At 69.3% G+C, this 107,871-nt stretch carries 91 protein-coding genes and 3 pseudogenes (1 of these 94 cut by a window edge); 49 read left to right on the top strand and 45 right to left on the bottom strand.

The genetic code is table 11. The features are described from left to right. The 4 genes from ACIBK5_RS25830 to ACIBK5_RS25845 form a co-directional block, all read left to right on the top strand. On the top strand, window positions 1–24 hold the end of the coding sequence (locus ACIBK5_RS25830; protein ID WP_399022893.1) for an SLC13 family permease. Its footprint begins 1,230 nt before the window's first position; only the last 24 of its 1,254 coding nucleotides appear in the window; the start codon falls outside the window, past its left edge; the stop codon is at window positions 22–24. A 60-nt stretch (window positions 25–84) separates the two neighbouring features. Continuing rightward, on the top strand, window positions 85–684 hold the full coding sequence (locus ACIBK5_RS25835) for a TetR/AcrR family transcriptional regulator (protein ID WP_399022895.1): 600 nt from the start codon (window positions 85–87) through the stop codon (window positions 682–684). Next, the gene (locus ACIBK5_RS25840; RefSeq protein ID WP_399022897.1) at window positions 684–2,303 is read left to right on the top strand and encodes a CocE/NonD family hydrolase; all 1,620 of its coding nucleotides are present in this window, start codon (window positions 684–686) and stop codon (window positions 2,301–2,303) included. The genes ACIBK5_RS25835 and ACIBK5_RS25840 overlap by 1 nt, the downstream gene beginning before the upstream one ends. A 116-nt stretch (window positions 2,304–2,419) precedes the next feature. Then, entirely contained in the window at window positions 2,420–3,376 is a 957-nt protein-coding gene (locus tag ACIBK5_RS25845) for an alpha/beta hydrolase fold domain-containing protein (RefSeq protein ID WP_399022899.1), read from the top strand. Window positions 3,377–3,550: 174 nt separating this feature from the next. On the opposite strand, the gene ACIBK5_RS25850 is transcribed toward ACIBK5_RS25845, so the two are convergent. The 3 genes from ACIBK5_RS25850 to ACIBK5_RS25860 all read right to left on the bottom strand — a co-directional run bounded on the left by ACIBK5_RS25850 (window position 3,551) and on the right by ACIBK5_RS25860 (window position 6,865). Beyond that, window positions 3,551–4,732: an NAD(P)/FAD-dependent oxidoreductase gene (locus ACIBK5_RS25850; RefSeq protein WP_399022900.1), complete on the bottom strand. Its 1,182-nt coding sequence runs from the start codon at window positions 4,730–4,732 to the stop codon at window positions 3,551–3,553. 8 nt (window positions 4,733–4,740) lie between these two features. Continuing rightward, entirely contained in the window at window positions 4,741–6,006 is a 1,266-nt protein-coding gene (locus ACIBK5_RS25855) for a cytochrome P450 (RefSeq protein ID WP_399022901.1), read from the bottom strand. A 205-nt stretch (window positions 6,007–6,211) separates the two neighbouring features. Continuing rightward, window positions 6,212–6,865, bottom strand: coding sequence for a TetR family transcriptional regulator (locus ACIBK5_RS25860; RefSeq protein WP_399022903.1), 654 nt, complete (start codon window positions 6,863–6,865; stop codon window positions 6,212–6,214). A gap of 279 nt (window positions 6,866–7,144) precedes the next feature. Here ACIBK5_RS25860 and ACIBK5_RS25865 point away from each other — a divergent pair, with 279 nt between their 5' ends. Next, window positions 7,145–8,626, top strand: a complete 1,482-nt coding sequence (locus ACIBK5_RS25865; RefSeq protein WP_399022905.1) for an MFS transporter — start codon at window positions 7,145–7,147, stop codon at window positions 8,624–8,626. Window positions 8,627–8,677: 51 nt separating this feature from the next. On the opposite strand, the gene lepB is transcribed toward ACIBK5_RS25865, so the two are convergent. Then, window positions 8,678–9,154 (bottom strand): signal peptidase I, encoded by a 477-nt coding sequence (lepB, locus tag ACIBK5_RS25870; protein WP_399022907.1) that lies wholly within the window; start codon window positions 9,152–9,154, stop codon window positions 8,678–8,680. Between the two features lie 77 nt (window positions 9,155–9,231). Then, window positions 9,232–10,077 carry a hypothetical protein gene (locus ACIBK5_RS25875; RefSeq protein WP_399022908.1) on the bottom strand — a complete coding sequence of 282 codons (846 nt, stop codon included), beginning with the start codon at window positions 10,075–10,077 and terminating at the stop codon, window positions 9,232–9,234. Window positions 10,078–10,417: 340 nt separating this feature from the next. On the opposite strand from ACIBK5_RS25875, the gene ACIBK5_RS25880 reads away from it, so the two are divergent. The 6 genes and pseudogenes from ACIBK5_RS25880 (at window position 10,418) to ACIBK5_RS25905 (ending at window position 16,639) form a co-directional block, all read left to right on the top strand. Then, window positions 10,418–12,268 carry a peroxidase family protein gene (locus ACIBK5_RS25880; protein ID WP_399022910.1) on the top strand — a complete coding sequence of 617 codons (1,851 nt, stop codon included), beginning with the start codon at window positions 10,418–10,420 and terminating at the stop codon, window positions 12,266–12,268. A gap of 134 nt (window positions 12,269–12,402) precedes the next feature. Continuing rightward, window positions 12,403–12,611: pseudogene (locus ACIBK5_RS25885) on the top strand (hypothetical protein). 27 nt (window positions 12,612–12,638) lie between these two features. Then, on the top strand, window positions 12,639–13,397 hold the full coding sequence (locus ACIBK5_RS25890; protein WP_399022911.1) for a sensor histidine kinase: 759 nt from the start codon (window positions 12,639–12,641) through the stop codon (window positions 13,395–13,397). Between the two features lie 117 nt (window positions 13,398–13,514). Next, window positions 13,515–14,765, top strand: coding sequence for a cytochrome P450 (locus tag ACIBK5_RS25895; protein ID WP_399022913.1), 1,251 nt, complete (start codon window positions 13,515–13,517; stop codon window positions 14,763–14,765). Between the two features lie 47 nt (window positions 14,766–14,812). Next, window positions 14,813–15,010 (top strand): ferredoxin, encoded by a 198-nt coding sequence (locus ACIBK5_RS25900; protein WP_399022915.1) that lies wholly within the window; start codon window positions 14,813–14,815, stop codon window positions 15,008–15,010. Window positions 15,011–15,127: 117 nt separating this feature from the next. Further along, window positions 15,128–16,639: a family 43 glycosylhydrolase gene (locus tag ACIBK5_RS25905; RefSeq protein ID WP_399022916.1), complete on the top strand. Its 1,512-nt coding sequence runs from the start codon at window positions 15,128–15,130 to the stop codon at window positions 16,637–16,639. A gap of 57 nt (window positions 16,640–16,696) precedes the next feature. Here the strand turns inward: ACIBK5_RS25905 and ACIBK5_RS25910 are convergent, their stop codons facing one another. Both ACIBK5_RS25910 and ACIBK5_RS25915 read right to left on the bottom strand, forming a co-directional pair. Beyond that, on the bottom strand, window positions 16,697–17,899 hold the full coding sequence (locus tag ACIBK5_RS25910) for a glycoside hydrolase family 1 protein (protein ID WP_399022918.1): 1,203 nt from the start codon (window positions 17,897–17,899) through the stop codon (window positions 16,697–16,699). After that, a complete protein-coding gene (locus ACIBK5_RS25915; protein ID WP_399022920.1) occupies window positions 17,896–20,118 on the bottom strand; it encodes a glycoside hydrolase family 3 C-terminal domain-containing protein in 2,223 nt (740 codons plus the stop codon). Before ACIBK5_RS25915 ends, ACIBK5_RS25910 begins: the two co-directional genes overlap by 4 nt. Before the next feature lie 127 nt (window positions 20,119–20,245). Here ACIBK5_RS25915 and ACIBK5_RS25920 point away from each other — a divergent pair, with 127 nt between their 5' ends. Together ACIBK5_RS25920 and ACIBK5_RS25925 are read left to right on the top strand one after the other, a co-directional pair. After that, on the top strand, window positions 20,246–21,709 hold the full coding sequence (locus ACIBK5_RS25920; RefSeq protein ID WP_399022922.1) for an MFS transporter: 1,464 nt from the start codon (window positions 20,246–20,248) through the stop codon (window positions 21,707–21,709). Between the two features lie 273 nt (window positions 21,710–21,982). Then, window positions 21,983–22,510, top strand: a complete 528-nt coding sequence (locus ACIBK5_RS25925; RefSeq protein ID WP_399022924.1) for a hypothetical protein — start codon at window positions 21,983–21,985, stop codon at window positions 22,508–22,510. Between the two features lie 46 nt (window positions 22,511–22,556). Here ACIBK5_RS25925 and ACIBK5_RS25930 read toward each other — a convergent pair whose 3' ends face one another. The 6 genes from ACIBK5_RS25930 to ACIBK5_RS25955 form a co-directional block, all read right to left on the bottom strand. Next, window positions 22,557–23,483 (bottom strand): alpha/beta hydrolase fold domain-containing protein, encoded by a 927-nt coding sequence (locus ACIBK5_RS25930; RefSeq protein WP_399022926.1) that lies wholly within the window; start codon window positions 23,481–23,483, stop codon window positions 22,557–22,559. A 101-nt stretch (window positions 23,484–23,584) separates the two neighbouring features. Continuing rightward, a complete protein-coding gene (locus ACIBK5_RS25935; protein ID WP_399022928.1) occupies window positions 23,585–24,211 on the bottom strand; it encodes a TetR/AcrR family transcriptional regulator in 627 nt (208 codons plus the stop codon). A 268-nt stretch (window positions 24,212–24,479) separates the two neighbouring features. Beyond that, window positions 24,480–26,828 (bottom strand): glycoside hydrolase family 3 N-terminal domain-containing protein, encoded by a 2,349-nt coding sequence (locus ACIBK5_RS25940; protein WP_399022930.1) that lies wholly within the window; start codon window positions 26,826–26,828, stop codon window positions 24,480–24,482. A 54-nt stretch (window positions 26,829–26,882) separates the two neighbouring features. Then, window positions 26,883–28,991, bottom strand: coding sequence for a hypothetical protein (locus tag ACIBK5_RS25945; RefSeq protein WP_399022932.1), 2,109 nt, complete (start codon window positions 28,989–28,991; stop codon window positions 26,883–26,885). 31 nt (window positions 28,992–29,022) lie between these two features. Beyond that, window positions 29,023–31,470: a glycoside hydrolase family 2 TIM barrel-domain containing protein gene (locus ACIBK5_RS25950; RefSeq protein WP_399022934.1), complete on the bottom strand. Its 2,448-nt coding sequence runs from the start codon at window positions 31,468–31,470 to the stop codon at window positions 29,023–29,025. Between the two features lie 252 nt (window positions 31,471–31,722). Then, on the bottom strand, window positions 31,723–32,067 hold the full coding sequence (locus ACIBK5_RS25955; protein WP_399022936.1) for an ArsR/SmtB family transcription factor: 345 nt from the start codon (window positions 32,065–32,067) through the stop codon (window positions 31,723–31,725). A 136-nt stretch (window positions 32,068–32,203) separates the two neighbouring features. On the opposite strand from ACIBK5_RS25955, the gene ACIBK5_RS25960 reads away from it, so the two are divergent. From ACIBK5_RS25960 to ACIBK5_RS25975, 4 genes are all read left to right on the top strand, one after another. Next, on the top strand, window positions 32,204–33,178 hold the full coding sequence (locus tag ACIBK5_RS25960; protein ID WP_399022938.1) for a zinc-binding alcohol dehydrogenase family protein: 975 nt from the start codon (window positions 32,204–32,206) through the stop codon (window positions 33,176–33,178). A 105-nt stretch (window positions 33,179–33,283) separates the two neighbouring features. Beyond that, a complete protein-coding gene (locus tag ACIBK5_RS25965) occupies window positions 33,284–34,234 on the top strand; it encodes an EamA family transporter (RefSeq protein WP_399022939.1) in 951 nt (316 codons plus the stop codon). 53 nt (window positions 34,235–34,287) lie between these two features. Beyond that, window positions 34,288–35,238, top strand: a complete 951-nt coding sequence (locus ACIBK5_RS25970; RefSeq protein WP_399022941.1) for a formylglycine-generating enzyme family protein — start codon at window positions 34,288–34,290, stop codon at window positions 35,236–35,238. A 35-nt stretch (window positions 35,239–35,273) separates the two neighbouring features. Beyond that, on the top strand, window positions 35,274–37,040 hold the full coding sequence (locus ACIBK5_RS25975; protein ID WP_399022943.1) for a sulfatase: 1,767 nt from the start codon (window positions 35,274–35,276) through the stop codon (window positions 37,038–37,040). Between the two features lie 42 nt (window positions 37,041–37,082). Here the strand turns inward: ACIBK5_RS25975 and ACIBK5_RS25980 are convergent, their stop codons facing one another. After that, the gene (locus tag ACIBK5_RS25980; RefSeq protein ID WP_399022945.1) at window positions 37,083–38,135 is read right to left on the bottom strand and encodes a threonine aldolase family protein; all 1,053 of its coding nucleotides are present in this window, start codon (window positions 38,133–38,135) and stop codon (window positions 37,083–37,085) included. Continuing rightward, a complete protein-coding gene (locus ACIBK5_RS25985; RefSeq protein WP_399022946.1) occupies window positions 38,132–38,803 on the bottom strand; it encodes a TetR/AcrR family transcriptional regulator in 672 nt (223 codons plus the stop codon). Before ACIBK5_RS25985 ends, ACIBK5_RS25980 begins: the two co-directional genes overlap by 4 nt. 368 nt (window positions 38,804–39,171) lie before the next feature. Between ACIBK5_RS25985 and ACIBK5_RS25990 the strand changes: the two genes are divergently transcribed. Together ACIBK5_RS25990 and ACIBK5_RS25995 are read left to right on the top strand one after the other, a co-directional pair. Then, window positions 39,172–39,855 (top strand): class I SAM-dependent DNA methyltransferase, encoded by a 684-nt coding sequence (locus ACIBK5_RS25990; protein ID WP_399022948.1) that lies wholly within the window; start codon window positions 39,172–39,174, stop codon window positions 39,853–39,855. Window positions 39,856–39,908: 53 nt separating this feature from the next. Continuing rightward, window positions 39,909–41,696 carry a SpoIIE family protein phosphatase gene (locus tag ACIBK5_RS25995; protein ID WP_399022950.1) on the top strand — a complete coding sequence of 596 codons (1,788 nt, stop codon included), beginning with the start codon at window positions 39,909–39,911 and terminating at the stop codon, window positions 41,694–41,696. A 56-nt stretch (window positions 41,697–41,752) separates the two neighbouring features. On the opposite strand, the gene ACIBK5_RS26000 is transcribed toward ACIBK5_RS25995, so the two are convergent. After that, window positions 41,753–43,186 carry an NAD-binding protein gene (locus tag ACIBK5_RS26000; protein ID WP_399022952.1) on the bottom strand — a complete coding sequence of 478 codons (1,434 nt, stop codon included), beginning with the start codon at window positions 43,184–43,186 and terminating at the stop codon, window positions 41,753–41,755. Between the two features lie 352 nt (window positions 43,187–43,538). Between ACIBK5_RS26000 and ACIBK5_RS26005 the strand changes: the two genes are divergently transcribed. From ACIBK5_RS26005 to ACIBK5_RS26015, 3 genes are all read left to right on the top strand, one after another. After that, window positions 43,539–44,678 carry a PP2C family protein-serine/threonine phosphatase gene (locus ACIBK5_RS26005; protein ID WP_399022954.1) on the top strand — a complete coding sequence of 380 codons (1,140 nt, stop codon included), beginning with the start codon at window positions 43,539–43,541 and terminating at the stop codon, window positions 44,676–44,678. 108 nt (window positions 44,679–44,786) lie between these two features. Then, window positions 44,787–45,359 (top strand): PadR family transcriptional regulator, encoded by a 573-nt coding sequence (locus ACIBK5_RS26010; protein WP_399022956.1) that lies wholly within the window; start codon window positions 44,787–44,789, stop codon window positions 45,357–45,359. 115 nt (window positions 45,360–45,474) lie between these two features. Further along, window positions 45,475–47,199, top strand: coding sequence for an acyl-CoA dehydrogenase family protein (locus tag ACIBK5_RS26015; RefSeq protein ID WP_399022958.1), 1,725 nt, complete (start codon window positions 45,475–45,477; stop codon window positions 47,197–47,199). 77 nt (window positions 47,200–47,276) lie between these two features. Here ACIBK5_RS26015 and ACIBK5_RS26020 read toward each other — a convergent pair whose 3' ends face one another. Beyond that, window positions 47,277–49,034, bottom strand: a complete 1,758-nt coding sequence (locus ACIBK5_RS26020; protein ID WP_399022959.1) for a lysyl oxidase family protein — start codon at window positions 49,032–49,034, stop codon at window positions 47,277–47,279. Between the two features lie 532 nt (window positions 49,035–49,566). Between ACIBK5_RS26020 and ACIBK5_RS26025 the strand changes: the two genes are divergently transcribed. After that, on the top strand, window positions 49,567–50,100 hold the full coding sequence (locus tag ACIBK5_RS26025) for a hypothetical protein (RefSeq protein WP_399022961.1): 534 nt from the start codon (window positions 49,567–49,569) through the stop codon (window positions 50,098–50,100). A gap of 368 nt (window positions 50,101–50,468) precedes the next feature. Here ACIBK5_RS26025 and ACIBK5_RS26030 read toward each other — a convergent pair whose 3' ends face one another. The 3 genes from ACIBK5_RS26030 to ACIBK5_RS26040 all read right to left on the bottom strand — a co-directional run bounded on the left by ACIBK5_RS26030 (window position 50,469) and on the right by ACIBK5_RS26040 (window position 54,456). Then, a complete protein-coding gene (locus ACIBK5_RS26030) occupies window positions 50,469–51,554 on the bottom strand; it encodes an NAD/NADP octopine/nopaline dehydrogenase family protein (protein WP_399022963.1) in 1,086 nt (361 codons plus the stop codon). Between the two features lie 154 nt (window positions 51,555–51,708). Then, window positions 51,709–53,298: an AbgT family transporter gene (locus ACIBK5_RS26035; RefSeq protein WP_399022965.1), complete on the bottom strand. Its 1,590-nt coding sequence runs from the start codon at window positions 53,296–53,298 to the stop codon at window positions 51,709–51,711. 435 nt (window positions 53,299–53,733) lie between these two features. Further along, complete coding sequence (locus ACIBK5_RS26040; RefSeq protein ID WP_399022967.1) at window positions 53,734–54,456, bottom strand: GntR family transcriptional regulator; 723 nt, start codon at window positions 54,454–54,456, stop codon at window positions 53,734–53,736. Window positions 54,457–55,022: 566 nt separating this feature from the next. On the opposite strand from ACIBK5_RS26040, the gene ACIBK5_RS26045 reads away from it, so the two are divergent. The 7 genes from ACIBK5_RS26045 to ACIBK5_RS26075 all read left to right on the top strand — a co-directional run bounded on the left by ACIBK5_RS26045 (window position 55,023) and on the right by ACIBK5_RS26075 (window position 60,621). After that, on the top strand, window positions 55,023–55,349 hold the full coding sequence (locus ACIBK5_RS26045; RefSeq protein ID WP_399022969.1) for a hypothetical protein: 327 nt from the start codon (window positions 55,023–55,025) through the stop codon (window positions 55,347–55,349). Between the two features lie 38 nt (window positions 55,350–55,387). Next, a complete protein-coding gene (locus ACIBK5_RS26050; RefSeq protein WP_399022971.1) occupies window positions 55,388–55,843 on the top strand; it encodes a hypothetical protein in 456 nt (151 codons plus the stop codon). Window positions 55,844–56,477: 634 nt separating this feature from the next. Continuing rightward, window positions 56,478–56,870 (top strand): nuclear transport factor 2 family protein, encoded by a 393-nt coding sequence (locus tag ACIBK5_RS26055; RefSeq protein WP_399022973.1) that lies wholly within the window; start codon window positions 56,478–56,480, stop codon window positions 56,868–56,870. Window positions 56,871–56,895: 25 nt separating this feature from the next. Further along, window positions 56,896–57,594: a type 1 glutamine amidotransferase domain-containing protein gene (locus ACIBK5_RS26060; RefSeq protein WP_399022974.1), complete on the top strand. Its 699-nt coding sequence runs from the start codon at window positions 56,896–56,898 to the stop codon at window positions 57,592–57,594. A gap of 168 nt (window positions 57,595–57,762) precedes the next feature. Continuing rightward, window positions 57,763–58,632: a helix-turn-helix domain-containing protein gene (locus tag ACIBK5_RS26065; RefSeq protein ID WP_399022976.1), complete on the top strand. Its 870-nt coding sequence runs from the start codon at window positions 57,763–57,765 to the stop codon at window positions 58,630–58,632. A gap of 14 nt (window positions 58,633–58,646) precedes the next feature. After that, entirely contained in the window at window positions 58,647–59,537 is an 891-nt protein-coding gene (locus tag ACIBK5_RS26070; protein ID WP_399022978.1) for an MFS transporter, read from the top strand. Between the two features lie 151 nt (window positions 59,538–59,688). Then, on the top strand, window positions 59,689–60,621 hold the full coding sequence (locus tag ACIBK5_RS26075; protein WP_399022980.1) for an NADP-dependent oxidoreductase: 933 nt from the start codon (window positions 59,689–59,691) through the stop codon (window positions 60,619–60,621). 383 nt (window positions 60,622–61,004) lie between these two features. On the opposite strand, the gene ACIBK5_RS26080 is transcribed toward ACIBK5_RS26075, so the two are convergent. Next, window positions 61,005–61,874 (bottom strand): helix-turn-helix transcriptional regulator, encoded by an 870-nt coding sequence (locus ACIBK5_RS26080; RefSeq protein ID WP_399022983.1) that lies wholly within the window; start codon window positions 61,872–61,874, stop codon window positions 61,005–61,007. 95 nt (window positions 61,875–61,969) lie between these two features. Beyond that, window positions 61,970–62,842, bottom strand: coding sequence for a helix-turn-helix domain-containing protein (locus ACIBK5_RS26085; RefSeq protein WP_399022985.1), 873 nt, complete (start codon window positions 62,840–62,842; stop codon window positions 61,970–61,972). Window positions 62,843–63,128: 286 nt separating this feature from the next. Between ACIBK5_RS26085 and ACIBK5_RS26090 the strand changes: the two genes are divergently transcribed. The 7 genes from ACIBK5_RS26090 (at window position 63,129) to ACIBK5_RS26120 (ending at window position 68,747) form a co-directional block, all read left to right on the top strand. Then, a complete protein-coding gene (locus ACIBK5_RS26090; protein ID WP_399022986.1) occupies window positions 63,129–63,461 on the top strand; it encodes a carboxymuconolactone decarboxylase family protein in 333 nt (110 codons plus the stop codon). Between the two features lie 41 nt (window positions 63,462–63,502). Next, the gene (locus ACIBK5_RS26095) at window positions 63,503–63,910 is read left to right on the top strand and encodes a cupin domain-containing protein (protein WP_399022988.1); all 408 of its coding nucleotides are present in this window, start codon (window positions 63,503–63,505) and stop codon (window positions 63,908–63,910) included. A gap of 41 nt (window positions 63,911–63,951) precedes the next feature. Then, the gene (locus ACIBK5_RS26100) at window positions 63,952–64,968 is read left to right on the top strand and encodes a zinc-dependent alcohol dehydrogenase family protein (protein WP_399022990.1); all 1,017 of its coding nucleotides are present in this window, start codon (window positions 63,952–63,954) and stop codon (window positions 64,966–64,968) included. A 104-nt stretch (window positions 64,969–65,072) separates the two neighbouring features. Then, window positions 65,073–65,498, top strand: a complete 426-nt coding sequence (locus ACIBK5_RS26105) for a nuclear transport factor 2 family protein (RefSeq protein ID WP_399022992.1) — start codon at window positions 65,073–65,075, stop codon at window positions 65,496–65,498. Between the two features lie 210 nt (window positions 65,499–65,708). After that, complete coding sequence (locus tag ACIBK5_RS26110; RefSeq protein WP_399022994.1) at window positions 65,709–66,080, top strand: DUF2255 family protein; 372 nt, start codon at window positions 65,709–65,711, stop codon at window positions 66,078–66,080. 67 nt (window positions 66,081–66,147) lie between these two features. Further along, window positions 66,148–67,734 (top strand): Na+/H+ antiporter, encoded by a 1,587-nt coding sequence (locus ACIBK5_RS26115; RefSeq protein WP_399022996.1) that lies wholly within the window; start codon window positions 66,148–66,150, stop codon window positions 67,732–67,734. A 53-nt stretch (window positions 67,735–67,787) separates the two neighbouring features. Further along, entirely contained in the window at window positions 67,788–68,747 is a 960-nt protein-coding gene (locus ACIBK5_RS26120; protein ID WP_399022998.1) for an amidohydrolase family protein, read from the top strand. Window positions 68,748–68,869: 122 nt separating this feature from the next. On the opposite strand, the gene ACIBK5_RS26125 is transcribed toward ACIBK5_RS26120, so the two are convergent. The 4 genes and pseudogenes from ACIBK5_RS26125 to ACIBK5_RS26140 all read right to left on the bottom strand — a co-directional run. Further along, window positions 68,870–69,739 (bottom strand): helix-turn-helix transcriptional regulator, encoded by an 870-nt coding sequence (locus ACIBK5_RS26125; protein WP_399023000.1) that lies wholly within the window; start codon window positions 69,737–69,739, stop codon window positions 68,870–68,872. A 131-nt stretch (window positions 69,740–69,870) separates the two neighbouring features. Next, window positions 69,871–70,872 carry an aldo/keto reductase gene (locus ACIBK5_RS26130; RefSeq protein WP_399023073.1) on the bottom strand — a complete coding sequence of 334 codons (1,002 nt, stop codon included), beginning with the start codon at window positions 70,870–70,872 and terminating at the stop codon, window positions 69,871–69,873. A 134-nt stretch (window positions 70,873–71,006) separates the two neighbouring features. Next, window positions 71,007–71,960: pseudogene (locus ACIBK5_RS26135) on the bottom strand (aldo/keto reductase). 2 nt (window positions 71,961–71,962) lie between these two features. Further along, window positions 71,963–72,226, bottom strand: a pseudogene (locus ACIBK5_RS26140) (alcohol dehydrogenase catalytic domain-containing protein); the annotation flags it as partial. A gap of 366 nt (window positions 72,227–72,592) precedes the next feature. Between ACIBK5_RS26140 and ACIBK5_RS26145 the strand changes: the two are divergent. Continuing rightward, the gene (locus tag ACIBK5_RS26145; protein WP_399023002.1) at window positions 72,593–73,579 is read left to right on the top strand and encodes an aldo/keto reductase; all 987 of its coding nucleotides are present in this window, start codon (window positions 72,593–72,595) and stop codon (window positions 73,577–73,579) included. Between the two features lie 431 nt (window positions 73,580–74,010). On the opposite strand, the gene ACIBK5_RS26150 is transcribed toward ACIBK5_RS26145, so the two are convergent. The 4 genes from ACIBK5_RS26150 to ACIBK5_RS26165 all read right to left on the bottom strand — a co-directional run bounded on the left by ACIBK5_RS26150 (window position 74,011) and on the right by ACIBK5_RS26165 (window position 77,536). Beyond that, window positions 74,011–74,652, bottom strand: a complete 642-nt coding sequence (locus tag ACIBK5_RS26150) for an MBL fold metallo-hydrolase (RefSeq protein WP_399023004.1) — start codon at window positions 74,650–74,652, stop codon at window positions 74,011–74,013. 308 nt (window positions 74,653–74,960) lie between these two features. Next, entirely contained in the window at window positions 74,961–75,431 is a 471-nt protein-coding gene (locus ACIBK5_RS26155) for a nuclear transport factor 2 family protein (RefSeq protein ID WP_399023006.1), read from the bottom strand. Between the two features lie 75 nt (window positions 75,432–75,506). Then, window positions 75,507–76,415 (bottom strand): NADP-dependent oxidoreductase, encoded by a 909-nt coding sequence (locus ACIBK5_RS26160; protein WP_399023008.1) that lies wholly within the window; start codon window positions 76,413–76,415, stop codon window positions 75,507–75,509. A 254-nt stretch (window positions 76,416–76,669) separates the two neighbouring features. After that, window positions 76,670–77,536: a helix-turn-helix domain-containing protein gene (locus ACIBK5_RS26165; protein ID WP_399023010.1), complete on the bottom strand. Its 867-nt coding sequence runs from the start codon at window positions 77,534–77,536 to the stop codon at window positions 76,670–76,672. A gap of 164 nt (window positions 77,537–77,700) precedes the next feature. Between ACIBK5_RS26165 and ACIBK5_RS26170 the strand changes: the two genes are divergently transcribed. Further along, complete coding sequence (locus tag ACIBK5_RS26170; protein WP_399023012.1) at window positions 77,701–78,564, top strand: oxidoreductase; 864 nt, start codon at window positions 77,701–77,703, stop codon at window positions 78,562–78,564. A gap of 367 nt (window positions 78,565–78,931) precedes the next feature. On the opposite strand, the gene ACIBK5_RS26175 is transcribed toward ACIBK5_RS26170, so the two are convergent. Continuing rightward, window positions 78,932–79,549 (bottom strand): TetR/AcrR family transcriptional regulator, encoded by a 618-nt coding sequence (locus tag ACIBK5_RS26175; protein ID WP_399023014.1) that lies wholly within the window; start codon window positions 79,547–79,549, stop codon window positions 78,932–78,934. Between the two features lie 252 nt (window positions 79,550–79,801). Between ACIBK5_RS26175 and ACIBK5_RS26180 the strand changes: the two genes are divergently transcribed. After that, complete coding sequence (locus ACIBK5_RS26180) at window positions 79,802–80,710, top strand: TIGR03619 family F420-dependent LLM class oxidoreductase (protein ID WP_399023016.1); 909 nt, start codon at window positions 79,802–79,804, stop codon at window positions 80,708–80,710. 982 nt (window positions 80,711–81,692) lie between these two features. Here ACIBK5_RS26180 and ACIBK5_RS26185 read toward each other — a convergent pair. The 3 genes from ACIBK5_RS26185 to ACIBK5_RS26195 are packed head-to-tail and all read right to left on the bottom strand — an operon-like array spanning window position 81,693 to window position 85,370. Continuing rightward, window positions 81,693–82,079: a universal stress protein gene (locus tag ACIBK5_RS26185; RefSeq protein WP_399023019.1), complete on the bottom strand. Its 387-nt coding sequence runs from the start codon at window positions 82,077–82,079 to the stop codon at window positions 81,693–81,695. Between the two features lie 27 nt (window positions 82,080–82,106). Then, the gene (locus ACIBK5_RS26190) at window positions 82,107–83,609 is read right to left on the bottom strand and encodes a GntP family permease (protein ID WP_399023021.1); all 1,503 of its coding nucleotides are present in this window, start codon (window positions 83,607–83,609) and stop codon (window positions 82,107–82,109) included. A 30-nt stretch (window positions 83,610–83,639) separates the two neighbouring features. Next, entirely contained in the window at window positions 83,640–85,370 is a 1,731-nt protein-coding gene (locus ACIBK5_RS26195) for an IlvD/Edd family dehydratase (protein WP_399023023.1), read from the bottom strand. 138 nt (window positions 85,371–85,508) lie between these two features. On the opposite strand from ACIBK5_RS26195, the gene ACIBK5_RS26200 reads away from it, so the two are divergent. After that, a complete protein-coding gene (locus ACIBK5_RS26200) occupies window positions 85,509–86,222 on the top strand; it encodes a GntR family transcriptional regulator (protein WP_399023024.1) in 714 nt (237 codons plus the stop codon). 1,184 nt (window positions 86,223–87,406) lie between these two features. Here the strand turns inward: ACIBK5_RS26200 and ACIBK5_RS26205 are convergent. Beyond that, window positions 87,407–88,345 (bottom strand): NADP-dependent oxidoreductase, encoded by a 939-nt coding sequence (locus ACIBK5_RS26205; RefSeq protein WP_399023027.1) that lies wholly within the window; start codon window positions 88,343–88,345, stop codon window positions 87,407–87,409. Window positions 88,346–88,763: 418 nt separating this feature from the next. Between ACIBK5_RS26205 and ACIBK5_RS26210 the strand changes: the two genes are divergently transcribed. Continuing rightward, a complete protein-coding gene (locus ACIBK5_RS26210) occupies window positions 88,764–88,925 on the top strand; it encodes a hypothetical protein (protein WP_399023029.1) in 162 nt (53 codons plus the stop codon). Window positions 88,926–89,320: 395 nt separating this feature from the next. Here ACIBK5_RS26210 and ACIBK5_RS26215 read toward each other — a convergent pair whose 3' ends face one another. From ACIBK5_RS26215 to ACIBK5_RS26235, 5 genes are all read right to left on the bottom strand, one after another. Continuing rightward, complete coding sequence (locus ACIBK5_RS26215) at window positions 89,321–90,598, bottom strand: LuxR C-terminal-related transcriptional regulator (RefSeq protein ID WP_399023031.1); 1,278 nt, start codon at window positions 90,596–90,598, stop codon at window positions 89,321–89,323. A 217-nt stretch (window positions 90,599–90,815) separates the two neighbouring features. Beyond that, window positions 90,816–91,238 carry a VOC family protein gene (locus tag ACIBK5_RS26220; protein WP_399023033.1) on the bottom strand — a complete coding sequence of 141 codons (423 nt, stop codon included), beginning with the start codon at window positions 91,236–91,238 and terminating at the stop codon, window positions 90,816–90,818. A gap of 1,161 nt (window positions 91,239–92,399) precedes the next feature. Beyond that, a complete protein-coding gene (locus ACIBK5_RS26225) occupies window positions 92,400–92,981 on the bottom strand; it encodes a hypothetical protein (protein ID WP_399023034.1) in 582 nt (193 codons plus the stop codon). Between the two features lie 103 nt (window positions 92,982–93,084). Then, the gene (locus ACIBK5_RS26230; protein ID WP_399023035.1) at window positions 93,085–93,561 is read right to left on the bottom strand and encodes a hypothetical protein; all 477 of its coding nucleotides are present in this window, start codon (window positions 93,559–93,561) and stop codon (window positions 93,085–93,087) included. A gap of 1,200 nt (window positions 93,562–94,761) precedes the next feature. Further along, window positions 94,762–95,727, bottom strand: a complete 966-nt coding sequence (locus ACIBK5_RS26235) for a pirin family protein (protein WP_399023037.1) — start codon at window positions 95,725–95,727, stop codon at window positions 94,762–94,764. 139 nt (window positions 95,728–95,866) lie between these two features. On the opposite strand from ACIBK5_RS26235, the gene ACIBK5_RS26240 reads away from it, so the two are divergent. From ACIBK5_RS26240 to ACIBK5_RS26250, 3 genes are read left to right on the top strand one after another with little or no spacing between them, the layout of a single operon-like run. After that, window positions 95,867–96,349: a MarR family winged helix-turn-helix transcriptional regulator gene (locus ACIBK5_RS26240; protein ID WP_399023039.1), complete on the top strand. Its 483-nt coding sequence runs from the start codon at window positions 95,867–95,869 to the stop codon at window positions 96,347–96,349. Then, window positions 96,346–96,792, top strand: coding sequence for a MarR family transcriptional regulator (locus ACIBK5_RS26245; protein WP_399023041.1), 447 nt, complete (start codon window positions 96,346–96,348; stop codon window positions 96,790–96,792). The genes ACIBK5_RS26240 and ACIBK5_RS26245 overlap by 4 nt, the downstream gene beginning before the upstream one ends. Before the next feature lie 50 nt (window positions 96,793–96,842). Next, on the top strand, window positions 96,843–97,202 hold the full coding sequence (locus ACIBK5_RS26250) for a tetratricopeptide repeat protein (RefSeq protein ID WP_399023043.1): 360 nt from the start codon (window positions 96,843–96,845) through the stop codon (window positions 97,200–97,202). 66 nt (window positions 97,203–97,268) lie between these two features. On the opposite strand, the gene ACIBK5_RS26255 is transcribed toward ACIBK5_RS26250, so the two are convergent. Further along, window positions 97,269–98,678 (bottom strand): PepSY-associated TM helix domain-containing protein, encoded by a 1,410-nt coding sequence (locus tag ACIBK5_RS26255; protein WP_399023045.1) that lies wholly within the window; start codon window positions 98,676–98,678, stop codon window positions 97,269–97,271. A gap of 178 nt (window positions 98,679–98,856) precedes the next feature. Here ACIBK5_RS26255 and ACIBK5_RS26260 point away from each other — a divergent pair, with 178 nt between their 5' ends. Together ACIBK5_RS26260 and ACIBK5_RS26265 are read left to right on the top strand one after the other, a co-directional pair. Continuing rightward, window positions 98,857–99,501 carry a peptide deformylase gene (locus ACIBK5_RS26260; RefSeq protein WP_399023047.1) on the top strand — a complete coding sequence of 215 codons (645 nt, stop codon included), beginning with the start codon at window positions 98,857–98,859 and terminating at the stop codon, window positions 99,499–99,501. A 142-nt stretch (window positions 99,502–99,643) separates the two neighbouring features. Next, the gene (locus ACIBK5_RS26265; RefSeq protein ID WP_399023049.1) at window positions 99,644–101,236 is read left to right on the top strand and encodes an ABC-F family ATP-binding cassette domain-containing protein; all 1,593 of its coding nucleotides are present in this window, start codon (window positions 99,644–99,646) and stop codon (window positions 101,234–101,236) included. Between the two features lie 184 nt (window positions 101,237–101,420). Here the strand turns inward: ACIBK5_RS26265 and ACIBK5_RS26270 are convergent, their stop codons facing one another. Next, complete coding sequence (locus ACIBK5_RS26270; RefSeq protein ID WP_399023051.1) at window positions 101,421–102,848, bottom strand: dihydrolipoyl dehydrogenase family protein; 1,428 nt, start codon at window positions 102,846–102,848, stop codon at window positions 101,421–101,423. A gap of 119 nt (window positions 102,849–102,967) precedes the next feature. Between ACIBK5_RS26270 and trxA the strand changes: the two genes are divergently transcribed. Next, window positions 102,968–103,354 carry a thioredoxin gene (trxA, locus tag ACIBK5_RS26275; RefSeq protein ID WP_391112718.1) on the top strand — a complete coding sequence of 129 codons (387 nt, stop codon included), beginning with the start codon at window positions 102,968–102,970 and terminating at the stop codon, window positions 103,352–103,354. Between the two features lie 188 nt (window positions 103,355–103,542). Here the strand turns inward: trxA and ACIBK5_RS26280 are convergent, their stop codons facing one another. From ACIBK5_RS26280 to ACIBK5_RS26290, 3 genes are all read right to left on the bottom strand, one after another. Next, entirely contained in the window at window positions 103,543–104,979 is a 1,437-nt protein-coding gene (locus ACIBK5_RS26280) for an aldehyde dehydrogenase family protein (RefSeq protein WP_399023053.1), read from the bottom strand. 246 nt (window positions 104,980–105,225) lie between these two features. Next, on the bottom strand, window positions 105,226–106,275 hold the full coding sequence (locus ACIBK5_RS26285; RefSeq protein ID WP_399023055.1) for a LacI family DNA-binding transcriptional regulator: 1,050 nt from the start codon (window positions 106,273–106,275) through the stop codon (window positions 105,226–105,228). Window positions 106,276–106,356: 81 nt separating this feature from the next. Then, window positions 106,357–107,025, bottom strand: a complete 669-nt coding sequence (locus tag ACIBK5_RS26290; protein WP_399023057.1) for a TetR/AcrR family transcriptional regulator — start codon at window positions 107,023–107,025, stop codon at window positions 106,357–106,359. Window positions 107,026–107,155: 130 nt separating this feature from the next. On the opposite strand from ACIBK5_RS26290, the gene ACIBK5_RS26295 reads away from it, so the two are divergent. After that, window positions 107,156–107,719, top strand: coding sequence for an NADPH-dependent FMN reductase (locus tag ACIBK5_RS26295; RefSeq protein ID WP_399023058.1), 564 nt, complete (start codon window positions 107,156–107,158; stop codon window positions 107,717–107,719). The last annotated feature ends 152 nt before the right edge of the window (window positions 107,720–107,871 follow it).

Below are 107,871 nucleotides of genomic sequence, written 5' to 3' on the forward strand. Positions count from 1 at the left end.
GCGCTGGTCCTGCCCTGGTCATAGTGAATGAGTCCATTGATTTAACAGTTGCCAATTTTTTGACACCTGTCTAGTCTCTGAGTCATGCAGGATCGACAAGCCCGCCGCGTGCTCCGCTCCCGCGCCGCCCTGATGGAAGCCGCCGTCCGCCTGGTCTCCGAGCGCGGCACCACCGCCCTCCCCGTCATCGACCTCTCCGAGGCCGCCGACGTCAGCAGGCAGCTGGTGTACATCCAGTTCGGGGACCGCGACACGCTTCTCGTGGCGGCCGCGACCGACCTGGTCGAGCGGGAGCTCATCGCCGCCGCGGCGGGGACCGACAGCACCTCGCCCCACGAGCGCCTGCTGGCCATGACGCGGCACTTCGCCCGGCACCGGCCCTTCTACCGCGCGATGCTCACCGGGTCCTGCGCCTTCCCCATGACCCGAGCGCTGAACAGGCTGTTCGGCTCGCTGATCACCACGGCGGGCCTGCGGGAACAGTTCGGCGACCTCGACGAGGCCACGGCCGAGGACCTGAAGGCCCTGGTCACCGGTGGGACCGGCGCGATCGTCAACGACTGGGTGATCGACGCGGAGGACCCCCTGGTCCCCCAGGAGCTGGCGGACCGCCTGCTCCGCGTCACCTCGGCGCTCACCCACAACCGCCCCACGCCCGCTCCCGCACCAGGAGGGCACCCCTGATGAACCTCGGTAGCCATATCGTCCAGCGCACCCTGCGCCTTCCTCCGCCCGTCACCAGGAACCTCACCATCGAGCGCGACCTGCGTGTGCCGATGCGCGACGGAGCCGTCCTGCTGGCCGACCGCTGGATCCCGAAGTCCGGCGGCGACGGCCTGCCGACCGCACTCGTCCGCATCCCCTACGGCAGGGCCGGCCTGGTCGGCGGCCAGATGGCCAGGCCGTTGGCGGAGCGCGGCTTCCAGGTCCTCGTCCAGAGCACCCGCGGCACCTTCGGCTCCGACGGCCCCTTCGACCCGCTCCGACGCGAGCGGGAGGACGGTCTCGACACCCTCGACTGGGTGATCGAACAGCCGTGGTTCGGCGACTCGATGATCCTCTACGGACCCAGCTACCTCGGTTTCGTGCAGTGGGCCGTCGCCGACGCCGCACCACCCCAGGTCAAGGCCATGATCCCGGTCGTCTCGGAGTCGGCCCTCACGCTGGAGTTCCTCCGCGCGGACGGCTTCTCCCTGGAGACGCCGTTCGGCTGGGCCGTCCAGGTCGCGGGGCAGGAACGGAAGTTCGCGATGCCCCGCGCGATGCTGGGCGCGAAGAAGGTCCGGCGCGCCCTGCACACCCTGCCCCTGAACCAGGCCGACACCGCCGCCATGGGACACCGCTACGACTACGTCCAGAACATCCTCGAACACGACGACACCACGCCGTTCTGGAAGGACCTCGACCATCGCCACCGGGTCGCCGGCATCGACCTGCCAGTGAGCAGCGTCGGCGGCTGGTACGACATCTTCCTGCCCGGCCAGCTCCGCGACTACCGTGTCCTCCAGGAGACCGGCCGCACTCCCCTGCGCCTCACCGTCGGTCCGTGGGGGCACACCTCGATGGGTGTGGGCCCCGCGGCCTTCGGCGAGGCTCTCGACTTCGGGCTCGCCCTGTGCCGAGGCGAACAGCCCGCGGAGCGTGCGCCGGTGCGTCTGTTCGTCATGGGCCAGGAGAAGTGGCGCGACTTCCCCTCCTGGCCACCCCCGGGATACGAACCCCGGCGCCTCCATCTCCAGCCGGACGGCGGCCTCTCCCCCGGCACACCACCCGCCGACTCACCCGCCGACACCTATCGCTACGACCCCGCCGACCCCACCCCCGCCGTCGGCGGCGTCCGCATGGCTTTCGGCGTCAAGACCGGCCGCGTCGACAACACGGCCCTCGAAGCCCGCCCCGACGTCCTGACCTACACAACTCCCGTACTGGACGAGGACGTCGAGGTCATCGGCGAGGTCAGTGCGGAGATCTTCTTCCGCTCCAGCCTCTCCCACGCCGACGTCTTCGTCCGCCTCTGCGACGTCGACGAGGCGGGCCGCTCCACCAACATCTGCGACGGCCTCACGAGCCTCACCGAAGCCGACCACACCACCCGCGCCGACGTCCAACTGTGGCCCACCGCCTACCGTTTCAAGCGCGGCCACCGCATCCGCGTTCAGATATCCAGCGGTGCCTTCCCCCGCTACAACCGCAACCCGGGCACCGGCGAACCCCGCACCACCGCCACCACCCTCCGAGCGGCAGACCAGCACATCCTCCACGACCCCACACACCCCTCCGCCATCATCTTGCCGATCGGGTAGGGACCGCAGGGCTTCCCCCAACAGAAATCTATTGCTGCAAAAAATTAGACGCTACAGTGACGTCACGCTTGGGACCGCCACGGAGCCGCCCCTCACCACCACGACAGGGAGACCCGATGCCCAGCAAGGCGCACCAATGGTTGACCGACCGGCTACTGGCAGGGCGTGGTCAACCTCCCCTGACGCTCGCCGAGGAGCGCGCGAACGCGGTGGCCAACGCGGCCGTGACACCAGTACCGGCGGGCATCACCGAGTCGGCGTTCCCCGGCCATGAGGGAGCCCTCCTCTTCGAACCGGCGGAGCCTCGTGAGGACGTGGTCCTGTTCCACATCCACGGCGGCGGATTCCGCAGCGGCTGCGCGGCGGGTACCCGGTCCATCGCGGGACCGCTGGCCCTGCGCACGCGCGCACGGGCGGTGGCCCCCGAGTACCGGCTCGCGCCGGAGCACCCCTTCCCCGCCGGGCTGGACGACTGCGCCGAGGCCTACGCGGCCGTCCGTGCCGCGTATCCCGACGCTCGGATTGTCGTCGCCGGCGACTCCGCGGGAGCCGGCCTGGCTGCCGCGCTCCTGCTTCGCCTGCGTGACGCGGGTGACCCGTCACCGCTCGCCGGAGTGCTGTACTCCGGGGTCTTCGACCTGCGACCGGAGAACTACCTCTCCGGGAGCTGGGCCGAATGTGCCGGCACCGACGCGATCCTGCGAACGGGGCGCGGGCCGATGATGGCCCGGGAGTACCTGGCGGACCACAGCCCGGAGGACCCCCAGGCGTCCCCCGCTCTCGCCGATCTCACCGGCCTGCCTCCGCTCTTCGTCCTCGTCTCCGGTTCGGAGCTGCTGCGGGACGACTCGTTCGGCCTGGCCCGGCGCGCGGGCGGTTGCGGAGTGGAGACGGTCCTGGAGATCTGGCCGGCGATGCACCACGCCTGGCCCGTCTGCGGGGCCATCCTCCCCGAGGCTCTGGAAGCCTTCGACCGGGTCGCCGCCTTCGTGGAGCGCGTCGCGGCCGGGCGTGTGGTGAACGGGCCAGGACTGGCCGACGACCCCGGGATCCTCGCCCAGTTGCCGTCCTGAGCAGTGGCGGCTTCGGCGCGGATCAGCTCGGCGTAGCGTCCTCGGTGGTCGCGGCCGGTACCTCGCCGACGACCTCCTCCGTGGAGGGTGAGACGGCCTCCAGCACCGCGGTGCCCGCCGGCTTGGCCCAGACACCGCCGATGTAGAACTCGCGCCGTTACATCGAGTTGTCCGTCATGGCTGCTGCCTTCCGGAGTACGGAGCGCGGTCGACGACGAGCTGTCGAAGCCCCCGCAGTTCACGGTGGCTGTTCCAGCCGAGGACTCCGACGACCGTGCCCTCGTGGCCGTAGGCGGCGACGAACTTGCGGTCGTCCAGGCTGCCGTGGACCACCGTGATGTCCGCGCCGTCGGGGAAGATGCCGTAGGCCTGGATACGTGCGTCGTACTGGTCGCTCCAGAAGTACGGGACGGGAGCGAACGGGCGTTCCTCGCCGAGGAGGTTGGCGGCCACGGTCATGCCCTGCTCGGTGGCGTTGAGCCGGTGCTCGATGCGCATCCGCCGGCCGAAGTGCGGGTTGTCCCAGCACGCGACGTCACCCGCGGCGTACACGCCTGGGGCGGCCCGGCAGTGGGCGTCGCACTCCACGCCGTTGCCCAGCGGCAGGCCCGAGCCGGTCAGCCAGTCCGTCGCGGGTGTGGACCCGACGGCGACCACGACCGCGTCCGCGTCGAGCTTGGTGCCGTCGGCCAGTTCGACGGCGACCACGCGTCCGGCAACCTCGGCGAACTGCGAGACTCCGACTCCGAGGTGCACGGCGACTCCGTGGTCGCCGTGCAGTTGCCCTACGAGCTTCCCGATCTGTTCGCCCACCTGGCGGATCATGGGCACCGGAAGCGGGTCGACGAGGCTGACGTCGAGTCCCATGGTGCGGGCCACCGCGGCCACTTCGGCCCCGAGGAACCCGGCGCCGACCACGACGACCTTCGGCCCGCCCAGCAGGTGGGTGCGCAGCGTGAGGGCGTCGTCGAGGGTGCGCAGGACGTGCACGCCCGCGAGCTCGTCCCCGGGCAGTCGGCGCGGGGTGACGCCGGTGGCGATGACGAGGGCGTCGAAGCCGACCGGATCGTCGCCGTCCAGCAGGACCCGGCGTCCGGCCAGGTCAAGACCGGTCGCCCGGCGGCCCAGGCGGAGGTTCGCGCCGAGCTTGGCGATGGCCTCCTCATCGCGCAGGCGTACCCGCTCCGGTTCCCAGGCGCCGGACAGGATCTGCTTCGACAGCGGCGGCCGGTCGTAGGGGGCTTGCGGTTCGTCTCCGACCAGGGTCAGCGCCCCGTCGTATCCCTTGTTGCGCAGGGCCTCGGCCGTGGCCAGTCCGGCAGCCGAGGCACCCACGATCACGACATCACTGGTCATCGGGTTCCTCACCAGGTCACAGGGAGTTCGTAGGCCCCGTAGACGAAGCCGTCGTGCTTGAACGGGATCTTCTCCGGGACCGTGGCGAGCGCCAGGGTGGGGATCCTCCGCAGGAGGGTGGGGTAGACGACCTGGAGCTCCATGCGGGCCAGTGGCTGTCCCAGGCACTGGTGGATGCCGTATCCGAAGGTCACGTGGCGGCGGGCGTCACGTGTGATGTCGAGGCGGTCGGGGTCGGGGAAGACCGACGGGTCCCGGTTGGCGGTCTCGTTGACCGGGATGATGCCTTCGCCGGCGCGGATGACGTGGCCGGCGATCTCGATGTCCTCCAGGGCCACGCGCCGCAGTCCGCCGTGGGTGATGGTGATCCAGCGCAGCAGTTCGTCGACCGCGGAGGCGATCAGCTTCGGGTCGTCGGTGTCGCGCAGGAGGGCCAGCTGGTCGGGGTGCTGAAGCAGGGCGAGGGTGCCGAGAGTGATCATGTTCGCGGTGGTCTCATGGCCCGCGAACAGCATCAGCACCCCCATCTCGGTGGCCTCTTCGCGAGTCAGTTCGCCGGCCCTGACGCGCTCGGCGAGTCCGGAGAGCAGGTCCTCCGCGGGGTGGGTGAGCTTCTCGCCCAGCAGCCCGTCCAGGTAGGTGAGCAGCTCCTGCCGGGCCGTCAGCCGGTCTTCACCGGGGGTGTCGCGGTTGATGATGGCCTTGCTGTTGCGCTGGAAGAAGTCGTGGTCGTCGTAGGGCACACCGAGCAGTTCGGAGATCACCAGCGACGGCACCGGCAGCGCGAACGCCTCGACGAGGTCGGCCGGTTTCGGCCCGTCGAGCATCTTGTCGATCAGGTCGTCCACGACCCGCTGGGTGGGTCGGCGGATGGCCTCGATCCGTTTGATGGTGAAGGCGGAGGTGGCCATGCGCCGCAGTCGGCTGTGCTCGGGGTCGTCCATCATGATGAAGCTCATGCCGACCGAACTCTTGCCCTGCTTCCGCAGGGTGTCGACCATCGCCCTCTCTCCGGGGGAGAGCTTCGGAGCCCCGGGATGCATGGGATCCACGCTGACCCGCTGGTCGGAGAGCACCGCCCGGTGCTCCTCCCAGCCGGTCACCAGCCACGCGAGGGTGCCGTCCCAGAGCTGGACCCGCACCAGCGGGCCCTCCTTCTGACGTGCCGTCATCGCGGGTGCCGGGTCGAGCGGACACCGCACGGACCGGGCGATGTCGTATTCCGGAGCGTCCGCGGGGGGCCCGCCGGTCGGCTGGTCTACTGCGCTGGTCACTGCATGCTCCTCGCTGGTGGGGGGTCTGCCGGCCGGAAGTCGTCGAATCAGCTACCGCGCAGGGCCTCTGGCCTGCCGGTCTCCTGCGACGCGACGCCTTCCGTAGACCCAAGCAACCATCCGGGAACAACTTAAGTCAATTCATTGATTTAATTTTCGGTCACGACCGGCCGGGCACACAGCAGCGTGCCGGGCGGGCCGGGCGTCAGCCCTCGCGCGTGACCGGCGCCTGCCACAGCGCGACGATCGCGTCGATCAGACCGTTCGCCGTCTCACGCCAACTGGCGCGCGCGGTCGGCGTGTTGTCGTCCAGAGCACGCTCCCGTTCGGCCACCATCTGCGTGATCAGGTGGCGGGTCATGGCCGAGCGCTCGGCGTGCACCTCCGCGGGCAGGTCGGGAAGGCAGCGGTTGAGGCCGTCCTGGAGCTTCTCCATCGACGGCGAGCCGGCCGCGAACTCCTCACTGGTGACCGCCCGGAGCGCGGGGTCGGCCGTCACCTGGGCGATGAACCGGCCGTACCAGCTGGAGGCCCCCAGGGCCTCCACATGTCCGGTGACAGGACGCACCGCGCAGGCCACCCAGTCCCGCAGGTCGGCGGAGTCACCGATGTCGGCCAACATGCGCACCCGGCCGGCCTCTATACCTTCGGCGTGCCGACGGGCGATGGCACGCACCAGGTCGATCTTGGTGCCGAAGTGATAGCTGACCGCGGCGTTGTTGCCCTGCCCGGCGGCCAGACTGATCTGACGGTTGGCGACCGCGTGCACCCCGTGCTCGGCGAACAGCCGCTCCGCCGCGTCCAGGAGCGCCTCGCGCGTCGCACTGACCTGCTCGTCCCGCCTCGTCCTGCCGGCCATCCTCACCACCACTTCGGGACATCAGACCAATCCTCGACAGCCCGTCCCCCAGGCCATCGCGGATCCTCGTCCGGGTCGGCGAGGTCAAACGACGAAAGCGTACGCAATCACCTGGCCTGTCCAGGCCATCCTCCTCCACAGCCCCTCCATCCGGCGTTCCCGCTGGATTCGGCCGACCCGACTTGAACCGGATCCATCCCCGGAGTACATTTTAAATCAACCCGTTGATTTAAGCCTGGCGGGTTCCCGTATATCTGCCTGCTCAGACGGAGATCAGTCATGTCCGACAAAACCACCCCACCCGCGACCACTGCGGCGTCAGCGCCCCCGAAGAACCCGAACGTGATCGTGGCGGTGCTGGCCTTTGCCGGGATCGTGGTCTCGCTGATGCAGACCCTGGTCATCCCGATCGTGCCGGAGCTGCCCAGGCTGCTGAACGCACCGGCTTCGGACACGGCCTGGGCCGTCACCGCGACCCTGCTCGCCGCGGCCGTCGCCACCCCCATCGCCGGACGCCTCGGCGACATGTACGGCAAGCGCCGCATGCTCCTGACCAGCCTCGCCGCGCTGACGATCGGCTCGGTGGCGGTCGCCCTCAGCGACTCCCTCACCCCGATGATCATCGGCCGGGTGTTGCAGGGCCTGTCGGCGGGTGTCATCCCGCTCGGCCTGAGCATCATGCGCGACGAGATGCCCGCCGAGCGGCTCGCCTCGTCGACCGCCCTGATGAGTGCCTCCCTCGGCATCGGCGCCGCCCTCGGTCTGCCCATCGCCGCCTTCGTCGCCGACAACTTCGACTGGCACATCCTCTTCTGGGCCTCCGCCGCACTGGGCGCCGTCGCCTTCGTCACCATGCTCCTGCTCGTGCCCGAGTCGAAGGTCCGCAGCGGCGGTCGCTTCGACCTGATCGGCGGACTCGGACTGGCCGGCGGCCTGGTCTGCCTGCTCCTGGCCATCTCCAAGGGCGGCGACTGGGGCTGGGCCGACGGCACCACCCTCGGCCTCTTCGCCGCCGCCGTGGTCGTCTTCCTCTCCTGGGGCTTCTTCGAACTGCGCACCGCCCAGCCGCTCGTCGACCTGCGCACCACCGCCCGCCCCCAGGTCCTCTTCACCAACCTCGCCGGCCTGGCCTTCGGCTTCTCCCTCTTCGCGATGCAGCTGATCGTCCCGCAGCTCCTCCAGCTGCCCGAGCAGACCGGCTACGGCCTCGGGGAGGACCTGCTGACGGTCGGCCTGGTCCTCGCGCCGCAGGGCCTGATCGTGATGGTCGCCGCTCCCCTGTCGTCGAAGATCTCCCAGGCGAAGGGCCCCAAGCTCACGCTGATGATCGGCGCGCTCATCGTCGCCGCCGGCTACGCCCTGAACATCGTGATGATGAGCGAGATCTGGCAGCTGGTCCTGGTCTCCTGCATCATCGGCACCGGCATCGGCTTCGCCTACGGCGCCCTGCCCATGCTCATCATGGGTGCGGTCCCGGTCTCCGAGACCGGCGCGGCCAACGCCTTCAACACGCTGATGCGCTCCATCGGCACCTCCATCGCCAGCGCCGCCTCCGGCGTGATCCTCGCCCAGATGACCACGGACTTCGCCGGTCACGCGCTGCCCTCCGAGGACAGCTTCAAGGTGATCATGGCGATCGGGTGTGGCGCCGCCCTCGTCGCGCTGCTGCTGTCCTCCTTCCTCCCCCGGCACCGTGCCGTCGCCGCCGCGCACGGGGTCCCCGCCGCGGCGGCGGCCGAGACGCCCGCACACCAGGCGTAAGGACCGTCGTTTGGATCAGGTGCTCGACCGTGGCCGCGATGGCGGATCGCGTCATCGGACCGCTCGCGCCCGGCGCAGCGGCCACACGACGAGAACGACCAAGCCTGTCACCTGTCGTGAAGGGATACACCCATACTCTCGCGAGTCGCGCGAAACCTGCCGGTTGTCCCCCAGTACGTAAACACCGCCTGCCGGTACGTCAACGCGCTGCGGCCGGCACACGCCTTCCACTCGGACATCGTCACCGACGAGGTTGCTGTCCCCGCCGGTGGCGGCCACCCGCTTGACCATCCTGCGCCGACTGCTTCCTCCCTCAGGGCCCTTGGCGTCAGCGGTGAAGACCACGATCTGGCCGCGAGCCGGAAAACACCGCGTCAGAACTGTTCTGCGGATCACCAGGAGCCGGTCATCGACAAGCAGCGTCGGCGCCATGGAGTCGGATACGACACGAACGAAACAAGTAAATGAAGCGATCATCGAGAACGTCAGCGTCAGCACGGCCAGATAAACAAGCTCTGCAGTGTGCACTCATCACTCCCTGAGCCACCAGCCCTCGGAGGGTCGGCTTGATCGGCCGACCCTCCGACACGGGCCTGCACGGCTCGTCAGCTCAGTACCATCCTGAAGTCCGGGATGGCAGTGCTTTGGTCTTCACCCACTCTGAGCACAGCCGAGGCTCGCCTCACCTGATATTTGACGTCCCCCAGAAGCACGGGCCCATTCGCCTGCGCCGAGAACGGGGCCGGAAGAAGAGCCTCGTCGAATTCCTCGGGGGTGACGATGTCCAATTCGACGTAGGAAGCCGGTTCGGAGATCAACCGGGTCAGTTCCAAGGGGAACCAGACTGAGTCCGTCTTGAAGGAGTAGTGCACACTGCCACCGGGCACGAAGTTGACGTACTCCGAGGAGTCGGTCCGTGCGCTGTGGAAGTAGGAACGGAGGAACAGGTCCTGCCGCCGGCCGTTGTACACGATCACGGCACGCTGGAGCACCAGGCTGCAGGCCACGAACGATCCCGGATCAGAGACGCTCGGATGGTCCACCAGCGTCATGAAGATGCGGTGACCATTGTTGAGGTAGCTTTCGAATACGCTCATGGCCTCGGGCTCCATCTCGATTCCATGGCGTTCCTGCCAGCGCACCAGTTCGTCGGGAGTCCAGGCCATGCTCGCGTTGAAAACCTCAGAGGTGCGCAGGTTGTCCAGGTACTTCTCCGGGTAGCCCGCCGGAATTCCCGTCCCCGTCACCTGCTCTACCCGCTCGAATATGCCACCGTTCCCCACTTTCACCCGTGCCTCTTCGGGTGCGGGGCCCGCCCAAGTGACGACGAGTCCGTCATCGAAATGCATCGGTGCGTCGCCACACTTCAGGTCGGCATGGACAGACCGCGAAAAGCGGACCATCACGCCTACCAGAATGATTGCCGCGCACGTCATGATGACAATAAGCATAGGAATTCTCCGTCTCTGGCGGTCCGAATCCCCCCTCGCCCCTCTCGCCCTCCCTTTCGCGTACCACCGTAACTGCCGCCACAAGGGTCCGCATCTGCGTAGCGGACGCCTCACCGGGCCTCAAAAAGATCACGAACGCGAATATACAAGCATCAACAATTACGTTCCGGCATGCAGGCGAGCGGAACTTCTCCTAGTGTGAATTCCATACCGATTCACTCTGCGTTCCGCGAAACCGGCACGGGATCCGACTGCATCGCCGGCGTGGGAGCCGACGGGTGCCACGGCCGGTGGTCGGCCCGATGGAGGACCCGCCAGGAGTGCCCCAAGGAGTACCACCATGAGCACACGACGCTCCCTCTTCCGCCGCTCCCGCTCCGCATCCGCGTCTCTCGCGGGGAGAATCGCAGGCGACCTCGCCGAGTACGTCGACCGGCGCATCGGCTGGGACAAGCTGGCCGTGCTTCCGGGCCTGGCGGTCCTCTACGGACTGCGCGTGAGGCTCCGTCAGGAGAACCTCCACGACACCACGCACCTGCCCTCGGTCAACCTTCCCGATCCCGGGCCGAAGTCCGAGCAACACAAGGTCAACCGAAGGGCCGACGGCAGCTTCAACAACCTCGACGAGCCCCGGACGGGCATGGCGGGCACACGCTTCAACCGCAACTTCCCGCTGGACAGGATCCCGTCGGCCACGCCCGAGGACATTCTCTCCCGGCCCAACCCGCGCGAGGTCAGCCGAGCCCTGCTCACCCGTCACGAGTTGATCCCGGCCGAGTCGGTGAACTCCCTCATCTCCACCTGGCTGCAGTTCATGATCCGCGACTGGTTCAGCCACGGCACGAGTCCTGAGGACCGGCCCTGGGAAGTGCCCCTCGTGGACGACGATCCATGGCCGGAGCGCCCGATGCGGATCATGCGGACACCCGACGACCCGACCCGGGACCCACAGGCGGGTGCCGACATGCCCGACACGCGCGTCAACGTCTCCTCCCACTGGTGGGACGCGTCGCAGGTCTATGGGTCGAGTGACGCGGAGCAACGCCGGCTGCGCACCGGTGAGCTGGGCAGGCTGCGGCTGTGGGACGACGAGCAGACCCCGTTCCCCGACCCCTCTCGCGACCCGTCGCGGGTGCCCGGCTTCTGGCTGGGCCTGGTGCTCATGCAGAACCTGTTCGCCCAGGAACACAACGCCATCTGCGACCACTTGCATGCCGCGTATCCGTCCTGGGACGACGAGGAGCTGTTCCAGCGGGCGCGGCTCGTCAACTCCGCACTCATCGCCAAGATCCACACCGTGGAGTGGACACCGGCTGTGATCAGTCATCCCACGACCGTCAAGGCCCTGCAGACCAATTGGTGGGGCCTCGCGGGGGAACGCGTCCACAACCTTCTCGGCCGGATCAGCGGCAGCGAGCTCATCAGCGGCATCCCCGGCGCCGAGACGGATCACTACGGCGCCCCGTTCGCCCTCACCGAGGAGTTCGTGGCCATCTACCGCATGCATCCGCTGATCCGCGACGATTGGCACCTGCGCTCCGCCGTCGACAACGAGACCCTGCGCCACTGCACTTTGCGCGACATCTCCGGACCCGAGGCGCTGAAGGTCCTCGAGACCACGAGCATGGCCGACCTGCTCTACAGTTTCGGCACGCTCCACCCGGGTCTGGTCACCCTGCACAACTTCCCGAAGTTCCTCCAGGAGTTCCAGCGCCCCGACGGGCACCTACAGGACCTTGCCGCCACCGACATCCTGCGCAGTCGGGAGCTGGGCGTCCCCCGCTACAACGAGTTCCGCCGGCTTCTGAGGATGAAGCCCGCGACGAGCTTCGAGGATCTGACGGACAATCCGGAGTGGGCCGAGGAAATCAAGCGGCTGTACGGGAACGACATCGAGAAGGTCGACCTGACGGTCGGCATGTACGCCGAGAGGCTTCCGGCCGGGTTCACCTTCAGCAACACCGCGTTCCGCATCTTCATCCTGATGGCTTCGGTCAGGTTGAGCAGTGACCGCTTCTTCACCTCGTACTACACGCCGGAGGTGTACTCCAAGGCCGGGATGGCCTGGATCGACGACAACACCATGGCCACGGTGATCCTCCGGCACCACCCGGAGCTGCGCCCGGCCCTGGCGGGGCTGAGCAACGCGTTTGTGCCATGGCACACGGCACAGTCCGGCACGGGCGGCTGACGCCATCACCATGCGCCACGCGTCTCACAACTGGATAACTGGCTGCCGGGCAGAGCCCTGTTGATGTTGGTCTTGCTGCACACTCCTTGCTGCGAGCGGACCGGATCCGCCGGATCCTGGACGCGGGAGACGTCGTGGTGCAGATCGACACCAGCAAGGTCAGCCGCTGGGACCAGCACAGCCGGGAGCACGTGGTGCGGGTGCGGCGCGCGGGTGTGCAGCGACGATCAGGTGCGACACCTGCGGCTGGCGCAGAGGCGCGCAGTTCCTGCCCTGGCTGAAGGCGGAGGAGCACCTGGCGGAGGCCCACCAGGCGACGGTGGACCCGACGTCCGCGGCGTGACGCGCCTGGCAAGCACTGGGCGGTTTCATGGCCTACGTGGAGGCCGTGCGGGCCCGTGCCGAGCACGCGGAGCGCACCCGCGAGGAAGAGGCACGTCGCCGTGTCACCGAGGAACGCATGCGCATCGCCCGCGACCTCCACGACGTCGTCGCCCACCACCTCGTCCTGGCCAACCTCCAGGCGCGTACCGTCACCCGGCTGGTGCGCACCCGGCCCGACGAGGCGGACCGGATCGCGAACGACCTCTCCGAGACGACCGCGCTCGCCCTGGGTGAACTCAAGTCCACCGTCGGCCTGTTGCGCAGCGCGGGCGACACCGAGAGCGCCGCGGACCCCGCTCCCGGTCTCGCCCGGCTCCCCGAGCTGGTCGACTCCTTCAAGAGTGCCGGGCTCACCGTCACGGTCATCACCGAAGGCGAGCCGCGGCCCGTGGGGGCCGCAACGGACGTCACGGCGTACCGCATCCTCCAGGAGGCGCTCACCAACGTGACCAAGCACGCCGGGACCGACTCGGCCGAGGTGCGGATCGCCTACACCGGCGACCGGTTGCGCGTCCGCGTCAGCAACGGCGGTGCCGCTGCGTCCCGGGAGCCGGGCAGCGGCGGTTTCGGTCTCCTCGGCATGCGCGAGCGGGCCGCGTCCGTCGGCGGCCCGCTGCGCGCGGGCTCTCTCCCCGAAGGGGGCTTCGAGGTCGTCACCGACCTTCCCCTGCGCCCCCGTTCCGCGACGGATGCCGCAGGCCCTCTTCGCAGCTCCACCCCACACGCAGAACTCCCGATTGTTTAAATGAACCCATTGATTTAATGTCGTGAGAGACGGCCGAGTGTGTCTGACCGCCGGCCCGACGAACGGGAGCCGACGGATTCCCCGGTACGGCTCCCTCCCCCCACCACGAGGAGTGACATGAACCAGCCCTTGGCCCACGCCCAGGACGAGTCCGTCCCCGAGTTCCCGATGCCGAGGGACGCGCGCTGCCCCTTCGCCCCGCCGGCCGGACTGCGGGAGCTGCACGAGGAGCAACTGCGGGACGACCGGCCCCTGACGAAGGTCCGGATCTGGAACGGCTCCACGCCCTGGCTCGTCACTCGCTACGACGACCAGCGGGCCCTGCTGGCCGACCCGCGATGCAGCGTCGACCAGCGGCGCCCCGACTTCCCTTATATGAACCCCGCGTTCGCCGAGGTCGCCAAGCGCGGCATGGAGCCCGCCTTCCTCAATATGGACGACCCGGAGCACGCCCGGATCCGCCGGATGATCACCAGTGCCTTCACGGTCAAACGCGTCGAGGCCATGCGGCCCGCCGTCCAGCGGATGACCGACGAGTTCATCGACGCCATGCTGGCCGGGCCCAAACCCGCCGACCTCGTCAGCTCCCTGGCCCTGCCCCTGCCCTCACTGGTCGTCTGCGAACTGCTCGGCATCCCTTACGAGGACCACGACTTCTTCCAGACCAAGAGCGCCGTCGGCATGCGTCACGACGCCGACCAGGCGGAGGTGGCAGCAGCCCACCACGACCTGCTGGACTATCTCGACCAGCAGATCCAGGCGAGGCTCGCCAAGCCCACCGACGATCTGCTGACCGTCCTCGCGGAACGCCTGCGCGACGGCGACCTCACCCGCCGCCAGGCCACCTCCATGGGCCTGCTGTTGCTCGGCGCCGGCCACGAGACCGCCGCCAACATGATCGCGCTGGGCACCACGGCCCTCCTCGAGCACCCCGACCAGCTCGCGATCATCCGCGACACCGACGACCCGCAGGTCCTCGCACGCGCCGTCGACGAGCTCCTGCGCTACCTGACGATCATTCACCTCGGCAATCGCCGTATCGCCCTGGAGGACATCGAGATCGGCGGGCGGACCATCCGCGCGGGCGAGGGCATGGTCCTGCCCAGCAACACCGCCAACCGGGAAGCGGGCCACTTCCCCGAGCCCGACCGGCTCGACGTCGGCCGCGACGCCCGCCGTCACCAGGCCTTCGGCTACGGCATCCACCAGTGCCTCGGCCAGCCCGTGGCCCGCCTGGAGCTCCAGGTCGTCTGGGGCACGCTGTTCCGCCGCATCCCCACCCTGCGCCTGGCCGCCGACCTGGAGAAGCTCCCCTTCAAGTACGACGGCCTGGTCTTCGGCCTCTACGAGCTGCCGGTGACCTGGTAGCCCACTCCCTCGAACAACGCAGAGCAAGACTGAAACCGGAGACAGACATGCATGTGGAACTGGACGAACCGAAGTGCGTCGCGTCGGGGCAGTGCGTCATCGCCGCGCCCGATGTCTTCGACCAGCGGGACGAGGACGGCATCGCCATCCTGCTCGACGAGAACCCCGGTGACGAACTGCTCGACGACGTACGCCATGCCGTGGCCGTCTGCCCGGCCGTGGCGATCCGGCTGACGGAGCAGTAGAGGCATCACCCCTCGACCCCGCGCGGGACAGGACCGGCCTACTCCCGGCCCTGTCCCGCCCCCCCGTTCCGGCTAAAATCTATTGATTAACCAAATTAGCGGCTAGCATGCGGCTTCATGGACACGAACGACTCGCGCAAGCCCCTGAACGTCAACCCGATCATCCCGGGCTTCTATCCGGACCCCTCGATCTGCCGGGCGGGCGAGGACTACTACCTGGTGACCTCCAGCTTCGAGTACTTCCCCGGTGTACCCCTCTTCCACAGCCGCGACCTCGTGCGCTGGGAGCAGGTCGGCAACGTGCTGGACAGGCCCGGCCAGTTGCGGGTCCGCCGGGGCCGGGAGGGCGCCAGCGCCGGTGTCTACGCGCCCACCGTCCGCCACAACGACGGCGAGTTCTGGATGGTGACGACGAACCGGGACGACGTGATGAAGGGGCACCTCATCGTCCGCGCGAGCGACCCCGCAGGCGACTGGAGCGACCCCGTCCACACGACCGGGGCGATCGGCATCGACCCGGACCTGGCCTGGGACGAGGACGGCACCTGCCACCTCACGTGGTCGGTCCCGCAAGGCATCGCCCAGACCACCGTGGACCCCGTCTCGGGCAAGGTGCTCTCGGAGCCGCGGATCATCTGGACCGGCACCGGTCTGGCCCACACCGAGAGCCCGCACCTGGTCCGGCGTGGCGGCCTGTGGTACCTCGTGGTGGCCGAGGGCGGCACAGGACCGGGGCACGCCGTCTGCGTCGCCCGGTCGGACTCCCCCTCCGGCCCCTGGGAGCCTCACCCGGGGAACCCGGTCCTCTCGCACCGCAGCACCACGCACCCCGTGCAGAACACCGGCCACGGCGATCTGGTCGAACTGCCGGACGGTTCCTGGGCGATGGTGCATCTGGGCGTGCGTCCGCGTGGTTCGTTCCCCGAGTCCCATGTCAACGGGCGCGAGACCTTCCTGACCGGCGTGGACTGGGTGGACGACTGGCCGGTGATCGTCGAGGACCGGTTCGCCGTCCCGGAGGCGCGCACCGCCTTCACCGACGACTTCGGCACCCCGGACCTGCACCCGCGCTGGATCGCGCCGGGCACCGACCCGCGCTCCTTCGCCGTCCCCGAACCGGGTGAGGGTCTGCGCCTGCTGGCCGGCCGGGCACCCGGGGCACGGGACGCCGAACGCCTGCTGTCCGTCCGGGCACGTGATGCCTCCTGGACGGCGACCGCGACCCTGCCGCGGGGCGACGCGGCCCTGGCCGTACGGATCGACGACGCGCACTGGGCCGGGGTGGAACGCCGGGACGGCACGCTGTCGGCCCGCGCGGTCGTCGGCCCGCTCGACCAGGTACTCGCCACCGCCGACGGGATCGCGCCGGAGCACCCCCTCGCTCTCCGGGCGGTGGCCAACACGGAGCAGTACAGCTTCTCCAAGGGGCCGGACGAGATCCACCTCGGGTACATGGCGGACGGCGAGTTCCACACGCTGGCGACGGTCGACGGACGCTACGTCTCCACGGAGGTCGCCGGGGGCTTCACCGGCCGGGTGATCGGCGTCGAGGCGCTCGGCGCGGACGCCCGCCTCACCCGCTTCTCGTATGCTCCGGAGCCCGCCCCGGCCACCACTACCCCGGTATGACGCGTCGGGGCCGGGCCGGATGAGGTGATCCCGCCCAGTCCGGACGGTGTTGGCGGACTACCCCGCGTCCAGGGCACCGCCCTCGCGGGCCACCTCGCCGAGCCAGGCCAGACTCGGCTTGGGTGTGCGCGCGAACGTCTCGCGGTCGACCGCGATCAGCCCGAACGTGGGCGCCCAGTGGCCCCATTCGAAGTTGTCCAGCGCCGACCAGTGCAGGTACCCGCGCACGTCGATGCCGTCGGCGACCGCGTCGTGCAGATGTCCCAGCGCTTCACCGGTGTAGGCGATGCGGCGCGTGTCGTCGGCCGTGGCGATGCCGTTCTCGGTGACGAGCAGCGGGATCGTCCCCTCGGTGGCCTTCCAGGCGTCACGCAGCGCCATGCCGAGCGCGTCCGGCCGGTACGCCCAGCCCGTCAGCGTGTTGTCCGGGTGGTCGGGGTGCGGCACGACGCCTTCCGCGTCGACGGTCTGGCTGGTGTACGACTGCACCCCCAGGAAGTCGTCACCGCGGGCCCCGTGGTGGTAGAGGTCCTCCCACGCCCACTTCAGTTCGGCGTGCAGATCCTCGGCGCCGGGGGCGGGGACGAGACACTGCTGTGCCACGGACCAGCCGACCCTCGCCGAGGTGTGCTCGTGTACGACGGATACGGCTGCTCGGTGCGCCCGCACGAGGGCCTCGCCGATCTCCTGGCTGGGCGTGGGCATCCGGGTTCCCGCGGCGAGGGTGATGTCGGCGCCTGAGGCCACGGCTGCCACCATGCCGCTCATCAGGGCTAGCATGTTCGGCTCGTTGATGGTCACGACCCAGTTGACGCCGTCGAGGATCCCGCAGACACGTTCCACGTACCGGGAGAACCTGTCGACGGCCGTCGGGCCCGTCCAGCCGCCCTCCTCTACGAACCAGCGGGGGCTGGTGAAGTGGTGCAGGGTGACGACCGGTTCGAGACCCAGGTCGCGCGCCGTCTCGATCATGCGGCGGTAGTGGGCCAGTTCGGCCCTGGAGAACTCGCCGGGTTCCGGCTCGATCCGAGCCCGCTCCACGCCGAACCGGTAGGCGTTCAGGCCGGCGTCGGCCAGCAGCCGCATGTCCTCGCCGTAGCGGTGGTAGCTGTCGCAGGCGTCGCGGCTGAGTTCCAGTCGGCCCTGGCTCTGGTGCTCCATACGCCACCAGTCGCTGTTGAGGTTGTTGCCCTCGATCTGGTGCGGTGAGGTGGAGGCTCCCCACAGGAAGTCGGGGCTCAGGTCGGACCTACGGCTCATCGAGTCGCCTCCAGGATCGTGGTCAGGTCATCGGTGGTCACGGGGACTCCGGGGAAGTGCAGGTACTGCCGGGCAGGTATGGAGGGGACCATCTCCATGAGGTCGCCGTTCGCCTCCGCCTGTCGCCGCTGTTCCTCGGTGGCCCCGGCCATGAGGGCTTCCTTGAGCAGCGGGCCCGCGACCGGGTGGGCGAACCAGTCGCCGATGGCAGAGTCGAGGGAGAGCGCGACCGCGTCGGTGTCCCCGGCGAGGGTGATGGTCCGTTCGGCGACGACATGGGCGGCGCTCTCGCCGATCTGGATGCCGTACGCACCAGGGGCGACCGTCCAGCCACGGCCGGCTTCGATGTCGTAGTAGGCGAACGCTCGCCGATCCAGCGGGAGTTCGACGGTTCGGGACTCCCCGGGCCGTAGGGAGACCTTGCTGAAGGCGCGCAGCTCGCGCACGGGGCGGCGGACCGGGCCTGCGGTGGTGGCGACATAGACCTGGACGACGTGCTTGCCTTCCCGTTCGCCCGTGTTGGTCACGCACACCCGGACGATGGCGGTGTCGTCGCCGGTGACGTCGACCGACAACTCGTCGGTGCCGAACGTGGTGTAGGTCAGGCCGTGTCCGAAGGGGTAGCGCACGGCGCGTCCGACGGTCTCGTAGTGGCGATAGCCGACCATCACGCCCTCGCCGTAGCGGACTTGGCCCGCCTCGCCGGGGAAGGTGAGGAAGCTGGGGTTGTCCTCCAGGCGCAGTGGGACGCTCTCCGCCAGATGACCGGAGGGGTTCACGGCGCCGGACAGCACGTCCGCGAGGGCGCCGCCGCCGGCCTGGCCGAGGAGCCCGCCGGCCACGATCGCGTCGACGTCGTCGTGCCAGCCCTCCAGGGTCACCACACCGCCGGCCGAGAGCACGACCACCGTGCGGGGAGCGACGGTCGCCACGGCCCGAACCAGATCCACCTGGTCCGCGGGCAGATCGAGGTGCTGACGGTCGGAGCCCTCGCTCTCCCCGCGCAGACCGAGGAACACCACGGCGACCTCGGCCCCGCAGGCGGACCGCACCGCTTCCTCACGCAGGCCCTCGGCGTCCTCCTGCCCGCCCGTGGTGAAGCCGGGGGCGTATGTGACGGGGTGCCCCAGGGCCCGGATCGCCTCCAGCGGGGTGTCGACACGGGTGGCGTTGACGAGCGAGCTGCCGCCGCCCTGGAACTGCGGCCGGGCGGCGAACTCACCGATGACGGCGAGGCGTACGCCCTCAGCGAGCGGCAGGGTGTACTTCTCGTTCTTCAGCAGGACCACGCACTCCGCGGCCACCTCACGGGCCAGGGCGTGATGCTCGGCGGCCACGTGCGCATCGGATTCCGACGCGACGGAGAGCGCCGCCAGAGCGGCAACGCGCCGTGCGCTCGCGTCGACCAGTGTCTCGTCCAGGACGCCTTCGCGCACTGCCCGTACGATCGCCGCGTCGTGGGTGTCGTCCGGGCCGGGCATCTGCAGATCGAGGCCGGATGCCAGCGCGGCCACCCGGTCACCGACGGCACCCCAGTCGGAGACGACCGCGCCACCGAATCCCCACTCCGTGCGCAGGACATCGGTGAGCAGCCAGCGGTTCTCCGAGGCCGGAACCCCGTTGATCCGGTTGTAGGCGGCCATGACGGCGGCCGGGCATGCCTCGGTGACAACGCGTTCGAAGGCGGCGAGATAGATCTCGCGAAGAGTCCGTTCGTCGACCTCGGCGCTGACGCGCATCCGGTCGGTCTCCTGGTTGTTGGCCGCGAAATGCTTGACGGCCGCGCCCACCCCCGCCGACTGCACACCACGCACGAACGCCGCGCCCAGCACACCGGACACGAGCGGGTCCTCGGAGTAGTACTCGAAGTTGCGCCCGCACAGCGGGGACCGCTTGATGTTCACGCCGGGGCCCAGGACGACTCCGACGCCCAGCGCCCGGGCCTCCCGGCCCACCGCCTCGCCCACGCGGGCGGCCAGCTCGGCGTCCCAGCTCGATCCGACCGCGACGGCCGGGGGAAAGCAGGTGGCCGGCTCACTCGCGTGAAAGCCCGGATGGTCGGCGTCGGCCGACTGGCGCCGGATCCCGTGCGGACCGTCCGTCAGCACCACCGCGGGCACACCCGCCTCGTCGAGTGGCTCCGTGGACCAGAAATTGCCGCCGGAGAGCAGGGACGCCTTCACTTCCAGGGGGAGGGAGGCAGGGTCGGGCTGCTGCATGGGCGGGGTCCCCTCAAGGTCACAGAAACATTTCCGCGTCGAAAATCTATCACTCAAAAATTTTAGGAGCTAGCCTGCGCGCTGGGAGCACAAGGGCTCCACCCGTACGGAAGGGCCGGGGTGCCGCATGACACTCAACGTCGAGTCACCGCACAAGGAAGAGGGCGCCGGCAGGTCGGGCTTCGGTGCGCGGTTCGCACTGATCCTGGTCGCGCTGCTGTGGGCGTCCCAGCTGAACGGCCTCATCGGACTGATGGGTTCGAACGCCCAGTCCCAGATCGCGATCCACTTCCGCACCACGGAGATCGCCTGGTTCACCCAGATCGGCTCGCTCATCGGTGTCTTCGCGACGCCGTTCATCGTGAAGGCCGCCGGGATCTACGGCAAAAAGCGGCTGCTGCTGGTCATCACCACGCTCGGCCTGGTCGGTGATCTGGTCGCCGCCCTCGCCACCAACTACGAGACGCTGCTCGTCGGACGCGCCGTCGCGGGCTTCTACGGACCGTCGATCGCTCTGGTCTTCGCGCTGGCCCGGGACGTCTTCCCGCCTCGTCTCGTCGGTCCGGCGAGTGGTCTCCTCGGCGGCGGCATGGGCGTGCTGGCGCTCGGCGGACCGTTCCTGTCCGGCTGGATCCTCGACGACTTCGGGTACCGCGGCGTGCTGTGGTTCATGGTGATCGCCACCGCGATCAGCCTGGCCGCCGTGCTGTTCCTCGTGCCCGGGAGCCCGGTCCGCGAAGCCCGCACCCCCACCGACTGGGTCGGCGGAGTCCTGCTGGGCGGCGGGATGGCGTCCATCCTCTATGGCGTGGGCAAGGGCGGGCAGTGGGGCTGGACCAGCGGCGACACACTGGCCTTCATCGGGGGCGGCGTAGTGGCCGTGATCGCCTTCGTCCTGGTCGAGCGCAAGGTGGCCCACCCGATGTTCCCCATCACCCTGCTCGGGCGTCGCCGCGTCTGGTCGACGTTCCTGGTCACGGCCCTCATCATGGCGGCGGTCTTCGCCCAGGGCACCGTGCTCAACCTGCTCGTCCTCATGCCGGACATCCCCGGCCTGTCCGACGGCCTGGGCTGGACCGCCACGAAGAACGCCTGGGTCAGCGCGCCGAACAGCGTTCTCCTCCTCGCGGTCTCGGTGGCGACCGGCATCCTGGCCCGGCGCGTCGACTCACGGGTGCTGCTCGGCATCGGCGGCACGTGCGTGGCCGTCGGCGTCGCCCTCATGTCCCAGTTCCACCACACCGTCGCCCAGTTCATGACGATCGGCTTGCTCAGCGGCATCGGGATGGGCATGGTCGTCGCCCTGGTCCCCATCATGGTCATCGAGTCGGTGAAACCGGAGGAGCAGGCACTGGGCAACGGCGCCCAGAGCATGATGCAGGGCGTCCTCCAGGCCGTGCTCACCCAGGTGGCGTTCGCGGTCGTCGCCCAGGACAGCAAGGTGATGAAAGGCACCGCCTTCTACGTCGACGACAGCTACACCAACGGACTCCTGCTCTTCGCCGGTGTGGTCGCCGTGGCGACTGCGCTCGTCACCCTCATCCCCAAGTCCAAACGCCTCGACGAGGCCGAGGTGGGCCAGGCGGTCTGACCCTGCTCCTGCTCCTGCTCCTGCTCCTGCTCCTGCTCCTGCTCCACGGTTGGCTCCGGTTTCCTTCCGGAGCCGGCCGGCGACGTCCGAGCCCGTGGTCGCAGGGTTCGGTGAAGACGCCATTCGGCTGCCGGCCCACAGGCATGTGGAGAGTCAAGCACCATCGGCTCGGAGTCATGTCTTGCGCGGGGGTTTCCAGTCGCGCGAGAGTTCGGGGTGACTTGAGCTCGCAGCTCATGGCGTCAGGACCGGGGGGACCGACTCGTGTGCAGGATGGATCTGGCCGCCAAGGAGGCGGCGATCGCTCGATTCCTCCACGAGTACCCGCGGGCGGTCGACGCGAGCCGTGGCCATCCCGCCCTCCAAGGGTGTGAAGATGTCCGCTGGTCCGAATTCCCGGAATGCCCTGCCGCGATCCCGGTGCTGCTGCAAGCTCTTCTTGATCAGGCCGCCGCGGCCGAGGCCAAGCGAGTGCTCACCAACTCCGTTCTCGGCATCAACGAGATGAACGCGGCCATGCCGGCGGTGCTGCCGTTCCTCTTCCGCCTGGCGAGTGACCCGCAGGTCCCTCTGCGGTCAGGTCTGCTGGATCTTCTGGTTTCGATCGCCCGGTTCTCCGAGTCGATCGACGCCGGCAACGAGGCCATGGTGTGCTGGTTCGGCAGCGACAGCGATCACCCTGAGCGTGAAGCGTGCCGGGCCGTGTTCGCGGAGCACGTGAGTGTGGTGGCCATGCTGGCGGAGGGGCTGCCCAGCCCTGAAGGCCGGGCGACGCTTCGGCAGGCCGCCGGGCTCCAGTGAGGTTCCGGCGGCCGAGGATGACGCCGCGACTCCCCACCGCGCGGCATCAACCGCGGAGCACGGCCGCGAAGAAGTCGAGCGAGCGGTCGACCTCCTCGAGTGACGGGCCCCGGTTCAGGTGTCCGTGGGGCATTCCCGCCGAGAGGTACGTCCGGACCGGGACACCGGATTCCTCCAGCTGCCGGGCGAGCAGGTCGCCGGAGGGGCGGAGGTCGTCGTACTCGGAAAGGACGATGCCGGTCGCGGGAAGGCCGTCGAGGTTCGCCGCCCCGGGCATCGCTTCCGCGGGGAGGCCGGTCAGACGGCCCACGTAGTTGCGCACCATGTACTCGATCGACGCGTTGCTGAACCGCAGGAGCGTCGGCAGTTCCCGCATCCCGGCCGACGTCTCGTCGTCCAGGGCCGGGTTCGGGAAGTGGGCGAAGGGATAGGCGAGCAGCAGGGCGTCCGGGCGAGGTCCGTCCTGGTCGCGGAGCCGGATCGCCGTGGACAGGGCGATGGCCGCGCCCGCGCTCGCACCGCCCAGCCCGACGGGACCGGTCTCGGGCCTGGCGTTCTCGGCGAGCCAGAGCCAGGCTGCGTGCGCGTCGTCGACGGGAACCGGGTAGCGCGTGCCGTCCACGGCCAGCCGGTAGCCGACGGAGACCACCAACGCCTGTGCTCGGGCTGAGAGTTCGGCGGACACGGCATGCGCTTCCGGCATGTCGAGGTCGCCGCCCATGAACCCGCCGCCGTGCAGCCACAGCAGGGCGCGACGGGGCTCCTCACGCGGGGCGTAGACCCGGACGGGAACGTCCCCGTGGGGGCCCGGGACGGTGCGGTCCTCGACGGAGACGTCCGGCATGACCCACTCGCCGGGGTCGCGGAAGTACTCCATGAACCGGGCCATGGCCTCCGGATCCGCCTGGGCGTCCTCCCAGCTGAGGCCGTCGAGGAGGTGCGACTTCGCGGCGAGGAAGGGATCGAGTGGCATGGATGCTCCCGGGTGGTCGAGTCCCTAAAATCTATCATTGTAAAAATTTGAGGCAGCCGGAGTCTGCCTGAGACCACCACCGGACACCGCGTCGGGCATGGTCAGTCGGCCGACTCGTTGTCCGCTCCGGAAGCAGGCGAGGGCGCCAGCAGTCGCGTGAACGTCTCGGCGATCGCCGCGATGTCCACGGTGGGGTCGTGCATCCACTGGATCTGCAGACCGTCCAGCACGGCGAGCAGCGCCCTGGCGAGGTGCTCGGCCGGTTCGTCGGCCCGGATCCCGCCGGCTCGCTGCTCTTCCTCGAAGTCCCGCGTGACCTCGGTCGCGAGCCCCCGGTAGCGCTCGGTGAAGTAGCTGTGCGCGGGGCTCTCCGGGTCGGTGGCCGCCGCGGAGAGCGTGACGTACAGCTTGGCCAGACCGGGGTGGTCGGTGGTGTGGCGGGTGCTCGCGACCATGCCGTCGATCATGTTCCGGTGCTCCGCCGCGGCGGCACCGGCGGACGCCTTGCCCATCACGTCCCGCCGCTCCAGGACCGCGAGCAGCAGTTCGTCACGGGTGGGGAAGTAGTACGTCAGCGCCGGCTGCGTCACCCCGACCCGGTCGGCGATGTCCTGAAGAGAGGCTCTCTCCCCGTACTCGTCGATGGCCTCGTAGGCGGCCTGGAGAATCTGCTCCCGTCGCTCCGCGCTCTTGCGGTACGGGCCTCGTGGCTTTCGCTGGTTCGTCACTCGTCAGACCGTACTTCACCTCGTGTGGGGACAAGCCGGGTGTGGCCTGTGCGGATGCGCCGGGACGGTTGCCTTCAGGGCGCGGGGGGGGGGGGGGGGGGGGCGCGGGGGGGGGGGGGGGGGGGGGGGGGGGGGGGGGGGGGGGGGGGGGGGGGGGGGGGGGGGGGGGGGGGGGGCCGCGGCCGGGGGGGGGGGGCCCCCCCCCCCCCCCCCGCCCCTCGGCCGGCCGGCCGCCGGTGTGTCAGGGCACCGGGGGCCGCCGGCCGATTCAGCCGACCGTGACCGTCGCGGCGCAGGGGAGTGCGTCGGCGGCGAGTCCGGCCAGTACGGTGACGTCGCCCGGCTCGATGCCGCGGCGCCCGTCGGTCAGGGTGTAGTGGAGCCGCTCGACGGGAGCTTCGAGGGTGAGGCCCCGGGTCTCCCCCGCGGCGAGGCCGACGCGGGCGAAGGCGATCAGCTGCCGTACCGGGCGGACGACGGTGGCGAACTCGTCGCGCACGTACAGCTGTACGACCGTCTCGCCGTCGACGGCGCCGGTGTTCGCCACCGTGAGCCGGGCCCGGATCACACCGTCGGCCAGTTCGGCCGAAGGGCGGTCGTCGCTCTCGTCGAGCGCGACGTCGAAGGTCGTGTACGACAGCCCGTGGCCGAAGGCGTAGAGCGGTCCCTGGGTGGCGAGGTCGCCGTAGCCGTGGCGGGTGCCGGTCGGGTGCTCGTAGCCGCTGCCGTGGTGGTGGCCGTGGTAGAGCGGGATCTGGCCCGGATGGCGCGGGAAGGTGCTGGGCAGCTTGCCGCTGGGGTTGATCCGGCCGAACAGGGTGTGCGCGATGGTGGTGCCCGCCTCCTCGCCGAGCAGGGGTGCGAGCAGGACTGCGTCGGATGCCTGCGCCGCCTTCTCCAGGAGCAGTGGCCGGCCGGAGACGACCACGGTCACCAGTGGCTTGCCGGTGGCGGCCAGATGCTCCAGGAGTTCCTCCTGGTCGCCGGGCAGGGACGGCGAGGCCGTCGACTGGCCCTCGCCCGCGGTGTTGTTGCCGACCCAGCCGGTGCGTTCGCCCAGGACCGCGAGAACCACGTCGGCGTCGGCCACCGCGGCCGCCACGACTCCCGCGTTCAGGGAGCCGTCGTCCTCGAACCGGCCCAGCGACACGAACTCTGCCTTCGCGTCCAGCTCCCGTACGGCGTCCAGCACGGTCGGGGCCTCGGGGTGGAGGCCGCGGGCCACGCCCTCGAAGGTCGGGTCCATGCCGGGAATACGGGTCTGGAAGATGTCCGTGAAGTTGAACGTCGCCGGGTCGACGCCGGGCACCTTGCCCTCCATGACCGCCATCATGCCGAGCGGCATCTCGGCGTTGGATACGGAGGTGTAGGCGCCGAAGTGGATGCGCAGTTCGTCGGCGGCGGGCCCCACGACCACGATGCGGCGCTCCCCCGGGGTCAGCGGCAGGACGCCGTCGTTCTGGAGGAGAACCGTGCCGCGTGTCGCGAGGGCGCGTCGGACCTCGGCGGCCTTCTCGCGATCCGGACGTACTGCCGGCGCGGCAGCCGGCCCGAAGTCGGGGATGAGCCCGACCCTGGCCTTGATGGTCAGGACACGGGCCACGGCCAGGTCGACGACCTTCTCGTCCAGTCGTCCGGCGGTCACCTCGTCGGCCAGGCACACGTAGTTGACGTTGTTCGGCAGTTCGACGTCCAGGCCGGCCGACAGTGCCTGCACCGCCGCCTCGCCCTCCGTGCGGGCGGTGCGGTGGTGGGTGCGCAGCAGGTTCACCGCGTCGTAGTCGCCGACCACGAGGCCGTCGAAACCGAGGGTGTCCCGCAGGAAGTCGGTGAGCAGCCACCTGTTCGCGGCGGCGGGCACACCGTCGATCTCGTTGTACGAGTTCATCACCGACGACAGGCCCGCCTCCGCGATCGCGCGGCGGAACGGCTCGGCGTACTCGTCCACCAGCGCGCGCCGTCCCAGCTGGGTGACCGCCTGGTTCAGCGCGCCCTCGGAGGAGCCGTAGCCCAGGAAGTGCTTGCCGGTCGCGAGGACACCGGGCTCGGACTGCGCGCCCCGCACGAACGCGACGGACAACTGCGCGGCCAGCTCCGGGTCCTCGCCGTACGTCTCGTGGACACGGCCCCAGCGCGGGTCGCGGTTGATGTCCATCACCGGGGAGAACATCAGCTGGATCCCGGCGTCGAGCATGTGCGCCGATGTCACCGTGGCGGCCTGCCGGACCAGCTCGGGATCCCAGGTCGCCGCCTGCCCCCACGCCGTGGGGAACTGCGAACCGGAGGCGTGCAGAAAGCCGTTGATGCCCTCGTTGTGGACCAGCGCGCCGATGCCGAAGGGTGAGACCTCGCGGACGACGAACTGGATCTGCGCGAGCAGCCCCCGCATGCTGTCGGCGTCGTGGCCCAGGAACCAGGCCAGGGACAGGTGTCCCACACCGTGCGGGCGCAGGTCCGCGACACGTCGCGCGTCGACCGTGGGGCCGCCGCCGTCGGACGGTTCCTGGGTGAACAGGTCGGCGGCACTCAGGCCGGCGAGCTGGGCGACCTTCTGTTCCAAGGTGAGCCGGGAGACCAGACGCCGGATGTCTTCAGGGGTCCATGCACCAGTGGCCATGTCAGGTTTCCTTCATCAGTGAGTTCGTCGGGGCCGTCAGGGCCGGTAGGGCCGTCAGGGCCAGACGGTGAAGCCCTCGTGGTGGACCTGCCAGCTGCCGTCGCGTGGGAAGCCGGGGCAGTCGGTGCCGGCGGAGTCCCAGCCGGCCGCCATGAGGGACACGGCCGCGAGCAGGCCGCCGTTGGCGGAGTTGTAGAGCGGCAGGAGGCTGCCGAACTGCGGGTTGTGGCCCACCGCCAAGTAGGCGTTCTTCGGGGTGTCCATCAGCAGGGCGTCCACCGCCAGGTCGGGGCGGCCGACCCGGGTGGCGGTCATCGCCATGACGGGGAAGTCCCAGCCCCAGGCGGAGTCCCACTGCCAGTCGCCGAGGACGTCCAGCAGGGTCGCCTCCATCACGCCGGCGTCGACGAGCGGGCCCGCGGGGAGGAACCCGAGCGCGCACAGCAGCGAGGGGTGGTCGTCACGGCGCAGGTAGGGCTCGGTCGCCACAGCGGAGTAGATACCGTCCCGCTGGTGCGGCGCGACCAGGTTGTCCTGGATGTGCTGCCACCGCTTGTCGCGTTCCCGGCCGAGGCGTTCGCGCCAGGTCTGGGCGATCTCCAGCCCGTACCACCAGTAGGCGAGTTCGAAGGTGGGGTCCTCGGTGGCCTGCGCGTCGTAGAACTCCTGCGCGGGCATCACCGGGGCGGGCAGGTGGTAGCTGCCCGAGCGCTCCTCGACGAAGGAGGCCATGAACCGGGCCGTCTCCTCGACGAGTTCGGCGAAGCGGGTGACCAGGTCCGGCCGACGGTCCTCCGGCAGGCTGCGGTGGAGCAGTTCGAGAAGGTGGAGGGGATGGGGCTGCTGCCAGACGAGCAGTGAGCCGATGTCCGAAGGGCTCTCCCGGCCGTCGGGGCCGACCTGCTTGGGCCAGCGGGCTCCCTCGTAGCTCTGCCGCCGGGCGGTCTCGCGCGCCATGTCGAGGATGGACAGGTACCAGTCCATGCTGCGGGCGAGCAGTTCGGGGCGTCCCCACGCAGCGAAGTGGGCCGCGTGCCACCAGTGCATCTCCAGGTGGAACTTGCCGAACCAGGAGTTGGCGACGAGTCCCGACTCCTGGGGCGGGAGCGAGCCGGAGCTGTTCACGGCGGTCACGTACTGCGACAGCACGACGCGGCGCTCGAGCTCGGCCGCCCGAGGGTCGGTGCTCCCCGCGAAGTCGACGGCCGCACCGGACATCCAGAAGTCGCGCCACCAGGCCGCGGCCGCGCCGGAGACCGAAGCGAAGGTCTCGCCGGACGACTCCCCGTCGGGAGAGAAGCCGACCACGAGTTCCAGCGTGGTCGCCGACCCGGTCAGCTCGAACGCGTGCGGCTCCCGCGCCACGGACAGCGCGCCCTCGGTCCAGTCCAGCCGCACCTCGTACGACGTGTCGTCGAGCACCCGCCGAATGCGAGCGGCCCGTTCCCCCGGCAGTTCGAGTGTCGACTCGTGCCGGTCCGGCGAGGCCCAGTCGGAGGTCTGGAAGAAGCCGTCACTCGCGTAGGGGAACCGCAGAACGACCCCGGCCAGGCCGCTGCTCAGCAGCTCCGACTCGATCCGGAAGGCGACCCGGGCGTGCCGCGGGTCGGCGACCGTGGTGACCCTGACCTCCTGACCGGCGTACTCGAAGCGGCTGGTGAGCGTGCCCGACCACAGGTCGAGCCGCTGGCGGGAGTTGGTGAGCGCACCGGGGTCGCTCTCCGGCTCGGCGCCCGGGGCGGTCCGCAGTCGCAGCCCGACACGGCCGAGGTCGATCCGGTGCGGGTTCATGTGGAGCCAGGCCCCGGCGCGGAGCTCCTCGGCGAGTTCGCCGCCCATCATCGAGGCGGTGTCGAACTTGTCCGGGTACCGCACCGGTCCGCGTGCGGTCCGGTACGTCGACATGGCGTCGTCGAGGACGAACCCGTCGGGGTTGGGCATCGAGTGCCAGCCCCAGTTCGACAGGGTCGCGTTGGTGACGGCGAGCCGCTGCTCGGCGAAGGCCGTGGACTGGTCGTGGTACTCGACGAAGGTCTGCATGCCGGTGATGTCGGCGGTGTAGGCGAAGTCGCCGTTGCCGACGGTCAGGACGTGGGAGGGGTCGGGCCGGCTGATCTCGATGGTGTGGCGGCGGACGAGGGACTCGCGGTCGATCTTGGTCACCGTGTCTCCTGGTGGTGGGGCTCTGCGGTGGCTATTCGGCCGTGACGACGACGTCCACCGGGTCGCATCCCGGCGCGGTCGCGGTGAGGCGGATCTTGCCGACGCCCGTGGGGCGGAGGACGGCCAGCGCGCGGCCCTCGTACGTGCGGCGCTCCGCCGCGTCGAACCGCTCCTCGGTCGACGGGTCGGCGCTGCCGAACCCGATCAGTTCGCCCGCTCCGGAGACCTCGACGCTCAGCGGACGGTCGGCGGCGGGGTGGCAGGTGCCCTGTGCGTCGGTCAGGGTCAGGTTGACGTACGCCAGATCGCCGCCCGTCGCGCCGATGACCTGGCGGTCGGCTTCGACGGTCAGCCGCAGCGGACCGTTGGCCCACCGCAGGCTGGTGCGGCCGGATTCGACGCCGGCCCGGTAGGCGACGGCGACCAGTTCCCCAGGCACGTAGACGATCTCGAACTCGGTGCGGAAGGCGTGCTCCGCGCCCGTCGGCCGCCGCCCGAACGAGTTCCCGTTGCCGATGAGTTCGACCTCGTCGGCGTCGCTGTAGACCTCGACGGTGATCGGCTCGCCCTCGAACCCGGGCCAGGTCCAGCCGGCGAGGCTGTCGCTCCAGGCCCACGGTGACCCCGTCCAGGTCTTTCCGTGGTGCTCGGGTCTGCGGACCGCGATGTACGGCTCGGTCCGCAGGCCGAAGACGATCTCCCGGTAGTAGGAGGCGGGGCGTCGGTGCCCGGTGATGTCGATGTCGCCGCACCCCGCCACCAGGTACGGGTACGGCGCGTTGTGCGCCTGGAGGAAGCCGTCCTCGGCGAGGTACTGGGGTCTGCCGATGCCGGCCTCGCCCAGGTAGTCCCAGCCGGTCCAGGTGAAGTCGCCGATGACGTGGCCGTACCGTTCGACCAGCCGCCAGTTTCCGTGGATGTGGGTGGGGAAGGTCTCGGTGCCCAGGATGACGCGGTTGGGGAACAGGTCCCGGTCGAGGGGGTAGCGCGCCTCTGCGTAGTTCATGCCGGCCACGTCCAGGACGGCGAAGGACTCGGCCGTGCGCTCGGTGACCAGCTCGGAGGAGCTGATCGTGTTCATGGCGTCCCCGGCGTCTGCCATGAGGGTGTTGATGCCGGCGCCGTCCTCGGCCGCCTGCTTCATCCACTGCTCTCGCATCGCGCCCAGCTCGGACATGACCGCGAGCATGCCGTTGACGGCGTTGGTGACGTAGCGGGTCGGGTCCAGGGACCGGATTTTCTCGGCGAGCCTGCGTCCCCACACTGCGCCGAAGGGCGAGCCCGTCTCGGGTATCTCGTTGCCGATCGAGTACATGATGACGCTGGGGTGGTTGAGGTCCTTGGCGACCATCGCCTCGATGTCGCGTTCCCACCACTCGGGGAAGCTCAGGCTGTAGTCGAACTCGCTCTTGCCGGAGGTCCACACGTCGAAGGCCTCGTCCACCACGAGCATGCCGACGCGGTCGCAGGCGTCCAGCATCGCCTTGCTCAACGGCTGGTGGGAGCTGCGGATCGCGTTGAAGCCGGCGTCCTTGAGGATCTCGACCCGGCGCTCCTCGGCCCGGGCGTAGGTCGCCGCGCCGAGCACCCCGTTGTCATGATGGACGCAGGAGCCGCGGAGCTTGACCGTCTCGCCGTTCAGGCGCAGACCGTGCTCGGGGTCCAGGCGCAGTGAGCGGACACCGAAGGTGACCTTCTCCGCGTCCAGGTCCCCCAGGGACACGTGACAGTCGTAGAGGCTCGGTGCCTCGGGGCTCCACAGGGCCGGGGAGGGTACGTACAGGCGCTGCCGGACCGTCACCGACTCCCTGGGCAGCACCGTGACCGGCGATGTGCCGGTGGCGACGACGGTACCGGCGGGGTCCCGTATCTCCGTGACCACGGGGATGGTGCGGACCTCGATCGAGTCGTTGGCCACGTCCGTCGCGACCTCGACCACGGCTCGCGCACCGTCGATGTCGGGGGTGGTGACCCGGACGCCGTCGGGCACGATACGGACCACGTCGCCGACGAGCAGCCAGGTGTCGCGGTAGATCCCCGCCCCCGTGTACCAGCGGGAGTCCCGGTGGGTGCGGGCCTCGACCCGGATCTCGTTCCGCTCGCCCTCGCCGAAGCGCAGGTAGCGGTCGGCGTCGATGCGGAAGTGCGAGTATCCGTAGGGCCGTTGGCCCGCGTAGTCGCCGTTGATGTAGACGGTCGCGTCGCGGTACACGCCTTCGAACTCGACGAAGATGCGCTTGCCCCGGTACTCCTCGGGGACCGAGAAGCTCTTGCGGTACTCGAAGACTCCGCCGGGGAAGTAGGCGCCCGCGGCGTTCTCCATCGTGACGTCGCCGTCCGGAGCGATCCGCTGCTGCTCGATCAGGGCGTCGTGCGGCAGCGTCACCGGCCGGAAGGGGACCACCTGACCGGACAGTTCGGCGAAGGGGTTGACCTTGGGCCGGACCTGCCAGCCGTCGTTGAAGGACGTGCGGATCATGTGGACTCCATGAGTTGTCGGCTCGCCGCCGCACCGGGCGCGATGCGCTGCCCCGACGGCATCGCCGAGAGCGACCGCGATGGGTGCCAGTGCCGAAAATCTATCACCCTAAAAATTTAGCGGCCAGAGGTGATCCGGCGCAGGCCGGACCGACCGGAGACACCGGAGATCCAGGGCCCCGCTCGATGAAGGCGGGACGGGCTGCGAACGGAGCGACGGCCGAGCCGCGGGAAAGGGTCCGGGCCGGGAACGTCAGCCGGTGACGTCGTCCCGGAGAATCAGCTGGAGCAGCCCGGGAAAGCGCGCGTCGAACTCCTCGCGGCGCAGCCGGTTGACCCGCCTGGGGCCTTCGTCACGCTGCTCGACCAGCCCGGCGGCGCGCAGGACCGCGAAGTGATGACTCTTGGCGGCTTTACCGACGGACACGTCGAAGCTCCCACAGCTGCGCGTCCAGTCGGGAGAGCCCGCGAGCTCGCGGATCAGCTGGATGCGCACCGGGTCGGCGACCGCGGACAGGGCGGCTAGAACGGACACATCCGCGGGATCCGTGTGCACCGGCGCCGCACGGTGACTGCCGCCCGCAGCCTGGTTCGACATACACCTCTCCCCGTCCCGCACACCGCCGGGGCACGCTCCGCGGAGCGTCTCGGCCGGTTGCCCAGTGTTCGATGAGTATCTTACAGTCCCAGTGTTCGCTTTTCGTTGAACACTGTCTCGAAGGGTGCGTCCTCTCATGCGTGCAGTCGAGTTCCAGGAGTACGGCGCCCCCGAGGTGCTGAAGATCGTGCAGGCCGAGGCCCCCGAACCGGGTCCGGGCCAGGTGACCATCGAGGCCGCGTACGTCGGTGTGAACTTCGCCGACCTCAAGGCGCGAGCCGAGGGCTACCGGGTGGGCTCGCTGCCCTTCCGCCCGGGCCTTGAGGTGTCCGGACGGATCCGGGCCGTCGGCCAAGGGGTCGAAGGGCTGAGCGCGGGCCAGGAGGTCGCCGCACTCGTCGGCGGCGCCTACGCCGAGGTGGTTCTCGCCGAGTCCGCGACCGTCTTCCCGCTTCCCGAGGGCGTCGACCTGCGCACCGGGGCCACGTTGCCCACGGTGGTGCCGACCGCGCACGCCCTGTTGCACGAGGTGGGTCGGCTGAGGGCCGGCGAGTCCGTGCTGGTGCAGGGTGCCGCCGGAGGCATCGGCACGGTGGCCGGGCAACTGGCCCGGGCGGCCGGCGCCGGCGCGGTGTACGGCGTGGTCTCCTCGACGGCCAAGGCCGGGCACGCCCTGAAGCACGGCTACGACGAGGTGTTCACCGCCGGCTCCTTCGACGAGGACGTCCGTCGCGCCACCGGCGGCAGGGGCGTCGACCTGGTCCTCGACCCGGTCGGCGGCGACACGCTGCGCCGCGGCCTCGGCGTGCTGGCCACCTTCGGACGCCTGGTGTCCTTCGGCAACGCGAGCGGTGAAGAGCCGTGGCAGGTCGGGCAACGCGACCTGTACGCCCGGGGCCGCTCAGTCGGGGGCTTCTCCGTCCTGGCTCTCGCGCAGTCGGCACCCGAGGAGCTGCGAGCGCTTGCCGAGCGAGCCTTCCGCAAGGTTTCCGACGGCACCGTGAGCCTGCCGGTCACCGCGGAGTTCCCCCTTGCGGACGCGGCCGAGGCCCATCGGCTGATGGGCGGGCGTACGTCGACGGGCAAGTTGCTGCTGCGGGTGGCCGACTGAGCACCGCCGCACCCGGAAGACCGCAGAGCAGCACGGGTGAGGGCCGGCGAAACCCGACACGCCGTCCCGCGCCGGCATCCCGTACGACAGGAACCCGAAGCAGACATGCATGACAGCAGGGCGACACGCGGGCTGGCCGCAACCGTCGGGCGCATACCCGCTCCTGGGCTCGTGCTGGGCGGTGTGTGCGGAATCCAGTTCGGTGCGGCCTTCTCGCCGCAGGTGTATCCGCAGGTGGGCGCGGCAGGCGTGGTGTTCCTCCGACTGCTCGTCGCGGGGGTGCTGCTCTGCCTGCTGTGGCGCCCGCGGCGGCGGTCGCTGACCTCGGTCAAGGACGCCCGGGTGACCGTGGTCGGCGCCGGAGCACTGCTGGCGGGGCACCATCTCGCGTTCTACGAGGCCGTGAAGTACATCCCGCTGGGGGCCGTGGCCACGATCGAGTTCCTCGGCCCGTTCGCCATCGCCCTGGCCGGTTCCCGCCGGGCGGCCGACCTGCTCCCGGCATGCCTGGCCGCCGGTGGAGTTCTCCTGCTGGGCGGGGGCGGCGTCCCTCTCGACCCGGCGGGGCTCGCTCTGGCCGCGGCGGCGGCGTGCTGCTGGGCCGGCTACATCCTCGTCTCCGCGCGCATGGCCCGCACCCTCAGCGGCGGTCAGGGCCTCGCGTTGGCGATCCTGTGGGCCGCACTGTTGAGCGCGCCCTACGGCATCGCACAGGGAGGTAGCGCCCTCCTGGACCCCCATGTTCTCTGGGTCGCGGCAGTGGTGGCGGTGGCCTCCAGCGTGCTTCCGTACTCGTGCAACCTGGAGGCACTGCGCCGCATCCCGCCGCGCGTGTTCGGCGTGCTGACGAGCCTGGAGCCCGCGGCCGGCGCCCTGTTCGGCCTGCTCATCCTGGGGCAGATGCTTGCCTGGCCGCAGTGGCTCGGTATCGCGGCGGTCGCCTGCGCCTCCGTCGCCGCCACACTCCTGGGGTCCGGGAAGCGGCCGAGGTCACGTGTGACCGCCAAGGGCGATCCGGAGCACGAACCCCAAAAATCTATCGCTCTAAAAAATTAACGGTTAGAGTTGCCGCAGCTCTCACGCCCCGCCCGACCAGGAGCCCGGCACCCATGGAGACCAGCCACGTCGCACGCCCCACCTGCTGTGCCCCACGGGGCAGTGGAACATCCGCTGCCCCGACGGCCGTGCGGCGCGCGGAGCGCCCTGGCTCCCTGGACGGCATGGTGCGGCTCCCCGGCAGCGACTTCCTCATGGGCGCCGACGACGCCGAGGGCTTCCCGGCGGACGGCGAAGGGCCGGTGCGGACGGTGCGTCTGAGCGCCTTCCACATCGACGCTCACGCGGTCAGCAACGAGAAGTTCGCGGAGTTCGCCGACGCCACGGGGTACCTCACCGAGGCCGAGCGCATCGGCTGGTCCTATGTCTTCGCGGGCTTCCTGCCCGGCGCACTGCGGCGCGGGGCGCCTCGCCCGGCTCGCACGCCCTGGTGGTGCGGTGTCACCGCGGCCCGCTGGGACCAGCCCGAGGGCCCGGGCAGCACACTGGACGGCCGCGAGAACCACCCGGTGGTGCACATCTCCTGGAACGACGCCGCCGCCTACTGCGCCTGGGCGGGCAAGCGGCTGCCCACCGAGGCCGAGTGGGAGTACGCGGCCCGCGGCGGACTGGAGCAGCAGCGCTACCCCTGGGGCGACGAGCTCGACCCGGCCGGCACGTACCGCTGCAACATCTGGCGCGGCACCTTCCCCGCCAAGAACACCGCTGCGGACGGCTACCGGGCCACAGCACCGGTCGACGCCTTCGAGCCCAACGGATTCGGCCTCCACAACACCTCGGGCAACGTCTGGGAATGGTGCGCCGACTGGTGGTCCGTGGACCACACGGCCGGTACCGCGACCGACCCGAAGGGTCCCGCCACCGGCCAGGAGAAGGTGATCCGCGGCGGCTCCCACCTGTGCCACAGGTCGTACTGCAACCGGTACCGCGTAGCCGCCCGTACCGCCAACACACCCGACGGAGCCAGCGGCCACACCGGGTTCCGCTGCGCGCGAGACGCCTGAACACACGTGCCCGACAGCCGAAGGAGCACCACGGCATGAAAGCCATCATGGTGATGTTCGACAGCCTCAACCGGCACATGCTGCCGCCCTACGGCTGTGACTGGACGCACGCCCCCAACTTCGCGCGACTTGCCGAGCGGACCGCCACGTTCGACCACTGCTACGCGGGATCCATGCCCTGCATGCCGGCCCGCCGCGAGCTCCACACCGGGCGTCACAACTTCCTGCACCGCAGCTGGGGCCCGCTGGAACCGTTCGACGACTCGATGCCCGAACTGCTCAAGCGCGCCGGGGTGCACACCCACCTGGCCAGCGACCACCCCCACTACTGGGAGGACGGCGGGGCGACCTACCACGGCCGGTACACCACCTGGGAGTTCTTCCGCGGCCAGGAGGGCGACCCGTGGAAGGGGCACGTCGCCGACCCGCCCATGCCCGAGCAGGACGTCAAGGAGCTGCGGCTGGAGGGCTACCGGCAGGACTGGGTCAACCGGCTGTACATGCGGACCGAGGACCGTCACCCCCAGACCCTCACCTTCGACGCGGGCCTGGACTTCATCCGCACCAACCACGACCAGGACCGCTGGTTCGTGCAGATCGAGACCTTCGACCCGCACGAGCCGTTCTTCAGCCACGAGCGGTACAAGGACCTCTACCCGGAGGACTACGACGGCCCGCACTTCGACTGGCCCGACTACCGGCAGGTCACCGAGACCGACGCACAGGTCCAGCACGCCCGCCGCGAGTACGCCGCCCTGCTGTCCATGTGCGACAAGTCCCTCGGCCGCGTCCTCGACATGATGGACGAACACGGCATGTGGCGGGACACGCTGCTGATCGTCAACACCGACCACGGCCTGCTGCTCGGCGAGAAGGACTGGTGGGGCAAGTCGGTACAGCCCTGGTACGACGAGCTGGTCCATCTCCCGCTGTTCGTCTGGGATCCACGGGCCGGCGTCGCCGGAGAGCGCCGCGAGGCTCTCGTCCAGACCATCGATCTGGCCCCCACGCTGCTGGAGTTCTTCGGCGTGGAGAGGCCGGCCGACATGCAGGGTGTCCCGCTGCCGGTCGCCTCCGACGAACCGGTGCGTGAGGCGGGGCTGTTCGGCATCCACGGCGGGCATGTCAACGTCACCGACGGCCGGTACGTGTACATGCGCGCGCCGGTCTCCGCCGACAACTCCCCCCTGTTCGAGCACACATTGATGCCGACGCACATGCGGGGGCGCTTCACCGCCGAGGAGCTGTCCGGCCTCCAACTGGCCGAGCCGTTCGCCTTCACGAAGGGCGTCCGCACGATCCGGACGACCGGGCGGACCTTCTTCAACCCGTACCGCTTCGGCACACTCCTCTACGACCTGCGGACCGACCCGGAACAGCGCACGCCGATCGTCGACGACGAGGTGGAGCTGCGCATGGCGAACCTGCTCGTCGACCTCATGCGGGCGGGTGACGCCCCGCCGAGCCAGTACGAGCGCCTGGGCCTGCCCGCCGACGGACCGGTGACGGACTCGCACCTGCTGGTGCGCGAGCAGCGCCACCAGGCCGAACAGGCCGCCGAACCGCTCCCCCGCCCCGAGGACTTCCCCGCCGGCCGCTTCTCCCTGCGCACTCCGATCACGGCGCTCGTCTCCGACCCCAAGGCCGTCGAGGTCCTGCGCACGCACGCCCCCACTCTGGTGGACACCGAACTCCTCCAGACGATCGGCTCGACGTCCCTGATCTCCCTGGCCGCCCTGTCCGGCGGTATGTTCCCCACGGCGACGCTCCGCGTGCTCGCGGAGGAACTGTCGGCGTTGTGAACCACCGCGTCGCCCGGCCGCGGACTGGTCTCGCCCCCTCGGTCAGGCGAGGTGGCGGCCGACGGCCCGGACGAGGTGGTCGACGTCCTGCTCGGTGGTCGCGAAGGAGGTCACGAAGCGGACGACACCCGGCTCCCAGCGGTCGTGGTAGAAGGCGTATCCGTCGGCCAGCAGACCGTCGATGGTCCGCTGCGGGAGTCGGCAGAAGAGAATGTTGGCGTCGGCCGCCCCGAGCAGACCGACCTCGGGTATCGCCTTCAGCCCCTCCTGGAGCCGCGCGGCCATCGTGTTCGCGTGGCTCGCGTTGCGCAGCCACAGCTCGTCGGTCAGGTAGGCCTCCAACTGGGCGGCGTGAAAGCGCATCTTGGAGGCGAGCTGGCCGGCGCGCTTGGCGCGGAAGGCGAGTTCGGCGGTGAGGGAGCGGTCGAAGACGACGATCGCGTCGGCGGTCATCGTGCCGTTCTTCGTCGCGCCGAAGGAGAGCAGGTCGACCCCCGCCCGCCAGGTCGTCTCGGCCGGGCTGCAGCCGAGAGCGGCGACGGCTCCGGCGAAGCGGGCACCGTCCATGTGCAGACGCAGGCCCGCCTCCTTGGCGATCCGACCGAGGGTGTGTGTCTCGTCGAGGGTGTACACGGATCCGGTCTCGGTGGCCTGCGTGATGCTCACCACCGAGGGTTCCACGCTGTGCACGTCTCCGGCCTTGTGGCGTACCGCCGCCCGCAGTTCGGCGGGGTCGAGCTTCGCGTCATGACCCCCGAGCGGGACGAGCTTGGCGCCCGCCGTGTAGAACTCGGGCGCCCCGCACTCGTCGTTGTTGATGTGGCTCTCGCGGTGGCACAGCACGCTGCCCCAGGGCGGGGTCAGCGCGGCCAGGCTCAGGGCGTTGGCGGCGGACCCGGTGGAGACGAGCAGCACGTCGACGTCACGCTCGAAGACCTCGCACAGGCGGCGCCGGACATCGCCGGTGACGGTGTCGGCGCCGTACGGGAGTGCCTGGCCGGAGGCCGCGCGGCTCACGGCGTCGACGATCTCCGGTGAGGCCCCGGCGACGTTGTCGCTGCTGAAGACGCGAGCCGTGGGAACGGTGGTGCTCATGGTCGGGTTCCTTGCTGTTCGTGGACGGAGGGCGAGGCGATGGCGGCGGCGATGAGCTGGCGCAGCGCGCCGTAGTAGACCTCGTGGTCGGTGACCGCGGGCACGATCGCGGCGAGGTTGCCGCTCAGCACGGGGAACCGCTCCGGATCGAGCGTGGCCAGCGCGGTGCGGGTGGCCGCCTGGGCGGCCTTGGTGTCCCGGTGGTCGACGAAGCCCGCGCTGCCGAGGGTGAGCAGATACATCCGCCGGTACGCGGTGATCGCCTCCTCGGCAGTCATTCCGGCAGCGAGGCTGTCGGCGAGCTGCGGCTCGACCAGCCGGGCCAGCAGATGAGGGCCGAGCCAGGGCCGTGTGCCGCGCAGGGCGAGCAGTCCCGGATGGGCCGCCAGCAGCCGGTAGAGGGCGGTGAACCGGGTCTCGGTGGCGGCGGCCCAGTCGGTGTCCGAGCCGACCTCGGGCAGCCGGGCGGCCAGATGGTCGATGCACAGGTCCAGCAGTCCTGCCAGGTCGGTGCACCGGCGCTGGAGCGAGGCGAGGGAGATCTCCAGTCGCGCCGCCAGCGCACGGAACGTCAACGCCTCAGGGCCCCCCTCGTCGATCAGGACGAGGGCGGTTTCGGCGATGCGGTCCGGGGTCGCACGGTCCAGTGAAGGTGAGTGCCGAGGCATACGGGTCATCGTACGATACGCCGTATCGATTGCCATCGAGGGTCCGATTCGACCAGATCCCCAGGGCGGCCTTGACACTCGTCGAGAGCTGAGAGGGAACCAGGGGCAGGGCTCCACGAGATGACCTCATCGCCGCGACCGCGGCCGGACGCTGGACCACTCCCGCACGGCCGTCTGACCACCCCCGCACGGCCGTCTCACAAGGCCCCGTCCTCCACCTGAGCCGCCGCCGGATCGCCCACGGCGGTTCAGGGCCGCCCACTACATTGCGCTGCGCAAGGGACACCGAGCGCATGCGGGATGCCGACCGGACCCGACGGGGGAGGATATATGGAAAAATTACGCGGGATGGGCAAGGGGGAACGCCTGTGAGCAGCAGCCCTCCCGGCAAACTGGGCCACGAGGACGCACTGCCTGACCGCACCGGCCAGGCCGAGGCTTTCGACGCCATCGGCGTCCACTACGACGAGGCCTTCCCGCACAAGGAAGGGCAGGTCGCGGCCGCCGAGTGGCTCATGGACACCCTGCCGGCCGGGTCCCGCGTGCTGGACCTGGGATGCGGCACCGGGCTCCCGACCGCCCGGCAACTGGCGGAGGCGGGCTTCGAGGTCGTCGGCGTCGACCTGTCGGGCGGAATGGTCGCCCTTGCCCGCGAGCATGTGCCCGACGGCACCTTCCACCAGGTGGACATCGCTGACCTGCGGCCGGGAGGACCCTGCGACCTCGGCCGGTTCGACGCGGTGGCCGCCTTCTTCTCCCTGCTCATGCTGCCGCGCGCCGAGATCCCCCTCGCGCTGCGGACCGTCCACCGGCTACTCGTGCCGGACGGCATGTTCGTGCTGTCGATGGTGGAGGCCGACGTGGACGACTTCTCGATCCCGTTCCTCGGAAAGACCATCCGGGTGTCCGGGTACCTGCGGGACGAGCTGAGGGAGGTCGTCGAGGCGAGCGGCTTCGAGATCGCCGAGGAGGCCTCCTACACCTACGCGCCCGCGAGCGCCGACGTACCGCCCGAGGTGCAGATCTTCCTGCGCTGCAGGCGGCACGGCTGACGGCTCCCTCTCCACCCGCACCGGCAGGGGCCCACCCGGACGGAAGCGACACTGTGACGAAACACCTGGGAGCTCATGAACACCCCGGCAGGGAGGCCAGGGCGAACGAGCAGGTCACGCCCCCGCGTCAGCCTCAGCTCCTCGGGCCGCAGACCGACCGGCTCCGCTACCTCGACGAGGCGACGCGCCGGATCGCCCGCGGCATCGATCTCGACGAGACGTTGCACGAACTGTGCCGGGCGGCCGTGCCCGCCTTCGCCGACACGGCCTTCGTCCACCTGTCCGATCCGCTGCCGGTCGGGGACGAAGGTCCTGGCGTCCCCGCCGTCCTGCGGCTGCACAGCACGGACCGGGCGCCGCCGAGGGATCCGGCCGCCCATGGGCCCTCTCCCTCCCCAGAGACCTGGGCGGACGTGCGACCGGCGGACGTCATACGCCCGGCCGCCGACGGGCGGCTGGCCGAGCTGCTGCAAGCCGGGCAGCCCGTGTCGGGGGACGCCCCAGGGGTCGCTCCCGCCCTGACCGAGTTGCTGGGACCGGTGACTGTTCCCGCAGCGGCGCAACCCGGACCGCGGCTGATCATCGCCCCGCTGCACGGCCGCCGCCACGTCATGGGCAGTGTCGTACTCGTCCGCCGCCCCGACCGGCCCGACTTCACCGCGGACGACCTGCTCGTCGCCTCCCAGCTCGCCACCCACACCGCACTCGGCGTCGACAAGGCCGCGCTCTACCTCCGCGAGACATCGGTCGCCGCCGCACTGCAGCGCACGATGCTCCCTCCGGCACTGCCCCAGCCGACCGGGGTCCGGCTGGCAAGCCGTTACCTGCCCGCCTCGCGGGCCTCCCAGGTGGGCGGCGACTGGTACGACGCGATCCCCCTGCCCGGCAACCGTGTCGCGCTGGTGATCGGCGACGTCATGGGCCATTCCATGACGTCGGCCGCCATCATGGGCCAGCTGCGCACCATCGTGCAGACCCTGGCCGGGCTCGACCTTCCTCCCGACGAGGTCCTGCACCACCTCGACGAGCAGGCGGAGCGGCTGGGCAGCGAGCACATGGCGACCTGTCTGTACGCGATGTACGACCCCGTACTGCATCGGCTGCTGGTCGCCAACGCCGGTCACCCGCCCCCGGTGCTCCTCCACACGGACGGCCGGGAGGAGGTGCTGCCGATCCCGCCCGGGGCGCCGATCGGCGTCGGCAGCGGCGTCTTCGAGTCCAGCGAGATGCACGCGCCGTCCGGAGCGACTCTGCTGCTGTACACGGACGGGCTCGTCGAGTCCCGCGACTCGGACGTGCTGTCCGGGGTGGAGCGGTTGTGCGCACACCTGCGCGCTGCCACCGCCGGTTCGGAACCCCTGGCGCTGGAAGTGCTGTGCGACCAGGCACTCGGCACGCTGGGCACGCGCGACCGGGACGACGATATCGCCCTGCTCGCGGCCCGGTTCGAGGGCATCCGGCCCGAGACGGTGGCGTACTGGTACATGGCTCCACGGCCGCAGACCGCGGGGCAGGCACGCCGGCTGACGCGGAGGACACTGCACCACTGGGGTCTTGACGCGATGGTGGAACCGGCCGAACTGCTGGTCAGCGAGGTGGTGGCGAACGCCGTACGCTTCGCGTCCCGGCCGATCACCCTGCGCCTGCTGCGCACGGACGTACTCCGCTGCGAAGTGGGCGACGACTCGCCGCAGGTGCCGAGGATGCGGCACGCCAGGCTGAATGACGAGGGCGGCCGGGGACTGTTCCTTGTCGACCAGCTGGCGGAGGCCTGGGGGGCGACCAGGGTGAGCACGGGCAAGGTCGTCTGGTTCGAGCAGGCGCTGCCCGGCCGGGAATGACAGGGGGCGGCGGGTGCGTGTGGCCGGGCCCTGTGGGCGTCGTCCGCCGGGCGGGGTCAGTCCAGGGACGGCTCCCGTTCGCGGTCGGCGTCCCAGACGGCGAGGTCCACGACCCGGTCGTCCGGGAAGAGCGCGCACGTCCGGCCGTCGGCCACGAAGACGCTGAGCGGGGCGGCGTCCAGCACGGACAGGGCCACGGACGTGGCGACGATGTGCGTGACGTCGCAGACGGCACCGATACGGAACAGCGACCGCGACTCCGTGGTGACCTCGTCTCCCCCGGCCCGCAGGACGATGCGCTGGTCGGCGGCGACGGCGCGGGTGGTGACCGCGACGGCGATGTTCTCCAGCCCGTCGGAGGCGACGGCCGCCAGCGCGCGGGCCCGCCGGACACAGAGGCGTTCGAGCAGGAAGCGGTCGCCGCCACGGCCCAGGACTACCGGGATGCCGAGGGCACGGGCCAGGGGCAGACAGGGTGCGTGCGGATTGCGCTCCACGGCGACGACGCGCAGCCCGAGGCGGCGCAGCCGGGCCGACAGACGCAGGCCGACCTGCCCCAGGCCGACCACGACGACATGGCCACGGCGCGGGATCGAGCGGGCTCCCAGGACGGTCGTCATGCGGTGCCCGGTGAATCGGTCGACCACACTGGCGGTGAAGACGGCCGCCAGGACCAGGGCGACGAGCATGGAGGCGGCGGAGAAGATCTTGTACCAGCCGGGTCCGTGCTCGGCGGCCGGTGAGGAGCCGATCGTGGTGAGCGTACGGGCGGCGTGCCAGGTGGCGTCGGGCCAGTGCTCGTGCAGCACGAGGACGCCCAGGGTGACATCCACGGCGAGGACCGTGAGCAGGGCGGCGAAGCTCGCGACGAGTGCCCTGGCGGAGGTGCCGAGCGAGCGGAACCAGGCGGGGAAGGCGCCGCGCGGCCGGGAGCGCCCGCCGGCGGTGAGGGCTCGCCTGGGGACCCGCTCGACGACGGTGGTCCCGCCCTCGCGGCGGACCCCGATCACGTCGTCGCCGGCCGGCAGGAGCACGGCGTACCGCGGTGCGAGACAGCTGGCGAGGAGGCTGGGCACGATGACGTCGGTCGTGCTCAGCACCGTGCAGTTCGGGACCGTCCGGGAGACCTCGTCCGCGACCGTGCGGTCGAAGATGGTCACGACCAGGCGGACTCCGGGCTTGAGATGCTCGGCCAGCAGCGCGTAGCGCAGGGCGACGATGTCGTCCCGGGAGACGATGACGATGCCGTCGGCCGGTTCCCGCAGGCGTCTGCGCAGGGCGTCGTCGTCGGGGCGGCTCAGGCGGTCCGCGGTGCTGCCCCAACGGCTGATGCGCGCGGCGGCCGAACCGCCCAGGGCCTCGTCGTCCTCGATGATGACGACGTGCTGCCCTGGTGCCGGGGCGCCGGCTCCGACAGAGGCTGTGGTGCCGACCGCGGCAGAGGCTGTGGCGTGCGGGTGGGTGTCGTCGTGCGGTGTCCGTGGACTCAACCCTTCGGCCTTTCTGCGGCTGCCGGGGCCCTGAGTACCCCGTGATCGGCGGTGATCGGCAAGGGCGCGGCGGATGGCCTGGTCGAGGCGTGCGCAGGGGTGGGGCGCACGGTCGAGGAACCCTGTACGGGTGCCGAAGCGGTCTTTTTTGTACCACTCCCCCACGCGGGGCCGACTCGTCCGGCTGTCTGAAGTCTCCCGGCCGGATTCGTACGTCTGTCGAACGACGCTCCCACCCCCTGGCGCCGCCCGCGACCGGCAGACCGGCGTCCCCCGGCACCGGCCGACACGAAAGGCCGGTACGCGCCACGGCCTGTAGAACGGAGAGAGGACCACCTGCCCGGGAGTCCCCATGACCGGTACCCACCTGCTCCGCGCCCGCCGGAGAAGGCCTGCTCACACCCCGCAGGCCATCGAGCCACCGGGGAACGCCGAGCTGGTCGTCGGCGTGCTGGCGGTGACGGCCCTGGTCGAGCTCCTCGGCGCCCTGTCCCGGTCCCCGGTGTGGCTCCTCGGGCTGCTGGTCTTCCTGCCGGGCACGGCGTCGGCCCTGTGCACGGTCCGGCAGACGAGGTTCGTCTCCGCGTGGGCCACGCTCGTCGTCACCCTCACCGTGCTGCTCCGCCACGACGAAGGGGGCGGATGGCTCGACCGGACACTGCTGGTGCTGTTCACCCTCGCACTGGGGACGACCTCGGTCTACGCCTGCCAGCGGCGTATCAGGCGTGAGGACGAGATGCTCCGCCTGCGCTCCACCGCCGCGGCCATGCAGCGGCACATCCTGCGTCCCCTCCCCCTGGTCACCGACGACGTTCTGGTCAACGGTGTCTACGAACCCGTGCAGGAGGATCGTCTTGTCGGCGGCGACATCTACGACGTCGTGGCCTGTCCCTGGGGGACCCGGGTGCTGATCGGGGACGTACAGGGCAAAGGGCTGGCCGCCGTGGGGGCGGCGTTCGCCGTGATCGGCGCCTTCCGCGAGGCGGCGCACCGCGAGCCCACGCTCACGGCTCTCGTCGACGCCCTGGACACCGCGGTCGTCCGCCACAACTCCTACGCCGAACAGACCGGCGACGACGAACGGTTCGTCACGGCGCTCATCATCGGTGTCGACGACGGCCCCGAGGCGCAGCTCGTCAACTGCGGGCATGTCCCGCCCTGGTTGATGCACGACGCAGAGGTGACCACACCGCCGCTGGACTCCGGTGTGCCGCTCGGTCTCGCGGGGCTGGCCGCCGAGCCCACGACCGTGGACTGGTTCGACTTCCCGGCCGGTGCGACGCTGCTGCTGGGCACGGACGGACTCACCGAGACCCGCGCGCCCGACGGCACGTTCTACCCGGTCGAGGAGCGGCTGACGAGCCACCTGGGGGTCTCCCCCACCAAGCTCCCCCGGGCCCTGTTCGAAGACGCCCGGGCCTTCACCGACCACGACAGCCGGCACGACGACTTCGCGGTCCTGACCGTCCGCCGCTCCCCGCACCTCCCCTGAGCAGAGCCGTCAGCCGCCCGGGGCGGGGAGCACGTGCGGGCGTGAGCCGCGTCGCATCGAAAGGAGCGGGGCTTGCTATGCAACGAGTTGCATAGCACGATCGTCGTCATGGCGCTCGAACACGCGATCCTGGTGTCGCTCTTGGAGAAGCCGGGGTCCGGCTATGAGCTGGCCCGGCGTTTCGAACGGTCCATCGGCTACTTCTGGACCGCGACCCACCAGCAGATCTATCGCGTCCTGAAGCGCATGGAGAACGACGGCTGGGTCGACGCCCGGGACGTCCCGCAGCAAGGACGGCCGGACAAGAAGGAGTACTCCGTCGCCGACCTCGGGCGGGCCGCGCTGTCCTCGTGGCTGCACGATCCGATCGAGCCGGAGAGCGTCCGCCACGACCTGGCGGTGAAGATCCGGGGTGCCGCCTTCGACGACCCGGCCGCCCTGATCCGCGAGGTGGAGCGGCACCGGCAGGCGCACCGGGACCGGCTGGCGCACTATCTGGCAGGCGAGGCGCGGGACTTCACCGGGCCCGAAGCCGGTGCGGCCGCTGCGGAGGCACCGCTGGACGCGGAGCGGGAGCTCCAGCACGTCGTACTGCGCGGCGGCATCGCGTACGAGCGGATGATGATCGGCTGGCTGGACGAAGTGCTCGCCACCCTGGCCAGGTTCGGCCCTGGCCACTGACCGCGCCACCGCACCGGCCCCAACCGCTGCTCCTCTCCGGCCACAACCGCTCCTCCTCTCCGGTCGCCACACCTCTCGATTCCCATCCGTCCACCAGCCGAAAGGCATCCTCACCATGGCTGACCCACTGCTCTTCAACCCGCGCACCTACGACCCCGCGCACTTCGACCCCGAGACACGCCGCTTGCTGCGTGCCACCGTCGACTGGTTCGAGGAGCGCGGGAAGCGGCAGCTGATCGAGGACTACCGGACCCGCGCGTGGCTCGGTGACTTCCTCGCCTTCGCCGCGAAGGAGAGCCTGTTCGCCGCCTTCCTGACGCCGTCGTCCGCCGCTGGGGAGGGGGAGCCGGACAAGCGGTGGGACACCGCCCGTATCGCCGCGCTCAACGAGATCCTCGGCTTCTACGGCCTGGACTACTGGTACGCCTGGCAGGTCACCATCCTCGGCCTCGGCCCGGTCTGGCAGAGCGACAACGCCGCCGCCCGTGCCCGCGCCGCGGAACTCCTCTCGCAGGGAGAGGTGTTCGCGTTCGGCCTGTCCGAGAAGGCCCACGGCGCCGACATCTACTCCACCGACATGCTGCTCGAGCCCGACGGCGACGGCGGCTTCCGCGCCACCGGCTCCAAGTACTACATCGGCAACGGCAACGCCGCCGGACTCGTCTCCGTCTTCGGCCGCCGTACCGACGTCGAGGGCCCCGACGGCTACGTGTTCTTCGCCGCCGACAGCCGTCATCCGGCCTACCACCTGGTCAAGAACGTCGTCGACTCGTCCAAGTTCGTCAGCGAGTTCCGCCTGGAGGACTATCCCGTCACGTCCGATGACGTCCTGCACACCGGCCGCGCGGCCTTCGACGCCGCCCTCAACACGGTCAACGTCGGCAAGTTCAACCTGTGCACCGCCTCGATCGGCATCTGCGAACACGCGATGTACGAGGCCGTCACCCACGCCCACAACCGCGTCCTGTACGGCCGCCCCGTCACCGCCTTCCCGCACGTGCGGCGCGAGCTGACCGACGCCTACGTCAGGCTCGTCGGCATGAAGCTGTTCAGCGACCGCGCTGTCGACTACTTCCGCTCCGCCGGCCCGGACGACCGCCGCTACCTGCTCTTCAACCCGATGACGAAGATGAAGGTGACCACGGAGGGCGAGAAGGTCATCGACCTGATGTGGGACGTCGTCGCCGCCAAGGGCTTCGAGAAGGACAACTACTTCAGCCAGGCGGCCGTGGAGATCCGTGGCCTGCCCAAGCTGGAGGGCACGGTCCACGTCAACCTCGCGCTGATCCTGAAGTTCATGCGCAACCATCTCCTCGACCCGGCCGAGTACCCGAGTGTGCCGACCCGTCTCGACGCGGCCGACGACGACTTCCTGTTCCGGCAGGGACCGGCCCGGGGCCTGGGCTCGGTGCGCTTCCACGACTGGCGCCCGGCCTTCGAGGCGTACGCGCATCTGCCCAACGTCGCTCGCCTGCGCGAACAGGCCGACGCGCTCTGCGAGTTCGTCGCCGCGGCCGCTCCCGACGCGGAGCAGAGCCGCGATCTCGACCTCGTCCTCTCGATCGGCCAGCTCTTCGCGCTCGTCGTGCACGGGCAGCTCGTCCTGGAGCAGGCCGGCCTGACCGGACTCGACGAGGACGTACTCGACGAACTCTTCGCCGTCCTCGTACGGGACTTCTCCGGGCACGCCGTCGAACTGCACGGCAAGGACTCGGCGACCGAGCGGCAGCAGGAGTGGGCGCTGGCCTCGGTCCGGCGGCCGGTCGTCGACGAGGCGCGCACGCAGCGGGTCTGGCAGCGGGTCGAGGCGCTGTCCGGCACGTACGAGATGGCCCAGTAGGCGCGCCCCGCTCCATCACCGGTGGCCGGGCCTCCGCCCGGCCACCGGTCGAATCCTCGCGGGTCAGCGCGGCGGGGTCAGTTGGCGTTCACGAGGTCGTGCGCCGGCACGGTGACCGTTCGCTTGCCCGGCGTGCCGCCGAGCACGATCTTCCGCAGGGCGCTGTTGTTGCCGAGGTTGGTTTCCTTCAGCCGCTTCTCGGGGTTGGCCAGCACCTGGATGTAGTAGGTGCCGTTGGGCACGCCGGTGATGTCGAACGACTGGCCGGGCAGGTCCTGGGTGTAGGTGTCACCGGATCCGACGTCCAGCACCTCGCGGACGGAGATCGAGTTCTCCTCACCGCAGGCGGTGGCCAGGTCCGTGTTGTACGGGTGCCAGTTGGCGTTCTTCACCGTGTAGTCGATCGCGTCGGTGTTGGCCAGGCAGAACGCTTCCTTGCCGCTGCGCACGGCCTCCTTCTTGTCGGCCTTCAGCAGCCGGTAGCTGGCGAAGTCGGTGAAGTGCCAGTGCACGTGCCCCGGGCGCGGGTCCCACTCCATGGTGCCGGTCGGGGTGTAGCCGACCTGCTTGCCCTTGGCGTCGTAGAAGTACTGGAAGGCGTCCATCTTGGCCTTGCCGGGCGAGCGGAACCCGTCCACCACGAGCTGCGCCGGGCCGGCGTTCCAGACGTTGGCGCTGAACGCCAGGTAGTCCTTGCCCGGGATGTCCTTGTCGCCGTCGCCGATCGTGATGCCGTAGGCCGGCAGCGAGCGCAGGTCCGGCTTGGGGACGTCCGGGACGGAGGCCTTGCCGGTGGGCCGCTTCGACAGCGGTTCGAGAGCGGGCGCCTGACGCGAACCGTCGGTCTGGCCGCCGGTGTCCTTGGCCTGCTGCGACAGTGCGGAGTTCTGCTTCTTCTTCAGCGCCCACGGCAGGGCCGGTGGCGCGGCCTTCAGCGGACCGTGGCCCACGTTGTACGAGGGACCCGCACCACTCGTCACCGGTGCGGCGGCCTCGGCGGGACCCGGGGCATGCCCCGGCCCGTGACCGGTGTGCGCGGTCGGCGCCTGGTGACCGGCACCGTGCCCGGCGTGCTCGCCGGCCTTCGCGGAGCGCGGCGCCGCCCCGGATGAGCCCTCTTCGCCCTCGTCGCTTCGCTCCACCACGGTCACCTTGACCGTGGCCGCCTTGTCAGCGATGCCGAACAGGTCGCGGTACTTCTTGGCGACACCGACCTTGGCCGTGTACGTACCGGCCGGGAGCTGGACCGGCTCGCTGTAGGAGCCCGAGTAGGTGTTGGCCGCCCAGCCCTTCTGGACGCCCCACACGGAGCCGAGGGTGAAGGGGTTGGTGGGGCAGCTCTCCGGATACTTGGAGGTGGAGGGCGCGTCGGGCCGCACCCGGCCGCTGGCGTTGTTCGGGCAGAAGCTCTCGCTGCGGGTGAGGACCTTCTTGCCGGCTTTGTCGGTGACGGTGATCTCCGAGAAGCCGGGCAGCCCGGAGAAGTCCTTCACGGTGCCCGTGGGCAGCTTCTTCGCCTTGGCCTTGCCGCTCTCGTACACGGTCTGGGTGACAGCCACCGGGTCCTTGTAGGACTTGCGGGTCACCTTGAGTTCCAGCGGCGTCCCCTCGGCGATGAGGTAGGTGCCGAGGTCCAAGTACACACCCGGGTCCTCCTTCCAGGTGGTGAGCGTCACCGAAGTGGTCGCCGCGACGAGGCTCAGTTCGGGGCCCTTCGCGGCCTTCGCGGGCTCCTGCGCCGCGGCCACGATGCCGGCCGTCACGGCCGTCACGGCGATGGCCGTGGTGCCGGCGAGCAGCGTTCGCCGCAGCCGAGCGGTGCGTCTTCTGGTCATGGTTCCCTCGTCCTCCGGTGCTGTGAGAAGGAAGCAGGCGGCACGGCGCGTCCGCGAGGTCCGGGCCGGGGCCGTCATGTGAGAGGCGTTTGCTCCGCCCGCGCTGTGAGAGGAACGGACCGGTGGCGCGGTTGTCCGAAAGACGGAAAGGGGGTGGCGTGTTGGCCGAATGCCGTCGTGGTGACGAGATCCGGCCGTCGGTGTGGGCATTCACCTCACCCGAGGGCAGTCCTTGCCGGCGCAGACGCCGCTTGACGGCATGTGGGAGCGCCGCCGAATCTCCGGTGCCTGCCCCCACCTGTCACCGCGACATGCCAGACCCCGTACACGTCGTCAGCGAGCACGCCGGACCGCCGCGCCGGCAGCCCGAGGCGTTCTCCGCACGGCGTGGATACGGCCGGGCGACCTCCCGCGCATACGTGGCAGAGTCGCCGGCGGGTCCTCCGGACGGTGGCCCTTGGTCCACACCCTGGTCCTCGTCCACCTCGTACCTTGGTGCCATGGGAGAAACGAACGCGAAGGGCGGGGCGGCGTGAGGCACGACGACGTCCACGCCGGTGAACACCGTGCCCGCGTTCGGTGCCTGCCCGAGCCGTGGATGTGCGATGTCTTCCACATCGACGGGAGCCTGAGGGACATTCGGGTGCTCGAGACGACCCGCGCCGAGTGGATCGCCACCTTCGAACACCTGCGTGCGGTAGCCGACGAAACAGAGGTGGAGCACCCCTACTCCCAGCTCGATCCCGTGCGTCCCGCCATCGCCGACCTCTTCCGCTTCTGGGCGGACGAGCCGGAAGGCCGGGGAACGAGTTTCTCCTTCCGGGCCCGCTTCGACGCCGTGTGGTTCTTCGCCCTGCCCTACGACGAGGAGGAGATCGAGTTCTCCGTCTGGCCCGAGGACGTCCTCGACGGGGCGGGGGTGGCCGCCGTTCGGCGGTTCCTGGTCGAGGTCGCGACGGCCAGTCAGCGCCGGGCCCTGCTCACGGCCGAGACCGTCCAGTACGACGCGGAGATGCCGACGTTGATCTCCCACGACCCCGTCACAGGCCTCACTTCCCACATCTGAAAGGCGCTGTGGACTTCTCGTATTCGAACGAACTCAACCGAAGCTGATCAGCTGTGTAACGCTCCACTATGTCCGCCCGCCGCCTCGGGCCTGGCGGTCCAGGAAATCAAGCAACCGTGATTCCGAACGTGAAATCCCCGGGAAAGCTGCTCGGCACAGCCGTCCCGGCGAACTCAGGCCGGACATCTTCGACCACAAGGTGGTGGAGGGCTTCATCCAGACCATGGAGCGCACGGGGTCGGCCTTCCGGCCCAGGCGAACGCGTTCGACAAGCTGAAGGAAATCCTGCTGGACGCTCACCGGCTGGGCCTACTCGACGACAAACCGGTGGCCTGGGTGTAGGCCCCCCTGCGCTCCCTCTCAGTGGGTCAGCAGACCGAACCGTCGATGAAGGCTGCTCGGATCGATCCGACGTGGGAGCCGAGGAGTCCCAGGGACTCAGCTGTCCTGCCGTCGGCGACGAAGTTCCGTCCGCACAGGGCGTTGCTCAGGGTGATGAAGGAGTCGGTCAGGGGCATGGAGAGGCCGATCTGGGCGGCCAGCGAGCTCCAGATGACCAGCCCGAAAGGGATGTCCTCGGTGAAGTAACGGTGATTGACCGAGTCCGGCTCGGGGAAGGCCTGCCGGCCGTAGCCCTGCACGATGCGTTCGACGAACGTGCCTTCGGTGACGCCGTAGGCGCTGGTGAGGAAGTCCCAGAAGCTGGTCGCCTCCACGCCGAGCGCGTGCGCCAGGCTGAGGCGCTCGCGGTCGAGTGCGTCGATGACCTCGGCGATGCGAGGCGTCACGAGGGTGTGCTGCGGACGGCAGTCGGAATCCTCGACCGTCTTGAAGTTCAGCACCGCCGGCGGCACGTGATAGATGGGGTTGCAGTTGAGGAGCCCGACGGACAGCGCGTCCCCGCCCGACACATACCGCTCGCCGAAGTATGTCCCCAGGATCGCAAGGGCCTCGGGAGTGTCCGTGCTGGGTACGGCGGCCAGGGGGACGGAGTTCTTGATCGCCCCTATGTAGACGTGGGCGGGCTCGCGCAGGCGGCAGGTGTAGAGGCTGGTCGGCGTTTCCGCGATGAGGCAGCGCTTGCGGCCGGCCAGCGCGAACATGCGGGCGAGCTCGACTCCGCTGCCCAGTACCCCGGGCTGGATCAGGACGAGCTGGGAGGGTTCCAGGATCGCCGCGAGCTCCTTCGAGATGAAGGCGTGCGCGAAGGCCGGCACGGCAACGACGACGACCTGCGCGCCGTCGACGGCTTCTCCCAGGTCGGTGGTGAGCAGGGACGGCTTGCCGTGGCCCTCCACCTCGCCGACCAGGTCGATGCCGCCGCCCTTGGCCTTGATCGGTTCGAGATCGTGGCCCCACCTGTCGAAGAGCCGGACGTCGTGGCCCTGGAGCGACATATGGCCGGCGATGGCCTGGCCGACGTTTCCGGCGCCGATGATGGCGATGCTACCCATGTGAGGGGTTCTCTCTTTCTGTTCTGGTTTGCGAGAGGGCCTCGGTTCCGCCGAGGCACGATTGCGCAGGGGCTGCTGAGGTGATGAGAACCGCCCTGCGGCCGTCAGGCGCCAGCTGCTCGACAGAGGTCTCAGGGCAGCCGGCCCGACAGGCTCATCTGATGGGAACGCCTGGTCCGAGGGGGATTCCGAGCGCGTACCAGAGGGCGAAGAAGGCCGACCAGGAGATGAGCACGGTGAGTCCGATGGGGACCGTGAAGGACAGCACGGTCCCGATGCCGGCGCCCTTGCGGAACTGCTGGACGAATCCCAGGGCCAGGACGAACCAGGCGTTCATCGGGGTCGGGTTGGTCACCGAGTCGCCGATCGCGAAGGCGACCATGGCGGCCTGCGGGGCGAGCCCGATGTACATCGCCAGGGGGACGATCACGGGGGCGAGGATGGACCACATGGCCGAGCCGCTGCTGATGATGATGTTGAGGCCGCTGATGGCCACGGCCAGCACCAGCAGGAGGACGAGGTGGGGCGCGTCCAGCGATTTGAGGAGCTCGGCGCCCTCGACGGTGATCACGGAGCCGATGCCGGTCCAGGTGAAGTAGGCGAGGAACTGCGAGACCGCGAAGAAGAGAACGATCACCGGGGCGATGGACCGGATGCCGTCCGCCATGACGGACGGGACGGACGACAGGGTGGGGATCGTACCCACCTGCCTGCCGTAGACGATCCCGAGGAGCGCGAACAGCAGCGTGATGAACACCGCGATGTTCGCGACGACCACGGACTGGACGATGCTGCCGCCCTCGCCGCGGAACGGGGATCCCGGCAACAGCAGCGCGGCCACTGCCAGGACGTAGACCACCAGCACCGCGGCGGACACCTTCATGGCCCGCTTCTCGACGGCCGTCAGCGCGATCGTGTTCGGGGCGCCGGTGTGTTCACCGGTGTCCGTGTGCCCTGCGTTGAAGATCTTGTCGGCGGCTGCCTCGTCCTCGGGTGTCGGCGTGAACTCCGGCCGCTTCGCCAGCAACAGGTCGACGGTGAGCGCGATGACCGCAGCGAGGAACACCGAGGACGCCGCGGTGAAGAAGTAGGTGGCGACCGGAGTGATGACGTAGTGAGGGTCGACGGTGTGCGCGGCCGCGGTCGCCAGCGAGGAACGGATGGCGTCGGACGGTGTCACGAGCGGACTCGCGTTGAACCCGATCGCCGTCGACGCGTAGGCGACCAGCAGGCCCAGCAAAGGGCTGCGACCCGCGCTCCGATAGGCCAGCGCGCCCAGCGGGATCATCACGATGTAGGCCGAGTCACTCATGACGTGCGCGGTCATGGCGCTCAACGCGATGGAGAAGGTCAGCCAGCGCGTGGGCATCCGGCCGATCGTGACGCGCAGGAGAGCGGTGAGCAGGCCGCTGCGCTGCGTGACACTGACGCCGAGCAGAACCATCACGAGGACCGCCAGGGGCGGGAACCCGGCGAAGTTGTCCAGGGCGGACTCAGCCGCGAACTTGGCCCCAGCGGTGGAGAGCAGGTTCTTCACCACGACGGCGTCGCCCGAAGGCAGCGTGACGGACACGTGGGCTGCGGCCAGTGCCGCGCTCGTCACGGCGAGGACGGCTGCCAGTATCCAGAAGAGCCAGAACGGATGGGGCAGCTTGTTTCCTGCTCGCTCGATGGCGCTGAGCACCCGGAACAGTCGTTTGTCGGAGCCGTCGGCCACCGGTCTGCTGCTCGCGGTTTGGGTCATCTCAGAGGCCTTTCGAGTCGATAGCGCTGGAGGGGTGAGGGCGAATGGGAGGACCTGTCCGGCTCGCGCGTCGGACGGCTGCGGGTGCATCCGTGCAGCGAGGGCCGGCTCGGCGGACGACGAATCGTCTGAGCGACGGGGGCGGAGATCTGCCGTGTGAAACCGCGTCAGGGGAATGTGGACGCGACTGGGCGCCAAGGGGGCCGGGCGCAGCTATGCCCGGCGGGCACACTGTGGAGGCTTGCTTCGGAGAAGCGCCGACCGAAGTGGCGCTTCACGATCTCGATCGTGGGCCCGTCCTGTACGGGAAGGCCATGGCCGCATGCGGACAAAGCCGCGCGTTGGGTGAACGGCTCGACGAGACCCCGGCAGACGGTGTGCTGCGTAGCCTCGCTGAGCGGGCACCGGTCGGATCAACCGGCGGACTTCAGGGGACTAGGAGCCCGGTGCGGGCTCAATAGTCTGTTCGAGAAAGAACTCGACGAGGTCGGGGCGGGTGATGTCCCACCTCGCTTCGGCGAGTTTTCCGTCGGTCAGCCAGGTCAGCCGGCGCAGCCGGATCACTGCCTGGCCCTCGCGTACGCGCAACTGTGCCGCGGTTGCGGCGTCGAGCGCGATGGGATCGATGTAGATGCGGGATTTGGCCGCGGGGATGCCCATGCGGGCGAAGTAGTCGTGCACCGTCAGGTGGCCGAGATCCTCCTCTTGCAGTCGCGGTGCCAATGAGAACGGGATGACGGAGAGCTCGACGGCGATCACGTTGTCGTCGACGTCGAACTTCAGCCGTCGCAATTGATGTACGGGCGTGCCGTCGGCCACACCCGGCATCTCCAGACCGGCATCGCGGGCCTGGACCACCGTCGCAGACTCCACCGCATGCCGCCCGAGAATCTTCGGCCCCGACAGGGACGTGTTGACGAAACGCAGCAGGTTCTCCTGCCGAGCCCCCTCGGTGACGAAGGTGCCCCGTCGCCGGTGGCGCTCCACCAGCCCGGCCTGCGCCAGCTCACTCAGCACTCGCTGCGCGGTCGCGCGACCGATCGAGTACAGCTCCTGGAGCTCGGCCTCCGTGGGAAGTCGGCTGCCGGGAGGAAGTGCGCCAGAGCGGATCTGCTGCTCGTACTCGTTGCGGATCCGCAGGTACGCCGGGACTGCCATGGCCAGAAATGTAGCCCTACCCAATTGACCGGTCAATAGCCGATTTTTGCAGTCAATTAACTGGTCACGGCGGGGACGGCAGCGGCACGCAGGGTGTAGCCCTGACGCGCCGCTTCTTGGTCTCGCCCGGGTGAACGCCCAGGGCGTATACCCGGACCCGGGCCTCGCCGGGGACGGGACTGGGCAGTTCACGTTTGCGTGGTGGGTCGGCATGGACAGATCGTCGAGATGCCGGACGGGAAAGGGAAGGACGCCCGGGGCAGCAATGTCCACTGGCTGACACCTCGGACGTTCCGGCTCTGGGTTGGCATCGGGCTGCGCGGTTACGGCACTGATGGTCTTCCCTCGCCGGGCTGGGTGGGCCGCCTGGAGGACCGCAACGTGGCCTTCGTACAGTTGCTGACCTCGTCGGGGATGCGGCGGCTGGAGGGCGCCTCGTTGTTGACGTACGAGGTGCCGTCACTGCGACTGCAGGGCGGCCGGTACCGGAGCGTCGGCTGGACCCGCATCGCAGCCGGGCGCCGTACACGACGCCGCATTCCTGCCGGCACAGCTTCGCCCTCTACATGCTGATGATCCTGCACCACTTGATGGACCGGCGCTTCGGTCTGAGCCCGGAGGAGCGGCGGGACTACCGGCTGCTGTACGGGGATCCGTGGCGGATGGTGCAGGACCTGTTGGGTCATGCGTTCCTTGAGACGACCCGCGAGCGGCATCTGGCCCCGGTCGCCGACCGTCAGCTGCGGTCGCTGCTGACCACCGCGCCTGCGTTGCGCGAAGGGGAGCGGCCGGTGCGAGGGATGGATGAGGTGTTCGCTCGTCTGGCGCGAGAGGCCGAGGGCATCCAGGACATCGACGCCAAGCTGCAGGTCACCCCGGGGACGGCGGGATGAGCCGGCGCGGGCGTGCGGCGCCATTGCCGACAGCGCCGGTGCACAGGCCACAACTCGTCGCCCAGGCACGCACGGCACTCGCCGAGGAGCCCGACCCCTGGTCGGCCTTCGCCCGCTTCCTGAGGGACGCGCTGTCGGCCCAGGGTCCGGGAGGCCCACTTCTCCCTGTGGTCGGTGGCCGGCTGCCGGCCACCGACGAATCCATGGACGCCGCCGACCGGCTGCGGGCTGCCCTGGACGATCTGGTGGGCGGCGCGCACCGAGCAGGAGTGTTGCGCGCCGACTTCACCTCCGCCGACATTCCGATACTGCTGGAACACCTCTCCGCGCGGCTCCCCTGCGCTGGTGAGCGTGCGGCCGTGTTTCACCTGCGGTATCTCGACATGGTCCTCGCGGGGTTGCGCTCCCCGGGTGCCGACCGGTCCAGCACCCTGGCGGGCCCGGCACCGCACTGGACTGAACTCCGGGAGCTGTGGAACGCACCCGAGGGGTGAGGCGGAAATTCGCCTACCTGGAAATGCGCAACCAGGGGAAAGTTTCTTCCCCCCATCGCCAGTGGACATCATCTCGACTTCGGCGAATCATGGCGTCAGGACCGACCGCCCGTTGGCGGAGCGAGGACGACAAAGGGGCAGGCGCCATGGTCGAGAGTGTTTCGTTCTGGAACAGGGAAGCAGAAATTGTGGGGCGTCTTCACTTGCCGAACGACTTCAAAGAAGACAAGAAGCATCCGGCCCCCTCGTCGGTATTCACCCCGCTGACGGAGTGAAGGGACAGACCATCGGCGTCCGCGAGCAGCCCGGCCCACGCTGCGGACTCTCGGTGGCCACCGTCAGTTCAGCCCCATGAGCGAAGCTTCCAAGGGTCTTCTGGAGCGCCCGTCCCCGGTGGCCGAGTAGATCAGGACGCTGGAAATGGTCGGACACCAAGATCTTCAGCGACCAGCCAGGTGAACTTTACCGAGGACCGAAAGAACTGTTCGCCGTCGAAAGGGTGGCTCACATCGCCGTGTACGGCGTTCCTAGGCACATAGACCAGGAGAGAGTCAGGATGGCGGAATTCCTCGCCGCCCTTCAGGAGATCGCAGCACATTTCCCGTTGAACTGATCCCCCCCGAAGGAGTTACTCGTGCCCAAATCTCCCAATCTCGCCCTCATCCGGCGAGTGTACGAATCCCGAATGGCCCCGGAAGTCACCAGCGAGGTAATGGCCCCGGACCTCATCTGGGATATCACTCCCGGCTTCCCGAGGAGTGGCGTTTACCACGGCTGGGACGACGTGGCGAAGAACTTCTTCGGAACGCCGATGCCGAACATCGCGTCCTTCGGCGCGGTGCCCGAGGAGTTCCACGCCGACGACGACGGCCACGTCTTCGTCTACGGGCACTACCACGCCGAGACGACGACCGGGAACGCGGTCGACGTCCGGTTCATCCACCTGTGGACGATCCGCGACGGGAAGGCCGTGAGTATGCGGCAGGCCGCCGACAGCCACATCCTCCAAGAAGCCCTCAAGGGCTGAAACCCTCACCGGGAGATCAACAATCATGGCGAAGATCCTCTTCGTGATCACTGCGTCCGACCACTGGACGCTGGCGGACGGAACCCGGCAGCCGGCCGGATTCTGGGCCGAGGAAGCCCTCGGCCCGTACCAGGTGTTCAAGGAGGCCGGGTACGAGATCGCGGCGGCGACACCCGGCGGCGTGCCGCCCACGGCCGACGCGCTCAGCCTCAGCCCCGAGTTCAACGGCGGCGAGGAAGGCGCGCAGCGCACGCGCACCGCGCTGCGGGAGGCGACCGAGCTGGCGCAGCCGCAGCGCATCGAGGACGTGAACATCGACGATTACGTGGCCGTTTTCTACCCTGGCGGCTGGGGGCCGATGGAGGACCTGCCCGACGACGTCGAGTCCGGCAGGCTGCTCACCGAGTGGCTCGCCTCGGGCAAGCCGGTGTCCCTGGTCTGCCACGGCCCCGCGGCTCTGCTGGCCACCATAGGTGCCGACGGGACGTCCCCCTTCGCCGGCTACCGCCTGACCGGCCTCTCCAACGCGGAGGAGAAGCAGAACGGTCTCGCGGACCGCGCGAAGTGGCTGCTGCAGGACCGTCTGGTCGACGAACTGGGAGCGGACTACCGCGAGGCCGCCCCCTTCACCCCGCACGTCGAGGTGGACCGCACCCTGTATACCGGCCAGAACCCGGTCTCGGCGGTTCCCCTGGCCCAGGAGCTGGTCAAGGCGCTGAGCTGACGACCCGGCGGTGCGCTCGGCCGGTGGCTCGGTGCGTGCTGTGCCCCGAGCCGCCGGCCCGCTCCCAGGACCGGCCACAGCCCCGGGGACATCTCCCCTGCTGGCTGAACAGGCAGGGAAAGATCTTTCCCCCTCACAAGATGGGGCGTTTGTGCCAGGCTGGAGGTCATGAACCGCAACCCGCACCTGAACGAGCTGGGTGAGTTCCTCAAGGCCCGCCGGGCCGAGCTCACTCCCTCCGAGGTAGGCCTCCGCGGCGGGCAACGGCGGCGTGTGCGCGGTCTGCGCCGCGAGGAGGTGGCTCTCCTCGCCGCGATCAGCACCGAGTACTACGCCCGGATCGAACAGGGCCGTCTCCAGGCGTCGGCTCCCCTGCTGAACGAGCTCGCCCAGGTGCTCCGCCTGAACGAGGACCAGCGAACCTACCTGTTCGAACTCGCGGCGAAGGACACGGTACGCCTCTCCACGTCACGTGATCGTCAACAGGTGGACACCCAGCTGCAGCGCATGCTGGACGATCTCACCGCCACTCCGGCCTTCGTCATCGGCCGGCGGACCGACATCCTGGGCTGGAACCAGCTCGCCGCGGCGTTGTGGACCGACTTCGCGCGTTACCCGGTGCGGGAGCGAGTGTTCGTCCGGCTGCTGTTCACCGAACCATGGATGCGGGAGCTCTACGCGGACTGGGAAGAGGTCACTCGGCTGGCCATCGCTCAGCTGCGCATGGAGAGCGCGCGCTACCCCGGCGACCGGGCACTCACCGCCCTGGTCGACGAGCTCTCCGACCGCGACGCCCAGTTCCGGCAGTGGTGGACCGAACACGACGTCGCGGCACGGGGCAAAGGCACCAAGAAGCTTCGCCACCAGGTGGTGGGCGAGCTGACGCTCGACTGGGACACCCTCACGTGTGCCACGGACCCAGAGCAGCACATCATCGTGTGGACCGCCGCACCCGGTTCCCCTACCTACGACGGACTGCGCCTCCTGGCCTCCTGGGCGACGGACCAGAACCTAACGGCGTCCGACCCTGTCGGTTGACCTGTTCCTCAGGTTTGCTGCTCACTATCACCCTGCTGGGCTTCACGACGGTTTCCGGGCAGCTCCTCGCTCCGCTGGCCGGTGACCTGGCCGACAACGACAACCGGGGTGCTGTGGTCGGGACCGTGGCCTCCGGCATCCTCACCGGCATCCTGGTGTCCCGGACGATCAGCGGGCTGATCGCCGGACCTGCCGGCTGGCGCACCATCTACGTCGTGGCGGCGGCCGCGGCCGTACTGTTCGCGGCGCTGCTCCACCGGGCCATCCCGTCGCTTCCGCCGCAGGCCCGCATGCCCTACCCGGCGCTCATCGCCTCCGTCGGCGGGGTCGTGCGACGCGAGCGCACCGTGCGGTGGACGCTGGCCCTGGGAGCCACGGCGTTCGCATCGTTCACCATGTTCTGGACATCGCTGACGTTCCTGCTGAGCGCTCCGCCCTTCAGCTACTCCGTGACCGAGATCGGGTTCTTCGGGCTCGCCGGGGTGTCGGGCGCCCTCGCCGCCCAACAGGCCGGCCGCCTGCACGACCGCGGACTGTCGCTGCCCGCGACCGGAATCGCGTGGACCCTGGCCCTGGCCGCGTTCGTCCTGGCGGCGTTCGCCGGGCACTCCGTGGCTCTCGTCCTGGTCGTCATCGTCGTACTCGACGTGGCGGTCCAAGGCATCAACCTGCTCAACCAGTCGCGGATGTTCGCCGTGTCGCGCGAAGCGCGAAGCAGGCTCAACACCGCCTTCGTCACCAGCAACTTCCTCGGCGGCGCGGCCGGCGCGGCCATTGCCTCGGTGCTGTGGACGGCCGGAGGCTGGCCGGCCGTGACCATCGCGGGCATAGCCCTCAGCGGATTCGCCCTCGTCCTGTGGGCGCTCGGACGCCGGGGCCCACTCGTCGTTCCGAACTCTGGATGACCATGCCTCGGCCGGCCAGGCCCGCACAGGGGGAAAGATTCCTCCCTCCTACGAACGCATCCCAGTCAAGAACTCTCCCCTTTTCCCGCCGCACACGGGGCGGGAAGGTCGGACACCTCAACGAGCCCATGCCGAGCAATGAGGTATTCGAATGAAGGCTGTAGGTTTCACGGAATTCGGCGGGCCTGAGGTGCTGCGGATCCTGGAGCTGCCCGCACCCGAGGCCGGTCCGGGCGAGGTGCGGATCCAGGTGCACGCCGCGACGGTCAACACTGTCGACGCTTTGCAGCGCGGCGGGCCCTCGGGGCCGCCGGACACCCGGCCGCCGTTCGTTCCCGGGATGGAGGCCGCAGGAATCGTGGACCAGATCGGCCCGGGTACGGACGTCGATCTGACGGTCGGCGACCACGTGACGGCGATCGTGGTGCCCAGCGGCACGCACGGTGCCTACGCCGAGCAGGTCGTAGTGCCGGCGGAGTCGGTCGTGCGCGCGCCTCGGGGCGCCACCGACGCGCAGGCCGCGTCCCTGCCGATGAACGGCCTGACCGCACGCCTGGCGCTGGACACGCTCGGTCTGAAGCCCGGGCAGACCGTCGCGATCACCGGAGCCGCCGGTGCGGTCGGCGGCTACGCGGTCCAGCTGGCCAAGGCGGACGGGCTGCGAGTTGTGGCCGACGCCTCCGAGCAGGACGAAGCACTGGTCGAGGAACTCGGTGCCGATGTCGTACTCCGTCGCGGTGCCGAGTACCCGAACCGGGTACGCGCGGAGATTCCTGAGGGCGTCGACGGAGTCATCGACGGTGCGTCTCTCGCCGGCCTCACCGCTCGCGCGGTCCGTGACGGCGGCCGGGTGGTGACGCTGCGTGGCTTCGACGGCCCCGGCGAGCGGGACATCGTCTTCGAACCCATCGTCGTGTACCGGTACGCCCGGGAGCGGGCCAAGCTCGACCGGCTCCGGCAGCAGGTAGAGGAGGGCCTCGTCACCCTCCGGGTCGCGAAGACGTTCCCGGCCGAGCAGGCCGCCGAAGCGCACCGCCTCCTCGCCGCGGGCGGCGCCCGGGGCCGACTGGTCCTGAGGTTCTGACCCGGCCGCAGCGCGGGCGGGTGGGTGACTGCCGCGACCAGGCGGCGATCTCGGTGAACGCGTCCGCGACCGCGGCGCCTTCACGGACGAAGACCGGGGTGCGCTCCGCTCCAGTGGCGCGGGTACGTCGAAGGCGGTGCCACCGTGCATCCCGCCAAGGCGGTGCCGGTCCGGCCTACGCCGGCCGGGAGGCAGACGGACGACTGCGGGCTCCCCCCCTCGGCCACCGGCGCGAGGAGAGAGGGCGCATCACTGACGCCCCGTGCGGTTCACCTGCTCGGAGCACTCCAGCAGCCGCAGGTGCACCGTCGGGGACGGGATGACTGCTCTTGCGAGGCTGAGCGGGCGGTCGACGAAGGCGCAGTCAGCGAACATCGCTTCCGTCAGGTTGTCGCATCCCGTGTCCGCCAGTACGGGTCGGCGGTCCACGACGCCAGGAAGGCCAGTCCGTCGTGGGACGGGGTCCCTGGCTCGGCGGTCCACAGCACCAGTCGTTGTACGGGATCGGCTGTGCAGGTCAGGCTGTCCCAGTCGAGAGTGAGGTCGCCGGCAACCGGGTGCCGCAGCCTATTCGTGCCCACACTCAGGCCGGCGATCGGGCGGCCGGCCCACCACTTCCGGAAGTCGGCGTCCGCCACCGACAACTCGCCGATGAGCGCAATCAACTCGGGGTCGCCTGGGTACCTGGCAGCTTCCAACCGCAGTTGGGCTACGAAGCTGCGGGCGATCGTTTCCCAGTCGAGGTAGAGCTCCCGGAAGCAGGGGTCGGTGAAGAGCAACCGGGCGTAGTTGCGCTTCTTCTCCGGTACCTGGCCGAAGTCGGTGAACAGAGCGGCCGCCAGAGCGTTCCAGGCCAGGATGTCCATTCGACGCCCCAGGACGAGCGAGGGAGTCGCCGGCAGCTCGTCCAGGAGACGTCTGAGTTGGGGCTGGACCTTCTGCGCCGGTCTGTGGCGCGGCGAGCGCTCGTCTTTCGCGGCCAGCTCCAACAGGTGGTCTCGCTGGTCATCGTCGAGATGCAGGACACGGACGAGTGTGGCGAGCACCGATGCGGGCATGGGAACGCGCCCCTGTTCCAACCTCGTGTAGCAGTCGGTGCTGATCCCTGCGAGCTGAGCCACTTCCTCGCGGCGCAGTCCCGCCACTCGCCGTCCTTTCCCGGAATCGGGCAGGCCCACGGTACGCGGGCTGAGTTGTGCGCGACGTTGCTTGAGGAATTCAGCCATTTCCGACGAATATGCTTCGCTGTACATGGCAGCTAGTGTTGCAGCCCTCAGCCCTGAAGTGAGGGGGAGGGTTTTCTCCCAGGGTCCGGGCGATCGCCATTCTCAGTTTTCGCCCGGTCGGATCACCCGACCCGACCGGGCGCGGGCCCACCCACGTGACTGGCGGCCCACGATGCGAGAACGCGCAGGCCGTCGTACGACGGAGTGCCGGGCTGCGCCGTCCAGACCACGAGTTCCTGATCGGGATCCGTGCCACAGGTAAGGGCGTCCCAGTCAAGGACGAGTTCGCCGGCGACGGGGTGCAGGAACCTCTTCGTGCTCGTGCTGCGCGACGCCGTGTGGTGGCCTCCCCACCACAACCCGAAGTCTATGTCCTTCACAGAGAGTTCGCCGACCAGACCGGTCAGCCGCGGGTCGTCCGGGTACTTGGCGGCCCGCATGCGCAGATGGGACACACAGTCACGGGCGACGGTCCGCCAGTCCGCGTACCGCTTCCTCATGGACGGGTCGGTGAAGAGAAGACGGACGTAGTTCCGCTTCTTCTCCGGCACCTTGGCAAAATCGGTGAGCAAGGCGGCGGCGAGCGGATTCCACGCCAGGATGTCCATACGGCGGCCGAGCACCACGCCGGGAGCCGCGGTGAGGTCGTCGAGTAGGCAACGCAACGTCGGCCGCACCTTCTGTGCGGCCTGGCGGCGCGGTCGTGCCACCTGCCGACCGGCCAGCTCGAACAGGAGGTCGCGCCGGCAGTCGTCCAGATGCAAGGCCTGGGCGAGAGCAGCCAGCACCTGCCCGGACGGCTGAATGCGGCCCTGCTCCAGTCTCGTGTAGTAGTCCGTGCTGATGTCGGCGAGCAGGGCGACCTCCTCTCGGCGTAGGCCGATCACCCGCCGGGGGCCAACGGAGTCGGGCAGGCCGACGGTGCGCGGGCTCAGCTCGGCCCTGCGCGCCTTGAGGAAGTCTCCCAGCTTGTTCGGAGGAGCGTCGCTGGTCATGATGGCCAGTCTCGCACCGGTCCGCCCCCGCAAGGGGGGTAAGGATTTTTCCCTGGATAAGCCTTTCCCAGGATGGAATTCTCCCCTTTGCGGGCTCACAAGAAGGTGACAGGGTCGCTGACGTGGCCGGCAACAAGGCCCGATGTGCCGCGGAGAACACGCGCCGCCCCGAAAGGCGATGCCGACAGCTCACCTCTGCTTCCGGTGAGCCGCTGCATCTGAACCCGGGACCCAGCCGAAGACCGGTCACCCCGGTTCCCTGAACATACGCTAGGAGCACCACCCCATGACCGAACGGAAGAAGTTCGCGCCGCCGGCGATCCAGGAACTCGCCCCCAAGCTCGCGGAAGTGACCGACACCGTCCTGTTCGGCGACATCTGGGAGCGTCCGGGGCTGTCCCCGCGCGACCGTAGCCTGGTCACGGTCACCGCTCTCGTCGCCCTGTACCGCACGGACCAGCTCGGCTTCCATCTCGGCAAGGCGCTGGAGAACGGCGTGACCAAGGACGAGCTGGTCGAGGCCATCACCCACCTGGCCTTCTACGCCGGATGGCCCAACGCCATGACGGCGATGAACCAGCTAAAGACGGTCGTGGAGAGCACCGACCAGGCTGGCTGAACCTCACCGACCGCACGCCCCCATCGAGGGAACGACACACCATGGAACTGCTGAAGCAGCCCCCGACCATGAAGCTTCCGGCCGAGTGGTTCACCGGCAGCGCCTACGCCGACGTGATCTACCGGGGCGAGGAACCCTCCCGGATGCGGGCGAACATGGTTCGGTTCACTCCTGGCGCCCGCACCGCCTGGCACTCCCATGCCTTGGGCCAGACCCTCTACATCGTCGAAGGCATCGCCCTGGTGCAGTCCCGTGGCTGCGACATCGTCGAGGCCCACCCCGGCGACGTTATCCACACACCCCCGGGCGAGGAGCACTGGCACGGCGCCGCGCCCGACCAGTTCATGACCCACCTCGCCCTGTGGGAGACGGACGACGCCACGTGGCTCGAGCACGTCCCCGACGACGAGTACAACGGTCCGCGCGTCAGCACCCGTACCTACCCCTGACCACGGCGACACAACAGACCTGACAGGACTTCGGGCACATCATGAGAGCAACCGTCATTCACGGGCCCGGTGATATCCGGGTGGAGCACACCCCCGAGCCGACGATCACGGCACCCACGGACGCAGTCATACGTACCGTCGCCACCTGCGTGTGCGGCTCCGACCTATGGAGCTACCGAGGCATCAACCCGGTCACCGGGCCTCAGCCCATCGGCCACGAGTACGTCGGCATCGTCGAGAAGGTCGGCAGCGACGTGTCGACCGTCAAACCCGGCCAGTTCGTCATCGGCTCCTTCATCGCCTCCGACAACACCTGTCCGATCTGCCGGGCCGGCTACCACACCTCCTGCCTGCACCGGGACTTCCCCAACGGCTGCCAGGCCGAGTACGTCCGCGTCCCCCTGGCCGACGGCACCCTCGTCGCCACCCCGGAGCAGCCGGCCCAGGACCTGATCCCAAGTCTGCTGACGCTGTCCGACGTGATGGGCACCGGCTGGTACGCCGCCAAGGCAGCCGAGGTCAAGCCCGGTTCGACGGCCGTGGTCGTCGGTGACGGCGCGGTGGGCCTGTGCGGCGTCATCGCCGCGAAGGAACTGGGCGCCGAACGCATCATCGCCATGAGCCGGCACGAATCCCGGCAGAAACTGGCCCTGGAGTTCGGCGCCACCGACATCGTCGCCGAGCGCGACGAGGAAGGCGTCGCCCGCGTCAAGGACCTCACGAACGGCATCGGCGCCGACTCCGTCCTCGAGTGTGTCGGCACCCAGCAGTCCATGCACCAGGCCGTGCAGTCCACCCGGCCCGGCGGCAACGTCGGCTTCGTCGGCATGCCACACGACGTGCTGATCGACGGCCAGGAGCTCTTCTTCTCCCACGTCGGTCTGCGTGGTGGCCCCGCCCCCGTGCGCGCCTACCTCCCCGACCTGATCGACCACGTCCTCGGCGGCCGTATCAACCCGGGCAAGGTCTTCGACCTCACCCTTCCCCTGGACGAAGTCGCCGAAGGTTACAAGGCCATGGACGAGCGCCGCGCCATCAAGGCACTGCTGCGTCCCTGACCTGCGGCCCGGTGGTGGTGCGGGCCAGCCGCGCCCACCACCACCGTCACAAGGGCGGCAGCCATGCCCGCTCACAGGAGCCACAGCAGAACGGACCGACCGCCATGCCCAACAAGGCGATCCTCACCGTCGAGGCGTACCTCGAAGCCCTCGGCTCACGCGACATGGAGCGGATCCTCTCCCACTTCGCCCCCGATGCGAGCTGGACGATCCCGGGCGATCCGGCACTGACGCCCTGGGCCGGGCGCCGCACCGGACCGGAGCAGATCCGTAGGTCACTCACCGCGTTCTTCGCTGCCGTCGAGCCGCTCGCATTCGAGTTGCAGAGCATGGTCGAGGCCGACGGGCAGGTACTGGTGCCGGGCCGGTACGCCTCCAGGTTCCATCCCTCGGGGCAGGTGCTCGAAAGCGAGATGATCCTTCGTTTCACCGTCGCCGACGGTTTGATCACCGACTACCGCGTCTTCGAGGACTCGCTCGGGATCACGCGCAGCCACGTTGGTAGGCCCCTCCCCGCCTCTTCCGCCTGACCACCGGTTGCCCGACGCCCTCCAACGCCGCGGTGCCCGTCCCCACCCCCTTCGCCAAGTGGGCGGAGCCCGGGCCGAGGCGGCGTTGGGAGCTCTGCTCGCGGGTCAGAACGGCATCCTGCACGGCCCGCCCGCGAACCTGGCCACCCGACGGCTGTGACGAACGCATCCGCTCGCCCCTCAACGGAACAAGGAGATCGGAGAACACCGATGACGACATGGACCAGCGACGAACTCGACCGTATCGCCATGTCCGACGAGTTGGATATGGCGCCGCTCCGCCATGACGGCACCCTTCGGGGGCCGGTGCCGATCTGGGTCGTCCGCGACGGTGACGACCTGTTCGTCCGTTCCTTCCGGGGTATGGACGGCGCTTGGTGGCGCACGGCCCGCGCGAGCCACGCGGGCCACATCCGCTCCGGCGGCGTAGACAAGAACGTCACCCTCGTCGAAGTCAAGGACTCCGAGGTCAACGACCGCATCGACACCGCGTACCGCACCAAGTACGGCCGCTTCGGCGGCGCGTACGTCAACCCCATGCTGGCGGCCCGCCCGACGACGCTGAAGCTGGTGCCGAGATGAGCAGGAGATTCCCGGTCGAGACGGCTGGGTTGCCCCCGGCAGTACGCTCAGGACAGGAGCAAGAGTCGTGATCGGACTCGAACTCGTCGTGCTCCTGGGCATGGCTGTACTGGCCGGCCAGGCCGTTGCGCAGCGCCTCGGCGTCGCGCCGCCTGTCGTGCTGCTTGTCGTGGGAGCTCTTGTCGGGCTGGTACCAGCCGTGGGCCAGACCCAGCTTCCGCCGGAAGTCGTGCTGTTGCTTTTCCTCCCGGTGTTGCTGTACTGGGAAAGCCTCACCACCTCCACGCGCGAGATCCTCAGCAACTTGCGCGGCATCGTCCTGCTCAGCACAGTCCTGGTGATCCTCACCGCAGGGGCCGTGGCGGTCGCCGGGCACGCGCTTGGGCTGCCGTGGGGACCGGCCTGGGCGCTGGGTGCGGCTGTGGCTCCCACCGACGCGACAGCGGTCGGCGTCCTGGCCCGCGCGCTGCCACGCCGCCAGGTCACCGTGCTGCGGGCCGAGAGCCTCGTCAACGACGGCACCGCGCTGGTCATCTTCGGCCTGGCGGTCGGTCTCACCGTGGGCGAGGAGCACCTCACCCTTTTGCACGTCGGCGCGCTGTTCCTGCTGGCCTACGGCGGCGGTGCAGCGGTCGGTGTGGCGGTCGCCTGGGTCAACATGAGCCTGAGGCGCCGCCTGGCCGATCCACTGCTGGGCAATCTCGTCATGATTCTGGCGCCGTTCACGGCGTATCTGCTCGCCGAGCTGATCCATGCCTCGGGTGTCCTCGCGGTCGTCGTGAGCGGGCTGATCATGGCCCAGGTGGCGCCCAGTCTCATCCGTGCCGAGCATCGTCGGCAGGCGTTGGCCTTCTGGCCGCTGGCCACGTTCATCATCAACAGCGCGTTGTTCGTCCTGGTCGGAGTGGAACTCCAGTACGCGTTGCGCCACTTGAACCGATCCGACCTCCAGGACGCTCTGATCGCGATCGGACTGGTCAGCGTGGTGCTGGTCGTGGTCCGCTTCGCCTTCCTGTTCTCCTCCGCCTATCTGATCCGCGCGATCGACCGGCGTCCCGAGCAACGGCTGCGCAGAATCAGTCACCGGGCCCGTGTCGTAAGCGGGTTCGCCGGGTTCAGGGGTGCGGTGTCGCTCGCCGTGGCGCTCTCCGTACCGGAGACCCTCGACTCCGGCGCCCCCTTCCCCGACCGTGCCTTCATCGTCTTCGTCACATCCGGCGTCATCGTCGTGACCCTCGTGGGGCAAGGGTTGCTGCTGCCGCGCGTGGTGCGCTGGGCTCGGATGCCACGCGACACCTCTGTGGACGAGGAGCATGTCCTCGCCGAGACCACGGCAACCAAGGAGGCCGTCGAGGCGCTGCCGCGACTCGCCGCCGGACTGGACACCGACCCGAAGGTCACGGAATGGCTGCGCCAGGAATACGAGGCCCACCTGGCGACTGTACGGGCCAGGGGCGCGGGCTCCGACGACGATCCCGCCCTGCTCCACAACCGCCACTACACCGACCTCCGCCTCGCCCTCATCGCCCACAAACGGGCGACTGTCGTCCGCCTGCGCGACGAACGACAGATCGACGACACCGTGCTGCGTCGGCTCCAGGCGACGCTGGACTACGAAGAGGTGCGGCTGGCAGGACGCGAGGAGGTGGAGTGACCCAAGTCCGGCGCCCAGCCTCGACAGCTATGGCACAAGAAGGGATCAATGTCATGTCCTCCGGCCTGATCGACGTCCACGCCCATCTTCTTCCCGACTTCTACGTCCAGCAGGCGACCGCGGCAGGGCACGCCCACCCCGACGGCATGGGCGACTGGCCGTCGTGGTCCGTGGACGCCCACCTGGAGATGATGCATCGCAACGGTATCGGCACCGCGATGCTGTCCATGTCGTCTCCTGGCGTGCACTTCGGCGACGACAGTGCGGCCCGGCTCCTCGCGCGCCGTGTCAACGAGTACGCCGCCGAGCTGACCCGCAACCACCCTGGCCGCTTCGGCAGCTTCGTGTCGCTTCCGCTGCCGGACGTGGACGGTTCATTGGAGGAGATCGCCTTCGCCTTCGACGAACTCGACGCCGACGGCGTGGCATTGCTGACTCAGACGCAGGGGGTGTACCTGGGAGACGAGCGCCTCGACCCGGTCTTCGCGGAGCTGAACCGCCGGAGGGCCGTGGTCTTCCTGCACCCCACCTCCCCTGTGTGCTGGGAGCGGTCCGCTCTCGGTAGGCCGCGTCCGATGGTCGAGTACATCTTCGACACGGCTCGCACCGTCACTGACATGTTGTTGGCGGGCGTCCTGACACGTCACTCGGACATACGGGTGATCGTCCCGCACTGCGGTGGCGCGATCCCGGTCCTGGCCGACCGCATCAACGAGTTCATGGAACTGTTCGTGCCTTGGCAGAAGGCACCGTCGCTCGATGCAGTGCAGCAATTGCGCGCCCTGTATTACGACATCGCGGGTACAGCCTTCCCTCGCCAGGTTCCCGCACTTCTGAAGCTGGTCGGCACTGACCGCCTGCTCTTCGGCAGCGACTACTGCTGGACACCGTCGTCGCTGGCCGACGCCCACATCGCGGCGATCGACGCGGCCGATCCACCGGCGGAAGACACCACGTGGCGATCGCTCACCACAGCGAACGCCAAGCGCCTGTTGCCCCAGGCACTGCGGTGAACCGCGGTGCCTGCCACTGAGCGCGATCCAGCACTCGACTCGCCGGCCCGTGGCCGGTCGCGTTTACAGGCCACTCATCGCGCGTGACGCCTCCGCAGCAACTCTTTCGCCGGCGCACGGCGTCACCCAGCACCGCGAGATGCTTCAGGCACCGGCCCCATCGTGGACGCCAGGTAACGCAAGGCGTCGGAGGTCGGGGTGCCGGGCTCGGCGGTCCACACGACGAGTTGCTGTCGGGGATCCTCGGCGCACATGAAGGTGGAGCGCTCCAGGGCCAGGTCCCCGACCACAGGATGACGAAGCAGCCTGGTGCCGCCGGCCCGCGCGGCGACGTCATGCGAGGTCCACCACAGCCGGAACTGCGGATCCACCGCGGAAAGCTCCTCGACAAGGGCTGTCAGCCGAGGGTCGCGGGGATTGCGCCTGCTGTCCATGCGCAGGTGGGACACAGCCAGACGGGCCATGGCCTCCCAGTCCCGGTACAGCACGCGGATGGCAGGCTCGGTGAACACCATGCGCACGTAGTTGCGCTCTTCCTCGGGGATACGTCCGAAATCCATCACCAGCGCCGCGGCCATGGCGTTCCACGCCAGGAGATCCGTGTTGTGTCCGATGACGAATCCCGCGGTCAGGGTGAGGTCGTCGAGCAGGCGCCGCATCTGCGGATGGACTTCCTGGCGAGTGCTCCGGCCTTCCGTGGGCGGGGCGGTCTTCCCCGCCAGGGTCAGGAGGTACTCGCGCTGATCGCCACCGAGACGGAGCACTTGCGCGAGCACATCCAGGACGGCCTCCGACGCCTGGACACGGCCCTGCTCGAGCCGGGCGTAGTAGTCGGTGCTGATCGCCGCCAGTCGGGCGACTTCCTCACGACGCAGACCAGGGACCCGCCGGGGCGCAGTGCTGTGAGGCAACCCGGCCGTACCGGGGCTCAGCTGGGCCCGGCGCGCCCTGAGGAATGCCCCCAGTTCCTCCAGGCTCGGCTCATGGCGCACATTCACAGCTTCGCACGTTGCCGCGATCCCGTGTGCCAAACACCCAGGGCATGAGTTGTGTGTCCCCGAGCCGCCCGGTCGACCGTCGCCCCAGCGACGGCGGCAGCGACTCGCTACGCGCCTGAGAGCTGTCAGCGGGCCGGTGGCCGGTCGGCGGCGCTCATGCCAGTCGCGTTCCGAGGCGTGTAGTGCTCCTCGAGAGCGGAGATTTCTTCGTCCGTCAAGGTGATGTCGAGGGCCGCGGCGGCGTCCGCCAGATGCCGGGGTTTGGAAGCCCCGACGATCGGAGCGCTGACGACCGGATTTGCCAGGACCCACGCGAGCGCAATCGTGGCCATGGACACCCCGCGGGCCTGGGCCACCGACTGCACCGCCCGGACGATCTTCCGATTCGACTCCTCCTCGGTGAACAGACGCCCGTACGCGGGGTCGGTTCCGGATCGAGTCGTCTCCTCACCCCAGGGCCGGGTGAGCCGGCCGCGCGCCAGCGGGCTCCAGGGAACGCTCCCGACGCCCTGGTCGGTGAGCAGGCCGAACATCTCCCGCTCCTCTTCACGCATGAGGAGGTTGTACTGGTCCTGCATGGACACGAACCGTGTCCATCCGTTCAGGTCGGCGGTGTACTGCAGCTTGGCGAACTCCCACGCCAGCATCGACGAGGCGCCGATGTAGCGCACCTTGCCCGCCTTCACGACGTCGTGGAGGGCCTCCATCGTCTCCTCGGCGGGCGTCTCGTAGTCGAGGCGGTGTATCTGGTAGAGATCCACGTAGTCGGTGCCGAGCCGAGTCAGCGATGCATCGATCTGCTCCATGATCGCCTTACGTGAGGTACCGGAGCCGCCCGGGCCGACGTGCATCGGGTAGAAGACCTTGGTGGCCAGCACGATGTCCTCGCGGCGCGAGTACTTCTTGATCGCGCGCCCGACGAACTCCTCCGACGTGCCGAAGCTATAGGCGTTGGCAGTGTCCCAGAACGTGATGCCCAGTTCGACGGCCTGCCGGAACAGCGGCTCCGATTCCTCCTCACCAAGTGCCCATTTACTGAAACCGGTCGCGGTGTCCCCGAACGTCATACAGCCGAGCGCGAGCCGACTGACAACGAGTCCTGAGCTTCCAAGTCGTGTGTATTCCATACGTACTCCAGGCGAATCAATGTGCCGCTCCCGCCGACGGATCGCATCCATGAGGCGGCCGGCAGGGCAACGGGCGTGTTCTCGGCGGCTCTAACCTGGATCGAGCCGCCTTCCTTGTCTCCTTGCTCACCGAGCTACCAGGCGTACGCTTCGGGAGCCTCTCCACCCGGCCCGGGCCAGATCTCGTCGAGCTCTTGCAGGATCTCCGCCGACAGGGTCAGGTGCGGGGCCCGGAGTGTCTGGTGCAACTACTCGGACGTTCGCGGCCCGACGATGGTGGCCGCGACCGCCGGGTTGTGCAGCAGCCAGGCGAGGGCGACGTCCGCCGGTCGCTCACCGAGGTCCGCGCACAGGGTTTCGTACCGTTCGAGCTGAGACCGATGCTGCTCGACAACGGCCAGGAAATCGGGAGACGAGCGCCGACCGCTGTCGGCCTTCTTCAAGGCGCCGCCGAGCAGGCCTCCGCCCAGCGGGCTCCACGGAATCAGGCCAAGGCCGTAGTGGCGCAGTGCGGGGATCAGTTCCAGTTCGACCGTGCGGGCGTTGAGGTTGTAAAGGCTCTGCTCTGAGACCAGACCGAGGAAGTGGCGCTTGCCCGCTTCCTGTTGGGCGGTGGCGATGTGCCAGCCGGCGAAGTTGCTGCTGCCGACGTAGGTGACCTTGCCCTCGCGGACGAGTTGCTCCATTGCCTGCCAGATCTCGTCCCACGGTGTCGAACGGTCGACGTGGTGCATCTGGTACAGGTCGATGTGATCGGTCTGCAGCCGTCGGAGGCTGTCTTCGGCCGCCTTGCGGATCTTGTAGGCCGACAGGTACTTGTCGTTCGGGCCGGGCCCCATGGGCTGGTAGAGCTTGGTCGCCAGCACGATCTGGTCGCGTCGGCCACCGCCCTGGGCCAGCCACCGGCCGATGATCTCTTCGGAGAGGCCATAGCCCAGTTCCATGCCGGGAGACTGTGGCCCCCCGTAGACGTCGGCGGTGTCGACGAAGTTAATGCCTTCCTCAAGAGCCCTGTCGAGGATGGCCAAACTGGTGGACTCGTCGGTGACCCAGCCGAAGTTCATGGTCCCCAGACCGAGCCTGCTCACCTTCCGACGCCGACGCGGTCACCGACGGCGTGCTTCCCGACCTCGGAACCGACCTGGGTGACTACTCCTGTGATCTCGTGCCCGGGTGCCACCGGATAGTGGACCGGGCCCCGGTCTTCACGAACGTGGTGGATGTCCGAGTGGCAGATGCCGGCGTACTTGATCTCGATGAGGACATCGTGCGGGCCGACGTCGCGGCGCTCGACGGTGGTCCGGGTGAGCGGTTCGGTCGCGGACGTAGCGGCGTACGCGTTGACGGTGAACACGTTTCTCCCAACAGGGTGTATCTGAAGGCAGCCCTTGCCATCACGATTGGTTCACGCAAGGTGCCGGTTCTTCACTGGAGCCAAAAATTCTGCATTCAGGACCCTGCGGCAGATAGGGCAACCCGGGCCGCTGTCTGCCGCGTATTGACGGTCGCACGGTCGACCGGCGTTGTGCAGGGGAGGAAATCATCCGGGGAAGATTCCTTCCCCCCTTCGGAGATTCAGAGCGGGGTACGGTGATGAGAGCTCGAGGCCGGAAAGTCGGAAATGCACGCCGAACGGTCGACTCATCAACGATGCGCAAACCGCTTCGCTCAAGCAGATGCCGTGGGCATCGAGCACCAAGAACACCGGCAAGGAGGAAGAATGCACACGCGAACGCTCGGGCGCGACCTCCGGGTCTCCGCCATCGGCCTCGGCGCCATGGGCATGTCGCAGAGCTACGGCCCGAACCCCGGTGACCGGAGCGACATGATCGCCGTGCTCCGTGGAGCCGTCGAACTGGGGGTCACGTTCTTCGACACGGCGGAGGTGTACGGCCCCTACGTCAACGAGGAACTCGTCGGAGAGGCCCTCTCTCCGGTGCGTGACCAAGTGGTCATCGCCACCAAGTTCGGATTCCGCATCGAGGACGGTGCGATCGCCGGACTTAACAGCCGGCCCGAGCAGATCCGCTCCGTCGCGACGGCCTCCCTCAGTCGGCTCGGGGTCGAGAGGCTCGACCTCTTCTACCAGCATCGCGTTGACCCGGAGGTGCCGATCGAAGAAGTCGCCGGCACGGTGGGCGAACTCGTGCAGGAAGGCAAGGTCCGCTGCTTCGGGCTGTCGGAGGCCAGTGCGGAGACCATCCGCCGTGCTCACTCGGTCCACCCGGTGACGGCAGTGCAGAGCGAGTACTCGCTGTGGACCCGGGATCCCGAGCCAGAGGTCCTGCCGACGTGCGTGGAGCTCGGGATCGGATTCGTGCCTTTCAGCCCCCTCGGCAAGGGGTTCCTGACCGGGGCGGTGGACGCATCGACGCCGTTCGCGGCCGACGACGTCCGCACAACCATTCCAAGGTTCACGGCCGAGAACCGGACGGCGAACCAGGCGCTCGTCGAGCACATCACCACCCTCGCGCGGGCCAAGGACTCCACGCCGGGGCAGGTGGCCCTCGCCTGGCTGCTCGCCCAGCATCCGTCGATCGTGCCGATCCCCGGAACCCGGCGCACCACCCGCATCGAGGAAAACGCCGGCGCCACTCGACTCCCGCTCTCCGCCGACGAACTGGCGGACCTCAACGAACTCGCTGGCCGGATCGGGGTACAGGGAGATCGCTACAACGAGCACCACATGTCGCTGGTCGACAAATAACGGACCCGGTCATGCGAGTCGTGCCCCCCTGACGAGCCGGTTGGTGAAGTGATCGCCACCGCGGAGACCGACGCGCAGGCCCCCCCACTGGACCCAACCACCTGATAGCCGGCATCCGCGAGGAGCTCCATGAACGGGCCGTCGGCCAGGAGCTGGGCCAGTCCGAGCTGAGCTGTCGGGCCTGGGGCGATGTCGGCGCAACTGCCCGGCCGGACCGGGCTGCAGAACGACACGCGCCCCTCGGCGTCCGTGGGAATCATGGGCTTCAAGGCCCTCTGAATCCGGGATGGCCTCGGAAATCACCAACGGGGTCATGGAGCCTGGCTTCGTCTGGGACATCACCCCGGGCTTCCCGGACAGCGGCCTGTGCCACGGCGGGGACAGTGCGGCTGTGGACTTCTTCGGCGTCGTGATGCCGAACTACGAGTCCTTCAGCGGCCGAGACCGGCGAGTGCAACCCGTACATGGCCAGCCCAGTCATCGCCGTCGCGCAGGTCGTGCGCTCCGACACCTCCCGGAGCGGCGCTGGAGGCCACCACGTCCGGCCGTAGCGAGGCGAGCAGTTTCAGGCTGCTCGCCAGTGCATCCGGGTCGCTGAACGACAGATTCCCGGCAGCCCATGTGCCGTCGCGCTCGGTGTAGATGGTGTCGCCGGTGAACAAATAACGTTCGCCGCGCGCACCACGCACGAGAAAGCAGGTGCTGCCCGAGGTATGGCCGGGCGTGGGGATAACCTCTACCCCGTTCTCGTCCACCTGCCGGCCATCCAGCCAGAAGGCGCCGTCGACGACGTTCGCGATCCGCTTGGCGTCGCCGCGCCCGGCGTGCAGCCGAGAGCCGAACCGCTTGGCGATCTCGCGCACCATCGGCCCTGCCTCGTCGTGATGGCTCAGATACTGGTGCGCGACGCCACCCCGACGCTCGATTTCATCGAAGTCTGCGTCGGTGACGGTCGAGTAGAACAGCACGTTACCTCCGGACGGCGGCGTCCACAGATAGGCATGCGTGGTGAGCCCCGGAAATGGGGACTCGCCCTCGGTCTCCCACAGGTCGTCACGGATCTTCCTGAGCATCGGTCCTCCATCTCGGTCCGGTCGTTCGCTCTACCGACTCGCGAAAACTTGAAGCACCCTTCCAAATCCAGATTTGATGGGATAGCAATTCGCGCCCCCGTTGACCTGTCATTGGCTCCACAGCGCCGATACAGTCGACTTGATTCTCTGCGCCGCTTTCGCACAGTGAGCAGACTGCCTGGCTGCGGGCGCGGCGGAGTCGATCGCGCATGAGGGATCGGGGCGTGTCGCGTGAGTCAGGGGAGTTGCGGCCGTGCCCGTCCCGTCCGGATTATTGCCATACTACGCGTCGGCGTCCCTTGTTTCGGTCAGCCGCCGACGGCGGCATAGACCTTGGCAAGGTCGAACATGTTGTGAACCGAGACGAACTTCTCCGACTCGATGTCAATGGTGAAGATCGAGGTCGCCGGGATCGCGACATGCTTCACCTCCGAGCCCGTATCGACGGAGAAGGTCGGCAGGGCGGTGGACACGACGGTCACCGTGGAGGCGGACCGAGCAGGCGCCAGGTTCACCGGCACGACGTCACCCATCAGCGGGGTGGTCCAGATATCGATCATCGAATGCCTGACGGAGGCGATATGGAAGAGCTGCGCCGAGAACTCCTTGATGGCCTCGACGGTCACGATGGGGTCGTCGGCGTTGAACTGCAGCGTCGTGTTCGGCGCCACGAGGTAGTTGTTGGCGACGCGAGCGGCGTCCCGTGAGTCGACGGAGTCGTAGTACTCCTGGACGATCTGGACGAGATCGCCCTCGGGTATCGCGGTCTGGGTACTCATTGCTGGCTCACTTTCTTGTGGTTCTGAGATGGACTCTCGTCCCCGGGCGGACGACACCTTGGCGGGGCTGAGGCGTCAGGGCAGGAGGACGACCTTGCCCTTGTTGTGGTGGGCCTCGATCTCGGCGTGAGCCCTGGCGGCCTCACTGAGGGGGAAGGTGCGCCATACCGGCACTTCGAGCCTGCCGTCGGCGATGAGGTCGGCCAGCAGGGGCAGGGCCTGCGGGAAGCGGTCGGCAGGGTCGAGTCCGGTGAAGCGCACCCCGTGCTCGGCGAAAGCCAGATCAGCGATGGTGATGACCCGCGTAGCATCGCCGGTCAGGGCGATGGACTCGGCGAGGACGCCCGTGCCGGCGGTGTCGAGCACCCGGTCCACCGTTCCCGGCACCGCGTCCCGGACCCGCTTCGCCCAGCCCTCGCCATAGCGGACCGGCGTGGCCCCGAGCTTGGCGACCCGGTCGAGGTCATGGTCGCCCGCGGTGCCGACCACCGTGACACCGCGCGCAACTGCCAGCTGCACAGCTACGGCACCGACGGCGCCGCCCGCGCCGTGGACCAGCAGGGTCTGCCCGGGCGCCACGTGGAGGTGTTCCAGCGCCCGGTAGGCAGTCTCGCCGACGGTGACCATGGCTGCCGCGGTCTCGAACGACACCCCCGCGGGCTTGGCGAACGGCCGATCCAGCACTACGCACTCGCCATAGCCGCCGAGGTGCGCCGAGCCGAAGACCTCATCACCCGGCGCGAAGGCGGCACCCTCGCCCGCCTCGTCAACCACGCCGGCCACGTCCTGGCCGGGGACGAACGGGAACTCCAGCGGCATGATCCCGGCCAGCTCGCCGGAGCGCAGCTTGAGATCGATGGGATTGACGGCGGTGGCCCGGACCCGGATGCGAACCTCTCCCGGTCCGGGGTGCGGCGTCGGAACGTCGGACAAGGTCAGCACGTCGGGCGCACCGTACTCGGAGAAGGTGATCGCAGCAAACAACAGGGACTCCTAGAACGAGAGGGGTTCGATTCCCAAAAGCAAACTCACACAGCATGTGTGATTACTGAAAATTTATCATACGTATCGTATGATTTATGAACCGAGTGACGCACACCATAGGTGCCGTACAAGGCCGGATCGGCCGATTGACCATGTGTGAACTCCGCGTACTGCGGGCGATCTCAACCACCCGCCCCGCCGACTACGCGGCGCCCCTGAGAAGCACTCCAGGGAGTTCCGAACGGGCCGGGGCTCTACGGATCCTCGACCCGTTCCTCTGCGCCTGGCCGTTGGTCCCACTCGCCCTCGGGTGCGCCGAGACTGCCCAGGATCTCCAGCAGTTCGGCACTGCGACTGCCTGGCTCGGCGTGGTAGACGACCAGATTGAGGCCGTCCGTGCCGTCCACGGACAGCTTGTGCGAGCGTAGTTCGAGCTCGCCGACCTGAGGATGGGTCAGATGATGCACGCGGCCGCGGCGGGGCCGTACCTCGTGCCGGGCCCACAGGGTGCGGAAGCGTTCACTGCGCAGGGATAGATCACCGACCAGATCGCGCAGCCGCGGATCCTCCACATCCGCCCCGGCCTCGGACCGCAAAGCGGCCACGGCCTCCGAGGTCAGGTCCTCCCAGTCGCGGCGCAGCTCGCGCTCGGCCGGGTCAAGGAAGACGGCCCGCAGCAGATTGACGCCGGGACGGAAGATGGGGGTGAGCGCCGTGGCGAGCGCGTTTGCGGCCAGGCAGTCGTAGTAGCGATTCTGGACATAGGCGGGGTTACGCGGCCAGCCGTCGATGAGCTGGAGCAGGCCCGCCGGCACCTGCCGTGTCCGGTGTACGCCCCCGGTGGGCCGTTCCTGGGCGAGACCAACGAGGTGAGCCGTCGCGTCGGCGTCCAGCCGCAAAACACGGGCGACGGCCTCCAACACCTGCACGGACGGGTTGCGGTCCCGGCCCTGCTCCAGCCGCAAGTAATAGTCGGAGCTGATCCCGGCCAGCATCGCGACCTCCTCGCGGCGCAGCCCCGGCACCCGGCGTAGACCGCCACCGGGCAACCCCACGTCCTCGGGCCCTACCATCGCCCGGCGGGCGCGCAGGAACTCCCCAAGCGCGTTCGATCCGTCCATGCATCCCACCGTACGGCCGCCTGGCCGACAGTGGCTGGCCCTGTCACTCCCAGGAACGCTGGGGCACTGCCACCCCGGGCGCGAGGGGCGCAAGGTGGAAGGCAAGGTCACCGGAACGACTTCGATGGCCTGGACATCCTGAGCACCATCTGGAGAGGTACGACATGTCTGCACAGCTAGGTGGCACCCTCACCCCGGCCGACGGTCTGACCCTGACCCGCGTCGGGTACGGCGCCATGCAGTTGGCCGGACCGAACGTGTTCGGCCCTCCGAAGGACCGTGCCCGGGCTGTGGCGGTGCTCCGTGCGGTGGTGGAGGTGGGCATCACTCACGTCGACACCTCCGACTACTACGGGCCGGTGGTCGTCAACGAGCTCATCCGGGAGGCCCTGCACCCCTACCCGAAGGGGCTGCACATCGTCACCAAGGTCGGAGCCCGCCGGGGGACAGACGGCAGCTGGATACTGTCCCGGCACCCCGAGGACCTGAAGGCGCAGGTACACGACAACCTGCGGAACCTCGGTCTGGAGGCGCTGGACGTCGTCAATTTGCGACTGGGTGACGCGGATGCCCCGAACGACGACTCGCTGGCCGAGCAGTTCGGCGCGCTGGCCGAGCTGCGCGAACAGGGACTGATCCGGCACCTGGGGCTGAGCACGGTGACGGCCGCGCAACTCGACCAAGCCCTGGCAATCGCTCCTGTGGTGAGCGTGCAGAACCTGTACAACCTTGCCAACCGGCAGGACGACGCCCTGGTGAAGCGCACGGCCGCGGAGAACATCGCATTCGTGCCCTACTTCCCACTAGGCGGCTTCTCCCCACTACAGTCCGAGACGCTGGCGAAGGTCGCAGCCCGGCTGGAGACCTCACCCCAGCAGGTGGCGCTGGCCTGGCTGCTGCGCCGTTCGCCGAACATCGCGCTCATCCCCGGCACCTCGTCCCGTGAACACCTGCGGGAAAACGTCGCCGCCGCGAGTCTGATGCTGCCGGACGATGCGGTCGCGGACCTGAACAAAATCGCCGGCTGACGGCCCGACCGACCATGTACACGGGCACATGAGGCGGATGCGGAACCGCGCCGGCCTCGGAGGACAGACAGCGTGCAAACCACGGCAGGCGTGCAACGTTCAACACATGTGCGGGCCTTCGAGATGGGAGCGTCATGCCGCTGGGCCCCCCTGACGTCGAGCCGCGATCTCAGCCGCGTTGCCAGGGAACCGGGCCACGCACATGCTCAAGGAGCTGAGATGCCAATTGAGTTGAAGCACATCATCGTCCATTGCCGCGCCCCGGCGGCACGGTCCTGGCCGAGTTTCATGACCACGCGATATGGCGACACCTCATGACGAGGCTGCCGGCTGGCGGTGCGTCCCGGTGGTAATCACGCATCTGCGGTCAGGCTTCGGTCGCGGCGTTTCGTGGGGGCAGGGCGCCTGTGCCCTCCAGCGCTGTGAGCCACTGGGTGACGACAGCGTCGATGAAGGTATCGGTCGCCTGACCACGGTCGAGGAGGAGCCGAGCAAGGACAGGCCCGTAGAGCATAGTGAATTCGTCGTCGCCAATCTGAACGCCGGAAGGTACCAGCAGTGTGTTCAAGGCAGCATGCCGGTCCTCGATGATGCGGACGAGGGTCTGAGCGCTGTCAGGGTCGTGGTCGGCCTGGGCGGTGACCGCGAGGACCGCGGCACGGATGGCAGGCTCGTTGGTGCCGTTGCGCAGGCTTCGGAGCCAGGCGGTGGCCACCGCTCGCACATCGCTGCCCGGCTCAGGGTAGTCACCGAGGTCGGGCCCTTCCAGGATGAGGTCGAAGAGCAGGGCGGCACGGTTGGGCCAGTGCCGGTAGAGGGTCTGGCGCGTGACGTCGGCCCGCTCCGCAAGCAGGGCGTAGGTCAGTCCGATCGGTCCGACCTCGGGCAGGAGCTCCCGCGCGATGCTCAGGACGCGGGCGCGGGTGCGCTGGACACGCGGGTTACTCAGGGTCGGTTGTCGGCGGTGAACGGGCGTGGGGCACATAGCGTCACCCTACCCAAAAATCATACGATGCGTGTGATAAGGGCTATGGGCCCACCGGGCTTCGTGAAGACGCGCTTATCAGGGCTCGGCCCCGTCCGCCGCCCATCAACCTCTCGCGGCCACGCACCCATCCCACTCCTACCCCGCGGCACAACGAGCCCTTGTCTTCACCCTGCGCCGCGACGCACTTCCAGTAGTCCCAATTCTCCCCGCCGGTTGACCAATCCAGCAGGGCCCCCCACAGGAGGACGCATGCGCATAGGTTTTGCCCTTCCCCAGTACGGTGCGATGGCTCAACATCTCGACCAGGTGGCCCACTTCGCTCAGACCGCCGAGGAACTCGGCGCGGACAGTCTCTGGGTAGGTGACCGCGTGCTGGCCGCGGTGGACCCGACCGTAGGCTACGAGGGCACGGACACAATCCCATGGCAGATGAACGCTCTGCTCGACCCGTTCGTGGCATTGTCCGTGGCGGCGACCGCAACCGAGCGGGCATTGCTGGGCACCAGCGCACTCGTCGCACCCTGGTACTCGCCGTTGCTCTTGGCCCGATCACTGAGCGGCGTTGACGTGGTGAGCCGGGGGCGGCTAGTCCCCGGTCTCGGGACCGGCTGGTCGCCGGAGGAATATCAGGGAACAGGTGTGCCCTGGAAGGAACGGGGCGCGCGGCTGGACGAGTGCCTGGACGTGCTGGAGGCAGTGTGGACCACCGACCCCGTTGAGCAGCACGAGGGAACGCACTATTCCTTCCCCGCCGCCCACATCGGTCCGAAACCTGTCCAGCGCCCCCGGCCACGCATCTACCTGTCCGGCTTCACCCCGGCCTCGCGCCGCAGGGCGGCCCGCCGAGGAAGCGGAATTCTGCCTGCGGCAGCGCTGTACCCCGGATACAGGTTCGACCCCGCGGCCACCGTCAGCGGGCCCCTGGAGCACGTCCGCAAGATGGCCGCGGAAAAGGGCCACGACCCGGCGGACATCGACGCGATCCTGCGGATCAACCCAACGCCCGAGTCGAGCGTGGAGGCGGTCGTGGACGTCATCCTCCGCACACGCCAAGAAACCGATGTCAACCACGTCTTCGTGGACTTCGCCTACCTGGCCGACCGGAGCGTGGACCAGGCCTTGGAGCTGGCCCAGAAGACGTTGGAACTGACACGCTAGCCCAAGGCGGTCGTCAGGCGTGGGTTTCGCCCGGCCTGACAACGTCTGCGACCGCCGAGCCCTCTGCCGGGCCCTGGTGACCTCACAGTGCGGCAGACGGCCGACCAGGGCACTGACTGCAGTGACCGCCTCTGTCCTGGAGCTGCCGCTCCCAGAGCGCGGCGAAAGCGCATCTGACCTCGTGCAACAGGTTTGACCAAATCGACGCCTCGGCCCTGCCTCACTACGAGTTCGGCGTGGCCGAGGCGTCCCGGTCCTGGGCCTGCGGAGACCAGTCGGCGATACCTGCGGCGCCGGCCCGAGACCTCCTGGGGGCCATCACCTGCCTGCGAAGCCAGCGAGACCCCGCATACCACCTGTCCAGTGGCCGAAACTCATCTCATCAGCGGAGCTTCCAGGAGCATCATGTGAGGTAGGTGGTTTGGAACCGTCGCACATCCCAGACACCAGCACAGAGAGGCACGCTCGCCCCACAGCCCTCATCGGAGGTGGAAGCTTATCCCCCATCGGATGCCAGACCATGTCAGTTCCACCGGCCGAGTCGATGGCTCGTGATCCGGGCAGCTGCCGCTCACACGGCCGGTCGTTGCGTGCTCGCGTGAGGGTTCGGTCTCGTTCTTCCCTCGTGCGCTAGTCCGACTCGCCAGTAGACCTTGGTTCACACCTCGACGGACTCGCGTCGCTCGCCCTTCAACGTGCGTCCCAAAATCTGTCTCGGCGAGTCCGCAGACGTAGGCGTCCGCAGTGTCGAGAGTCGTGACGGGTGTGTCCAATACTGTACGAACGCATCGTTCAGCTATTGCGTGTCGATCAACATGCTGTCGAACAGCCCATTGCCGTACGCGATTTCCGACACTTGTACCCCAGAGCGACTACGGTCACCAGCGTTCGTACCTGCCGACCGAGTGCGGCACCCCAGCCGAGTGCCACGAACTCTCACTACCACGACGTCGAACCTGGGCCCGGTGCGTCGAGCGCGGCGTCACATGCGTACCGCGTAGATGTCGCACGGCGGGTTCAGCAGGAGCTCCCGCGCGAGGCTCCCGGTAACGATCTTGCCGACGGCGGAGCGTTTGCGCAGACCGATGACGAGGAGTTCGGCGTCGATTTCCTGGACCGTCCGCGTGATGGCGTAGTGCGGGAGGGCGTCGTCGGGCTGGGTGGTCGTTACAGCGACCCCCGCATCCGCGGCTCGCTGCTGGGCGGCTGCGAGCTGGGCGGGAGTGGCGACCTTGCGCCCTGAATCGATGTTGCCGTGCGAGACGTTCACGATCACCGCGTCGGTGCCGCGAAGCTGCGCTTCGGTGATCCCGGCTGCGAGCGCCGCCTCGCCTGAGGGCGATGGACTGTAGGAAATGACGATGGTCACGGTGTTTCCTTCCCTTGTGAGCTGGGCTCAGGAGATGAACAGGCTGAGGATCAGCACCATGCAGAAGCCGGTCAGCCCCACGAGGGACTTCATGACGGTCCAGGTCTTCAGGGTCTCGGCGACGCTCATACCGAAGTAGCGGTTGGCCATCCAGAATCCTGAGTCGTTGACGTGGGAGAACCCTGCTCCTCCGCAAGCGATGGCGATGCACGTGAGGGCGATGGTCGCGTCGCTGGCACCGAGTGATTCGGCAAGGGGTGAACTGAAGGTGGCGCCAGTGATCATGGCGACGAGTCCGGAGCCCTGGGAGATTCGCATGACTGCCGCGACGAGGAAGCCGAACACGACCAGCGGGACGCTCGCATCTCGCATGGCAGTGGACAGGGTGTCCCCGAGTCCGGACGCGATCAGGACGCCACCGAAGACACCACCGGCGCCAGTGACGAGGATGATCATGCCGGCCGGGCCGAGGGCATCGCTTGCCATACGCTGAAGGTCGCCCGGGGATGCACCGCGCTTGAGGCCGAATGCCCAGAGGCTGAACAAGGACGTGATGAGCAGTGCCATGACCGGGTGGCCGACGAAGGTCAGGAAGGTGACCACGGTGGAGTCCCCACCGATGACACGCCCGACGGTCCCGATGAGGATCAGCACCAGCGGCATGAGCAGCGCACCCACCACGCCCCAGAAGGAGGGAAGGGTATCGGGGTTTCCGGGGCGCCCGGGCGACATCTCCATGACGCCGGTCGCCTCGGCGCCGGGTCCGGTGGACCTGGCGGAACTGCTGCTGTCGGCAGTCCCGGGTCCACCACCGGACGATGACGCCGGGGAAGCCAGGGAAGCCGGAGAGGCACTGCCTGAGGCGCTGCCGCCACCGATGCCGGCCACAGCCAGAGCCGGAGGGACGACCATGATCTTCTTGGCGATGAATCGGCCGAAGAGCGGTCCCGCGATGGACACCGCGGGGATACCGCAGATGACGCCGAACAGGATGACCAAGCCGATGTCGGCGTTCATGATGCCGGCCGTGGCCAGGGGGCCAGGTGCGGGCGGCATGAAGGTGTACGCACAGCTCAGACCCGCGCACAGCGGGATGCCGTAGTGCAGCAGGGACTTACCCGTGCGCTGGGCGACGCCGTAGAGCATCGGCACGAGGATGACGATGGCGACGTCGATGTAGACGGAGGTGGCGACGAGGAAGCCAGCGAGGCCCAGGCCCCATGACACAGTCCGGTCGGAGAACTTCTCCACCAAGGTCAGTGCTATTCGTTCGGCTGCGCCGGCGCGTTGGAGAACGGTGCCGAACATGGCTCCCAGGGAGATGACGAGCGCCAGCTGGCCGAGCGAGTCCCCCATCTCGGCGACGATGAGCTTCATGAGGTCGTTCGGCTGGTTGCCGACTGCGAGACCGAAGATGAGCGTGGTCAGCAGCAGTGCCAGGAACTCCTGGACCTTGAACTTGATGATGAGGAGAAGAAGGACGCCGATCGCCAACACAGCGGCGGTGCAGACCCAGGTTTCGTGGCTCACGATGAGCCCTCCTGACTTGGCGTTGATGCCTCAGAGGACGTGTGGGACGGAAGTGGTGGTGTCGGGGTTCTGCAAGAACCGGAAGTCGCATCCCTCTTCGGCTTGAGTCACCTCATTGGCGTAGAGCTTTGCGTAACCGCGTCGCGGCTTGGGCCGCTCCACGACGTCCTTGGCTCGCGCGGCGAGTTCTTCGTCGGAGACTTCCAGCGTGAGGATGCGCCGGCTCACCGACAGCGTGATCATGTCGCCGGTGCGGACCAGGCCGATCGGACCTCCGGTCGCCGCTTCGGGCGAGGCGTGGAGGACGATTGTCCCGGCTGCGGTGCCGGACATGCGTCCGTCGGAGATGCGGACGATGTCCTTGACTCCGGCGCGCGCGAGCTTGCGGGGAATGGGGATGTAGCCCGCTTCGGGCATGCCGGGGTAGCCCACGGGACCGATGTTGCGCAAGACCAGCACGTCGTCCGCCTCGACATCGAGGTCGTCGGAGTCGATACGGGCGGCAAGATCCTCGGCATCGTCGAAGACGACGGCGCGGCCCCGGTGCTCCAAGAGGCCTTCGGTGGCTGCCGACTGCTTGATGATTGATCCACCCGGGGCCAGGTTTCCACGCAGGACGGCGATGCTGCCGCCGCTGTGGATCGGGTTCTGTCGGGCGCGGATGACATCTTGCTCAAAGGGAGCGGGGGCGTCGTCGAGTTCCTCGCGCAGCGTCCGCCCGGTGACGGTGAGGGTGTCGAGCTCGAGCTGGTCGCGGATCTCAAGCATGAGGCGCTGCACGCCGCCCGCACGATGGAGATCTTCCATGTAGTGGTCCCCCGAAGGCTTGAGATCGACCAGAACGGGGGTCTCTCGGCCCATCTGGTCGAAGGCCTCAAGGTCGAGCGGGTAACCGCAACGGCCCGCGATGGCCGCCAGGTGCACGAGGGCGTTGGTGGAGCCGCCCATGGCCAGCAGCACACGGAAGGCATTGTTGAAGGCTGCTGGAGTCAGGATCTGGTCGATGGTGAGCTGCTCGGTGGCCAGACCGACGGCTCGACGGCCGGTCTCCTCTGCGACGCGCATCCGGTCAGCCGTCACGGCGGGCGGGGAGGCGCTGCCGGGCAGGGCGATGCCCATGGCCTCTGAGACGGCCGCCATGGTGCTCGCTGTGCCGGCTACCGAACAGGTGCCGACCGAGCCGACCAGCCGACCGTTGACTTCGGCGATCTCCTGGTCGTCGATCTCACCGGCCCGGTAGCGGCCCCAGAAGGATCGGCAGTCGGTGCAGGCGCCGACCGTTCGACCGCGGTGGCTTCCGGTGAGCATGGAACCGGTGACGAGCTGGATGGCGGGCTTGCCGGCGGAGGCAGCGCCCATCAGCTGGGCAGGCACGGTCTTGTCGCATCCACCGATGAGCACGACGGCGTCGACCGGGAGTGCGCGCAGCATCTCCTCGGTGTCCATCGACATGAGGTTGCGCAGAAACATGCTGGTCGGATGGGCGAAGCTCTCATGCACCGAGATCGTCGGGAACGACAGGGGGAACCCTCCGGCCAGCATCACGCCACGTTTGATGGCGTCGATGAGCTGGGGCACATTGCCGTGGCACGGATTGAACTCGCTCTCGGTGTCGACGATGCCGATGACGGGGCGGTCCAGCGCATCGTCGCTGTAGCCGGCGCCCTTGATGAACGCCTTGCGAAGGAACAGCGCGAAGTCCGGGTCGCCGTAGCTGGTCAGGTTGGAGCGCATCCCGGTGCGCACCACGTCGTGGTCCATTTCATCGCCCTTATTATTGATAATCCAGTTGGCGGGTTATCACAGCATAGGGTTGAGGGCGACGCAAGCCCCCGAACGGATCTGGGGCCGACGCGCCGTGGGACCATGACGCCCCGAGAAGAAGGGCCATCGACGCACATGACCGCGCAGTCCACCTCGCAGCCTTCGGCGACTTCGAGGCAGCGGGCCTCCCTCCGGGTGCAGGCGATCGCATCCGAACTCGAAGAGGACATCGCGATGGGCCTCCTCCACCCCCGCGAGCGCCTGGTCGAGGACGCGCTGATGGAACGGTTCGACGCCAAGCGACACGTGGTTCGTAGCGCACTCACCGCACTGGAATCCCGAGGGGCGGTAGAGAAGCGGGCGCACGTCGGCGCACTGGTCAGGTCGTTCACCGCGCAAGAAGTACGGGACCTTTATGAGGTTCGCGAGCTCCTCGAGGTCGCCTGCGCCAAGGCGATCCAGATGCCGGTGTCGAGTTCGCGGCTCGCCCCGATCGAGGAGGCCATGCGCGAGCACGCGGCCGCGGTGACGCGGCGTGACCGTCGGTCTGCCCTCCGGGCGAACCTGGCGTTCCACGAACGACTGTTCGGCTTGGCTCCCAACCGGCTCCTCGTCGACGACCTACGCCGGCACGCCCTCATGGCCTCGCCGATCCGATCCCTGACCGTCGTCAACGACAACTTGCTGGAGCGCGCTCGCGACGAGCACGAAGCGATGGTCGAGGCTTTGCGCGACGGCGACACTACACAGTTCATGCGCCTGTGTGCGCTGCACCTTGAACCGTCGCGAGATGCCTACCTCAGCCTGCTCGAGCCCGATGCGGACGTGCGGAAGATGCCGAACGGCTGAACGATCAGACAGTGCCGTGCGCATCACCTCGACGTCATCCCGGTATCGACCCGGACGCTCCACCGTAGCCCGAGTGGCGCACTTGGCCCTCTGGGGGATCACATCAACGTGAATGAGAGTCGCATCTTGCCGATGCCCTGCCAAGGCGGGTGGTTTGAAACCGTCGCAAGTCCCAGACTCCCGGCACCGAAGGGCATCCTCACGCTACGTCCATGGACGACGCGCTCTGTAATCATGGAGGGTCGGGACGGAAAGGCGTGAGCGCACATGCCGTTGGCGTTGTAGCCGTCCTGGAAGACAAACTCGCCGCCGAGTGGTACACGGACCACGTCGGCCGGGGCGGGCAACTCTTCCCCGGCGACCGAGTGGAAACCTGTACAGCACGGGGGCGAACGAGTCGGTGACCCAGACCCCGTCCCGGGTAAGGACGAGGTCGTTGACCAGCCCGCCCTCGGCGTTGACGTCGTAGGTGGTGATGACCTGCCCGGTACCGGCGTTGATCACGGGAACAGTGCCGTTTCTCCCACCCGCGACAAACAGTCGGCCGCGGGCGTCGAGGTGGATGCCTGCGGCACCCACTCCCGGGCCCCGAGTGAGGATCCGGCCTCCGCCGGTGGCCAGGTCGAGTTTGTACACGTCGCCGTTGGCCAGGGAGGTGACGTATGCATACGGGCCGCGACCGGTGATGATGCCTTCGGGGAAGAAGCCGGTGGGCAGGGAATAGGCCCTGGATAGCGGCCGCTCCGGCTCACGGCATGCGTTCGGCCGGGTGCAGCGGCCGCAGGCGCTTTGACGGCGGCGGTCAGTGCCGCTCCGGCTCCAGCGAGGGCGGTCAGGAATGCTCGGCGGTTCGACAATGTGGCTATCTCCTTGCAAAGCGAGCAAACCGGGCGCCTGCAGGAGCAGCTGCGATCCCCCCCCCAGAAACCTTCAATTTTTCCTGCCAGTCCTGGGACGCCCCCGCAAACTCCGGCTGCCGGAGGCCTATTTCTTCGTGAGCAGTCGCCGTACGACGCGTGGTGCCCCCAATGCCGTCCTGGGGACTGGCTCCGGGCGGGTCCGCTCGGGCAGGCTCTGCCGGCCTGGCTCGCTACGGTCCGATGGACGGGTGGCTTTCGAGCGCCCGTCCGGGGCCTGGTTGCTGTGTGTCGGGTGGTGTTTTGTTAGGGGGTGGGGGGTGTGGTTCAGGGGAGGAGGACGAGCTTGCCGCGGGGGTGGCCGGCTTCGCTGAGCTGGTGGGCCTGGGCGGCGTCGGTGAGGGGGAGGGTGCGGTCGATGCGGACGTTGAGCCGGCCGTCGGCGGCTTGGCGGGCGTATTCGGCGAGTTGCGGGCCGAACTGGGGCCTGGGGCCCGTGGACATGGTGATGCCCAGCTCGGGGGCCCGGGCATCGTGGATGGTGACGATGCGGTCGGTGCTGCCACCGCGCAGTTCCATAGAGATCTCCAGGGCGTCGACGCCGGCGTCGTACACGGCGTCGACGCCCTGCGGGGCGACCGTGCGTACCCGGTCGACGACGCCGTCGCCGTAGGTGACGGGGATGGCTCCGAGCGAGCGCAGGAAGTCGTGGTTGGCCTCGGACGCAGTACCGATGACGGTGGCACCACGGCGCACCGCGAGCTGGACGCCGACCGAGCCCACGACACCGGCGGCCCCGTGCAGCAGCAGCGTCTCGCCGGACGTCACGTGGAGAAGGTCCAGCACGCGGTCGGAGGTCTCGACGGCGACGGGCAGCGCCGCGGCCAGCTCCCAGCTGAGCCCGGCCGGCTTGGGCGCGACGTCCCTGGCCATGGCGAGGGCGTACTGCGCGTACGCGCCGGTGATGCCGGCGACGGGAAAGCGGGGGGCGACGTTGAAGCCCAGCACCTCATCTCCCACCGAGACGCCGGTGACGCCTTCGCCGACCTCGTCGACGATGCCGGCCACCTCACCGCCCGGCACAGCGGGGAAGGCCATGGGGAACATTTGATGCAGCCAACCGTTGCGGATCCTGTAGTCGATGGGGTTGACGCCGACGGCCATGACCTTCAGCCGGACCTGGCCGGGGCCGGCGTGCGGCTCCTCGACCTCGGCGACCCGCAGGACCTCGGAGCCGCCGTACTCGGTGTAGATGACTGCCTTCATGTCTGGATACTCCTGTCACATGCACATGCCGCCGCGGAAACGGACGGCTTGACAACAGCTCCCATCCTCCGCAGGCACGGACCGGCAGTCGCTGTCCATTTGAACGGTTACGGCCAGCCGAAAGGACAGCACCACAACAAGACAGGCTGGCAGGCATATGGCGGGTCGGTCGGTTTGACGTCGGGCAGCAGATCACGCGCGATCGTCCAGCAGGCGGGCGCGGGTGCGCTGGACTCCACCGGGCGTACCAGGTGGTCCGCCGACACCGCTGATAGTCGCGAGCGATGGGGAACGATGCGGCATCCAGGCCCGGGCGAGTTGGACGGGCAATCCCTGCCGAACGAGCTGCCGCTAAACTCCGGGCTCTTCCGGCAGCGCCCGGGGGGACCACTGGTCGGCCGACGAGACAGTGCGCTCTATGGCCGATCCTCCGCTAGTGGTGCTCCGCGCTCATGACCTGACCAGCGCCGCGGCCACTGTCGAGCAGGCGAGGCTCCAGGCGATCAGCGTCGACGGCCTGACCCGACTCTCCCTGCGGACCGTCTCCGCCGGCAGGACCCGCATCGACTGCTGGCCGTGACCGCCCAGGCCGCATGGAAGACAGGCATGCGGACCTGAACAGACTGTTGGAACCCTCCTGTATCCAGATCAACGCCGACGAATTCACGCTGCTCTACGGCCCCCTGCTCCCCCGGCTCTTCTTCGACCGTGGCCAGGTCACTGAGAGCCTCTAAGCCGCCTGCCCGGGAACCTCGTCGTAGACGCTCTGCGCGGGCCCGGCCACCGCGCCGCCGTGGGCACGTGTTTACATCGCGTGGGCCGCAGCGAGTCACACTCTTGGCAAGCTTTCGCTCATGTGCGTGGAGTCCGTCCAGGGTGCGCCGAGTGTCGATTTTTCAGTCGGGTCAGCGGCTGCGGATCTTCTCACACCCCAGTCGTTCATGATGGCGTTTCCCCCACCACGTTTGGCGCGCGCTATTTAGGGCCCCATTGATGGGCGAGTGCAGCTGCCTCTCCGCGGGAGCTGACGCCCAGCTTGTCGAAGATCTTGGCCAGGTGGAACTTCACCGTCGACTCGCTGATGTGCAGTTGCTGGGCGATGTCCCGGTTGCGACGCCCCCGGGCCAGCTGTTCCAGCACTTCCAACTCTCGTGCGCCGAGTCCGGTGACTGGGTCCTGGCGGGGCGTGTCAGGCGGTGTGAGAGGGACTTCGATTGTCACCGTTGTACCCCAATCCGGCACCGCGTCCACTTTGAGCCGCCCGCCGAGCGGCGACAGCCGCTCGATGACCCGACGGCTATCGAAGGAGTGCCGGGACAAGGCTCCGGGCCCGTCGTCCCTGACGGTGGCGCGCAGATCTGCTTTGTCGACCTCCCAGCCGACGTGGATCCGGCTGACTTGACGGCCGTCCGATACGCCCTGATCCTCCAGTGAAGCGTGCACGACTGCCCGGACCGCCGCAGATACCGTGTTGACGACATCGCCGGGCAGCATCCGGTCCGCGCCTTCCTCCGCGCCGGGTATGCCAAGGTCCAGCCGTACTCCGCCGGGGCGCAGGATCCGGCGCAGCGAGTCGGTGAGCCGCTCGAAGGCGTCCGAGGCACGCTCCTCCACCAGCACCTGATCGAGTTCGGCTCGCGAACGGAGTTCGGACAGGGCGGAGACGGTGAGGTCGATTGCCCGTGTCCGGGCGTCGCTGTCGTCCAGGTCGCGATCGCGGAGCGTGTGAAGAAGTGCGGTGAGGGCGGTTGCGTGCGCTTCGCCCAGCTCGGAGATGGCCGTCGCACGTGCGGCTGCCACGGCGCGCGACGCAGCCAGTCTCCCCGGGGGGATCCCGTCGGTCTGCACGCCTACCCTGTGGGCGGTCAGCAGGTCCCACAACGCCAACACGGGTGCCAGATGCTCATCTGGCATGGGAGTGTCCTCGGTTCGCAGGAGGACCAGCAGTGCGCTCGGCTCGGAGCGGGCACTGGACAACGCCACCACGGGTACCTCGATGCCCGCCATGGTGGCACGGCCCTGCCAGCTTCCCCCGGCGGGGATCAGGGGTCGCAGTGCGGCCACCTCGGCGATGGCGACGGCCGAGCCGGCATCACCGGGAGATCTCCCATGGAGCTGGAAGGGCGACTGCGCACAAGTGATCAGTTCGGCCAGCCCGGCATGGGGAATGACGTCAGCCAAGGCGGCGGACAAGCGCGGCAGGGTCTCGGGCTTGGGTGCCGCGATCACTTCGGCTGCGACGGTGAGCTCCATACCTTCCAGGTTAGCCAGCCTGTCTTGTAGTGGTGCTGTCCTTTCGGCTGGCCGCAACCGTTCAAATGGACAGCGGGTGCCGGTCCGTGCCTGCGGAGGATGGGAGGTGTTGTCAAAGCCGTCCGTTTCCGCGACGGCATGTGCATTCACCACGTGTCACGGTTTCTCCGAGACGGAGTGCGTCTCGCGGCCCGCGGCTGCGAGACGCACTCCTAGGTCAGCTCCGCCTGTGGTGGACTCCCCCGTTGGCAAGCGTGTCGTCACTGTAGGGGACGGTGAGGAACTCCATGATGTGGCTGTCGGGGTCCTGGATATACACGCCGCGACCGCCGTCCAGATGGTTGATGGTCTGAGGCTCGGTGCACTGAGGGTCAGCCCAGTACGGCATGTTGCGCTCCTGGATCCGCGCGAAAATGTCATCGAACTCCGCGTCCGTGACGAGGAAGGCGTAATGGGTGGGTACCCAGTCCTTGCCCTTGACCAGGTGCTCGGCGTAGTCGAGGGAAACCTCGTTGTCGAGACGGACGACGACGAACGGGCCGCCTGCCTTGGGCTCGGGTGCGCCGAGCAGGTCGGCGATGAAGCGGGCACCGGCAAATTTGTCGGTGCTGTGGACGATGGTGTGATCGAGCCTGGGCATGGGTTTTCCTTCCCCGATGCGACGTTCGCGATCGGTGCCCATTGACGCTAAAACCTCGACCACACTTGAGGTCAAGTGAGTGGATCACGTCGTCCGCTCCGCGCTGCCCCGCTCGTCTCCACCTCTCTTCTGTCTGATCTTGCGGGATGGCGGTGCACCGGCTCGATACGAACGGGAGCCCGCGGGAGTGGACCGACGTCCCGCCCACGAACAAGCCAGCCAGCCCGTCTCCGCGGCTGGAGGACCGGCAGCGCGCGCACTGCCGCAGGCGGGACGTCGAGGCCAACCGCTACCCGTCGAGGCGTCCACCAGGCCACAGAGGCAGAACGGATGACCGTGCCCGCCAGCACTACGAAGTCGCGTTGGCATCACTGGCCCCTGGTTCACCGGGCGGGATCGGCCAGTCGGCGACGGCATCCCGTTCGGCAGCGGCGTCGTCCGACAACCCCAGGCTCGCGGCGGGGATGTTCCATGCCGAGCCCGGCAACCGCAGCGCCCAGCTGCTGGACGTCCTCGGTAACCGCGCCGCGCGCTCGCGTAGGAAGGCCCGGCGGGACGACAGGGAGCGTGGTAGCGGTGTCGACGCCCGGCACGGACCGGCCCCGCCGGCGGCACGGGCCAGGCGGGGCCGGGCGAGGCCGGGGCCAGGGCCGGGAACTCGTCTCTCGGCAGCTACCTGCGATTCCCCATCGGATGATTCCCCTGTATCGGCCTTGCGGAGAGGTGTTGTGGCCGGGCTGTCGAACATGGGGCCACGTTCCACGGCGAGGACCCTGTGCTTGCTGATCGTGGCCGCGCCGGATGCCCTCGGGCCGCTTCCCGTCCACACCCCGCCCCCAACCTGCCGACGTGTCACACTCATCAGGGATCGCAACCGGGCCTGGCCGCCGAGGACGACTGTCAGCAGTGCCCGTGCTCTCCCTTGCGGGCGGAAGCGGCGAGTGCAGTTTTGCCGCCGTTTCCGGCGGCCGCCCCCGTCCCGCAACCGGCACAAGAGGAAGTCGCCGCACCCGCAAGGGCACCTTCCAGCAACCTCAAGGGGAAGGTTCGCCTACCCCGCGAACCCTATGGAGGGGAACAGGCCCACCTACCGGGGAGAAATCCTTCCCTCCCTTGAAAATACGGGGTGGATCAGCGCCGACAAACGCCGAACTTCGGAGATCAGCACGGGAGGCACGGCGGTAGGACGCACACAGCGCTCGCTCCGCCGATGGCCTCTGCCTCCTGGGTGTCACGGGCAATGCGGTGGACCACGAGGTTGCCCAGGTCCCGGGACAACTGCGCGACGAGCACGGTCACGCCGACCTGCCAATCGGCCGGGGCGTCCACGGGCGGGACAAGGATGAGCTCCAATACATCTGCGGGATGTGCGGCAGTCCCCTCTACGACGGCGCCGCTCAGCGCGAGGTACTTCGGCACGGGGTGGAGGTGGACTCGTGTCTGCTCTCGGACCGTGTCGATGACGCGGTCACTCAGGTCCGCCAGCTGACGTAGCGCGCCCCAGGCGATGTGACCGGGGACGATGCGGACGGCCTCTCCTTTGCGCCTGGGAGCGACGAGGCCGAGCAAACCAAGCCGGAAGAGCGCCGCCTCGATTTGGGCGGGGGCAACCGCGGCGTTCTTGGACAGCTCGTCAAGGTGCAGCGGCCGGGCGGCGTCGGCAAGGTGATGGTCGACAAGAGCGGTGAGAAGCCGGCCCGAGGTTCCGGGGAACAGCGCGGACAAGGGCGTCCGGAAGTTCATAACGCGTCCTGACGTAAGGAGGATCTCGTCGGCTCCGCAGGCAGATGGCATCGACGACGAAGCCGACGAGAGTCTGTAGCTCCGCACGCAGCGTTTCGAGTGGTCAAATGCCAGAGCGCGGATCGTTTACGAGCGTGGAGGCGACCTCGTGAAACTCCTTCAGAACGTCAAAGAATCCGGTCCTACCCCACAGCGTCAGCCCCAGAACGGCGACACCCACAGCGGTTATGTGCACGGCCCCTGAGAGATCTCGGCACGACACCGCGCGCATCGCCGACTGGTCGCCGCGAGCCCAGGCCCGGGTTGCCTCGCCCACGGCGAACTCATAGTGAGGCGGGGCCGAAGTGGCGAGCTCGTCGGCCTGGCGTACCAGGTCGTCCAACGTCCACGACTTACCGGTCAGCTCCATGATGCTGATCGTGGAGCGCAACAGACCGTTCAGGATGGCGTACACCTCGATCGAGCCGCCCGGGTCCAGACCCTCCAGCGCCTCTCGGACCGCGATGCCGTCGTGATCCGTGTAGCCCCGGACAACGTTCAATGCCCGATCGCGGGAGGTCTCGTGTGCTGCATCGCTCATGGGACTCACACTATGGACGTCAGGCTGGGCCTGAATCGGTCTCTTGGCGCAACGCACCTCGGAAGAAAGCACTAGGACCTACGGCCGCCCCCTCAGCGTCCATCTTGAGGTCACCGTGGCGTGCTTCGACGACTGCACCTCCCCTCTCTATTGCGAAGACCGTCACCGGAGGCACGGTTGAGGGACAGAGCATCCACGGCGCACATCTACGATGTCGGCCTCCGTGAGGGGGCGATGCGGATCGTGATGGACACCGGTAAGCCGACTCGGGGTGGCGGAGGATCTGGGTATCCGTCCCGGGACACTGCAGTGGGTAGTCGCGCCAACCTCTGCGCCTGAGACGAGCAATTGCGGTTGCTGGTTGAATCCATTCGCCACTGGGCACACATTCTCGGACGCGAAGTCAATCACCAGCGGATGGCTCTGCCGTCGCGCCACGAGTTCGGCTGTGCGGGCCTTCTTCTCGGCCACTGCACTGGCCCGCTGTGCCGGGATTCGAGCCTGCCGTGACTCGGCCGACGCCGGGGCACGACTTCCGACTCCGCACGATCTTGGACCAGCCCGCGGGTCCACCATCACACCCTCGATCCCAGAGAGCCAGCGTTCGGGCAGCCAACCATCTGCCCCGTACGGTCCCGCTCGCTCCCAATCCCTCGCACCGCAGCCCCAGCATGACCCGAACCGGCGCCGCCAGACCAAGATCCGGACCACCCCCTGGCAAAGGCTGCGTCAACTACCGATTTGCCTGGTCAGCATAGGTACAGCTGCTGTACCACCAGCAGACGAAGAACCTGCTAGCCCCTCTCCGGCGCAGCGCTTTTCGGATCAGACACAAGCGGCGCTGCCGACAGACAGCCGTGACGTCGAACCTTATAGAACTTCAACAAGGCGAGAGCGTGAGCGACGCCGTCCCTCCACAACGCCTGACCCGACCGCCAGCCAGGTCAGCATCGGTCCGGACGTCACCGACCCTGCAGGCGCCTACACATGCGCTGAAGCTGGGGAACGGACCTCGCATCCCAGCCTGACAAGGCGTCAGCAAAGTCAGCATTAGGTCAGCAAGAGTCCTGCCACAGCTACCCACAGAGAGCCACACCATGGAACCGCCAACCGCACCGGCCTGAGCAGCCTGCTGTTGGACGCCTTCCGGCAAGACCGTCTTCCGACCTGCGGCCACCAATGCTCACGCGTTTCAGCAGGTCAGCGCGCCCTGCCTCGCGGCTTCAACGGCACGGCCGGCAGCTCCGGAGAGGGCAGCGGGGCGCCGTCGTAGCCCTTCACCTCGCCGAACCGTGTCCCTTCCGTCCAGTCCTGCCGAGCCTGCACGATCTCCTCCTGCGACCGTCCGATCCAGTTCCAGAACATGATCAGCTCCTCCTCGAACGGCTCGCCGCCCAGGAGCATCAGGCCCGCGTCCGACTCCGCCCGCAGAGGCAGTTCGCTGCGGCCGCAGCCGAGGTAGAGCATCGAGCCGGGCAGGACCGGGACGCCGTCGACGTGGGCTTCGCCGGACATGGACAGGACGGCGTACTCGAAGTCCGGTTCCAGGGGCAGGCGCACGTCCGCACCTCGGGTCAGGGACAGGTCGGCGCCGACGATCGGGGTGAACGCCGTGCCGGGCGAGGTCGCGCCGTCGAGGTCGCCGAGGATCAGCGTGGCCTCGATGCCGGGTGCCGTGACGACCGGCAGGTCGGCGTGGTGTTCGAAGCGCGGGTCGGTGTGGCGGTGGCCGTCCGGGAGGGCGACCCAGAGTTGCGCGCCGTGCAGGAAGCGGGCGTGCGGGCGAGGGCTCTCCTCGGAGTGGCTGATCGCCCGGCCGGAGGTCATCAGGCCCAGTTCGCGGGGGCGGATCGTCTGGAGGCTGCCGGTGGAGTCGCGGTGCAGCACCTCCCCCGCGTGCAGCCAGCTCACCGTCTGAAGACCCATGTGCGGATGCGGCGGAACCTGCATGCCGGGTTCGTCGGCGATGTCGTCGGGGCCGTAGTGGTCGACGAAGCACCAGGCCCCCACCATCCGGCGGCCGAGGTTGGGCAGCAGCCGGCGGACCTCGCTGGACTCGCCCAGTTTGACGCGCCGAGGACTGAGGAGTTCCCGCACCGGCTCCGCCACCACGAAGCCCCGGCCACCGCACAGAGCGGGGGCCGCCTCGCGCTCAAGATTGCTCATGGCCACAACCTAGTCCGGCGGGAGGTCTCGCGTCAGCGCGTCGCCGCGCCACTGCGTCATCCGGGCGGGCGGCCGCCCCCAGGGGGCGACCCTTCGAAAATAGTAGCCATGTATATAGTAGCTATGTACTGTATCGGTCATGAGGAATGGTTCCGAAGGCGCGACGCCCGGGTTCCTGGTGTGGCGGCTGTCGATGAAGTGGCGGGTGGCCGTCGACCGGGCCGTCGCCCCACTGGGGCTGACGCATGCGCAGTACTCGCTCATGGCCTCGCTGTACGGCATGCGGCGTTCGGGCGAACGGCCCAGTCAGCGCCGGCTCGCCGACCACACCGGACTCGAGCCGCTCTACGTGTCGAAGCTCGCCCGCGCACTGGAGGCCGCCGGCCTCCTGGAACGCACCCGGGACCCGCGCGACCCGCGCGCGGTGCAGCTCGCGCTCACCGAGCAGGGGCGCGAGGTCAGCGCGCGGGCGATCAGCGTCGTACACGGGCTGCTTCAGCAGCTCCTGGAGCCGCTCGGCGGTCTCGACAGCGCGCGTACGAGGGAGTTCGCGCGCGACCTGACGGCCTTGCTCGACGCACCTCTTGATCCCTTGCGCGAGAACGAGAAGGAGCAGTCATGACCACCACCACACCCCTGGTCGGCCCCCGCGTCGTCGCCCTGGCCCACTACGCGGGCCGCGCGATCCTCGAGAACGTGCTGGCCCGGCACGGCGTCACCTTCCAGCAGTCCGTCGCCCTCCGCCTCGCGGCCGTCGCCGAGGGCCCGGTCGGGCGGGAGCGGCTCGCCGACGGGGTCACCGGCGCGCTGAAGATCGACGCGACGGAGGTGCACGCCGTGATCGACGAGCTGATCGCCGCGCGGCTGCTGACCGCGGACGAGGCATCGGACGTGCGGATCACGGATGCCGGGCGGGAGCTCTACGACAGGACCTCCGGCGAGACTGCGCCCATCACCGCCCGGATCTACGAGGGCATTCCGGCGGAGGACCTGGCCGTCGCCGGCCGGGTGCTGAGCCTGATCACCGAGCGGGCCGACGCCGAGCTGGCAGCCCTGACCAAGTAGTGGAATATTGAACCAACCCGCTCGGTTGTCGGCCTCGAAGGAGGCCACGAGTGAACACGATCCACGACGCCACGTACTACGGCCACGGGACACCGACGGAGCGCTGGGAGCGCGCGCAGTCGTTCTTCGACGCCAAGGACTACGCCGCCGCCGCGCGCGTCCTGGCGGGGCTGGTCGAGGAGGTGCCCGAGCAGACCGGGCCGCGGCTGCTGCTGGCGCGTTCCTACTACCACTCGGCCCAACTGTGGCGTGCGGAGACCGAGTTGCGGACGATCGTCGAGCGTGACCCCGTCGAGCACTATGCCCGGCTGATGCTCGGCCGCACGCTCCAGCGGCAGGGGCGGTACGAGGAGGCGGAGTCGCATCTGCGGATCGCCTCGGCGCTCGCGGGTGACTTCGAGCAGCGCTGACTGTCGGTGATACGAGCGGTGCCCGGCTCCTTTTGGAGCCGGGCACCGGTGACAGAGGGCCGTCCGCTACCGCGCCGGCGTCCCGGCTCCGTACGACCGCCGTCCCCGCCGGTGGGCGATCTCGCCCAGCACGATGTCGACGGCGAGGAAGACCGCCAGCGGGATTCCGAACAGCGGCAGGAAGTAGCCGAGCACGGCGACCCCGGCGAGCAGCGGGACCAGGATCTGCGGCGGTACCTGCTGCCAGGCGCCGCGCGGGATCGGCCGGCCGAAGGCGGAGCCGCGGCCGCGCTGCCACCACATGCGGTAGCCCCACACGATCAGCAGGATCAGGGAGAGCGTGAGCAGCATCAGGACGATCTGGTTGGCCAGGCCGAACAGGATGCCGGTGTGCAGGTCGATGCCCCACCGGGTGAGCTTCGCGAGCACCGGGTAGTCGGCGAACCGCAGTACGTCCATGACCTCGCCGTTGGACGGGTCGATCGCGACGGAGTCCTGCTTCTCGGGCCAGCTGCGCTGCACCTGCTTGACGACGTACGCCGAGGTCGCGTCGGCCGGCGGCACGATCTCCACCGGGTCGCCGAGGCCCTCGGCCCGCGCCGCCGCCAGGACCTTGTCCAGGCCCACGCCGTGCGCGGCGTCTCCCGCCTGCCCGGCCGCGGAGCCGTGGCCGGAGTGTTCACCGCCCGCCGCCGCCGACACCGACGGCGTGGCGTGGCCCAGCGAGGTGCGCAGCTCGTCGATGTTGGCCCCGGCGTAGGCCGACCAGGTGAGACCGGTCGCCGAGAGGAAGAAGAACCCGGCCGCCGCCCAGACGCCGACGCTGCCGTGCAGTCCGAGCGTGCGGCGCCGCCCGTTCGTCCCCCGCACCTTGCGCAGGGCACGGCGGCGGGAGAACCACAGCACCAGCCCGCCGGCCGAGATCACCCAGAGCCAGCTGGCCGCCAGCTCGCTGTAGTGCCGCCCTGTCTCGCCCAGATGGAGATCCCGGTGGAACTCGTCGATCCAGGTGCGCAGCGGCAGCGCGCCGGTCGAGCCGTACTGTTCGAGGGAGCCGCGCACCTTCGCGGTGTAGGGGTCGACGAACACGGCGAGCGCGTGCCCCTCGTCGACACCCGGGACGCCGGACAGCATGACCCTGGTCGTCGCGTCCGCCTCGGGTGAGGGGCGTACGGCCGAGATGGTGCCCTCGGGGTGGGCCTCGCGGGCGGCGGCCACCTGCTCGCTGATCGGCAGCTTCCGCTCGCCGACGGGGACGGTCAGTTCATGGTCGTACACGATCTTCTCGGCCTGGAACGAGGCGGCGTACAGCAGGCCGGTGACGGCGGCGACGAGGAGGAACGGCGCCACCAGCACCCCGGCGTAGAAGTGCAGGCGAAGCACCAGCGGGCGCAAGGGGGCCCAGCTGCTCTTCGGCGGTGCCGGGGTGGCTGGCTGCGGGGCCTCGTCCGTGGTGGTCGAGGGAGCGGTGGTCATCGGCGGGCTTCTCCGGGGGACGTCTTCTTGGCCGTTGCGGTGCGGTGGTGATCGTTCGTTCGCGAGGCGGTGGTGGTTGTTGCGGTGCAGTAGTCGGAGCGGCGGGGCGTTCAGTTCCCGACGAGTGCATGTGACGTGCGTCACGCGAGCGGGGAGGGGGCCGTGTCATCCTGACGCGATGGGAACTCCGAGTCATCGCGCACCGCTGGCCGAGCGGGTCGAGGAACTCCTCGCGGAAGGCGTCCCGTTGACCATCGTCGCCGCCGGGGACCCGGTGCTGCGGCGCGGCACCGAGCCGTACGACGGTCAGCTGGAGCCCGCGCTGCTGGCCCGGTTCGTCGAGGCCCTGCGGGTCACGATGCACGCCGCCCCGGGGGTCGGCCTGGCGGCGCCCCAGGTCGGAGTGCCGCTCAGGATCGCGGTGATCGAGGACCCCGCTCCGGTGCCGGAGGAGGTGCGTCTCGCGCGCGGGCGGGTGCCGCAGCCCTTCCGGGTGCTGGTCAATCCCGTCTACCAACCCGCCGGCGACGCGCGGGCCGCGTTCTTCGAGGGCTGTCTGAGCGTGCCGGGCTGGCAGGCGGTGGTGGCGCGCCACGCCGAGGTGCGGCTGACCGGGCAGGACGAGCACGGGCGCGCGCTGGACGAGGTGTTCTCCGGCTGGCCCGCGCGGATCGTGCAGCACGAGACGGACCACCTCGACGGCTTGCTGTATCTGGACCGGGCCGAGCCGCGTTCGCTGTCGTCCAACCTGGCGATGGCGGAGCGCTGGGCTCAGCCGACGCCGGAGGAGGCCGCGCGGGCCCTCGGGTTCGAGCTGCCGTAGGGCACGGAAAACCGGAGGCGCTCCGCAGGGCGCCTCCGTTACCGTGCCCCCCATGTCTACGCCCCGAATTTCCTAGCCGAGGACCCGCTTCCACACCACCCGTGTGTCCTCTGCCTGGAAATCTCGTTCGGAGCGTTTTCTCATGATCACCGTTCGTGACGTCGACGTGCGCGTGGGCGCGCGCCTGCTGCTGTCCGGCGTCTCCCTCCACGTCTCCCCCGGCGACCGCATCGGCCTGGTCGGCCGTAACGGCGCGGGAAAAACCACCCTGTTGCACACCCTGGCGGGCGTCCTGCGGCCCGCCGCCGGAACCGTCGCCCGCACCGGCGACGTCGGCCATCTCCCGCAGGACTCCCGCGCGGCCGACCAGTCGGCCATCGTCTCCGACCGGATCCTGTCCGCGCGCGGCCTGGACCGCGCCGTACGGGCGCTGCGCCGCGCCGAGGCCGCGATGGCCGACGGCGCGGAGCGGTCGATGAACGCCTATGTGCGGGCCGAGGCGGAGTTCCAGGCGCGCGGCGGCTACGCGGCCGAGGCGGAGGCCGCCCGGGTCGCCGCCGGGCTGGGGCTGCCGGCGGGTCTGATGGACCGGCGGCTCAGCGCCCTGTCTGGCGGTCAGCGCCGGCGCGTGGAACTGGCCCGCATCCTGTTCGCCGGGCACGGCACCCTGCTGCTGGACGAGCCGACGAACCATCTGGACGCGGACTCGGTCGCCTGGCTGCGCGGGTTCCTCGCGAGCCATCAGGGCGGTCTTGTGATGATCAGTCACGACACATCCCTGCTGGCCGGTACCGTGAACCGGGTGTTCCACCTGGATCCGGGACGGGCCGCACTGGACGTCCACAACACCGGCTGGGACGCCTATCTGGCGCAGCGGGACGCCGACGAGCGGCGACGGGCGCGCGAGCGGGCGAACGCCGAGCGCAAGGCCGCGTCGTTGCACGCCCAGGCCGACCGGATGCGGGCCCGGGTGGCGACCGCGGTGGCCGCCCGGAACATGGCCCGGCGCGCCGACCGTATGCTCGCCGACCTCGAACCGGCCCGGCGCGCCGAGAAGACGGCCAGGATCCGGCTGCCCGAGCCGGCGCCCTGCGGCCGGATCCCGCTCGGCGCCGTGAGCCTGACCAGGTCGTACGCCGGGCAGCACGTCCTGCGGGGGGTGGATCTGGCCGTCGACCGGGGCAGTCGCGTGGTCGTGCTCGGCCCCAACGGCGCGGGAAAGACGACCCTGTTGCGCATCCTCGCGGGTCAGGACGCACCCGACAGCGGCCGGGTGGTCCACGGGCACGGGCTGCGGCTCGGCTACTTCGCCCAGGAGCACGACACGCTGGACCCGGAGCTGACGGTGCGCGAGCACCTGGCCGGTGCCGCCCCGCACCTCGCCGACGGCGAAGTCCGCCAGGTGCTGGGCTCGTTCCTGTTCACCGGCGACGACACCGGCAAGCGCGTCGGCGTCCTCTCCGGCGGCGAGAAGACCCGGCTCGCCCTCGCCGGCCTGGTGCACTCGGGCGCCAACGTCCTGCTCCTGGACGAGCCCACCAACAACCTGGACCCGGCCTCCCGCACCGAGGTCCTGGCCGCGGTGGGCACCTACCCGGGCGCGATCGTCATGGTCACCCACGACGAGGGCGCGGTGGACGCGCTGCGGCCGGACCGGGTGCTGCTGCTGCCCGAGGCGGAGGAGGACCTGTGGAGCGACGACTACCGGGAGCTGGTGGTGCCCGCGCACGCGTGACCCGGCCCCGGCGGCCCGCGGCCTCCGCGCGAGCCCGGAGGGGGCGGAACCATCACGGGTGTGCCCCGGCCCGGCGACCGGTGGCCGCTGGACGGGCACAGCCGCCCGCCCAGGGGGACCGGGTGCCCCGTCCCGGCGGCCTGTGCCGCTGGGCGGGCACCGCCGGCCGGCCCGGCCGGGCCGGTCAGGCGTCCCGGTACGCCTCCAGCAGCCGGAGCCACACCTCGCTGATCGTCGGGTAGGACGGGACCGCGTGCCACAGACGGCTGACCGGGACCTCTCCGGCCACGGCGATCGTCGCGGAGTGGATCAGTTCGCCGACGCCCGGGCCCACGAGGGTCACTCCGCGCAGGATCTCGGCCTCGAGGTCGACCACCATGCGGGCGCGGCCCTTGTAACCGTCGGCGTAGAGGCCGGCCCCGGCGACGGTGGACAGGTCCACGTCGACGGCCTTCACGCGGTGGCCGGCCTGTTCCGCCTCGGCCAGGGAAAGGCCCACCGCCGCGGCCTCCGGGTCGGTGAAGACGACCTGGGGGACGGCGGCGTTGTCGGCGGTCGCGGCATGGGCGCCCCAGGGCTCGGCGAGGAGGGTCTCGCCCGTGGCCCGTGCGGCGATGGCGGCGCCCGCGACGCGCGCCTGGTACTTGCCCTGGTGGGTGAGCAGGGCCCGGTGGTTGACGTCGCCCACCGCGTACAGCCAGTCATGGCCGGTGACGCGGAGGCTGTCGTCGACCGGCAGCCAGGAGCCGGGGTCCAGGCCGATCGTCTCCAGGCCGATGTCGTCGGTGCGCGGTGCGCGGCCGGTGGCGAAGAGGATCTCGTCGGCCTCGATGCGGTCGCCCGTGTCGGTGACGGACACGACGATGCCCTCGCGGGTCACCGACTCGACCGACGTGCCGGTGCGGACGTCCGTGCCGGCCTCGGTGAGCGCCTCGGCGATCAACTCTCCGGCGAAGGGCTCCATCCGGGGCAGGAGGCCCTTGCCGCGGACCAGCATGGTGACCTCGGAGCCGAGGGCCTGCCAGACCGTGGCCATCTCGGTGGCGACCACACCACCGCCCACCACGATCAGCCGGCCGGGCACGCTCGGGGAGCTGGTGGCCTCCCGGCTGGTCCACGGCTTGACCTCGTCGAGTCCTGGCAGCTCGGGCAGGGACGCGCGGCTGCCGGTGCAGACGGCGACGGCGTGCCGGGCGGTCAGGACGTGCTCGGCGCCGTCGGGGCCGGTGACCGTCACCGTACGGGGGCCGGCGAGCCTGCCGTGGCCGCGGAACAGATCGGCGCCGGTGCCGTCGAGCCACCGGACCTGACCGTCGTCCTTCCAGTGGGAGGTGTAGTAGTCCCGGTGGGCCAGGACGGCGGAGGCGTCGAGGGGGCCCTGGACCGACTGGCGCAGGCCGGGTACGCGGCGGGCCTCGGCCCGGGCGATGACCGGCCGCAGCAGGGCCTTGCTGGGCGTGCAGGCCCAGTACGAGCACTCGCCGCCGACCAGTTCGCTCTCCACGACCGCGGTGGTCAGACCGGCCGCGCGGGTGCGATCGGCGACGTTCTCCCCCACGGGCCCGGCCCCGAGCACCACGACGTCGTACACGTTGGTTTCCGTTTCCGTCATGGGGTCAGTCTGGTGGGTGGTGTGCGCCCTGGCCACACGGGTAGGGGCGCGGAATACGTACCAGGTCGGCCGTGTTGTGCCGACGGTTTGCCCCCACACCAGGAAGAGGGATTTACACCATGAGCAGCACCGTGGAGCTCACCAAGGAGAACTTCGACCAGACGGTCACGGACAACGAGTTCGTCCTGATCGACTTCTGGGCCGACTGGTGCGGGCCGTGCAAGCAGTTCGCCCCGGTGTACGAGAAGGCGGCGGGCGAGAACCCGGACCTGGTGTTCGGCAAGGTGGACACCGAGGCTCAGCCGGAGCTGGCCGCGGCCTTCGGTATCCAGTCGATTCCCACGCTGATGATCGTCCGCGACCAGGTCGCCGTGTTCGCCCAGCCGGGTGCCCTGCCCGAGGCCGCTCTGACCGACGTCATCGGCCAGGCCCGGGGCCTGGACATGGACGAGGTCCGCAAGGCCGTCGCCGAGCAGCAGGCCCAGCAGCCGCAGGGGACCGAGTAGGCCGCCCGGGGCAACGGAAGCCCCCGAGCAGCCGGGCCGGACACGACCCAGGGTCGTGTCCGGCCCTTTGCCGTGTCCGGCCCGGAAGCCCTCTCCGGCCCCGAAGGTCGCACCCGGCCCGAAGGTCACACCCGGCCCAGAAGTCGCGCCCAGCCCAGAGGTCGCGCCCGGCCCAGAAGGGGTACGGCCTAGAAGGGGTACGGGGCCACGTCTCCGCGTACCGTCGTCCAGCGCAGTTCGGTGAAGGCCTCCAGATTGGCCTCGCCGCCGAAGCGGGCGCCGGTGCCGGAGGCGGCCACCCCGCCGAACGGCGCCACGGCCTCGTCGTTCACGGTCTGGTCGTTGATGTGGACGATGCCGGTCGGTATACGGTCGGCGAGGTCCAGACCGCGGGCCGGGTCCCGGGTGACGATGCCCAGGGAGAGGCCGTACGGGCTCTGCGCGGCCAGGGCCGCCGCCTCGTCGGCGGTGCTGAAGGAGCGGACGGGCGCCACCGGGCCGAAGACCTCCTCCGTGTACGCCGGGGTGTGGTCGTCGACATGGGCGAGGACGGTGGGCCGGTAGAAGAGCCGGTCGTGCGTGCCGCCCGCGGCGATCTTGGCGCCCGCCGCCCTGCTGGACTCGACCAGGCCGCTGATCTTGGCGAGCTGGCCGGAGTCGATGATGGGGCCGAGGTGGACCTGGTCGCGGTACGGGTCGCCGACGGCGAGGGAGTCCGCCTTGGCGGCCAGCCGCTCGACGTACTCGTCGTACAGGGACGCGTGCACCAGATGGCGTCCGGTCGTCATGCAGATCTGGCCCTGGTGGAAGAACGAGCCCCAGGCGGCGGTGGAGATCACCGCGTCGAGGTCGGCGTCCGCCAGCACGATCATGGCCGAGTTGCCGCCCAGTTCCAGGTGCGCCCGCTTGAGATGACGGCCCGCGGCCTCGCCGACGGCCCGCCCCGCGGCGGTGGAGCCGGTGAAGGAGACGACCGGTACGCGCGGGTCGGAGACCAGGGCCTGTCCGGCGTCCGGACCGCCGGGGAGCACATGCAGCAGGTCCTGCGGGAGGCCCGCGGCGGCGAAGACCGCGGCGAGGGCCAGACCTCCGCAGACCGCGGTGCGCGGGTCCGGCTTCAGCAGGACCCCGTTGCCCAGGGCCAGGGCGGGCGCGACGGAGCGGATGGACAGGATCAGCGGGGCGTTGAACGGTGAGATGACGCCCACCACTCCGGCCGGGACGCGGCGCGTGTACGACAGGCGCGGCGCCTCGCTGGGCAGGACCTGGCCGGCCGGGCGGGAGGCGAGCGCGGCGGCCTCGTAGCACTCCTGGGCGGCGACGTGCAGTTCGAAGTCGGCCTTGCCGGGGACGGAACCGGACTCGCGGACGATCCATTCGCGCAGTTCGGCGGCGTGCGCGGTGAACAGGTCGCCGGCCTTGCGGAGTACGGCGGCGCGGGCGAAGTGCGGGGCGCGGGCCCACTCGCGCCGGGCGGCGGCCGCGCGCCCGGCTGCGGCGCCGACGTCCTCAGGGGTGGCGAGGGCGAGGGTGCCGAGGGCCCCGCCGGTGGCGGGCTCGGTGACGGCGTACCCGGGCCCCGCCAGGGCGTACGGCTGCCAGGTCCTGGTGTCGAGCAGGGGCATGACGGCTCTCCGATCGATCGGTCACCGGCGTACGGGAGGTGCGAACTCCCGGCAGAAATGGGCCGGTTCGGCGGTCACAGGGCGGGGCGCGGCGATCCGGGGCAGCCGTGTGTGCTGCGACCGCGTTCGCACGCGCCCCCATTTTGTTGATGATGCAACATCCTAGTCATGCGTGGGGCGATGACCGGTGCCGCCTGCCTGCCGGATGATTCCGGCCGTGCGCCGGGGAGTTGTCTTCCCGCCGGGTCAACTCGAGTCGCGGTGCAGCACCGTCGCGCCCAGCACCTTGTGGGTCTCGGGCTCGGTCCCGGGCTTGCGCACGGCTCGGTCGACCAGTTCGGCGAGTTCACGGCCGGAGGGCAGTTCCAGGTGGACGGTGCTCAGCCGCGGCCGCAGCAGCCGGCCGAGCATCAGATCGTCGGCGCCGACCACGGCCGTCTCCTCCGGGATGCGGACGCCCTCGTCCTGCAGGGCTCGCATCAGGAGCATCGCGTACTCGTCGTTGTAGGTGAACACGGCGTCCAGGCCGAGGGTCCGCCAGCGGGCGGCGAGGCGCGCGGCGGCCTGTTCCTCGTGGGCGAGGGGCAGTTCGGTCACCGTGGCGTCGGTGCCCCGCAGGGACTGGCGTACGCCGTCCAGCCGGGGCGCGGAGAACGCCTCGAGGCCGGGCTCCTGCGGTACGACGACGCCGATCCGGCGGCGGCCGCGGTCGTAGAGGTGGGCGCCCGCACTGTAGCCGACGACATCGTGGTCCATGAGCAGGGCGTGCGCGCCCTCGATGGTCTCGGGGCCGAGGGTGACGACGGCCCGGGCCCCGGAGCGCTTGAGCACGGCCACGCCGCGCGGACCGAGTCCGGAACCTGGCACCAGCACGGCCACGGGCCGCAGTTCGGCCCAGGCGCGGGCGGCGTCGTCGCCGTGCGGGGCGCCGGTGCCGTACTGCACGACCGTGTAGTCCAGGCCGCCGAGCGCGACCTGGAGGTCGGTGAGGAACCGGCTGTAGAGCGGGCCGACGGGGAAGGTCGGCGCGGGGATCAGGACCATGCGGCTGTGCCCGGCGCGCAGGGAGCGGGCCGCCGCGTGCGGCACGTACCCGAGTTCCTTCGCGGCCTGGTGGACCCGGCGGCGGGTGGGCTCGCTGATCCGTACGGCGCTGGTGTTGTTGAGGACGTAGGAGACGGTCGCGCGCGAGACGCCGGCCAGGCGGGCCACATCGGCGCTCGTGGGCACGGAGCGCATCGGTGCGGGGGACGGGGGCGCGGGCGTTTTCGGTATCTGCACCATGACGTACGGCATCTTGGCAGAAGCCTCAATGCGCCCTTCCGGCGGGGGAGTTGTGACGAAGCCGTGAGCGTTCACGGAGGGCGGCGGGCGCCTCTAGGGCGTGGATTCCGCGCCAGTCAGCCGGTCGACCAGGTCGGTCCACGCCTCTTCGAGGCGCGTCAGGGGAATCCCGCACTGCTTGGTCAGATGGTGGATCAGGGCCGGGTCGAGCTGGCCCATCAGCGTGTGGGAGAGGAGTTCGCAGTCCGCGTCGGGGACCGCCTGCCGCAGGAGCATGGCCATGTGGTGACGCAGCACCCGGCGGGCGGGGACGACGAAGCGGCGGTTCGCGCCCGGCTCGGCGGCCAGCTGCAGCTCCAGCTCGTCGATCGACCGGCGGAGCATCGCGCGGCCGAACGCCCGCAGCCGCTCCACGGGCGGCGCGCCGGGTCCGAGCGGCGGCGGGCCGCTGAGGAACGCGGCCTGGAACTTCTTCTCGGAGTGGTCGAGCAGCGCCGTCAGCAGGCCGGTGCGGTCGCCGAACCGGCGGAAGACCGTGCCCTTGCCGACGCAGGCCGCCGCGGCCACCGCCTCCATCGTGACGGCGTCGGCCCCGCGCTCCGCCACCAGCCGCCCGGCGGCCTCCAGCAGCCGGGCCCGGTTGCGCGCGGCGTCGGCCCGCAGGCACGGCTCGTCGGCCTCCGGGCTGGTCTCGAGCTGGAGCAGCTCGGGAAGGGCGACGGGCTCCTGGGGCGTCGGGAAGGGCGGCGGGGCGGTGGACATGAAGCCAGCGTAAAGCATCGGGAACAAAACTGGACCGCGGTCCGGTTAGGATGCTAGAACATTAAACGGACCTCGGTCCGGATCGTAACGGCTGTGTTTCGCAGCAGTCTTTCTCTATGTGGGAGTCAGCATGTCTGTTCGCATCCTCGCGCTCGTCGGCAGCCTTCGCGCCGGGTCGCACAACCGCCAGCTCGCCGAGGCGGCCGTCAAGCTCGCCCCCGAGGGTGCCGAGGTGAACCTGTTCGAGGGCCTCGCCGAGATCCCCTTCTACAACGAGGACATCGACGTCGAGGGCACCGTTCCGGCCGCCGCCGTGAAGCTGCGCGAGGCCGCAGGCGCGGCCGACGGCCTGATCCTGTTCACGCCCGAATACAACGGCACCATCCCGGCCGTCCTGAAGAACGCCATCGACTGGCTGTCCCGCCCGTACGGCGCCGGTGCCCTCAGCGGCCTGCCGGTCGCCGTGGTCGGCACCGCCTTCGGCCAGTTCGGCGGTGTCTGGGCGCACGACGAGACCCGCAAGTCCGTCGGTATCGCCGGCGCCAAGGTGCTGGAGGACGTCAAGGTGTCCATCCCCGGCTCGCTGACCCGCTTCGCCGAGACGCACCCGGCCGACGACGCCGAGGTCGCCGCGCAGCTGACCGAGGTCATCACCCGTCTGCACGGCCAGGCCACGGAGCCGGCCGCCGCCTGACGCGTCGCACGACCGGTGCCAGGGAGGGGCGGGGGGGGGGGCCGGCCCCCCCCCCCCCCCGGGGGGCCCCCGGGGGGGCCCCCCCCGGGGGGGGGGGGGCGCGCCGCGGGGGGGGGGGGGGCCCCCCGGGGGCCGCGCGGCCCCGCCCCCCC

The organism is Streptomyces sp. NPDC050546 (genome assembly GCF_044457425.1).
Classification (GTDB): Bacteria; Actinomycetota; Actinomycetes; order Streptomycetales; family Streptomycetaceae; genus Streptomyces.

What these genes read in the sequence shown, in the direction of transcription:
- ACIBK5_RS26060 (WP_399022974.1), top strand. Translation starts at nt 56,896, where the DNA reads ATGGCGAAGATCCTCTTCGTGATCACTGCGTCCGACCACTGGACGCTG.
- ACIBK5_RS26180 (WP_399023016.1), top strand. Translation starts at nt 79,802, where the DNA reads ATGCGCATAGGTTTTGCCCTTCCCCAGTACGGTGCGATGGCTCAACAT.
- ACIBK5_RS25975 (WP_399022943.1), top strand. Translation starts at nt 35,274, where the DNA reads ATGAAAGCCATCATGGTGATGTTCGACAGCCTCAACCGGCACATGCTG.
- ACIBK5_RS26280 (WP_399023053.1), bottom strand. Translation starts at nt 104,979, where the DNA reads ATGCCCCTGCTCGACACCAGGACCTGGCAGCCGTACGCCCTGGCGGGG.
- ACIBK5_RS26295 (WP_399023058.1), top strand. Translation starts at nt 107,156, where the DNA reads ATGTCTGTTCGCATCCTCGCGCTCGTCGGCAGCCTTCGCGCCGGGTCG.
- ACIBK5_RS25905 (WP_399022916.1), top strand. Translation starts at nt 15,128, where the DNA reads ATGGACACGAACGACTCGCGCAAGCCCCTGAACGTCAACCCGATCATC.
- ACIBK5_RS25940 (WP_399022930.1), bottom strand. Translation starts at nt 26,828, where the DNA reads ATGGCCACTGGTGCATGGACCCCTGAAGACATCCGGCGTCTGGTCTCC.
- ACIBK5_RS26240 (WP_399023039.1), top strand. Translation starts at nt 95,867, where the DNA reads ATGAGGAATGGTTCCGAAGGCGCGACGCCCGGGTTCCTGGTGTGGCGG.
- ACIBK5_RS25895 (WP_399022913.1), top strand. Translation starts at nt 13,515, where the DNA reads ATGAACCAGCCCTTGGCCCACGCCCAGGACGAGTCCGTCCCCGAGTTC.
- ACIBK5_RS25925 (WP_399022924.1), top strand. Translation starts at nt 21,983, where the DNA reads ATGGATCTGGCCGCCAAGGAGGCGGCGATCGCTCGATTCCTCCACGAG.
- ACIBK5_RS26005 (WP_399022954.1), top strand. Translation starts at nt 43,539, where the DNA reads ATGACCGGTACCCACCTGCTCCGCGCCCGCCGGAGAAGGCCTGCTCAC.
- ACIBK5_RS25915 (WP_399022920.1), bottom strand. Translation starts at nt 20,118, where the DNA reads ATGCAGCAGCCCGACCCTGCCTCCCTCCCCCTGGAAGTGAAGGCGTCC.
- ACIBK5_RS25985 (WP_399022946.1), bottom strand. Translation starts at nt 38,803, where the DNA reads ATGCCTCGGCACTCACCTTCACTGGACCGTGCGACCCCGGACCGCATC.
- ACIBK5_RS26030 (WP_399022963.1), bottom strand. Translation starts at nt 51,554, where the DNA reads ATGGGTAGCATCGCCATCATCGGCGCCGGAAACGTCGGCCAGGCCATC.
- ACIBK5_RS25970 (WP_399022941.1), top strand. Translation starts at nt 34,288, where the DNA reads ATGGAGACCAGCCACGTCGCACGCCCCACCTGCTGTGCCCCACGGGGC.
- ACIBK5_RS26265 (WP_399023049.1), top strand. Translation starts at nt 99,644, where the DNA reads ATGATCACCGTTCGTGACGTCGACGTGCGCGTGGGCGCGCGCCTGCTG.
- ACIBK5_RS26285 (WP_399023055.1), bottom strand. Translation starts at nt 106,275, where the DNA reads ATGCCGTACGTCATGGTGCAGATACCGAAAACGCCCGCGCCCCCGTCC.
- ACIBK5_RS26015 (WP_399022958.1), top strand. Translation starts at nt 45,475, where the DNA reads ATGGCTGACCCACTGCTCTTCAACCCGCGCACCTACGACCCCGCGCAC.
- ACIBK5_RS26235 (WP_399023037.1), bottom strand. Translation starts at nt 95,727, where the DNA reads ATGAGCAATCTTGAGCGCGAGGCGGCCCCCGCTCTGTGCGGTGGCCGG.
- ACIBK5_RS26120 (WP_399022998.1), top strand. Translation starts at nt 67,788, where the DNA reads ATGTCCTCCGGCCTGATCGACGTCCACGCCCATCTTCTTCCCGACTTC.
- ACIBK5_RS26200 (WP_399023024.1), top strand. Translation starts at nt 85,509, where the DNA reads ATGACCGCGCAGTCCACCTCGCAGCCTTCGGCGACTTCGAGGCAGCGG.
- ACIBK5_RS26210 (WP_399023029.1), top strand. Translation starts at nt 88,764, where the DNA reads ATGGCCGATCCTCCGCTAGTGGTGCTCCGCGCTCATGACCTGACCAGC.
- ACIBK5_RS25980 (WP_399022945.1), bottom strand. Translation starts at nt 38,135, where the DNA reads ATGAGCACCACCGTTCCCACGGCTCGCGTCTTCAGCAGCGACAACGTC.
- ACIBK5_RS26260 (WP_399023047.1), top strand. Translation starts at nt 98,857, where the DNA reads ATGGGAACTCCGAGTCATCGCGCACCGCTGGCCGAGCGGGTCGAGGAA.
- ACIBK5_RS26205 (WP_399023027.1), bottom strand. Translation starts at nt 88,345, where the DNA reads ATGAAGGCAGTCATCTACACCGAGTACGGCGGCTCCGAGGTCCTGCGG.
- ACIBK5_RS26075 (WP_399022980.1), top strand. Translation starts at nt 59,689, where the DNA reads ATGAAGGCTGTAGGTTTCACGGAATTCGGCGGGCCTGAGGTGCTGCGG.
- ACIBK5_RS25865 (WP_399022905.1), top strand. Translation starts at nt 7,145, where the DNA reads ATGTCCGACAAAACCACCCCACCCGCGACCACTGCGGCGTCAGCGCCC.
- ACIBK5_RS26255 (WP_399023045.1), bottom strand. Translation starts at nt 98,678, where the DNA reads ATGACCACCGCTCCCTCGACCACCACGGACGAGGCCCCGCAGCCAGCC.
- ACIBK5_RS26165 (WP_399023010.1), bottom strand. Translation starts at nt 77,536, where the DNA reads ATGGACGGATCGAACGCGCTTGGGGAGTTCCTGCGCGCCCGCCGGGCG.
- ACIBK5_RS25880 (WP_399022910.1), top strand. Translation starts at nt 10,418, where the DNA reads ATGAGCACACGACGCTCCCTCTTCCGCCGCTCCCGCTCCGCATCCGCG.
- ACIBK5_RS25965 (WP_399022939.1), top strand. Translation starts at nt 33,284, where the DNA reads ATGCATGACAGCAGGGCGACACGCGGGCTGGCCGCAACCGTCGGGCGC.
- ACIBK5_RS25930 (WP_399022926.1), bottom strand. Translation starts at nt 23,483, where the DNA reads ATGCCACTCGATCCCTTCCTCGCCGCGAAGTCGCACCTCCTCGACGGC.
- ACIBK5_RS26245 (WP_399023041.1), top strand. Translation starts at nt 96,346, where the DNA reads ATGACCACCACCACACCCCTGGTCGGCCCCCGCGTCGTCGCCCTGGCC.
- ACIBK5_RS25850 (WP_399022900.1), bottom strand. Translation starts at nt 4,732, where the DNA reads ATGACCAGTGATGTCGTGATCGTGGGTGCCTCGGCTGCCGGACTGGCC.
- ACIBK5_RS25835 (WP_399022895.1), top strand. Translation starts at nt 85, where the DNA reads ATGCAGGATCGACAAGCCCGCCGCGTGCTCCGCTCCCGCGCCGCCCTG.
- ACIBK5_RS26035 (WP_399022965.1), bottom strand. Translation starts at nt 53,298, where the DNA reads ATGACCCAAACCGCGAGCAGCAGACCGGTGGCCGACGGCTCCGACAAA.
- ACIBK5_RS26230 (WP_399023035.1), bottom strand. Translation starts at nt 93,561, where the DNA reads ATGAGCGATGCAGCACACGAGACCTCCCGCGATCGGGCATTGAACGTT.
- trxA (WP_391112718.1), top strand. Translation starts at nt 102,968, where the DNA reads ATGAGCAGCACCGTGGAGCTCACCAAGGAGAACTTCGACCAGACGGTC.
- ACIBK5_RS25890 (WP_399022911.1), top strand. Translation starts at nt 12,639, where the DNA reads ATGGCCTACGTGGAGGCCGTGCGGGCCCGTGCCGAGCACGCGGAGCGC.
- ACIBK5_RS25910 (WP_399022918.1), bottom strand. Translation starts at nt 17,899, where the DNA reads ATGAGCCGTAGGTCCGACCTGAGCCCCGACTTCCTGTGGGGAGCCTCC.
- ACIBK5_RS25960 (WP_399022938.1), top strand. Translation starts at nt 32,204, where the DNA reads ATGCGTGCAGTCGAGTTCCAGGAGTACGGCGCCCCCGAGGTGCTGAAG.
- ACIBK5_RS25845 (WP_399022899.1), top strand. Translation starts at nt 2,420, where the DNA reads ATGCCCAGCAAGGCGCACCAATGGTTGACCGACCGGCTACTGGCAGGG.
- ACIBK5_RS26095 (WP_399022988.1), top strand. Translation starts at nt 63,503, where the DNA reads ATGGAACTGCTGAAGCAGCCCCCGACCATGAAGCTTCCGGCCGAGTGG.
- ACIBK5_RS26010 (WP_399022956.1), top strand. Translation starts at nt 44,787, where the DNA reads ATGGCGCTCGAACACGCGATCCTGGTGTCGCTCTTGGAGAAGCCGGGG.
- ACIBK5_RS26065 (WP_399022976.1), top strand. Translation starts at nt 57,763, where the DNA reads ATGAACCGCAACCCGCACCTGAACGAGCTGGGTGAGTTCCTCAAGGCC.
- ACIBK5_RS25950 (WP_399022934.1), bottom strand. Translation starts at nt 31,470, where the DNA reads ATGATCCGCACGTCCTTCAACGACGGCTGGCAGGTCCGGCCCAAGGTC.
- ACIBK5_RS26225 (WP_399023034.1), bottom strand. Translation starts at nt 92,981, where the DNA reads ATGAACTTCCGGACGCCCTTGTCCGCGCTGTTCCCCGGAACCTCGGGC.
- ACIBK5_RS25920 (WP_399022922.1), top strand. Translation starts at nt 20,246, where the DNA reads ATGACACTCAACGTCGAGTCACCGCACAAGGAAGAGGGCGCCGGCAGG.
- ACIBK5_RS26085 (WP_399022985.1), bottom strand. Translation starts at nt 62,842, where the DNA reads ATGACCAGCGACGCTCCTCCGAACAAGCTGGGAGACTTCCTCAAGGCG.
- ACIBK5_RS26045 (WP_399022969.1), top strand. Translation starts at nt 55,023, where the DNA reads ATGCTGATGATCCTGCACCACTTGATGGACCGGCGCTTCGGTCTGAGC.
- ACIBK5_RS26100 (WP_399022990.1), top strand. Translation starts at nt 63,952, where the DNA reads ATGAGAGCAACCGTCATTCACGGGCCCGGTGATATCCGGGTGGAGCAC.
- ACIBK5_RS26090 (WP_399022986.1), top strand. Translation starts at nt 63,129, where the DNA reads ATGACCGAACGGAAGAAGTTCGCGCCGCCGGCGATCCAGGAACTCGCC.
- ACIBK5_RS26155 (WP_399023006.1), bottom strand. Translation starts at nt 75,431, where the DNA reads ATGAGTACCCAGACCGCGATACCCGAGGGCGATCTCGTCCAGATCGTC.
- ACIBK5_RS26040 (WP_399022967.1), bottom strand. Translation starts at nt 54,456, where the DNA reads ATGGCAGTCCCGGCGTACCTGCGGATCCGCAACGAGTACGAGCAGCAG.
- ACIBK5_RS26175 (WP_399023014.1), bottom strand. Translation starts at nt 79,549, where the DNA reads ATGTGCCCCACGCCCGTTCACCGCCGACAACCGACCCTGAGTAACCCG.
- ACIBK5_RS26080 (WP_399022983.1), bottom strand. Translation starts at nt 61,874, where the DNA reads ATGTACAGCGAAGCATATTCGTCGGAAATGGCTGAATTCCTCAAGCAA.
- ACIBK5_RS26020 (WP_399022959.1), bottom strand. Translation starts at nt 49,034, where the DNA reads ATGACCAGAAGACGCACCGCTCGGCTGCGGCGAACGCTGCTCGCCGGC.
- ACIBK5_RS26105 (WP_399022992.1), top strand. Translation starts at nt 65,073, where the DNA reads ATGCCCAACAAGGCGATCCTCACCGTCGAGGCGTACCTCGAAGCCCTC.
- ACIBK5_RS26220 (WP_399023033.1), bottom strand. Translation starts at nt 91,238, where the DNA reads ATGCCCAGGCTCGATCACACCATCGTCCACAGCACCGACAAATTTGCC.
- ACIBK5_RS25860 (WP_399022903.1), bottom strand. Translation starts at nt 6,865, where the DNA reads ATGGCCGGCAGGACGAGGCGGGACGAGCAGGTCAGTGCGACGCGCGAG.
- ACIBK5_RS25840 (WP_399022897.1), top strand. Translation starts at nt 684, where the DNA reads ATGAACCTCGGTAGCCATATCGTCCAGCGCACCCTGCGCCTTCCTCCG.
- ACIBK5_RS25875 (WP_399022908.1), bottom strand. Translation starts at nt 10,077, where the DNA reads ATGCTTATTGTCATCATGACGTGCGCGGCAATCATTCTGGTAGGCGTG.
- ACIBK5_RS26195 (WP_399023023.1), bottom strand. Translation starts at nt 85,370, where the DNA reads ATGGACCACGACGTGGTGCGCACCGGGATGCGCTCCAACCTGACCAGC.
- ACIBK5_RS25900 (WP_399022915.1), top strand. Translation starts at nt 14,813, where the DNA reads ATGCATGTGGAACTGGACGAACCGAAGTGCGTCGCGTCGGGGCAGTGC.
- ACIBK5_RS26215 (WP_399023031.1), bottom strand. Translation starts at nt 90,598, where the DNA reads ATGGAGCTCACCGTCGCAGCCGAAGTGATCGCGGCACCCAAGCCCGAG.
- ACIBK5_RS26290 (WP_399023057.1), bottom strand. Translation starts at nt 107,025, where the DNA reads ATGTCCACCGCCCCGCCGCCCTTCCCGACGCCCCAGGAGCCCGTCGCC.
- ACIBK5_RS26270 (WP_399023051.1), bottom strand. Translation starts at nt 102,848, where the DNA reads ATGACGGAAACGGAAACCAACGTGTACGACGTCGTGGTGCTCGGGGCC.
- ACIBK5_RS25955 (WP_399022936.1), bottom strand. Translation starts at nt 32,067, where the DNA reads ATGTCGAACCAGGCTGCGGGCGGCAGTCACCGTGCGGCGCCGGTGCAC.
- ACIBK5_RS26150 (WP_399023004.1), bottom strand. Translation starts at nt 74,652, where the DNA reads ATGCTCAGGAAGATCCGTGACGACCTGTGGGAGACCGAGGGCGAGTCC.
- ACIBK5_RS26170 (WP_399023012.1), top strand. Translation starts at nt 77,701, where the DNA reads ATGTCTGCACAGCTAGGTGGCACCCTCACCCCGGCCGACGGTCTGACC.
- ACIBK5_RS26145 (WP_399023002.1), top strand. Translation starts at nt 72,593, where the DNA reads ATGCACACGCGAACGCTCGGGCGCGACCTCCGGGTCTCCGCCATCGGC.
- ACIBK5_RS26110 (WP_399022994.1), top strand. Translation starts at nt 65,709, where the DNA reads ATGACGACATGGACCAGCGACGAACTCGACCGTATCGCCATGTCCGAC.
- ACIBK5_RS26130 (WP_399023073.1), bottom strand. Translation starts at nt 70,872, where the DNA reads ATGGAATACACACGACTTGGAAGCTCAGGACTCGTTGTCAGTCGGCTC.